The organism is Mesorhizobium sp. WSM1293, from assembly GCF_000513875.1.
Lineage (GTDB): Bacteria > Pseudomonadota > Alphaproteobacteria > Rhizobiales > Rhizobiaceae > Mesorhizobium > Mesorhizobium ciceri.
In genome coordinates, this window is record NZ_AZUV01000022.1 from 1 (window position 1) to 91,499 (window position 91,499).

Here is a 91,499-nt window from a genome sequence, read left to right on the forward strand (position 1 = left end):
TGGTGTCGAAGGCGACGCCCTGCGCATGGATGTCGTGCGCGTAGATTTCGCCCAGCGCATCGTTGGAGACCTTGCCGAAGAAGGCGGCGCGGCCGCCNAAGCTGGCGACGCCGGCCGCCGTGTTGCCGGCGCTGCCGCCGGANGCCTCGATCGCCGGGCCCATGCGGCTGTAGAGCAGTTCGGCGCGTTGTGTGTCGATGAGGTTCATCGCGCCCTTGATGATGCCGTTGGTCTCGAGGAATTCCTCGTCGCACTGGGCGATGATGTCGACAATGGCATTGCCGATGCAAAGCACGTCATAATCCGGCATCAAAATCTCCGCCTTGGAACCTGCCGGCTTTCTGCCACGCCCGACCGTGTGTTTCCCATGAGTGTGGAATGGGTCGCCCTATGCCGACGCGTCCAATACCGGCGCCTCACGCGGCTGCCGGTCCTGCCTCTCGCAACAGCTCGTCAGCTCTGTCCGTCTTTTCCCAGCTGAACTCCGGCTCTTCGCGGCCGAAGTGTCCGTATGTCGCGGTCTTGCGGTAAATCGGCCGTAAGAGATCAAGCGCCTTGATGATGCCTTTCGGCCGGAGATCGAAAAGCTCAAGGACGGCGCGCTCGATCCTCTTTTCATCAATCTTTGCGGTTCCGAATGTATTGACGAGGACAGAGACCGGCGCGGCGACACCGATCGCGTAAGCAAGCTGAACCTCGCAGACCTCCGCAAGGCCGCTGGCAACGACGTTTTTTGCGACGTGCCGCGCCGCATAGGCGGCCGATCGATCAACCTTCGACGGGTCCTTGCCCGAAAAGGCGCCACCGCCGTGACGCCCCATCCCGCCGTAGGTATCGACGATGATCTTGCGTCCGGTGAGCCCGCAGTCGCCGCGCGGCCCACCGACCACGAACCGGCCTGTTGGATTGACCAGGAACCTTATCCTCGTCGTATCCAGGTCGTCGTGAGGCAAGACCGGCCTTATGATCTCCTCAATGACGCCTTCGCGGACCGTGGCTTGTGAGACCTCCTCGTCATGCTGCGTCGACAGGACTATGGTATCAAGCGCTACCGGGCGCAAACCCTCATAGCGGACGGAGACTTGAGATTTAACGTCCGGGCGAAGCCAGCCAAGGCGTCCGGTTTGGCGCACCTCTGCCTGTTTTTTTGTCAAATCGTGAGCAAGTTGGATTGGCAAGGGCATCAATGTTTCGGTCTCGTTGCACGCGTACCCGAACATGAGGCCCTGATCCCCTGCTCCCTGATCGAGATCCTGCCCTCGTCCCTCGTCGACGCCCTGGCTGATGTCGGGCGACTGCTCGGTCAAGGCCAAAATCACGGCGCAACGACGGCCGTCAAAGCCGATCGCATCGTCGTCATATCCAATGTCCAAAATGATATCGCGGGCAACTTGGCTGTAATCGATCTGCGTGTGGCTGGTGATCTCGCCAGCCAGAACGACCATCCCTGACTTCACCAACGCTTCACAAGCAACTCGGGCCTTAGGATCCTTGCGAAGGATCGCATCAAGCACGCCATCTGAGATATTGTCGGCCATCTTGTCGGGATGTCCCGCGCCGACGGATTCGGAAGAGAACACGAATTGTCTGGTCATGGAATGTCCTCGCTTCAAACGTTGGAATTGGATGTGACAGTTGATACGGCCGCCTTACCTGTCGGAGATGCCAGGCACGTCGAACGCAGCGCAGAAATCGGCAACGTCTCTGCGCACGCGGGCAGGGACGTCCGAATCATCGGGCTGGCGGCAAACCAGGTCGATGAAGGCTGCGATCTGCACCATCTCCGCCTCGCGCATGCCCACAGACGTTACTGCTGGCGTGCCTAAGCGTATGCCGCTGGTGAGCGCGGGATGGCGCCGGTCGCCCGGCACCATGTTGAAGTTCGTAATGATCCCTGCTTGCGACAATCGCTCGGCATAGTCTTTCCCAGACAGCGGCCGGTCCCTAAGATCAAGGATCAGCATGTGATTGTCAGTGCCCCCAGTGACGAGTTCATAACCTCGCTCCAGAAGCGCCTGGGCCAGAGCCTTGGCGTTGTTGACGATCTGCTGACCGTACACACGGAAGGATGCATTGCCTGCTTCGTGCAGAGCGACAGCAAGCGCGGCAATCGTATTCATGTGCGGTCCGCCCTGGAGGAGAGGGAACACGGCACGGTCTATGCGTTTGGCCAGATTGTGTTTGCTCTTGGAATGGTAGAGCGCCTGATAGCGGTCTTCATTCCTTGACAAGATGAAGCCACCGCGAGGGCCGCGGAGCGATTTGTGAGAGGTGCTGGTGACAACGTCGCAACGGCCAACAGGGTTTGGATGCACTCCTGCGACAACGAGACCGCTGATGTGGGCGATGTCGGCCACCAGATAGGCGTTCACCTCCGAAGCAATGTCGGCCATTGCCTCATAGTCAAAGATGCGCGGATAAGCAGTTCCGCCGACCCAAATGAGCTTCGGTCGTTCCCGTTTGGCCGTCTCGCGCAAGCGGTCATGGTCAATCTGCTGCGTCTTTTCGTGCAGCCCGTACGGAACTCGCTGATAGTCAGTGCCGGAGAAGTTCACGGCCCAACCGTGCGTCAGATGCCCTCCGCCGGGGAGGGTCAAGCCCATCATCTTGTCTCCCGGACACAACAGCGCTCGACAGACAGCCTGATTGGCCGGCGAGCCGGAATAAGGCTGCACGTTGGCGTGTTCACAGCCGAACAGCGCCTTCAATCGCTCTATGGCGAGGTTTTCAAGCTCATCGACAATCTCGTTTCCGGCGTAGTAGCGCGCGCCGGGATATCCCTCGGCATACTTGTTGGTGAAAATAGACCCGGTCGCTTCCAGCACCGCGGAGGACGCGAAGTTCTCCGAGGCGATAAGTTTGAGGGTCGTCCGCTCCTGGCGCTCCTGTCTTAAAAGCAGCTCGTGAACGCGAGAATCTGCGACAGCCAGGTGAGGCCACTCGCAAGTGCCAAGCTCCGCGATGGCGCCGCCAATCGAATTGTTCATGTCAGCTTCGCGCTCCATTGAGACTAAGTTTCAGGACAAGCAGGCGGCCACCTTGGACCGCGCGCCCTGTATCGCCTCCAGGCGCTGTAGGTCTTGTCTGTGATGGCCATCGCCATGGGGCAGGAGATCAACCAACAATTGAACCAAGCCGCCGTCCGAGCCTCCTGCTTCGAGGTGGTACGAAGGCCAGGGGCGCTGTTCGTTGCCGAGAAGAAAGCCGGCTCTGGCAAGCTGGCGGACGTGTGCGACCACGTGCTCGTGAGACAGACTCAGAACTTCTGCTAGCTCGCAGACGGTCAGGTCCGCATGCGCGCAAAGTCCCAGGATTCGAAGTCGATCAAGATGAGCCGCCGCCTTTAGGCGCCTGACCAGTGTCATCATCGGCTGGCAAACTTCCTCCATTTGGCGTCCTCCCACTCTTTCAGTGGCAATCTTGTCGTCCGAAGGCCAATACGCCGACCGCATCGCAGATCGTTTTCCGATATGCCACGGTCTCGACCCGCGGCCCAAATGATAGGCTCAACGTACATATTCTGAGCGGTTTAGAGTGCTAAAAGTCCGCGATTTTCTTTGAAGGATCTGTTGCGGCACGTGCATACCGGATGCGCCCCAGCACAACGGCGGCTGCGCGGTAAGCCGGCTTGCGAAGATGCGGCGTACGGCCGAGGCGCTTCATGCGCCGGTCGCCGCGCGATGGGACGCTCAGCATCGACGGGGATGAAATCCATCTTGTCCATGACTCCGATCTCTGTCCCGATGAACCACATCCCAAGGAAACCGATATCCTGCTCGAAGGGGTCGCCGTCCACGGCGAGCTCAAAGCATGGCTGCGGCGCGGCTGACGATTGGCTTCCATTGATTCTCAAAGGTGATACAAATCCTCAAACTGTAACCCCTTAGTTCCGAGATGTCGTATCAGCCAGAGCCCGCTGCCCAGCGCCAAATCGCCCACGCAGTTCTGACAGTGCGCGGAATCGCGCGTCTCGCGGAGCTGCGCAACGCCGGCGTAACAGCGGCCACGATGAGTCGCATGGAACGGGATGGGGAGGTGCTCCGGCTCGCACGCGGCATCCACCAACTCTCCGATGCGCCGCTCGACGCTAATCATAGCCTAGCCGAGGCTGCCAAGCGCGTACCTAAAGGCGTTGCCTTGTGTCAGCCCTGGCATTCCACCAGCTGACAGATCAGCTTCCGAGACAGGTATGGTGGCCATCGGCCAGAAAGACTGGGCTCCCAAACCCGAGGCACACCCATTCGCATCGTGCGTTTTACCGAAATCTGCTCAACGACAGCGTCGAAACTCATGTTGTCGAGGGCGTGACCGCAAAGGTCTTTGGGGTTGTCAAAACAATCGCGGACTTTTCCGATATCGCAACAAGATCGGCCTGTCGGTGGCGATCGAGGGCCTCCAGGAAGCGCTTCGCCAGCGCAAGGCCACGCCCGGCGAAATTGGCAGGCAGGCTGAGCGTGGCGGTGTCGCCACGGTCATCCGGCCGAGGCGCTGACTGCCAATGGCTAAAGAGATCAAGAACATCGGCGCCTCAGTGCGCGCACGTCTGCTGCAACTCGCCAAGGTAAGTGGCCAGACCTCGATCTGGTTCTGACCCGCTTCGCCCTCGAGTGGCTGCTTTTCCGGCTTAGCCAGTCACCCCACGCTGACTGCTTCGTGCTGAAGGGTGCGATGCTGATGATGAGCTGTTCGAATGATCCGCACCGCGGCACACGCGACCTTGACCTGCTAGGTTTTGCCGATCCGAGCGCGGAGACGATGCTGGCGACGTTTCGGGAGGTCCTGGCGCAGGACGCTGGCGATGGCGCGTTTGGCCATCTCCATTGCATAACAATGGGTGCAGCCTGCCGTAACGACCGAGCATGAGTTCCAACGGAGTCCACTCTATCTGAGTTTCAGCCATACCGTCCCGAGCATTCCTGGACGCGCCGCCGCATCAGACCGCTCCGCGTATCGGATTGACGACCTCGAGCCCGGCAAAGTGTTTTTCGTTATCCGTTACCAGCACGCACTCGTTCGCTCCGGCGACAGCGGCGATGATCATGTCGAGCCCGCTGCGCGGCTTGCCAGCCGCTTTTCCTCCTGCCATCAGCCACGCCCAGATCAGCCCGGCCTTGTCGTCGAACGAGAGGATGCGGCCCGCAAACAGCGCCTGCGGCCCCTCAGGCCCAGAGAACCATTTGTCGAGTGCGTCGCGTTTTTTCCCGCGCGGCTTCTCCAGAACCCCGCGAAGAATTTCCGCAACGGTCAGCGAAGCGATAAACAAATCCTCGTCACGCTGACTCGACATCCATGCCAGGAGCGATTCCGACGGCTGCGATTTGACGACATTGCTGATGATGTTGGTATCGAGGAGGTAGCGTGTCACAGGTCGATCTTCCGTCCCTCTTCATGGGAGCGGGAAAGATCGAGGTCGGCTCCCACCAGCGGCGAACGACGCAATGCGGCGAGGATCCCGCCAGGCTTGGGTGGCTCGCCCGCGATGGTCTGGCTGACAGCAGCGCGCAGGCTAGAGGCATCCGGCCCATCTTCGGCCAGGCGGCGAGCCAAAGATCGAATAAGGTCGCGATCGGCATCGCGGCCAAGCACTTCGAAGCGCGCCAAGCCGCGCTCGCTAAGGCGAGATCGATAGCTTTGAATGGCGCGTCTTTGCGAGCTGCCCATAGTTGCTCCGACATATTTCCAGTAATATAACCAGAACGCAGGGTTTGATCAAGGCGCTGGCAGTCCGGCCGGTACCCCCTTACGGTTGGGGCATCGGTCTAGGATGCACGATATATTGGGCGACGGTATTTTTTGACGAGCGTCGAGCAGGCCGCCAGGCGGCCGCGAGGTGCAAAATCGTCCAACCGGTCGCAATAGTTGACGAAACCTCCAAATATTTTTTCGGCGATTTTCCCTAAAATCAAAAGCGTGACTTTTTGACGACCTCAGGGTCGGAATGTTCTCGTTGCCAGAAAACATTTGGCAGTAACTTCAATGCGTTCGTTGTTTTAACAACCGCGTGACCTTCGTTGAGGGGCTTCGATCCGGCTCCTGTTCCGAGCGGAGGACTATCCCCGCTGACATGCGCCCGACGTGTGGGCTGAGCGCTGCAATCACGGCGCAGGCAAGAGCCGGCCTCCGGCGAGAAGCGGTCCGGATCTCAAGCCATGCACCGTCATACTCGAAGAGAATGGTCTCGTTGATCCTCGCCGGTCCGATCGGCGTGTGCGGCCGTCCAAATCGATATGGGTCTCGAAGTCAGCCATTGCTGCACGAGCCGGTTGGCCGCTTGAGGTGGACATGCTTGGGCAGGTCGGCGCTGGCGAGCGCCTGACCGACGCTGTCGTTGCTGATGTCGGCTACCTGGCTCAGGCCGTCAAGGAGACCGAGCGCTTGCAGAACGCCGGCAGAAATGCCGACGCTGACGTTGGTTTCTCCGGACTCGACCCTTTGCAGCGTCGAGCGAGACGTGAAGGCGCGCTCGGCGACGACCGCCATAGGCAGCCGTGGGAGTCGACGGGCATCATGGATGTCCGCCCCAAGCTTGCGCAGCGCGCGCCGCACCGCAGCAGGAGGATTGTGTGGAGTGGGCATTCTGTCACCTTGGTGCTACAGATTCACCCATTATGTAGCACGAAGATTACAAATCTAGCCTTGAGGCCCCCATCTCAATAAAGAGCCAAGGTTCTATCTTACCGCCGTCGTGACGGCTCGATCGGGACCTGCGGACGTCGGCGATCGCGGCGACCGTGGTTTTCACGTCAGCGGAGCTCGCTGGGCCGACCGTCGACGTGAGTGAAAGGGCCGTCTGTCTCCGTCAGTATCCGATCGATGGGCAAGTCGCACACGAGAGAGCGGCCACGATCCGAACGGTCATCTCGGCATTGACGGAGGAATAGCGAGCGCCACGTCGAGCCAGTTTTGCTTAAAAGTGTGGCGAGCGCCCAGAGCCCCGTATCACGATTCACTAAGGCTCAGGTGTTCAGGCTCCGCGCTTCCGACCAGGCTCTGAAGCGTATGAAGGCGGTCAGAAACCCAACGCTTTGGCCAGCATCGGTTCAAGAACCAGATCCGGCCGACCTCCCTTTTCGCGAAGCTCCATTGCCCTGATGATCTTCGTGCTTTCGTGGCTGTGCTTCCAGTCCCGAGACGCTTCGGCCGCGACGACGAGGTAGTCGGTCTGGCCGCAGACGGTGTCCTTCCAATCACCGCCGCGTTCGCAAATCATGGCAGCGATTGCCTTTCGCGGGCCGATGGCGAATTTTCCCGTGAGGACGAACATCCGGCTCGGAATCACGAACTGGCTTGCATCCTCCAAGGCACCGTCAATGACACCCACATTGCCGAAGGTAGGCAGCCCCGTGTCTGTCGCGCTGTCGCCGACAAGACGGGCAATCCACCCGCATATGTCTTCTGCCTCCTCGGCGGTTATGCGACCGTCAGCAAAAGACCTTCTGGCAGTTTCTCCGAGAGATGCCACGCGGCTGTCTCTGCGCAGGACCACACTCGAGTCCAACCTGGACAGCAGTTTTTTCGACCTCTGCTGGCGTGATGGAGTTGTCGCAGGCGATGCCGGCACAGAATCCGTAGAACTCGTTTACTTCGTCCTTGTCGTCAGCGGCGATCAACTCCCGTGAGCGTATGCCGATTATTGTTCCAAGGATCGCGTAGATCTGTATCGATGCGGTCTTATGTAGCAAACGCACCAACTTCCCGCACGACCTAAAGTGTGGGTTCCCATAAAATCCAGGCATGCCCAGAGTTGCCCCTATCGTCCGCTCCACCCGATACGAACACGCCATCAATACGCTGGTAGCGAAGCGATCCCAGATATCGGGCGCGATCCGGTTCAGGGTGCGAACCTGGCTGACCAGCTACAGCACATAGACGCGGTGCTGCTCATCCTTGGCTACAAGGGCGATCCGTCGCTTATCGTGCCTCTACGGCGCACGCCAAGCCGCTTCCGCAAGGGCGAGCTTTACCGGCTGATCTTGAAGCATGAGGCGGATGGCAGCGCGTCAAACCGAGAGACGGCCACGCGCATTGTGCAGGCGAAGGGTTGGGATGCCGCGCTGGTGAAGCCGCTCATGAACAACATCAAGACGGCAAAGGGCTGGCGGCGGCAGTCTAGTCTATTGCTTTGTGGTCCGCCGGGACCTCGATAATAGTTCCCGCCTTCATATAGATGGCGTCGTTGTAGTCATCGACTAACAAAAACGGGCTGTCTTTGGAGACGATCTGTTCCTCCCCGTCGTAGGGGCGACCATAAATCTTGAATTCACTATTCTCTCGGACGAAATACCAACCGTAGAATTCCAATTGGGCGTCCGAGAGATGATTTATGGAGACGAAAAATCCGCTCATGCAACGAGCAGTTCTTCACGCCTGCTCGGGATAAAAGTTGTCAACCGCCTCGACGGGCTGATGTGTTTTCTCTTCACCTCAGACGCTTCTACGCTGTGGTAAAAATCGAGTGCCCTCTTGGCCCTCGCTATGCCCGCATCCTCTGAATCCGAAAGAAAACAGAAAAAGGGCGAGTCGGTCGAGATTGTCAGGAACTCGCCCTGATCCGTCTCGCCGGTGCAGAACGAATGGCTCTTTTTGTCCTTCGTCATATCCATCACCCCTGTTTGTGGTTCGTGTGTGTTCCGCACAGACAACAAAAGGTTGACAACATGTCAACTCGTTTCGCGTAAAAGTCCTAGAGCCACAACGTTTCCGGTTAATTAAACGTCAGGCGTGCTGACCTAAAATATGCATCGATTGTGGCCTCAGCAAGCCCGCGTCGATCACGACAGAGTTACGGGCGGTAACTACGATCTCGGGTCGGTTGTTCCAACCGCAGTGAGAATTAGGCGGCGGCTCTCTGCCAATAGCCTGCCCAGACGCGGCTCACCGAATGATTGAGCGCACCGCCAAGCAGGGCGAATGCATTGCCGCCATTTGACCGGCGACGGTGATCTTCGAGCCATGCGGCGTGATTGGCGTACTGGTAGAGGTAGCGGTGCGAAACGTGATGGTGCTGGCCAGCGACCATCCGGCGAAGGCGGCTGAAATAGCTTTCCACCATGTTGGTATGCTTGCCGTGGCCGTCGCTGTAGCTTTCCGAGTGGTTGATGCGGGTCGAAGCATAATCGGCCTCCAGCGCGTCCCAATGGTTGGCTTCGTCTGCGAACAGCTTGGAACCGGCCAGCATGCGAGCGCGGGCGATCTCGACGCCTTCCGCTTCGCGATTGCGGACGAACGTCAGGGTGCGGCCAGCGCGCTCGCGCAGGGCGATGACAACGCGGCGGCGGTCTGACTGGTGTTCCTTCATGCGGCGGTCCTTGCGGTCCTCTATGCGGTTCTCAGGGCGCACAACGCCACCAAAAAATGCACCATCGATTTCGACTTCGCCTTCAAGGATTTCGTTCTTGGTTTCAGCCGACAGGGCGTCGCGCAGCTTGTGAGCCAGCACGAAGGCAGTCTTGTACTGCACGTCCAGATCGCGGGAGAACTGGACCGCCGACATGCCCTTCGCACCATTGACGAACAGGCAGATCGCGGCGAGCAGATCGACAAACGACAGCTTGCGCGAAGCGAAGATTGAGCCGGACGTACCGAGAACTGCGCACCGCAAGCGGCGCACTTGAACTTGCGACGGGTCGGAATGTCATAGTGATTGATCCAGGCAGCCGCATTTCGGGCAAACAGGCTCGCCTTGCGTCGAAGCCCAGCGAATGCGCTTGAACGTGTCGTAAGCCTTTTCCTCGCCACCCTTGTAAATTTCCTTCAGGGAAGGGGTGCGGCTTTCGGCGGAAAGGAGGAAATGCTGGGCCATAGTCATCATATCCGGTGATATTGTTCACCGTATATGCGGGCTTTTACCACCAAATACAAGGGCTTATATCATCGAATGTGATGATATTTTTTGAGGCGAGGATATGGCACGCAAGGACGACCCGCAGACCGTCGAATATGAGACGAAGGCCAAGAACCTTTTGAAGTCAGAGCTGAAGCGGAAGGGTGCCACCTATGCCCAGCTTGGCGAAAGGCTGGCTGCCATGGGCATTCACGAAACAGAGCGCAATCTGAATAACAAGATCAGCCGTGGCGGGTTTACCGCTGCCTTTCTTCTGCAATGTCTGGCGGCAATAGGAACGGCAACGGTTCATCTTTCGGCAACGGACTGATTATGCCGCCCCACCGGCTGGGCTTTTGCGGCCTATAGAGTTTGCCGTATTTCGATTCTCGCTTAACCTGATCGTATTCGCGAACAAGCGTGTTGTGCGCCTCGCGCCACTCCTCCCACGCTTCACGAACCGACTGATCTTCCAGAAAATTTATCTCGGATGATCGCGCTAACTGGACTGTCTGGCGACAAAACTCCTTATAGCCTTTTTCGATCTGATCGACGCAATCAATCAGTTCCAGAAACGGGACGTGCTCCATAGGGCTGCCAGCCAGGCGAGCGGATAGCTCTGAAAATCCGTCGCGAAACTGGGTTCGCTCATAGGAATAGTAGAATAATAGGCCGCGCGTAGCATACTCTTGTAGAACGGGATTGTCTGTAAGCTTGTCAATAATCGTCCGCTGCAACAGTTCTTGTGCATATCCCGCAGGGATTACCGTCTCGACGGCAAAGTTAGTAAGGCTCTCATGGGCAGCGTGGTCAAAGAAATAGTTAGGATAAGACCCATCTTCGTTATAGGCGCGCGCCGGTCGATCATGCTTGACCGGACTAATAACAAGCGGACGAAAATAGCGCCAAGATGCCAGCGCAACAGACAAGACGATGATCAGCAAAGAGGTCGTAGCAATCCCAAATAGAACCACGACCGCCCATCCGTGGACGGCAAGCGTCTGCCACTGCGAACCGATCCAACTCATGATAGCCCCGCCACCGAAAAGGCCGGCAAGCCATCCAAGAATTGGTGACCAATAACCGACGCGGTCGACACCCTTGTCGGTGATGTGGAACAGACGTTTGATGAATTTCCCCATAGACGCCACCTAAGCCTATTAAAAAGGTCTTGTGGAGTCCTCGCTATTTGAGAGTTAGCGGCCCGCGCCGCCGACGTGATCACCGCGCCGCTCCAAGGTTTGCGACCTTTGGTGCGTTTGCTACATAAGACCGTATCGATGCCGCCAACGCCGCGTTCGAAAGGGTCATTGAGCGGATTGAGCCGGCCAACGGGAAGCTGACTCGGACCCTTTGGGACGCCGAGTCCTATATCGATAATGAAATCACGGCAGACATGTTGCCCATTTCCCGGGACGAGGCTGCGTACCTCGTCGATGTGTTCGCGGTGCATCATGTCATCGGATTAGCTGTCGCAGCAGACGAGGAGGCGGCTGAATCCCGGCCGTGAACCTCCTAGGAGGCAGCCGGATCTGCCTGCTGCAATCGCGGCCGCGCGATCAATGCAGTGACCTTTGCCGACATCTCTTCAAGGGTGGCGGTGAGCCGGTTTATCTAGGAGGCGGTGGCAGCCAGGTCCGGGCCGTAGCGGGGACGAGATATTCCGGTTCTGGCTAAGGGACTGGAGATGCTTGGCCGTCGCGCGAAGGCGCAGGCCCGCCTCCAGAGAGTGCTCCGTGCGTCTTGACAGGTAGTGCTGCAGTTTGCGGATCTGATTGGGATATGCCGCCGATGGAGCAAAGCGCCGGGTTAGAGTTCATTGGCATGCCGAGTAGCCGCGCGATGGAGTGGCCGTTCCGACGGCCCTATCCCCAGACTTAGATTACTAGGGAGACGGCGCCACCACTTCGTCCTCCATGTCGAGCGATTTTTCGACTGCCTCCGGATTCCGGGCGATGGTCCAAAGCAGAGTATTCGCCGCTGCATCCGGTTCCGAGCGACCTTGCTCCCAGTTTCGAAGCGTTGCCAGATCGAGGCCATACCTCACGGAGAACGCCTCCTGGGACAGTTTGGTGCTATCCCGAACTTCGCGAACGCTTATCGGCCGCGGCGCATGAACCTTCGCGATCACTCCTGCGGACGAGAGTTCGTCCTTCAGTGCCCGCAGGTCGTCGACGCAAGGAACAGTCACGAACGCCTTGCCCTGATCGACCATCTCCGTGAGGACCGCATGGGCCGTCCTCAGCGGCAGCTGTCTCCTGACGAGAACCCTAGCAGCCTCAGGAGTATTCGCGCCGTGTAAAAAGCCGAGGCTCAGCCGGACGGGAAAGCCTGACGACACCTGGACGACGTCCCGGGTTCGCACCCGTTGTCCGAACCGCTCCACGAACTTCGATGTAGTCGACATTAAGCTTCTCCGCGATCACTCGACCGAGCTTGCGCAATTTGGACCAACCCCATTGGACCTCGGCGTCGCCCCCAATATGGAGGTCACGGACAACAAGATGGTTGCTGCCCATCTCAACATCCCCCAATAGCTGAAGCACGCCATCGGGCGTGACGACATCAAAGAGGAGGCATGGGTCCTCCGAAATTTCAGCGTCCACAATGAGTTCGATATCATCGGGCTGCACACGCGTTCCTACGCAAATTGCTCATAGAAAGTATGTCGGGTGCTGGCGAGGGTCAAGGCCTCCCCGGTCTTCGAATTGGCGCTATGCTGGCAACTCCCGAATCGTGCCAACATGGCGCTGCCAGGCCGCTCGGACGAGGTGAAAACTCACAGCTGCGAGCTTGGCCCCGGAGCGTCTACGACCTGGTGTTCCGGAGTAGACTCCGCCATCGGGTCGCTTGCAGCCCTGGACATTCCTCCTTTTGGGGACCTTCAGCAACGCAACCTCCAGGGCTGCCAATGACCGCTTTTATTTCGGGGTGAAAAATTCACTTGCCTGCTATGTCGTCTAAAATCGATAAACGGGACCTGAGAGGAACCCCGATGACGAAGACAGCTGTACGCATGCGTCGCGGCCAAGGCTATCCGTGGGCAAGCGACGAGAACCGTTCTCAAATTGGCTGAGAAATTGCAGATGCGTCGCTTGGCCAGGATTAACGCCGTCCTGCAGAGGGCCGAAGAATCCGGCCTGCGCGCTGAGAAGGACCGCAGGATTGCGGGACGGGTGAGTGCTGAGCTCATTTAAAGGCCAGAGCTCGAACCGGATTGATATCTGATGCCGAGCTCGTCGCGCGTTGGCCAATGTGGCTTTGGAAGACGACTTCGCCGAGACCTTCAGGAGAAACACGGGGAACTGTGGATCCGACGCTGAAGTTCGGATTCTGAATTGGCCGATTTCGACTTTGGTGCGGCCGTAAGATGATCGCGATTTGATTCCCAAAAACCCTTTGAGCCGCGGCCCCGACATGGAGCTGCCGATCATCGGCAACCTCGCCGGGCCTGAAGTTGCGGGCGAAGGCGGCAATGACTCGACCAACTTCCGCAGTCGCCTTCCCTTGGATGCCTCATTCATCCACGCAGGAAGGCTCAAAGACCTGCTAATTTGGGTGGCATATAGCGTCCAGATTTGGCTATAGCCCGTCTTGAACTGTTTCTTTGCTATCAATACGATAAGGGCCAATTCGGTCAGAAACTCGAATCTTCTCTCTGACAGAGGTATGCCATGGAAGAGGTCACGCGAGCGGTTCAAATGCGTACGAAAAGAGCCAAGGAAGGTGCTTTGCTCACTTCGAAGGAATTCGTTGGCTCTGGAAACCGTGCGGCAGCCGATCAAGCTCTGAGCAGACTTGCGAAAAAGGGCGAACTAGCGCGCGTCTACAGGGGAATGTACACGCCCTCCAGGAAAACGCCGTATGGATATGTGCTGCCGGAAGCGGAAGCGGTCGTGAAGTCGTACGCTTCGTTGTCAGGTGAGAAGGTCGTCAATTCCGGTGCTACGGCGGCGAACCAGCTGGGCCTGACGACACAAGTTCCGGTTCAAAAAGTCTTTCTCACAACCGGAAAGTCGAAGACCCTGAAACTTGGCCGCCACACAATACGCCTCAAGCACGCGCCCGCTTGGATCACGAGCCTGCCAAAGAACAGGTCGGGCGAAGCCATCCGGGCAATCGCGCACCTGGGCCGGGCTAGCGGTGTCCACTACGCGAAATTGCTCAAGAACAGACTGACCCCCGAGGAATGGACTCGCGTAGTCGCTCTCAAGGCGAAAGTGCCCGCTTGGGTACATGCGGCGATCTCGAAAGCAGAAAATGAGCGGTGAATCCTTCTTCGATTTGAAACGTAGCCCTGCCCGTTCATGCCGTCTTCCCCAACGGTCTATAGCCCGATCCCACACTCGGCCGGCTCGCCTCACCTGCATAGTCCCGACTCGGGCCGTTCCGTCATTCCGGCATCGGCGAGCCTTTTGCATCAGCCCTCAAGATTGAAGCGCATGACTTCTGCTTCGGATGCCAATGTCCTGATACACCCATCCTCGTTGTGAGCCCTTCCGAAGGAGATGGTCGAGCTGGATGTGGTCGCGCAACGCCGGCTGGCGTGAGTTGGTGAGACGCCCGGCGCCCCGCGGAAACAACAGCCGCCCACCTGCAGAGCTCCCGACAAAACCCAGCAGCGCCCCGCGGTTTCCGAAACGTCCAGTCACGTTTGCAATGCGCGTGTTGGAAACGGTGAATCTGGGACACATTGCCGCCACGATTTGGCCGCGGGGATGCCACACGTTCCGACGACATAGCCGGCGTTGCCCAGACGGTTCGGTTCGGCACCGGCTCAACAAGCCCCCCGCCCTAGGGTCAGTGCCGGACCGAACCACTCTCATCTTGAGGGACTCAGGTCCGAGCCGTGAATACGCTCAGCAGAAGCAAGCTGATTCACTTCATTGACGCGCGGTCTCCTAAATCGCACAGGGCTGCAAACACCTGCACAGGTTTGAGGCGCGCCTCGGCTCAGGCGAGAGGCAACCTAGGCCGGCTCTACGACCCTCAGTGTGAGAGGCTCCTTCAAGTAGCAACTGACGCTTAGTCGCTAAGCACGCCTGCATACCGGTGGCCGCTCCCGATGCTCCCCTCATGGTTGGTATCCTCAACCGTGGCTGATGATCCAACGATCTTGTCGATTTGATCCTGGTAGATCTCGGTCACTGTGCCTGGGCTCTGGCTGCAGATTAGCTCCATGTTCCCGTAGGTCGTGGCCGAAAAAAGTTGGAACCGCGTCCCAGACTCATGCACAGTTGGCCCCGGACAGGAGCGCGATAAACTGACCGTTTTGGTGAATTGAAGTTTTCCGTGAGTCCTGCATCGTCAAGAGCGTGGAAGGCGAGGGGATGTTGCAGCAAAGGATGTTAGTCGGCGCCTGGATCAATGCGGTAGGGGCGCAAAGCTGCGCGGCAATTGCAGCCGGTCATGTTGCTGCGGAACTGGTGCTGAATTTACCGTCCCGTTCCAAGATGGCGGCGCCAGGCGACTCCCGTTGAGAGAACCCGGGAATAAAGGGATTGGAGACGTCGCGAATCGCCCAGCCGGCGGTTGACTCGCAAGCGGCTGATGCGACGACCGCCGCACTCACATCTACAGGCGGCGGTCGAGCACGGGGTGGCATTGCCGTGCTATCCGCCCGCGCGATCTTTCCCGCCGCACCTTTGCTCCGCCTGGCGCCGGCTGCGACGGCAGATTGCCACCGCCTGCAGCAGGATGCCTTGGTCGTGGCACGCTACAGCGGTGGCATTGGCGCGGTGCTGCGCAAATTGCCGATCAGGTCGCGACTGATTTCCTTTTCAGACAGCACGACAGCTCGGCCGCGCTGATCAGCCGGAGTAAGGATCCCGTCATCGAGACCTCGAGCATGCAAGCCTGCGCTCAAAGGAAAAGCTGCTGCGCGCGATATCATGCCTCTTGCAATGATCGGAAGCAGGAGGCGAAAGAGCGGCACCTCGTGCCACTCGGGCCGTCGCGGCTGCGAAACACGCATCGTCTTTGAGGCCAACTTCATACTTGTTTGGATAGATGGGCTCTCGGCGTTGCCCGGAGAGCTGGAAGAAGCCTCTTCGAGACTACAAGTGTAACACCATATTGGTTTAGCAGATCAAGCTTCGGTGGTAACCTCATGGGGTGGAAAAACGCCTTGGAGGCTGAGCAATGGATCGCGATAGCAAACGTGCAGCTGGAAGTTCATCCCGCGAGGGGAGGAGGGCCGAACGGCGCAACCACGATGGCCTTCCGGGCGGGCCACTGACCAATATTGCAGAACGGCTAGTAACCGCTGACCCGCGCGACACAGCACGCGATCTTGGGAGCTTCAAATCCGCCGAGAGGCAAATGCGACGTGCCGTTCAGGACATGGCACCCGGGCAAGAATCTGACCTCAGCAGATTTGATAGGCGCAACAACCAGCTCGGAGGATCAGCCAACGTTCTGGCCGACAGATTGACGGCCGGATTGGGGTTCAACTCGGCTGATTTTGCATTGTTCCAGGTCCAATCTGCTAGTAATGTAGCCCATTTTTTGGGACCCCAGAAGCAGACTGCTCTTATTAATCGCATTGGCGACATGGACCCAATGGAGAAAGCTCTAGGGGTCATGTTTGTTTCGCAAAACTTTAGTAAGTTTAATGATGAAAATAAATCTCGCATTTTTGACCAGGCGATTGAATTGGCTGCTGATCCTCATCAGCACCAAATGGTCAAGGCGACCGCCCAAAATGCTATTGTCGCCGTGTATCACCAGTTAGACGCAAATCAACAAGCGCAAGCTAACTCACTCCCCCACCTGCATGGCCTGTTGCAGAACATGCCTCCGCCGCAACATGCAGCGGAGGAACGGAATGCGAATTTGGACGGCCACATAGCAGGTCTTGAAGCTGAAGTCCGTGCGACAGTAGGCCCGCCAACCTCCCGTCAACAGCTGCGGCGGGGTGGTGAAATCGGGCAGTCCCTAAGTCACGCCTATAATCACGCCCGCGAGGATCTGATGGCTGCCTCCAGAAGCAGAGATCGCTCCGGCCGTTGAGGTCTCGGGCATGGTAGTGACGCCTTCTCCCCGAATTCCGTTCGGCCTTGCCATTTCCAATGCGCTGGCCGTGGATGTACCTGCCTTTCGGTAACTTTCAGAAACACGTCTGCCGGGTGGTGCGATGCAAGCATCGCATCACCCGCTGAGGCATCGATCTGTGGAGCGCGAAGTCGCGCGACGTCGGTTCGGTGTCTGAGAAAAGCGCAGCATTAGCTACGCTAATCCGGCAATGGAACAATGCCTTCAACAAAAACGACGCCCCCCAACATAGCCATTAGCATTGCGTGCTCACTCGCGTTGGGCTTCTGCGCGGCAAGTCTGTACGCAACGTTCCGCCATGGTGGTAGCGGCGAGGCTTTGATGACGTTTGACATCCGTGCCTTTTGGTTCGAGACGCCGTTCTATCTGGGTTTCGCAACTCCTGTCTTCTATCGGGGCGTAGCTATCGTGCTCGCCACGTCGGCGGTCGTCTTGCTGATTCAGCAGATCGTATTGCGGCGCAAACTCGAACATCACGGGACGGCGCGCTGGGCGCGAGTGGATGAAATGCGACGAACCGGATATCTGCGACGATATCGTGGCGTGACAGGGCCGGTATTTGGGAAGACGAGTGGCCCTTTCTGGCCTGGCTACTACCTGACCAATGGCGAGCAGCCTCACAGCCTCATCGTTGCACCGACCCGCGCTGGCAAGGGCGTCGGCATAGTCATTCCAACGCTACTTACATTTAAAGGCTCAGTGATAGCTCTGGACGTCAAAGGCGAGCTCTTTGAGCTCACCTCGAGGGCGCGCAAAGCCGCAGGTGACGACGTGTTCAAATTCGCGCCTCTGGATTCGGAGCGGCGCACCAACTGCTACAATCCGCTGTTGGATCTTATAGCGCTGCCTCCACAGCTGCAATTCACCGAAGCCCGCCGCTTGGCCGCAAACCTGATCACGGCCAAGGGGGAGGGCGCGGAAGGTTTCGTCAGCGGCGCGCGAGATATCTTTGTCGCGGGGATCCTTGCCTGTATCGAGCGGGGCACGCCAACAATCGGCGCCGTCTATGACCTCTTCGCCCAGCCGGGGGAGAAGTTCAAGCTCTTCGCGCAACTCGCCATGGAGACCCGGAACAAAGAGGCACAACGCATCTTCGACGACATGGCGGGGAACGATACAAAAATCCTGACCTCCTACACGTCCGTCCTCGGCGATGGCGGGCTCAATCTGTGGGCGGATCCGGCCGTAAAGGCAGCTACAAGTCGCTCGGACTTTTCGGTCTATGATCTTCGCCGTCGCAGAACGTGCATCTATCTGTGCGTCGGTCCGAACGACCTTGAGGTGATCGCGCCTTTGGTACGCCTGTTCTTTCAGCAAATCGTTTCAATCCTACAGCGGTCGCTGCCCCGCCAAGATGAAAAGAACGAGGTTCTCTTTCTGCTCGACGAGTTCAAGCACTTGGGTAAGTTGGAGGCGATCGAGACCGCAATTACGACCATCGCGGGCTACAAGGGCCGTTTCATGCTCATCATCCAAAGCCTTTCGGCACTTACGGGGGCTTATGGAGAGGCTGGCAAGCAGAATTTTCTCAGCAATACCGGCCTGCAAGTGTTTATGGCCACTGCCGATGACGAGACGCCAACCTACATTTCTAAAGCCATCGGTGAATACACGTTTGAAGCCAAGTCGATTTCCTACAGCCAGGCGCGAACGTTCGATTGGAACATTCAGAATTCGCATCAAGGTGCACCCCTGTTGCGTCCCGAACAGGTTCGGCTGCTCGATGAAGACTACGAGATTGTTCTCATCAAAGGCCTGCCACCATTGCAATTGAGGAAGGTGCGATATTTTTCGGACCGCATCCTTAAACGCATCTTCGAAAGCCAGACAGGCGCCCTCCCGGAGCCGGCACCCTTGATGGAAGCTCATCCAGATGACACTGACGGTTAATCGCCCGTTCGCGTATCCCGTCCTCGGCGATCAGAAACTCCACAACAGGTGAACGGCTATGGGAATTTGCATCTCCAAATCCTCCGGATCGACTCGACATGCCACACATGACACGGAAGAGTCCCCGCGAGAATCCACGGCAGCGCTGAGGGTCTCCCTGGGCACACCTGCCGACAGGTTGCGACGGGGCGGAGATGCGCCTCTGGAGCCACATCAGATCCAGCAGGCCGCCTACCATATGGGAGCGTGTGTCGTCGGTGACGAGGTCACCAGCCCGACAAGACTCGCGACAGCGGGGCAAACAGTTCACGACGTTCGCGTGCTGCTCAAGCATGGCCGGGGAAACGTTAAGGTGGACGACATTCCCTCTCACGGCCACAACAGCATCGGATCGGCGGTTGCAATGGTGGGAGCAGACGCCAACATTAAGGTTGCATTGGCCGTAGTCATGGGAGCGGCGTGCTGCAATCAGACCGCTCCCCTTTCCGCTATCGTCCACGCCCCACACATGGCGGCCGACGAGCGGAGTGTGACCTCTAGTGCTTCCGTGTCAATGAAAGAGATAACCCACGAAGGTGATGAGATCCCAGTCAAGACGGGTCACATTTGGAACGAACTGCGGCGCGGAAGCCGCGACCCGAGGTCGACCGTGGTTATGGATGCCTGGGCCAACGGTCCCGCTGTTCGGTTGAAAGACAGCGCATGGAGTGGAGTGCCGGTCAAGGAAGGTCATTGGTCGATGGACAAAAGTGACGCCGAATTCCTGAAAAACCGTGTTGAGGGGTTGATTCCGTTCGTGCATCCGGACACAAATGAACAGACTGCCCACGATTTGCGCCGGAAGCAAAACGCACCCGTATCATGGGAAAAATATGCAGAAGTACAAGTGATCTCACCCGAGTTCGCTGATAGTGTACGCAACGCATTGTCCCGTATTCCTGGAGACCATCAAAAGGAAATCGCATCACTGATGATTCAGGAATCCTACGGAATGGATCCTTCCTCGCGCACGCACCAAGACGCAGTGGAATCAGTTCTGGTGGCCGTCAACCAACTGGACTCGCTGCCCCGGCCTCCTGTCGAGCCGCCGCAATTGGCGGCGTATCACCAGTTCGACGCAAATCAACAGGCCCAAGCTTACGCAGTTCCCGGCATGCAAGATGTCTTGCCGCACATGCCTCCGCCGCAGCATGCAGCAGAGGAACGGAATGCGAATCTGGACGGCCACATAGCAGATATTGCAGCTTCATTCCGTGATACAGTAGGCCCGCAAACCTCCCATCGACAGCTGCGGCGGGGTGGTGAAATCGGGCAGTCCCTAAGTCACGCCTATAATCACGCCCGCGAGGATCTAATGGCTGCCTCCAGAAGCAGAGATCGCTCAGGCCGTTGAGGTCTCGGCCATGGTAAGTGACGCCTTCTCCCCGAATTCCGTTCACGGCCTTGCCCTTTCCAATGCGCTGGCCGTTGATGTACCTGCCTTAGGGTAACTTTCAGAAACACGTCTGCCGCTGGTGCGATGCAGCATCGCACCACACGCTCCGGCATCGATCTGTGGAGCGCGACATCGCGCGACGTCGGTTCGGTGTCTGAGAAAGCGCAGCATTAGCTACGCTAATCCGGCACTGGAACAATGCCTTCAACAAAAAATGACGCCCTCCAACATAGCTTTTTGAGCTTTTCACCGGCACGGACAACTGGCCGGGTTCTTCAGCACCCTCGGTCGCACGGTTGTCCAGGACGACCGCGGTACGGAGCGGGTCGTCGATGCCTACAACGGCGAGGATTCAGGATCTCGATCGGCTAGCCAACGTTTGTTGAACCATTCGATGTTCCAACGTTGGCAGTGGTGCCCTCTTTGATGAATCGTGAACGGTGAGCCGATCAACTCAGGCTCCAAGACGATATAACGCCGGCAGACCACCCTCAGGCGGCGCCGCGCTCTTAGGGTGGTGGAGGCACGAAGCTGGCCTTGGGAGATGCACCCGAACCGACAATGGCATTTGGCCTCCATCCTCTACGAGCGCCTTGACGATGTGTGATCCCGATCGGCGGATGCACGCGGTCGGGCGACCTCAAGTGCTTCGCCGTCAGGCCCGCAAACAAGGCCGTTTGGGGCGGCAAACGCCTCGCCCCACTCCTTCATCGCGTTCAGGACCGGCGCGAGCGTCTTCCCGAACTCTGTGAGAGAGTACTCCATGCGGGGCGGCACTTCGGCAAAGACCTGGCGTTCGACCACGCCGTCGATTTCGAGTTGTCGGAGTTGCATCGTGATGGAGCGGTGGCTCGGCTCGCCCACCATGCCCCGGAGTTCACCACGTCGTGGGCCGTTGAGGAGTTCGTAGATGATCAGCGGTTTCCACTTTCCGCCGGCCACGTCGACCGTCACCTCCACGGCACAGTTGTAGGCGAAGCTCCAATAATGTACTTTATACACCTATAGGCAAATATTGCCTACAAGAACACTTGTGGCATCGATATCCCTTTGGTCATTGGCAATTGTCAGGAGACCGAGAATGAGAGCTGCTTTCTACTACGGGCGGGGTTCCGCGAAGGGCGTCCTCCAGATAGGTTCTCTTCCTGATTCCGAGCCCAGTTCGGCGAGGTCCGGGTCAAGGTGGCCGTCTTCGGCCTGAACCCCTCGGATGTCAAGACAAGAACGGGCTTAGGCGGCAGGCCGATCCCCTTTCCCCGTGTGGTTCCCCATCAGGTGCGGCCGGGATCATCGACAAGGTTGGGCCGGGCATGTCCGAGGAGCGGATCGGCGAACGGGTCTGCGTTTTCAAGGCTCAGACAGGCCAGGCGTTCGGATCCGCGGACGAGTTCGTGGTGGTTCCTTCCTCCCATGCGCCCCCTCTTCCCGAGAATGCGTCGTTTGATGTCTGGGCATCGCGGCCATCACCGCCCATCGCTGCCTCTTCGCAGATGGTGATCTGCGCGGAAAGCGCGTTCTCGTCCAAGGCGGCGCGGGAGCCGTCGGCACGGCGGCCATCGTCCTCGCCAAATGGGCGGGAGGATCCGACGGTCAGGTTGTCGATGCCGTTCCTATCGACGATGTTCGGGGGCTATGCCTTCCGCTTCATATTCTTCTACACGATCCCTGAGGATGCGTTCCGCCAAGCAGTCGAAGAGGACTCCGCCTGCGGGGCGGCTGGGGCCTACTGGACGCAGATCGCGATGAAGCTGCCGCTCGACCGCTTGCCGAAGCGCATGAGGCACAGGAGAGGGGCAAGGCAGTCGGCAAGATCCTGATCGAAATCTGATCTGATCTTGCATTTTGGCGACGGAGCGTGCCACCCATCCCTCACTCGGAGTCGGGGCACATTTGCTGATTTCCTGCACGGCCTAAAAGCAGTCGTTCAGAAGATCGTCAACGGGCGGCTTCGAAAGCGCCGCCGGTAGTCGTTGGGCGTCAAGCCGACGATCCGGACCATGTCGGGATACGAGACCCAGTAGGTGCTGGGAGGATGACCTCGTCGCTTTCGCCGACGGGTGCCATCAAGGCGTTGTAGATGACCTGCTTCGATCCCACCCGTCACCTGATCGAAGGGCTATGCGATGATGGCCTGGCGCAGCGCCGGCGCATCGTTCACGGGCGTCTACCGCGTCTTGCCTGCTGCGAGGCGGCCAGGACCGCATCCTTGGGCCTCCTGTTGGCGCACGAGCGCCGTCGGCTGGGTAGCCAGCATCGCCCACCGCCACCGAGACCGGCAACTGCTACGCAGAAGGACGAAGCCGATGCCACACATCCATTCCGCAAATCTTTCTATCTAACAATTCGATTTCCCCGATTATCTGATGAGGAATATGAGGGCGCCAGGTGGCGTGGTGGGAGGCTCATCGGCCGATCACGAGGATTGGATGGCGGGTGACGAGGGCAATGACCGGCTTGAGCGTCGTCGCGGCAATGACAAGATCGAAGGTGGCGATGGCGATGATCACGGCATCGGCTGCGAGGGAAATGACTGAATCTGGGGCGGAACGGGCGACGACTATCTTCGCGGCGACAACGGCCGCTTCCAACGCGTCTCGTCGGCGAGGATCATGACAAGCTCTTCGGCGGTCCCGGCTACGATCTGCTCTCGTGGGTGACGCCAATGACAATTTGACCGGGGGGCCGGCAATGACACGTTTCTGTTCCAGTTCACAATTCGATCCACGGAGTAGTCGTAGGGACGGCGGGCATTACCACTACAGCGATTTCAACGCGAAGGAGGACACTTTCGCCTTCGATGCGGTGGGCCGCTGCGACGACAGTTTTGGCGCGAACTTCGTCAACAAAGCCGCCGCATAGTCTGGCAGCCCGTCTGCGGGTGCGAAGGGCAAGCATGTGGTGGTGATCACTGACCCGTATGTCACCTCCCGCTGACAGCAACGCTGCTGATTTGCGCTTCAACCGAGGAGTTTCCTCAACGTGTTCGTATCCTTCTTCCCGCAGCCGAAGCCTTTTTTCATCTCGGCCGCCGTCTGGAGCCTTCTGCTCGTCCTCCTGTGGTTTTTCGGCGGCGAACACCTTGGCACGATGCTCGGCATGCCGCCGGTCGATCCGCAGGCAGAACTCGTCATCAGCCCAATCAGATTCCTGACGCCGGCATTCCTCTGGTTTTACGGATATTTCTTCGTCGGTATAGGCGTATTCTACCTTTTCTGGGCGCTGTATTCCCCGCATCGCTGGCAGAACTGGTCGATCCTTGGCTCTGGTTTGATCATTTTCGTCACCAATTTCATCGTCCAGCTCAGCGTGGCGCTCAATGACTGGCGCGGCATGTTTTACGACATGGTGCAGAGGGCACTCACCACACCGGGCTCCGTTTCCGCTGCCGAGCTTTACTACGGCGTATGGCAGTTTCTGTCCTTGGCTCTGGTCTATATGAGCATTGCCGTTCTGAACGTCTTTTTTGTCAGGCACTATGTGTTTCGCTGGCGCACCGCGATGAACAATTATTTTACCGCCTACTGGCCGCGGCTGCGCCATCTCGAAGGGGCGTCGCAGCGCGTTCAGGACGACACGATGCGCTTCTCCGGCACAATGCAGGGGCTCGGAGTGAACTTCATCGACTCCATCATGACCCTGATTGCATTCCTGCCTTTGCTGGCCTCCCTGTCCCTCCATGTCTCAACGCTTCCAATCGTCGGCGCAATCCCTTATCCACTGGTCATCGCGGCGGTCGGGTGGTCGCTGTTTGGCACCGGCTTGCTGGCAATCGTCGGCATCAAGCTTCCCGGCCTGGAATTTCGCAATCAGCGCGTTGAAGCCGCTCTGCGCAAGGAACTTGTCCTCGGCGAGGACGATACGGCACGCGCGCAGCCACCAACGCTGGCCGAGCTTTTCAGAAATGTTCGGAAGAACTATTTCACGTTATACACTCATTATGTCTACTTCGACATGGTCCGCTATCTCTATCTCCAAGTCGACAACGTTTTTGCTACCTTTCTTCTTGTTCCGACCTTAGCTCTTGGCAAGATAACATTTGGCGTTTTCCAGCAGATTGTCACCGCGTTTTCCCAAGTCGCCAGTTCGTTCCAATATCTCGTGAATTCCTGGCCGACCATCGTCGAGCTGATATCCATCTACAAACGCCTGCGCGCCTTCGAGGCGACGCTTGAAGGGGCGCCGCTAACGGAAATCGACCAAGACTATTTGGCGCGAGAGCGGGCCGGCTTGCGCCTTGAGGATCAGCCGGTAAGCTGAGCGTGGCGGTCGGCGGGCGCTTCTCGTCAGCCACCCACCGACGTCTGCTTTTCGCCGTCACGTCGCCGTGAAACATAGTCGCAATAGCTGATGCACTCGACATCGGGCTTAATGCAGACCTCGCCGGCAAAGCGCTCCAGCGCATGCCAGTAGGCGCTGTCATTCATCAGCGTGAAATTGGACCGAGTTCCAACGGAATGCGTTTGTCCTGGTACTGCATATCGAAGGCGGTGCGGAAGGGTCTGTCCGGTCGGCGAATTCGTCCGCCTTGCTCGGCCGCTCGAAGCCGCCGGAATAAGATGTAATCCATCGCGATCACCCGCGTTGTGTCGGGAGCTTCCGGAATCTGCGGCAGCGAGAAGCGCTCCCCCGGCTGGGCAAAGAGGGCCCCGATAGCGGACAGGAGTTGCGAAACCCAGATAGAACGGCGTCTCGAACCAAAAGGCACGGATGTCAAACGTCATCAAAGCCTCGCCGCTACCCCCTGGCGGAACGTTGCGTACAGACTTGCCGCGCAGAAGCCCAAGGCGAGTGAGCACGCGATGCTAAAAGCCGCGCCGCATCTGCGTTGCCGGTTTGCGCCTCCAGTTCCAGAGCAGCGGCCATCGCCGAGAACTTGATGCCTTCGTTCGACTTGTCTTCTTTCGCCGTATGGTGAAGCGCTACGAGCTCCGTCATTCATTGCCGCCGCGCCCTAACTGCCCGCCTCGGTGTCCGACTGATATTGGACGACCTGGGTGTTTTGGAGCACCACCGTGTTATTGCGGATCGCGACTTCCTTGAGGCGTCCGGCCAGACCCTTGATGCCCAGTCCGCAGCGCTCTTGGGCACGAGGCCGGCGTCGGGCCACCCACCGTTTGCTGCTCGTGCGAAAGATTTGCGCTAATCTGCCATCTGGTGCCCCGAACCAGAAGTGATGTGCAACCTATAATCGTCGGAAACGACGGAATGTTACCGTTGTGCAGACGGTCGGCCAAACCGCTGCGTCGGCTTGGACTATCCCCAGGTAGCGCCGGCTGCGGCAACCTCATCGCCGTTCCTTTCGGGGTTCATGGGCGTGTCTCGCAGACCTGGCTGTGGCCGTCAAAGTCGATGGCGATGATCTGGCGCCGCCGCGAGAGGAGACCAGTGACCTGCGCCATAGCAGCAATCGGCATTGAACTTACGGGCAAGAACGAGGATGGGTTTGTCCTCGCCGAAGGACTCACGATGCCCTTCGGCCGACAGGGCTCACGCTCATCCGACGTCGCGTCCCAAGTTGGAGTACCGCGTCGGACCCACCAGCGGTCTGTATCTTGTCTTGGATTCCGTAGAATTTGAGCGGAGGCTTTGTAGTGTTGTTTTGTGTTTAATCGCCCAAAAGTGGCATAAGATTGCAGTGAGGAACGCCGGTCTACAGATTTGTTCCCCTGAGGGGCGCGAACCTTGTGCTCACCTGTTCTCGGTCACGGCTCTCGGCGTGACCCAGAGAGCCGCGAGAAGTCTCTGCGAGACTACAAGTGTAACACCATATTGGTTTAGCGGATCAAGCTTCGGGGGTAACCTCATGGGGTAGAGATACGACTCCTGGAAGCCGAGCAATGGATCGCGATAGCACACGGACACGTGCAGCTGGAAGTTCATCCCGCGACGGGAGGAGGGCCGAGCAACGGCGCACCGCTGCGCGGATTGGCGCAGAATATGACGATACAGTTTGATGTGAGGCTAGTGTGAACCCGCGAAATAGTAACCCATCCCGTGTAACAGCTTTGTCGCAGGTGCAGGGCGCCGGCTTGGGAGAGGGGCAGGCGGACCAGGCCCGGCAAGTGGGCTATAACCAGCACCTTGCCGAGGCCCGCAGGCTGTTGGATCAAGCTGACGAGTCGCCAACGAATCCAGAAGAGGTTCTGCGACTTGAACAGGGCTTCCGCGAAGTGCTTCAGCTACGGCAGCATGATCAAGCCGCCTCGTCCTTTTTCAGCGACCCAGGGATGCCCGCTCGACGGGGTGACCTAAACAGCATCGTTGCCGACGCTTTCGCAGCCACCGGCTCTGGGCACGCCGGAGTTGAGGCCGCTGCCCCGCCGCCGTTAGCTGCCAGCCAACAGCAGACTCGGCCCTGGCTGGAAGCGCTTGACCAGAGCAATCGCCTGCTACCCGAGTGGGTGATCATCAACGACGAACATTACACAGCGCTGGTGCGGCCAGCCGAGAGGCAGAGGGTCCTGAATACGCCGCAAGCCGCCGCCATTCAGCCGCCGCGGAGCGAAATCGGCAATTCAGGCGGCCGCGTGCCGATGCAGCCCCTCGTGCAGCAATTGGGTGAATTGCCATTGGAAGCGGTACCCGTTCAAGGGAGAGGGTCCGAGCACACCCGAAGGCTGCATGCAGAGGCGGCGCCCTTCGCAAGGTCTGAGGCGCCCCCCGCTGCCATCGAGTACTCCATCAACGTCTCATTCGCCGTGCCCAAAGACTTCTCCCACGGGATTCAACGCGTCCCAGACGCAATGCTCTCTTTCGTGGACCGCCATGACCCCTTGCCGAATGCGGGCCGGACCCGGCAAGCGAGACTTGAGCAGCACGTGGCCGAGCCGCGCCGAGCGAGCGGCGACCCTGCTACCCGCTATCCCCATCTGTCCGACGAACATCGGGACGTGATTGATAAGGCGATCGCCGATGCTGAGGCTCAGCAACACCATAGCGCGGGGACGCTCCGAATATACTCGGCTGCGCTTCGCCGATTAGCGAATGATCTCGGCGCTCGTGGCCAAGCGACTGATCTAAAAAATCACCAGTCCCTGGTCGATCACGTAGATGCTTTCCTTCCGAAAAACGGTGATATAAAGACGGCTTTGAACTTCCTACGTGCATATCATGAGCCGGGCTATTCGGCGCCTGGCCGGCGGCCAGTGCCGTCGAAGGCAGACGCGCATCTCTTGGAACAAGTGGCCAATGACAGCAGGTTGGCCCCAGGCAGCCGTGCTGTCTATGGTCGTAAGCTTCGCAGATTTTCTGAGGCGCTGGAGAGTCAGGGTCGGACGATCTCTGGGCTGGATCATGATTCGCGGATCGAATTCGCCGAGAGGTTGTTTCCAGGCAACCGCAATCTGCTCTCCGCGCTGCAACGGGTTAGCGATACGGAACCCGCGTCAGACAGGATCATGGCGGACGCTTTCGCAGCGGCCGGCTTTGGACACGCCGGAGTTGAGGCCGCCGCCCCGCCAACGTTAGCTGCCAGCCAACACCGGCCCTGGCCGGATGCGCTTGATCAGGGCAACCACCTGCCACCCGAGCGGGTCATCATCAACGACGAACATTACACAGCGCTGGTGCGGCCAGCGGAGACGCAGAGGGCCCTGAATACGCCGCAAGCCGCCGCCATTCAGCAGCCGCCGAGCGAAATCGGCATTTCAGGCGGCCGCGTGCCGATGCAGCCCCCCATGCAGCAGCTGGGTGAATTGCCATTGGAAGCGGTACCCGTTCAAGGGACAGGGTCCGAATACACCCGAAGGCTGCATGCAGAGGCCGCGCCCTCCGCAAGGTATGAGGCACTCCCCGCTGCGATCGAGGACTCCATAAACGTCTCATTCGCTGTCCCCAAAGGCTTCTCTCATGGGACTCAACCCGTCCCAGACGCGATGCTCCCTTTCGTGGGCCGCAACGACCCCTTGCCTGATGCGGGCAAGGCCCGGCAAGCGGGCTTTGAGCCGCACGTGGCCGAGCCGCGCCGAGGCGGACCTGTCGCGAGTGGCGCCCGTGCCACCGGCTATCCCCATCTGTCCGACGAACACCGGGATCTTATCGATAAGGCGATCGCCCACGCTGCGGCTCAGCAAAAATTGAGCGTGAGAACCCTCCAAAATTATAGGCGTACACTTCGCCGATTGGCGAATGATCTCGGCGCTCGTGGCCAAGCGACTGATCTAAAAAATCACCAATCCCTGGTCGATCACGTCGATGCTTTCTTTCCGAAAAACGATGAAATGAAGCCGGCGTTGAGCGTTCTGCGTGCGTATCATGAGCCGGGCTATTCGGCTACTCGCGGGTGGCGAGTGCCGGTGCCCTCAAAGGCAGACGTGCATCTCTTGGAACAAGTGGCCAATGACAGCAGGTTGGCTCCAAGCAGCCGTGCTGTCTATGGTAGTATTCTTCGCAGATTTTCTGAGGTGCTGGAGAGTCAGGGTCTGACGATCTCTGGGCTGGATCATGATTCGCGGATCGAATTCGCCGAGAGGTTGTTTCCAGGCTACCGCAATCTGCTCTCCGCGCTGCAACGGGTTGGCGATGCGGAACCCGCGTCAGACAGGATCATGGCGGACGCTTTCGCAGCGGCCGGCTCTGGACACGCCGGAGTTGAGGCCGCCGCCCCGCCAACGTTAGCTGCCAGCCAACACCGGCCCTGGCCGGACGCGCTTGATCAGGGCAACCACCTGCCACCCGAGCGGTTCATCATCAACAATGAACATGACACAGCGCCGTTGCGGCCGACGGAGAGGCAGTGGGTCCTGAATCCGCTGCAAGCCGCCGCCATTCAGCAGCCGCTGAGCGAAGGCGGCCGCGTTCCGATGCAGCCCCCCATGCAGCACTTGGGTGAATTGCCATTGGCGGGGGTACCTGTTCAAGGCACAGGGTCCGAACACATTGGAAGCCTGCATGCGGAGGCCGGGTCCTTTGCAAGGTCTGACGCACCCCCCGCTGCGGTCGAGGACTTCATCAACATCCCATTCGCCGTCCCTGAAGGCTTCTCCCATGGGACTCAACGCGTCCCAGACGCGATGCTCTCTTCCTTGTACCATCATGGCCTCTTGCCGGACGCAGACCAGCCGGAATGGAACTATGAGATTAAAGGTCAGGGCTACACCGCCCGGAGGCCAGAGGGAGGCAACGACGTTTGGCTTGTCCATCGCGGTGCGATGAGGGAAGCTGCAGCCGCAGCAGTACTGGCAAGGGCTCCAGGACACGCCTTGCCTGCGACCGCCATGCTGTCAGACACCTATCGCGGTGTTCCGTTCGTCGATCTGACCAGCTCTTCCGATGCACGGATCGGAGCTTCTCCGTCAGGCTCGTCCAACCTCCCCGAGGGGGCGGTGCTCGGCGCCGACCTGCTGGGCGACGCCCATATCCACAGGGATTACCGGTTGCTGGAGCAGGACCTGCAGGTGGCCCACCCAGCGCTCGCCGCCCGAACGCGGTTGGTGGATCCGTTGGTCTCCCAGCAACTGCGCCGTCACGACCGGGACGCGCAACTTACATTGCTGTCCATCTATCATCACAGCGACGTCGCAGCCGACTTCGTGTTCCTGCCGGTGAACAGTGGCAATCCTTTGGCTACGGGGGAGAATCAGGGACGCACTGAGCATTGGTCGCTGCTGCTCGTTGATCGCCGCGACCCGGAAAGAGCGGTCGCCTATCACTACGACTCCATCCATCAGCGCGATGGACGGGGATACAATGACGCGCCTGCACGAGAGCTCGCAGCAAGACTGGACGCGACCGCCCTGGTGACACCCGAAATGGCCCGGCAGAACAACGGTGTTGATTGCGGCGTCTTCATGTTGGACGGCACGCGCGCGCTGGTTCAGAGATTGGCGAACCAAGAGTGGCCGGAACGGCAGCGGCCGCTGCACCTCGACAAGCTCGTCGCCGATCGGCAGGCGCTGCAAAACCGACTGAGGCAGGGCCGCTTGCCGCACGAGCTTGCCGCAATCCCCGCGGAAGCCTTGGGAGCAGCCGGGTCGCAGGTGCAACACGCCGTGTTACAAGAGCAGCAAGCCCGACAAGTCGCGCCAGCGCCGTTTGACCAGCACTTGAGCAAGTCGCGCGAGGCCCCTAACGAGCTGCCGAGCCCACCTGACGGCAGCAACCGCGTGAACAGCGGGGGCGTCATCATCAACACTGAACATTACACAGCGCTGGTGAGACCGGCGAAGAGGCAGAGGACAGAGAATCCGCAAAGCCTCGCCATGGGGCGCCAGGCGAGCGAAGCAGACACGTCTTCCATCAGGCGTGACTCCGATCAAGCCCGAGCGGACCTCATGGCTTCCTCCAGAAGCCGAGAGCGCTCCGACGCAGGGCGTTGAGCTCGATGGCCAGGATGAAGTAGAACAGCTCTTTTGGCGACGGAGAGGCTGATGGGATCCCCGGACCGGTAGCTGTCGCCGCAATTGATCAGGCTGCCATTGCCACGTGATTGTAGACCTGGAAACGCGCCGATCGCCGCCAGGCGCTGAGACGGATCGCCGACCTCTACAGGATCGAGCCAGCGAACGACCGGCCGATAGACGCGGTGCGACGCGTCAGGAAAATAGCCGCTCTATTGTTGCCGACCTTGAACCTTTGGCTGCACGAAAGCTCGGCCTGATCGGTCACAAGACAAAGCTCGCCCGGTCAATACACGCTCTCACGTTGGGAAGGCGTTCCGCGCTTCATTAATGAAGGCCGCATCGAGATCGACAGCAACACCGTCGAGCGCTCAATCCGTCCGATTCGCGTTCAACCGCAAGGACGCGCTCTTCGCTGGCTCGAACGGCGGTGTCGAACACTGGGGCAGTCATGCATCGCTGAACGAAACCCGCAAGCATAATCGTGTCGAGCCACTCGGCTATCTCGCCGACGTCCTCAGCAGCATCGTCGACAGCCATCCAAGCAGCCAGATCCACGATCTGCGCCTGCCTACACCCGGGCGCCCGAGCTGAAGCCTGTGGCCTGAGAACGCTGCTTTCGCTTGATCAGCCTCGTCTGCTAGCTCCTGTCACGCGGCCAAGCTGCCTCCGTAGCTGACGTCAACGTCAGCGTTGAAGAAGTACCCCGCACCACGACACGTCTTGACCAGGCGAGGATTGGCCGCATCAGCCTCGAGCTTTCGGCGCAAGCGCAAGATCAGGACATCGATACTTCGATCGTAGACCTCTTCTCCACGCACACGGCTCGCGAGCAAAAGCCGTTCTCTGGATAGTACGCTGCGGGGGTTCTCCAGGAACGCGATCAAGAGATTGAACTCACATGCGGTAAGCTTGACCTCGCCACGCTCTGCACAGATCAGCCGCCGCTGCTTGACGCTGAGCTTCCAGGCTCCAAACCGGAACGAGCGATGATCTTTCGTTCGCGGACTGGCAAGGCGCTGGCGTAGCGCTACGCGAATGCGGGCCAGAAACTCGCGCAGCCCGAAAGGCTTGGGAATGAAATCGGTTGCGCCGAGCTCCAGTGCAACGACTTTTTCCGCCTCATCAAGCCGGTCGCCGCTGATCACTATGATGGGTAAATCCGATTTTGTCGCCAGATTGCGGACGATCGCAAGCCCATCCTCCCGGCCTAGATTGAGGTCAACCACCACGAGGTCGACAGGCTCATGGGATAGAACGTAGTTAAACTGCTTGCTATCGTTGACTGCGGTCACCTTCAAGGCATGCATCATGAGATACTCGGCGATGAGGCGTCGCATTGCGGCATCATCGTCAATGACAAGAACATGTTTCAACGGCTCACCTTCAATTTTGAATCCTGTCTAAAGCTGTTGCCGAGCAACCCTGGGGCGCCCACGCAGAACAGCTGCCCCTTGCTACCACTCGCCGTGGCGTGCGGCCAATGTGAGGCCGTGCTCGTCTTGGTCTTCTCATCCACAGCCAATTGACCGCACCAAGGCAGCCCGTGGCGACCAGAGGGTTCCAAGCGCCGGCATGACCCTGCCGTGGGCCACACTCCCTTTGAGCCAGTCACTATGCCTGCCGGTTGCGCCGTCGGACGCCGCCGATGGCGTGCGGTCATGTGCCGGTGGACTGTACATGATCCCCTGTGGCGGCCGGCCGAACAGCTGAATCAGGCTCGCACCAGGCTGGGCACCCGACGTCTTCCGATTGACCATCGCGCCGGGGATTTGCGCCTAGCTTCGCGGATGAGCTCGCGGTGTCGATGACCTGACCATGCAAGGCCGCGCATGACCATCCCCTTAAAGCAAATCGCAGCATACGCAACGTTGGGCAGCTTGGCGCCTCTCGGTTCTCCCATTCGATTGACCCACGGCACCCGCAGCCCGAATAAGCCGCCGAGCTTCCATTTGCTTTTGACCAGGCGCCCGTAGACGACCCCATCACCATCCATGACGCCGAAGCCGCGGCTTACGGTTCAGGAGCAACGGACCGTCGGTACGGGCCAAAATGCCTTGGATGTAGCCGGCTGATCGCGCCCGCGCCACCCACGCATGGGCAAGACTCACCACGCGGAGACCAACACGCACTTTCCTTCAAATGAAACCGAAAAGCTGAACTTGAACATCACGCAGTAACAAACCTCCCCGATAAGCGCGTGCCGGACAGGGCCAGAACCCGCCGCGGCTCGGAAAAGGGAGGTGTAGGAAATGTTTATTGCAGCTTGGCCGCTGGCCATTGTCCTGTTGACATCCATCTCACTCCCAGCCGAGCCCGCGCCACTTTCGCCCCGTGAGTTCCACAGCCTATCGCGCAAATGCGCTCCCTGGGTTGCGCCGTCCACCCTCGCAGCGATTGCCAAGATTGAAAGTGGCTTTGAAACGCTGGTGGCCCATGACAACACCACAGGTGAGCAGCTTCGCTGGATAGATCACCTGCAAGCCACGCGGGGCATCAAGGACCGTCTCGAAGCACAACATTCTGTCGACGTTGGATTGATGCAGATAAACAGCAAGAATTTTCCCAGGCTCAATCTCACGCCGGAAAAGGCTTTCGAGCCCTGCGCCTCGCTTTCGGCTGCCGCTCATTTGCTTGAGAGCCGGTATGCCGGCGGCACGACTGCTCCAGCGCAGCAACTGGCGCTTCGCCGTGCCATCTCGGCCTACAACACCGGCGACGTCACGCGTGGCTTCGCCAACGGTTACGTACGCAAGGTCGAGTCGGCCGCGAAGGACGTCTCAGGTCACCTTGGAACAACGCAGGAGCCGACCACTCAACCTGCGCCACACGATGAGGCACCCGGGCGGAAAGCCGTGCCGCCTCTGCTCCAACAGGGCCAACAGGCCAGTAGAAAGCAGCCCAACCAAAATTCCTGGGACATCTGGGGCTCCTATCAGCCAAACCGCTCCGGGGCCGATCCCTCCGGTCCGACCGGCAGCCAGGCTGCGCAAGAGCGGGAACCCTCGAACCCGAACAAACTCGTATTCGATTGAATCATGGAGATACAATGATGAAGCCACTCAAAATACTTCGTGCGCTTAAAACGCGTGTTCCTTCGCCTTTGTCCATGCTGCGCATGGCGGCTGAATATGTACCGGCCGCTGCTGCGGGCGTCGCATGGACGGTCTTCTCCGGCGGGCCAGCCGCGGCCCAGGTGACCGGAGGGACGGATCCTGCCAAGATGATCCAGAATATCAGCACCTTCATACTTGGCCCCTTCGGACAATCGCTTGCCGTGCTCGGACTCGTGGCCATCGGCATCTCGTGGATGTTCGGTCGTGCTTCACTTGGTCTGGTTGCGGGTGTCGTTGGAGGAATCGTCATCATGTTTGGCGCCAGCTTCCTGGGCAAGGCGCTCATAGGCGGCGGCTGATGAGCGACCGGTTGGAAGTGAGCACCCTCTATGTGGCGGCGACACGCCCCGCACTGTTTCTGGGGGTGCCGCTGACGCTGGCCGGAGCGCTCATGATGTTGGCGGGGCTCGTCATCATCATCCTTAAGAACCCGCTTTATGAAGTCGTGCTCGTGCCACTCTGGTTCGGAGCACGGCTGATTGTTGAGCGTGACTATAACGCCGCAAGCGTCGTGTTCCTCTATTTGCAGACCGCCGGCAGAAGCGTGGACGGACAGGTCTGGGGCGGCGCGAGCGTCAGCGCCAATCCGATTAGAGTGCCAAAACGCGGAAGAGGAATGGTGTAATGTTTGGCGCCAGTGGCCGGACCGAGAGATCTGGCGAGATCTACCTTCCGTATGTCGGTCATCTAAGCGATCAGGTTGTCCTTCTGGAGGACGGATCGATCATGGCCATGGCACATTTGAACGGACTGCCGTTTGATTTGGAAGACGCTGAGATGCGCAACTCGCGCTGCCGCGCGTTCAACACTCTCTTGCGCAACATAGCCGACGACAATGTCACGCTATACGCACACCTTGTGCGAAACAACGATGTGCCGGAGCCGGTATCGCGCCAGTTTCAAAGCGCATTCGCTGGCAGTCTGAGCGAGGCCTATGAGAGCCGTGTGCTGTCGGGCAAGCTGTTTCGCAACGATCACTTCCTCACTGTCATCGTGTTCCCCCGCACCGCCATCGGCAAGATCGGCTGGCGCATTGCCAAATCCCCCAGACGCGATGACAACGATCTGACCACACAAATGCGAAGCTTGGAGGACCTCTGGCAGATCATTTCTGGGTCACTCGGCGGCTACGGTCTGCGCCGGTTGGGTATTCGTGAGAAAGGCGACGTGCTCTTCACGGAAATCGGTGAGGCGCTTCGGCTGATAATGACGTGCCGGTTTCTTCCGGTTCCGATGGTTACCGGCTCACTTGGTGCCGCGATCTACACTGACCAGGTCATCTGCGGTAAGCGGGCGCTTGAGATTCGAAGACCCGGGGGTGGCTCCGTGGGATCATTGTTTTCGTTGCGTGAATATCCGGCGACCACGCGGCCAGGCATGCTAAATCCGTTGCTGTCCGCCAACTTCCCGCTTGTCCTTAGCCAGAGCTTTTCCTTCCTCACTCGGCCACAAGCTCATGCGAAGCTTAGCCTTAAGTCCAGCCAGATGACGAGCGCCGGCGACAAGGCTCTCACCCAGATCAATGAACTTGCCGAAGCAGAGGACGCACTGGCAAGCAACGAGTTCGTCATGGGTTCACATCATTTGAGCCTGTGCGTCTATGCCGACAGCCTCAACAGCCTTGGAGATCGCGCAGCAAATGCCCGCGCAAGGCTGGCCGACACGGGCGCCGTTATCGTCCAAGAGGGGATCGGCATGGAGGCCGCGTACTGGTCCCAGCTTCCGGGAAACAACAGGTGGCGAACACGCCCCGGGGCGATCACCTCGCACAATTTTGCCGGGCTTGTCTCCTTTGAGAACTTCCCAAGCGGTTCCACTTCCGGCCACTGGGGCAAAGCTCTTGCGCGCTTTCGCACGAACGGTGGAACTTCTTTCGACTACATCCCCCATGAGAACGACGTCGGCATGACGGCGATATTCGGGCCCGTCGGCAAAGGCAAGACGACGCTGATGACCTTTATCCTCGCGATGCTTGAGCAAAGCGTAGTCGACCGCGATGGTGCCATCGTCTTTTTCGATAAGGACCGGGGTGGTGAACTGCTGGTGCGAGCCACGGGAGGGACATATCTGGCGTTGCGCAGAGGCGCTCCGAGCGGCTTGGCCCCTCTGCGTGGACTGGACAACACCTCCGCCTCGTTGGACTTTCTGCGCGAATGGTTGATGGCTCTAATCGAGAGTGACGGCCGTGGCCCGATCTCGCCGGAGGAAAGCCGTCGACTGGAGCGTGGCATTGTTCGTCAACTTTCGTTCGAACCCGTCATGCGCTCAATTGCGGGCCTGCGCGAATTCCTGCTGCACGGCCCCTCCGAGGGCGCTGGAGCGCGGCTGCAGCGGTGGTGTAGAGGGAATGCACTTGGATGGGCCTTTGACGGCGATGTCGACGAAGTAAGGCTGGATGCCTGCATTACCGGCTTCGACATGACGCAGCTCCTGGAATTTGAGGAGGTCTGTGCGCCCGCCGCCGCGTATCTTCTGCATCGCGTGGGCGCTGTTGTCGATGGGCGTCGGTTCGTCATGAGCTGCGACGAATTTCGCTTCTATCTGCTCAACCCCCAGTTCTCGGCTGTTATCGACAAGTTCTTGCTCACCGTCCGCAAGAATAATGGGATGTTGATACTCGCAACGCAGCAGCCTGAACACGTGCTTGAATCGCCTCTCGGAGCCAGTCTCGTTGCACAATGCATGACGAAGATTTTCTACCCATCACCGACGGCGGATCGGGCTGCGTATGTCGATGGCTTGAAGTGCACCACGCAGGAGTTCGAGGCAATCCGCCAGGGAATGGCAATTGGCAGCCGCAAATTTCTGCTTAAGCGCGACAGTGGGAGTGTTGTTTGCGAATTCGACCTTGGCCAGATGCGCGAGTACGTAGCCGTACTGTCGGGGCGGGCCAACAGCGTGCGCTTTGCCGACCAGCTTCGTGACCAGCACGGAGATGCCCCAAGTGGGTGGCTCGATAAGTTCATGGCTCGTTACCACGAAGTTCAAGACTGACGGAGGAATATTCATGAGATTTGCCAAGCTTGGAGCGACGACGCTCGCTGCTTCTCTTCTGCTTAGCACACAGGCCCGGTCACAATTTGTTGTCAGCGACCCGATAACAGAAGCACAATCGATCTTAACAGCGGGTTCCACTGCGGCGATCCTTGTAAAGTCAATTGAGACGCTCGCTTTCACGATGGAAATGGTGCAGGTGCTAACGTCGTCATTCGGTGTCACGGGACTGTTGGGCGCACTTAACCAAGGAAATCACTACCCGTCGAGCAATAAGCTGGAGGGGCAGATGTTTGATGCACGGGCGCCAGTTTCGATCATGGCGCGTAACATTGCGCAAGACCCAACTCGGATAGTCACCGGCACCGATGCAGAAGGGAAACTGTTAGAGGGGCAAATCGCTGGTGCCGCCAATACCGCAGGTCTTGCAGCCGACACTCTGGACGTAATGGACAAGCGCCTTAAGGCGAACGACAACACGCTTGGTCAGCTTTCCAGTTCGAGAAATATTGTGCAGGCCACGGTGACCAACGGTCTGGTCCTCAAGCAGATTCACGATGCAATCATCCAAAATGTCCAGGCCACCAGTCTGCTGACGATGGCCACTGCACAAGGGAGCCTTCACGCAGTGGAGGAGGCCGCCACGCAGCGTCGGGAACGCCAGGACACCGCCAAGATGTTCAGCCTGCCGTGAACCACGCAGAGTTCATCCGGCTCAGTTCCGCTGATCAGGGACAAATCAGGCTCATGCCATGAGTTTCAGGATTCCCGCGCCATTCACGGCCATACACACGGTCTTTCATGTGGCTTTCACGTCAGGGCTGCACAACGTGCTTGAAAAGATCCAAGAGGCGATCAGCGCACCTTTGGTTGCGTGTGTGACGCTTTGGATAATAATCCAAGGCTGTCTGGTCATGCGTGGTCAAGTCGATGCGCGTGGAGGTATCTCTCGCGTAATCATGGTGTCGATTGTCGTCGGCCTTATCTTAGGGCAGGCCAACTACCAGAAATACATTGAAACGGTGTTCGACGACACGATTCCAAGGCTTGCTCACCAGATGAGTAGCAGCGACTTGCCCTTCATCGATATTCCCCGGAAGCTCGACTGGATGTTTGCTTCAACTCAGTATGCCTTTCAGATGATTGCATCCGAAATTGGGCCTATGAACGGCCAGGACACACTGGCATTCGAAGGAGCGCAATGGATTTTCTACGGCTCGCTGTGGACAGCGTTCGAAATCTATGATGCCGTTGGAATTTTGACGAAAGTACTCTTGGCGATCGGCCCCCTGGTTCTTGTCGGCTACCTTTTTGATCACACTCGAGACATGGCTACCAGATGGATCGGCCAACTGCTCTCGTACGGGCTGCTGCTTCTCCTTCTCAACATCGTTGCGACGATAGTTATCGCGGCCGAAGCAGCCTCGCTGGTGCTCATGCTTGGTATAATCAAATACTCGAGCACGACAGCAGCCAAGATCATCGGGCTTTACGAGATCGACATGCTTTTCCTGGCTGGCGACGCTCTGATCGTCGCACTTCCGACGATCGCCAGCAGCATCGCCGGCGGCTCTTGGGCAGGGGCGAACCGAGCTCCAAACAACCTCAATCGCTACTTTGCCAAAACGGGACGTGGTTAATCAATAACAAGCGAGGTGTCAAAAACATGAAACGCTATCTACTGTTGTCAATCCTCGCTTTGGCGGCCTGCAAGACAACCGATCGGCTTGCGACCTGTACGGGTACGCCATTCCAGCTGAACGCGGGACAATGGGAAACCACACCTGAGGATCTTCAGGTTGAGTGTACGGAAGAGCCCAAGTGAAATTTCCTGAACATGCCCTTCTGGTGGAGAGAGAAACGCTAGCCGCTCACTACAAGAAGGTGGAAGCGTTTCAAACTTCACGAGCGAAGTCTGCGCGGCGCTTGTCAAAGGCCCTTATAGCCTTTGCGGCAGCGGCGGTCCTCGGAAATGTTGCCCAGGCATTTACCATCGCTGCCATGGTCCCGTTGGCCAAGCTCGTACCTGTGTTCCTCTGGGTACGGCCGGACGGGACCGTAGACAGCGAAGTGTCAATCTCTCGACTGCCCGCAACCCAAGACCGAGCCGTCATAAATGCTTCGCTATGGGAATATGTACGCCTGCGTGAGGGCTACACAGCAGATACAGCCCAATACGCCTATGACCTCGTGTCCAGTTTCAGCGCACCGACCGTGCAACAGCAATATCAAGATTTCTTCAACTATCCCAATCCCACCTCGCCGCAAGTCACGGTCGGCAAGCGCGGCAAGCTCGAAGTCGGGCATATCTCCTCAAACGACCTCAGTCCCGACGTTCAGCAGATCCGATACAAACGTATGCTTGTTATCGATGGGCAGACGCCGATAGTTACCACCTGGACAGCTACCATCCGATACGAGCGCCTGACGGCTCTGCCGGGGCAATCGAGGCTCACCAATCCGGGCGGTCTACTCGTCACGTCCTATCAAGCCTCGGAAGATACCGTATCGAACCTGGGCAACGTGCAGCCATGACAAAAAGAGCATTTCTCGCCCTGGCCTGTTCACTCTTCCTAACGATGGGAGCGTGCGCGGAAGACACGCCACTTGCCGGCAAGCACGATGCGCGGATGCGCTACCTGGTCTACCGCCCCGACGAAGTGGTGCGCCTGTCGACTGCAGTGGGGGCAACGCTGGTTGTCACATTCGCGGCCAACGAGACTGTCGCAGCCGTGGCCGTTTCCAATAGCAAAGACCTGGCTGCGCTCCCGCGCGCCAACTATCTCTTTTTCAAGGCTAGCCGGATGCTGTCGCCACAGCCGGTCATCGTGCTGGCCGAGAGCGAGTCCGGTACACGCAGATACGTCTTCAGTATTTCAACCAAGGCGATGCCCAAACTTGATGAGAAGCAACCAGACCTATACTACAGTGTCCAGTTCACCTATCCAGGTGATGAGGCTGCTGCTCAGAGAAAGGAAGCAGAAAGACGCTCGTTTCTTGGCCAGGCCCGGGCGAAAGTGCTGCAAGACGAGAGAGTTCAGGATTTGTTGAATCGCCCCGCCGCAACTGCCGGTCGGGACGAAGGCAATTTTCATTACGTCGCAAAGGGCGATCGATCGCTGGCGCCGCTGGAAGTTTTCGATAACGGCTTTACGACCGTATTTGGCTTCGCAAGCAATTCCCGCATACCTTCCCTCTACGTTATCAATCCCGACGGCAAGGAAGCCGCTGCCAATTACACGGTCAAAGGCGACTATGTTGAAGTATCCGCAGTCGCTCGGGAATGGCGTCTGAGAGATGGCAACACGGTCTTGTCCATTTTCAACAGGGCTTATGACCCTGTGGGACGAGCGCCAGGGACCGGTACGGTGACACCCAACGTGTGGCGCGTTTTGAAAGGCTCGGGACGATGAATGAAACCGGCCCACAGGCGGGACATGATGTCCATGCATCCGGATCGCTGGTCTCGGAGCCGGCCCGCCGGCATGTTTCGGGATCGCAGAAGTTGGCCGTCGCTGCTCTTGTTCTCATCTCGTCTTTATCGCTCATCTGGCTCGGAGGTCGTTCCAGCACACAAGACGAGCCACCTCAGCCAAAACCGCCAATTGTCGACAACGCCGAGCCATTCCGCCCCGTGCCGATCGAGATTGCTCCTGAACCTCCAGCACCCGTACAGGCGGCGCAGGCGGCAGATCCTGCGCCATCCACGCCGCCCCAAACGGCGCCAGCTGAAACGCCACCGGAGGAAACACCAATTTTCGCCTACAGTGGCAGCGGTCAAATGCCCAATGACGATCAGCGGAGCGAAGACAAGCATAAGGATGCTCCGGCGACCGCGGATGAGATTTCAAACGGTGGCGATCTGTCAGGCCGATTGAAGCCAGACATACAGGAGCCGAGCCGGGCCACACTTTTGCCGCACCCTGATCTCGTGATTACTCAAGGAACGATCATTCCCTGCATTTTGCAAACGGCGGTCGACACAAATCTACCCGGGTATGTGAAGTGCGTCTTACCCAAAGCCGTCCGCGGCGCCACCAACAATGTCGTGCTCTTGGATCGCGGGACGACCGTGATTGGCGAGATCCAGCGCGGTCTCCAGCAGGGGGATGCGCGTGTCTTCGTGCTGTGGACGCGCATCGAAACACCTGACCATGCCCTCGTTTCGATAGCATCGCCGGGCGCTGACGAGCTCGGCCGCTCCGGAATGCCTGGCACGGTGGACAATCATTTCCGGGAACGCTTTGGCGGTGCGATTCTCATGAGCGTGATCCAAGGTGCGTTTCAGGCGGCTGGTCAATATGCGGCCAGCTCTGGCGGAGGAAGCGGCATCAACAGCTTCCAAAGCAATGGTGGACAAGCCGTCGAGACGACATTGAGAGCGACGATCAACCTTCCCCCCACCCTGAAGAAAAACCAGGGAGATGCCGTATCCATCTTTGTGGCTCGGGACCTCGACTTCTCGGATGTATACGATCTTAGAGCGACTGCCGTGGCGCCACCCCCCCAACATCGCGAACGCCGGAGAAACTACAATGCAATCGGAGGCTGATCCTCAATTGCGGTTGCTTCTCGAGCCCGTTCTGAAATGGCTTGAGGAGCCAACAACCGAAGAGGTCGCGATCAACCGACCTGGGGAAGCCTTTGTCCGACAGGCCGGCGTTTTCACGAAACACCCGCTGCCACTGTCTTATGACGATCTTGAGGACATCGCGATCCTCGCTGGAGCGCTGCGCAAGCAAGATGTCGGACCTCAAAGCCCCCTATGTGCGACTGAGTTGCCGAACGGAGAGCGGCTGCAGATCTGTTTGCCACCCGCTGTACCCTCAGGAACAATAAGCCTGACGATACGGCGTCCCTCAAGTCGTGTTAGCGAACTCAAGGAAGTTTCTTCTCGCTACGAATACTCGCGTTGGAATCAATGGCGCTCACGAAAAGAGCGCCAAGAGCGGCAGGACGAAACGATTCTACAGCACTACGACCATGGTGACTTGGAGCAATTTTTGCGAGCCTGCGTCTGCGGGCGGCTCACCATGCTGCTTTGCGGAGCTACTGGAAGCGGCAAAACGACAATGAGCAAGACTTTGATCGACGCTATACCCCCGCAAGAGAGGTTGATCAGTATCGAGGACACGCTCGAACTTGCAATCCCGCACGAGAACCATGTCCGGCTACTCTATCCGAAGGACCGAGCAGGCGCAGGTGCGGTGACGGCCGAGCAACTGTTGCAAGCCAGCTTGCGCATGCGCCCCGATCGAATTTTGCTTGGCGAGATGCGCGATGATGCCGCTTGGGCCTACCTTAGCGAAGTCGTTTCCGGCCATGCGGGATCGATATCAACGATTCATGGGGCTGATCCAGTACAAGGTTTCAAAAAGCTCTTTTCACTCGTCAAGAGCAGCGCGCAAGGAGCCGCTGTGGAAGACCGCACGCTTCTTGACATGCTCTCGGCTGCTATTGACGTCATCGTACCGTTCCGTACCCAAGGCGACGTGTATGAGGTGGGAGAGGTATGGCTCGCCGCCGATGCCCGGCGACGGGGAGAGACAGTGGCCGACCTTCTCGACAAGTACTAAGGCTGGAACAACTTCTGGGGATCGATAAGTTGGTGAACGTGACGCGTCATTTTGTTCTGCTTCGATGTCTTTTGACGGGCTTTCTCGGAATGCTTGGATAGCCCGAGCGTGTCGGCGGCATCATGTCATCATCATCGTACGAACAGCATGCTCCATTGTCCGGGACGAGACCGGCTTCGCTAGCCACAGGACGAAAGCCGGATTAGCCGATGTGACGGGCATGGGGTCAATTTCACCGACGACTATGACAGGCACCGTCATGAGGGTGGGGCATGCGGACTCTGCCTGTTCCCGCTGGAGGAAAGGCATTTTACCCAAGATCAGCAGGTCAGCTGCCTTCCCGCTCTCGATCCAGCCGCAAAGACTTTGGAAGGTCGCGAAGCCGACTGGCTTGTAGCCCAGCGCGGCGACCTTGTTCTTGTAGATCTCCAACTCTGCTGAATCGGGCTCCACGACTGCAACGATTTCTCCGTTGCCAGGTGATCCGTCGTATGGGCCGAAAGCGATGTCAGCGTTGACTGGCTCCTCCTCGCAGGCCGGTAAGTAGATATCAAAGCGCGTCCCTCGGCCAACAGCCGAGGTGACGTCAAGGCAGCCTGCGAGCGCGCTCACGTGCCTGTCCACCGCGGCAAGACCCAGCCCGGTCCCGCCGACGCGAGAGCGCGTGGTAAAAAAGGGCTCAAAGACATGCGGAAGGATCGAACTTGCGATTCCTGTGCCATCGTCGCTGATGGAGAGGAGAACGTAATCTCCAGGTCTCAAGGTTCCCTGAGCCAGCGGCCTTGTTTGGCACACCTGGGCGCGAGAAACGCTAACCTCGACACGGCCCTCCTTCAAGACAGCTTCCGACGCGTTCTTGCACAGATTCATGAGGATCTGCTGTATTTCGGTTGGGCTGCCCTCGATCACCGTTTGCCACTCGTTGATCTTGAAGTTCAACTGAACATCCGCACGAACTGTAAGCCGCAGCAATGGCGCAAGATCCATAACAATTTCGGAGACATTGAAAGGCACTGGCACGCGCTTTCGGTTTCGGCTGAGGGACAAGATCTGGTCAACGATCAGCTTGGCTCGGTGGCCAGCTAAGATGATTTGGTCGATGTGGTTCCGAATTCGAGAGGGGCGACGCACCAGACTTTGGGCAATTTCTGAATATCCGATTATTGCGCCTAAAATATTGTTGAACTCATGTGTGGCGCCGCTTGCAATCGTGCCGACAGTCCTCAGCCTTTCCACATGCTCCCATCGACTCACCAGAATGTCGCGTTCGTCATTTACACGTTGCATTTCAAGATGGTTGCTCAAACGCACAATGGCACTTGCAAGAACTCGCAGGTCGTCTGCTGAGGGGAGGGAGCGATCTCGTTCAAAAACAAGGATGCAAATCACAGCCTGCTGATCGGAGGCCCTGCAAGCAACAATTTGACAAAAACCGGACGTGCCCGGTGCGATCCGAACCATTTCAGCCGCCGGAACAACGTGAAACACTGGTCGTCCGGCGCGGACAAGTGAAACGACTTCATCAATAAGCGCGAGGTTCCAGACGGGTATGCACGTGTTCGCCACAAAGCACTTGGTCTGCCTGCTCAGACTCGGATCCACCAGAGCGAGCGCGCATTGATGCGAATCGAAAACGCGTTGAATGAGTCTAAGCGCTGCTTCGGTGGAAAGGCGCGCCGAGGCGTTCTTTGCCTTACTATCGTTGAAGTGAGTTTCGATCTCACGCATTGCCTCTTCGAGCGCCAACCGCCTTTTCAGCCGGTTCATCCGCAGATGCTGCCTGGAGGACCGAAGGATCGCGAACATGCAGAGGCATATGGACAGCAAACCAAAGAAAAATCGCGTACGCTGCGCTTGCGCGCTGGCCAAGGCGTAGCCTTTCAAATGCTCTCGCTCCAGTTCGGCGGCCTTTGAGGATGTGTCGAGGGATGCGATCTGATTGGCAGCTTGGTCCCACCTCCATAATGCGGACGCGGCAGCGCCGGCCTTGCCCACAACATCCGCGGCAGCCCGGGCCTGGCTCGGAGCAAGTCGGTCGGGACGCTGATCCATCTGTGATGCGAGGGCGAGCCCCGGTTCGGCCGAAAACGCGATCAGCTTGGAAAGTACAACCCTGCGTAACGGGGCCCCCTCAAGGCGACCAAGCGAGCGAGCGAGATTAGCGAGACAGTTTTGCAAAAGCTGATCTTGCTTGACCAAGGCTGAGACGGCAGCCTCCTTGTCTTCGATCGAGTTTATGAGCTGCGCGCGCAATCTGGATTGCCCAGAGCTCTCATCGGGCGAAACTCCGGGAGAGCGTTGCAAGTTTTCACGATTCCTTTGCAATGCCTGTCCGGCAGAAGCAACCGACCGGGATTCCAATGCCATATCCGTCCGAGCGCGGGCGACGTCGCGCCGGAGCAATGCATCGTTGATCTGAATCGGTCGCAGTTGACTTAGGATCGCATCGTTGATCTGTGGGGGCTGCCCCTGCGTCCCGACCAAGAGCGCAATCGAGGCGGCTAGGGCGATTACAATTGCTTTGTCGGAACTGAGCCGTGTTTCCCAAGGAAACGGCGTTTGATCCGCGGTGCACGCCTTGCGAAGGTCCAACCTGAAGTCCAGCTCGCCAGGCGTTCGGTATGCGGCCGGATGCTGCTGGAATAGGAAAGCCACGCCTACCTCTCACCCTTACGAGGACGGTTCAACACCGTCGCCAAACTTGGTTTTCGGCCACTTCTAGAACGAGAAATGAGCGTCCAAAGGACCCCAGCGATGCGGAGCACATCGTTGCGATCTTGGAAGGAGATGAATACCACGCGCAGGCGGTGCTTCGACCCTTCGCGGCTTCAGGGGCCCTCAGCTGAGGCCCAGGATGAAGCGCCGATTGGGTGAACGGATAGGGCGCGCGTTGCGGGGATACAGCGAGGTAAATCGCTCCATGTCTGCTGGGTCGACCTCAACGGGTTCCGTCGCCACCATCCAGTCGACGTTTTCCGTGCATGGCGGTGTTGTCAAAGATCCTTCATATGTCCAGTAGCCAAGCGAAGCCGGCAGAAGCTCGTTCGGATCGACGTCGTCGACCGTTGCCTCATCGCCTGACGTTGCTGGAAAAGCTGCAGCAAGCCTGGCAAAACTGGGGTTTGTCGCGCCTGGCGTCAGAAACACCCCCAGCACACCCAAAGTATCGCTGTTGCGGTCCTTATGGACGAAATGCGCTTCCATCGGGAAACTCTTGCCTGCGACGTGGTGCTCGCTTGGCGCATGGAAGTGGAACTGTAGCAACTCACAGACACGATCCCCTCGAGTGAGCGTGCTGCCTTGTGGCAGGTTGATTTGAATGGTGTGGCCGTTGTTCACCATCCTGCCGCCGCCCCTGTGCCAGCCTATGGCAATGCGCGGAATATCCGCTTTGACCGCGCCCTTGATATCGACCGGCGATTGCTGCATGCCCGCCGAGCAGACCAAATTCCTCTTGTCCAGATGCCCCCATTGTTCGGGTCCGACCGCGCCGGCATATCCCCATTCGGTGCTGGCCGCCCGCGCGGCTTCACCGCAAATAGGACACGCGCCCAGTACAATGAACCCCTTGATCAGATTACGACGGTGCATATGCTTTGGCTCCTACTGAACACGTCAATTTGGCGCTGGTACGGGGGCGACTGCAGGCGCAGCTGTGATGTGGGCGACGTCGTCGCAATTTGCGGCCGAACAGTTCGGTACGCTACCATCGCGGCTTCAACTCGGCCGACATGCGGTGTGATCATTTATTTTCACCCGACAGATGGTCCCTGCTACTTGGCCGAAGCCATTGTCTCCACGACGGCCAATTCCCGTTGGGTCGCAGATCATATGGTCGACCCCTCCGAAGATCGCCTCGGCACTCTGGCCGCACTGGATAAGCGATTCCATGCAACGACTCCGACGGCGCCCACCACGCCAAGTGCTTCATATTCATCATTGGACAGCCAGAAAAATCGATTGCTTCGATAAAAACATCCACGACATGGATGCATTGGTGCCCAGTTTGCGGTGCTGCTGAGGACACCGGGTCGACATCGGAGCGTCCGCCATATCTCGGTGACAATGACGCGGCGGAGAAGGCATTCGATCAGGACCGAGTGCTTGCGCCCCTCTCAGCGGTCCGCTGCGGCTCAGACACTGAGTTGCCTTGAATATGGTCCGACCAGAACAAGATTCTTACTGAACTGAGGCTGCAACGACGCCCGCCGAGCACTGATCCTGAACCACTGAGGAAACGACGAGTGCCTGGACGAAGCGTTCAGGTGTCTACCGTTGCCGTGCCGGCGACGCACTCTATATCGAGCAGCTCATCGCAATGGGGGTAGCACAACTGGGATACAGATGGAGATATCCCGGACCAGCTGTTGAGTGGCATTGCTGAGCGCTCTACGCGAGCCTCGCTTAGCAGGCTAAGAAGACCACCAACACGTCGAGGCATGATCTTCCGAGACCACATCTTGAACATCGCAAGGTGAGATGCCGAGGCCACCTGTCGGCCCTCCGACATTCAGATTCGTTGCGTTAGAATGAGCTTTGGAATCGCAGTACGCCGCCGAGGCTGTCCGCTTTGCCGACGTGTGTCGGATTCATGCCGGAACGGCCGACGGCAGTGAGGTTGGCGTAGCGGGCATAATCGACTTCGGCTGTGACTGTGAAACCTGGAATGGCCATATAGGCGACGTTTGCAGCCAGTCCGGAGTTCCGGAGCTGATCACCGGAGAGCTGGAGATTCAACGCCGTTTTCTCGTCGAGCGTGTAGGTGGCGCCCACCCACAAAGCCCAGTCGCCGCTCCAATTCTTGTAGAAGCCGCGACCATGAGCGGCGACAGCGTTGGTTGGGTCGTCGTTGAGATTGCCAACGGAGCCGTAGCCGAACATACCGAATAGCGACAGGTCATCTGTGACATTGACGTCGATGCGGACCTTGCCGGCCAAAGCGTCGTAGTTGCTGTCACGAGCGATTACGCCGGTGATCGCGCCGCCGGCCAGCGTCTGTCTCACGCCTAGTACAACGTGGGGAACATGGCTGTCGAGAGAACCGGCCTCACCCGCCCCTTGTTCAAGTGAAACCAGAGCTGAAAAGCCACTGGCGGAATCCAGATAGTACTGAACCACGTTGGTATCGAAGTCGCCATACGGAACAAGTGCGTTATTGAGGATGTTCCCGGCGTATCCGATAAATGTGTCGAAGGCCGATTCGTCCTTCCCGACTCGGAGACCACCAAGCTGGATCCAGGCGGAAGTCAACTTGGTGCCGCTGTTGAAGGCATGGTTCTGAGCGCTGTCCGGACCCGGATAAGGGTTGCGGTTGCCGAAGTTCAGGCGGCTTTCAGTATAGGTCTTCAGGGGTCCGATTTCGGTTTCCTGGCGCGTCCAAGTCTTGAACGTGAAACGCGTGTTGTTTCGCCAGGTGCCCTGAGCCTCCCCGGTTCTCGCACTGGATGTTCTTGCCCCCTCATGCGAACGGACACCGCCGATGCCGACGTCGTATCGGATGTAGCCGCCGATGCGCAGGCAGGTGTCGGTGTTGGGGACATGGAAGTAGCCCGGACCGTAGACGTCGCAGATCTGGACGTATTCGGTCCGGTCCGACGCGGGAATTTCGTCCGCCGCGCGAGCCACCGAAACGGAGATCAGGGCCGCAACCGAGCCGGGAAGAAGGCTGCTTACGTTCATTCTGGATCTCCATTCAAAAGGGGATCGCATTCTTCTTTGCAATCTGAGGAATGCGGAATACCCGCTGAGCAGGGGCACAGGGGAGGGGCAGCCCTTGTGAATCAATCGCCATTATTATCTCCGCTGTTCGTGGGCTAGCAGTGTGCGTTCCATGCGGAGCAGCAAGCGACGTGCCATTCCGACGAACCGGCTCCGCGACATTCAAATTGGCGGCTGCTGCTCGTGGCGCTCTCTTGTCGGCGCAGGCTGAGCACGAGAACCAGACGTTGGGACAACTTCGTATGTTTGGAATGTGACACTTTCGCTCGATGCCGACAGCCTTTGCTCGCTATGAAGGGTGGGGTCGAAAGAGCGTGCGTGGCTGCTCTGTGCTTCCGGCGCGCAACCGGAATCGAGTCAAGCATGGCCCGTTCCGTTTTGCAGCGGCGAATTCCGGGGCAAAGTTGACACCCTGTGCAGCTTATCTGGCGAATGCGGATTGGGTGGATGCATGCTCACGAGATTGGCGCGTCTGGTGGCAGCGCCAATACCCTTTGGGGACCGACAGCTATCTGGCCTACTCTCGACAGATCCCAGATTTGGGTTTATATAAAAGACCTAAAATAAGTTAAGGTCGTTTTTATGAGACAAAGATGCGCTCGACGGTGACCGACACATTGCCCCCCAGAGTCAAGCGGGCGCTTGTCAAGCTGGGCACCGACATTGCGCTCGCCCGCAAAAAACGCAGCCTGACCGTGATGATGATGGCGGAACGACTGGGCATCGCAAAGAGCACCTATCTGAAGATCGAAAAAGGAGACCCGACAGTTGCTATGGGTGCTTACGCCATGACCTTTTTTGTTCTGGGCTTTGACGAGGCTCTGACTAAGATCGTCGACCCCCAGCGCGACGAACAAGGCCTGCTCCTCGATGCCGAACGTTTGCCCAAAAGGGTAAGGGTGCGTAGGCCGCCCGGTGCAATATGAGACGTTCTATTGCTGTTCACCTCGGCGAGGAAGCGACGCCACTGGGCACGTTGCGCTATGATCAGCAGGGTGCGCGTGAAGGCGCTGCGTTTGAATACGATGCAGGTTGGCTGAGAGCAGCGGAAGGCTTCTCGATCGAACCCGGTCTGCCACTCGTTACCGGCCCTCAGTTTCATCGAAAGACCGGCGACGGATCGGTGTTCCACAACGCGATCGCCGACACCGAGCCGGACGGATGGGGCCGGCGTGTCATCCAGCGCGACCACGCCAAGCGTCGCCAAGAGGCGCGCCGGGCTGGGAATGTCGCTGAAACGCCGCCTCTGAACGCTATGGATTACCTCTTGGCAGTGGACGACATGAGCCGCATTGGTGCGCTCCGGTTGAAGGACGAAGCAGGGAGTTATCAAAGGAAGACCGAGGAGGGTCGACGCACCACGCCGCCGCTCATTGAAGTCGGTCAACTCCTCGCGGCCACACACGCCGTCGAGACGAACACCGAAACGGCAGCGGATCTCGCCTATTTGCGTGGACGTGGCACGTCCCTTGGGGGACTTCGTCCGAAATGCTCTGTCGTCGATGATGACGGACGCCTCGCTATAGGTAAGTTTCCGAGCATTGCCGATGATCGATCTGTCACAAAAGGCGAAGTGCTCGCCATGATTCTGGCCAAAAAAGCCGGCGTGGAGGCTGCCGAGACACGTTTGCTCGACAGCGACGGCGCTCCAGTCGCGCTCATCCGGCGCTTCGATCGGACCCCGAACGGAAATCGGCTTATGTATGTCTCCGCCGCCACCATGATCGCCGCGGAGTCAGGCGACGCTGGCGAGCATAGCTATACTGAACTCGTGGATGTGCTCCGTCAGCACGGCAGCCAGCCAGCGGCCAATATAGAAGAACTTTGGCGGCGCATCGCCTTCTCAATCCTTATCACCAATGTCGATGACCACCTCCACAATCACGGCTTTATCCATGTGCATCGCGGGCAATGGCGCTTGGCGCCTGCCTTCGACATCAACCCGTTCCCAGAGCGGGTGCGAGAACTGAAAACCTGGGTATCGGAGGAAACCGGACCGGAAGCGACGATCGACGCGTTGATGTCCGTCACTGCCTATTTCCGGATCAAGACCGATCGAGCGAAGACGATCCTCGCAGAAGTCGAGAGGGCGGTCGCCACATGGCGTGAGGAGGGGCGCGCGCTTGGGATGACCCACCAAGAACTCGATAGCTTCACCGACGCGTTCGAACATCGCGAAAGGCAAGCCGCCCAAAGAGCGCAGCAATGATACTGAACGCGTTCTCGTTCCGCGGGGCCGCCCTTCAAGGGCGTCAAATCTCTGTCTGGCCACCATCTCCGGCGCTGAAAGCTCGAGGCCATGCGTGCGCCAATTCGAAACGCTTGGGCTCGAACAGCCCCCGGTTCTGGCTGGCCCAGCGCCTGCCTGGAGCGAGTCGGATCCTCTTGCCGGCCATCCGGGCCGCACAACTGGCTGACTGCCCGCCGAAGGGCGCTGCCGGCGATCCCCACCACTCAAGACCCATGCGCTTCTTGCCGTCTCGCGCCGCCTGGCGGAACGACCAGAGCGCAGTTCCCCGGCCTCGACACGCGGTGCAATTCTCAAGAGAGCGCCGGCCGCATCAGCTCGTGTACTGCCTGGGGCCTTCACGGTCCTCGAACTCCGACTGGCGCCAAGTGCGATCGCTCTTGTATCACGTCATCTCGGAGGGCGAGAAAAAAGTGTCGGGGAACGGGTACGAGCTGCCTCAGTCGTGCGTTCGATGGAAAGCACTGTGTGAGGCGGACGCTCCCCATCATGCAGTGACAGGAGATGATCACCGATTTCCTTATCCGCTGCCGTGAGCCGATGATTCAGGCGAAGAAAATCCATCCAGGTTGGAGTGCGGAATGTCTCTGTCCAAATTGATGGCGTTTGAAGATTTCGCTGCAGTGTCCAGTTTCGCGCACCGGCACGGCTCTGAACATGCCGCCTTGCGCGCATGTAGCCCAGAAAGGTCTCGATATCCTCTTCGGATATACGATATTCCACCTTCACCACTATGGGTCCACTTCTGGGCTTCAACTCGAGTGCCAGCTCCGGCGGCCGAAAATCCGAACTTTCCTGATCCGTTTCCTCCCATGGACCGACCGGAAACAGTATTCCCGCAGCTGCAACCAGCAACAGAGCGCCTGCGGCGCCCTCCAAAGCCCAGCCTAAGGAGTAGTTCTGTGCGACAGTACCCCAGATCCAGCTGCCAGCGGCCATCCCACCTGCGCTCAACGCGTAGTAGATCGACAGTGTGCGGCCGACCACCCACCTGGGGCTTGCCAGCTGCACCGACACGTCGATGCCAGTCCAGGTGATGAGCCAACCCGCGCCGCCAAGTGCCAGCGAAATCGCCGCCACAGGGATCGATGATGTGAGTGCAAGCGAAAGGCAACATGCTGCACAAGCGACGGAGGCGAAGGACACCAGCCTGTTTTGAGACGTGACCCGCCTCAGAAAGCTATTGCTCATGCCCGCGATGAAAGCACCCATCCCGAAGCCGGCCAGCAAGATGCCGTAGATGATGGGTCCGCTTTTCAGCTGGTCCCGGACAAGCAGAGGCAGCAATGCAAGGATGGAGATGCTTGCCAGGCCGAAAAGGGTCGCACGAGCAATTGCTGCCCTGATCTCCAGGGACATCACCGTGAAGCGCACTCCGTCATGAATTGCCATCGTCATTCGTTCACGAGGGAGAGGGGAAGTGCGAACATCCCATCGAGTACGCCATATTGCGGTTAGCGGCGCCAGATCACTTAAGGCTGCCAAGGCGAAAGCGGCCAGCGGTCCAAAGAACGCCAAGACCATGCCCCCCAAGGCCGGACCGAGGCTGCGCACAATGTTATATCCGACCGACATGAGGGTGACCGCGGCCGGGATGTCCCTTTTGTGAAGGATATCGCCAACAGAAGCGTGCCAGGCCGGATCATTCAAGGCAAAGCCGCAGCCGGCCAGGAAACCCAATCCGAGGATTAGCCAGGGACCGGCAAATCCGAGCCCCACAGAAATCATCAGCGTCGTTGACGCCAAGGCTATCAGGCAGTGTCCCGCAAACATCACCCATCGGCGGCTGAAGTTATCGGCGATGGCTCCTGCCAGGATCGAAAGGAGGAATACAGGCAAGGTGGATGCAGCCTGCACAAGTGCAACCATCAGATCCGAAGCAGAAATCGTGGCCATCAGCCAACTGATAGCCACCGTTTGCACGAGCCAGCCGAGGCTGGATATTTGTGTGGCTATCCAGATCGAGCGAAACACCCGGTTTCGAAAGGGAGCGAGCGTTGTTGAGGCAGGCAGATGGGTATTCTTTTCGGACTGCATGATGATGCCTTTGAGGGGCCTCTTATTCAAATTCTCGGCTGCACTGCTGCCGCTACAATGTTGATCTATGCATCAGAAGGACCTGCCTATCGACCAGGATGACTCGTCGAACGAGGAAGCTGTCTATGAGCCGCTCCGCTCCCAGGCTGGCGCCGACAACCCTTCCGGCATGACAGTATTGCCGATTATGCTGATCGACAGAATCGCCTGCAACTTTGATCGCTCTCGCGTCACCGCGCCAGCGCCCGTGAAGCTTGCCGGCGGCCTTTTTTTGGCAGACCCGTTTGCTGGTGTCATCCCTGACCACCCCTGTGCATGACCGCCGTGCGGCTAAATTCCTATGATGAGGGCGCCTCCGCTGAGACCGGCACCGGCTGCCGCAAGAAGAATCTTTTCACCGGGCCGAAACGGCTGTGCCCGATGCGAAAGCGAGAGCGAGAGCGGGATGGTCGCGGCGGAAGAGTTGCCGTAGTCCGCGATCGTCTTGACGATCGCTTCATCTTCTATTCCGAGAACCCTGCCGACCGCATCGAAAATCCGAGCATTGGCCTGGTGTGGCACGAACCGGTCGATGTCTTGCGATCCCATTCGGGCAGCAGAGAGGGCATCCTGCGAGCAGCGAGACATCATCTCCACGGCCTTGGCGAACACTTCGCGGCCGTCGGCGATCGTCATCCAGGTCTGCTCGAGCTCCAGCCCGTCGTGGAACGGTGTGTTGCTTCCGCCGGCGGGAATCTTTATCAGTCCGTGGCGCGAGCCGTCCGAGGCCAGCGCGGCGCCGAGGATGCCTCGATCCGGCTCTTCGCACGGGACAACCACCACGGCGCCGGCGGCATCGGCAAACAGCACCGCGCTTGCGCGCTCGGCCGGATTGATGCGGCGGCTGAGGATGTTGGCGGCAATGACCAGGCTCGCTTTGCCATGCAGGCGGGTGTATCCGTCCGCGAACATCAGGGCATAGATGAAGCCGGCGCAGGCGCCTGTCAGGTCAACAGCACCGGCGTGACCCAGTCCGAGCCGATGTGCGACCAGCGGTGCACTGGGCGGCAGAAGGTGGTCGGGCGTAGACGTCGCGAGCACCAGCAGGCCGATATTGTCACGGTCGACACCGGCATTTGCCAGCGCCATGTCGCCGGCCCGCGCGGCAAGGCCCGACAATGTATCTTCACCCGTTGCCCAGAAGCGCGAACGGATTCCGGTGCGCCGCTCGATCCAGCCGGGTTCGAGCCCGAGACGATCTTCGATTTCCGCATTGTCGACCTTGCGCGCCGGCGCATGATGACCGAAGCCCAGTATGCGCGACGACCGGCTCATGACCGTGAGCCGAAGCGTTCGCCGGCCTCCTCGATGGCGCCATAGAGCCAGTCCAGCTCCTCGCCGGTGATGCAGTAGGGCGGAAGCAGATAGAGCACATTGCCGAGCGGGCGCACCAGCATGCCACGCTCGAGGAAAAAAGCGCGCAGTTTGGGTCCGATCTCGGCCAGATAGCCGGCCGAGCCGGTGCGCAGATCGAGAGCGAGGATCGTGCCGTTCGCTCGGCTGTCGGCGAAGAAGGGATTGTTTCGGAAGCGTTGCAGGCCAGTGGCCTGTTTCGCGCTCAAGGCCGCGACCCGCTCGGCGACAGGCTCGTTCCGCCAGACCTCGACATTGGCAAGTGCCGCCGCACAGGCAATCGGATTGGCGGTGTAGGAACTTGAGTGGAAAAACGTCTTCTTGCGGTCCTCGGAATAGTGGGCCTGGAAGATGGCATCGGTGGCAAGCGTGGCCGCCAGCGGGACGGCACCGCCGGTCAAGCCCTTCGAGGTGCACAGGATATCCGGAGAGATGGACGCCTGCTCGCAGGCGAACATGGTTCCGGTGCGTCCCCAGCCGGTCATCACCTCGTCGGCGATCAAGAGCGTGCCGTAGGCCTCAGCGATCCTCTTCAATTCGGTCAGAACCCAGGCCGGATACATCAGCATGCCGCCGGCGCCAAGCACAAGCGGCTCGATGATCAGCGCGGCGGCGCGGCGGTCGCGAGACAAGGCCTCGAAACGATCCAGCGTTTCCTGCTCGCGCCCCGCGGCCGGAAAAGGAATGGTGTCGACCTCGAACAACAGTGGTTCATAGGCGGCATTGAACACGCCCCGGGCGCCGACGCTCATCGTGCCGATCGTGTCGCCATGATAGCTGTGTTCCATCGCGACGATGCCCGAGCGCGGCGCGCCGATGTTGCGGAAATAGCCGAGCGCCATCTTCAGCGCCACTTCAACGCAGGTAGAGCCGCTGTCGGAGTAAAAGACCCAGTCGAGGCCTGGCGGCACCATTTCGATCAGCGCAGAGGCCAATTGCTCAGCCGGCTGATGGGTCAGGCCGGCGAAGATCACCTGGTCAAGCATCTCGGTCGCAATCCGGATCGCTTCCATGATCCGCGGTTGGCGGTGGCCGTGAGTGACCACCCACCAGGAGGAGATTGCATCGAGGATATGCCTTCCGTCATTCGTCTGGAGCCAAGCTCCCTCGGTGCGGATAACGGCCGGCATGGGCGGCTCGATCGCATGCTGGGTGAATGGATGCCACACGCGCGACCCCGACATCACTCGCCTTCGGCAATCTGGGCGAGGTCGAAGCCGGCAATCATCGCCCTTCGCAGAGTTTCGCGCGTGAGCGGAGCGAGAAGTGGCAGTCTGCCGAGCTGACGCACCGCGCCCAATTCGGTGATTGTCCTTTGCGTATCAGCCGCCTCTTCACCGACGAAGGCAACGCCGATCAGCGGGATGGAGCGAACCCGCAGGGCTTCGATGGACAGCAAAGTGTGGTTGATCGTGCCAAGCTCGGTGCGGGCGCATAGGATCACCGGCAGCCGCCATTCAGCGAAGATGTCGATGAATCTTGTCTGTCGGTTGATCGGCACCATCAGTCCGCCAGCCCCTTCGATGACGAGCGGTGTGGGCAGGACCGGAAATGCAAGATCGGCAGCCTCGATCGAGACACCGTCGATTTCGGCTGAACAGTGCGGCGACAGCGGGCTCCTCAAGCGGTGAGCCTCGGGCAGCACGCGACCGGATGGCAGGCCAGCGAGCCGTTCGACCACCTCACTGTCGGTTTCCTCATCGAGACCCGATTGCACCGGCTTCCAGTAGAAGCCGTCGAGGAGGCCTGCCAGCCCCGCGGCAAAAACCGTCTTGCCAATTCCCGTATCTGTTCCGGTGACCACGAAACGCTTGCTCATGCCGTGGCCAACACTTCGGCAAGCGTCTCGACCATGGCCGAAATGTCAGCCTTGCCGACATTGAGCGTCAGCGAAATGCGCAGCCGTGAGCTACCTTCCGGCACGGTCGGCGGACGAATGCCGCGTATGTCGAAGCCGCGGGCCTGCAGAGCCGCCGCGATCGCCATTGTGCGCGTCACCTCCCCAATGACAAATGGCTGGATCTGCGAACCGCTGGGCTTGGCTCCGCAACGCTCGGCCAGTTGCCGGCCTGCAAAGGCAACGTGCTCGTGCAACCGAATACGGCGCATCGGCTCGTCGACCAGCATTGCGAGCGCTTCGCGCGCCGCCGCTGCCATGAGCGGCGATGGCGCGGTGGCGTAGATAAACGGCCGGCAGCGATTGACGATATAGTCGCACAGTACTCCCGGCCCGGTGACGAGCGCGCCGGATGCACCCAGCGCCTTGCCGCATGTATGAAGGGCCATGATGTTGTCGCGGCCCTCGAACGACGCGGCCAGCCCGCGGCCCGCCGATCCCCAGACCCCGGTGGCATGTGCCTCGTCGACCAGTATGAATGCATCGCGCCGATCGGCAAGCTCGACCAGGCTCTCCATTGGCGCGCGGTCGCCATCCATGCTGTACAGGCTCTCGACCCCGATCCAGATGCGCCCGATGCCGCCTTCGGCGCGCCAGCACCTGATCGCGTCCTCAAAAGCATCAATGTCATTGTGCGCCACCATCCTGAACTCGGCGCGTCCAGCCCGCGCCCCTTCATGCATGCTGGCATGCGCCAGTGCATCGAGGATCAGCAGGTCGCCTTTTTTCACCAGGGTGCTCAGCAGGGCGAAGTTGGCGACATAGCCGCTGCTGAAGAACAGCGCCCGTTCGGCCCCGAAGAACGCCGCCGCATCTGCCTCCAATTGCTCATGCTCCGGCGCGTTGCCGCGCAGAAGCCGCGATCCGGTAGCGCCGACCGGGGTGCCCCGCTGGATTGCGGCCGCGACTGCGTCGCCAAGTCTCTTCGAGGCGGCAAACCCGAGATAGTCGTTGGAGGAGAAGTCCAACCCGACCCGCGGCGACAATGTGCGCAGCCGGTCCTTGCGGGCCAGCCCCTGCAAGGTGGCTTCATAGCGGGCGAGCGGTGGCTGGTTCATTTCGCCTCGCATTGCATCGGTTCGATGCCGAGACGTCTAAATAAACGAGTATCCTTGTCCTCGCCTGGATTGTCCGCTGTCAGCAGCGTGTCGCCAACAAACACGGAATTCGCCCCGGCAAAGAAGCACAGCGCCTGGGTCTCGTCGCTCATCGCCGTCCTGCCGGCGGAGAGCCTTACAGAGGACTTCGGCATCATGATGCGGGCGAGCGCAATGGTGCGGACGAAATCGATCGGTTCGATGGGCTCGGCATCGGCAAGCGGCGTCCCCCTGATGGGGATCAGCATGTTGATGGGCACGCTTTCCGGCGGCTCGGGCAGGTTCGCCAGCGTTACCAGCATGTCGATGCGATCGGCTTTTTCCTCTCCCATCCCGACAATGCCGCCGCAGCAGACCTTGATCCCAGCCTCGCGCACCCGCCCAAGCGTTTCGAGCCGGTCGGCAAAGGTCCTGGTCGAAACGACCTTGCCGTAATAGCGCGCGGACGTGTCGAGGTTGTGGTTGTAATAGTCGAGACCAGCCGCTTTCAGGCGTTGCGCCTGGCTGAGGTCGAGCATGCCGAGCGTCATGCAGGTCTCCATGCCAAGCGCCTTCACGCCTTCGATCATGGCGAGCACAGCGTCCATGTCGCGGTCCCTCGGACTGCGCCAGGCAGCACCCATGCAATAGCGGGTTGCGCCAGCATCTCGTGCCTTGGTCGCCTCCTCGATGACATGTTTGACCTCCATCAGCTTCGATGCCTTCAGGCCGGTTTCGTGATGCGCAGACTGGCTGCAATAGCCGCAATCCTCCGGGCATCCGCCGGTCTTGATGCTAAGCAGCCGCGACAGCTGCACCCGGTTGCGATCGAAGTTCTGGCGATGGATGGTCTGGGCCAGGAAGAGCAGATCGTTGAACGGCATGCCGTATATAGCCTCGGCCTCTTTGCGGTTCCATCGGGGCAGTGCTGCCTCCATCGACTGCGTGGCACAGTTCGAGCCGCACTCCTCGTTCATTCCCGTCGTCATCGTCAAAAAACCTCTGTTGCTGATCAGCGAGCGCACTCACGAGTCCGTCCAGTGGCGAGCCCCTTCCGATAGGCTCGTCGGTGAGCGCAATACCGGGATCCGGGTATGGAGGTGAGCTGCATGAAGCGTGCTTTTCCAGCGTCTCGTCTGCGCATGCAGCCGCGCGCGCCTTGCTCCTCATTGTGTTTCCCTTAGTTCATGTTTCCCTTAGTTCAAATGAGTGCTGATGTTCCCGCGACACGGCATGTCCAGGCCAATGTCGAGAATGGGCGCGCTGTGTGTCAGCCATCCAACCGAGATGAGGTCAACTCCTGTCGCGGCAATCGCCGGAGCCATTTTCGGTGTCACCCGGCCGGAAGCCTCGGTGATGGCGCGGCCACCGACCATTGCCACGGCGCGGGCAAGGTCCTCAACCGACATATTGTCGAGCAGCACTGCGTCGACGCCCAGCGTGAGCGCTGTATCGAGCTGCTCAAGAGTGTCGACCTCGACCTCGATCTTCACCATGTGCCCTGCGGCGGCGCGCGCCCGCTCTATTGCCGTGCGAATGTCGCCGGCGATCGCGATGTGGTTGTCCTTGATCAGCACGGCGTCGTCGAGCCCGAAGCGGTGATTGGCGCCGCCGCCGACGCGTACCGCATATTTCTCCAGAGCCCGCAGGCCGGGCGTCGTCTTTCGCGTGCACACGATCCTCGCCTTGTGGCCACGCACGGCTTCGACCATAGCCGCCGTGGCCGTGGCAATGCCGCTCAGACGGCACAGAAAATTGAGTGCCGTGCGTTCGGCCGTGAGCAGGCCTCGCGCCGGTCCGCACAGCATGGCGATAATCTCGCCCCCCGCGACATCGCTGCCGTCAGCACGCCAGATTTGCATGTCGATCGCGGGTTCGACGAGCATGAAGGCGAAGGCGGCCAGATCGAGCCCGGCAACGATCCCCGTCTGTCGCGACTTGAGCACCAACGTGGCCGTGCGATCACGCGGGATCACGGCGTCGCTGGTCAGATCGCCGCATCTGCCAAGGTCTTCGAGAAGAGCACCGCGCACGATTGGCTCGATCAGGGTTGAGGGAAGGGGTGAGAACGAATTCATGTCAGGGTGCTCCGTATCGGTGCCCGCCAGCTGAGTCCGATGGCGGTCTGTATTGCGCTACGCAGTGTCAGCCGTGACTGGCGCGCGTGCGCATCGCGTCCGGGGAAATCGGAACGACAGTGCGAGCCGCGGCTCTCTTCGCGCCGCAGGGCCGCTATGGCGATCATCAGCGCGACCAAGGCGGGGTCGGAGGCAGCGCTGTCGTGAGCTGCAATCGGCAACAGAGTCGCGACCACGTCGCGTAGCGTCTCGCCATCGCGGATGATGCCGAGTGCAGCGGAAACGATTGGGCGGATGCCGGAGGCATTTGGCCGTTTGGGCACGAATGCGGAACACACGCGCGGTCGCCGGGTGTGTGATACGTTGGCGACGCTTTCAGCAACCCAGCTCGCTGTGACCGCCGCTTCCATAAGCGAGTTGCTGGCGAGTCGGTTCGCGCCGTGCAGACCGGTGCATGCGACCTCGCCACATGCCCACAGTCCCTCGATGGAGCTGCGGCCGGCAGCGTCTACAGCAACACCGCCCATGTGATAATGTGCCGCCGGACGCACCGGGATCAGGTCGGTCGCGGGATCGATGCCGGCCTGGCGGCACAAATCGGCGATTGCCGGAAAGCGCTTGTCAAATCCGAGGCCCAGACATTGCCTTGCGTCCAGGAACACACGGCGCCCGACAGCGAGTTGGTGCCAAACCGCGCGCGCAACCACGTCGCGAGGCGCAAGCTCGCCCCCTGCGGTTTCAGCGAGGAAACGCTCTCCTTGCTCGTCAACGAGCACAGCACCCTCGCCACGCACTGCTTCGCTCACCAGCGGCATCGGCCGCCGCGGACCCTCGAGTGCGGTCGGGTGGAACTGCACGAATTCCAGGTCGGCGAACTCCGCCCCGGCACAGGCGGCGAGGGCGAGCCCCTGTCCACATGAGCCAGGCGGGTTTGTCGTATCGCTAAACAAGCCGCCAATGCCGCCGGTCGCCAGGACAGCGCGACGCGTTGGCAACGCGATTGCGCCCGTGCACCCGGCCGCGACCACGGCGATGATCGCCCCGTCTTCCACGATAAGCCGGCGGGCCTCCACGTTCTCCAGGATAGTGATGGAGGCTGTGCGCCGTGCCGCGGCGATCAGCGCGCGGACCAGCTCGCGACCCGTGGCATCGCCCGCCGCATGCACGATCCGCGGCTGCGAGTGCGCCGCTTCAAGTCCAAGCCGCAACGCGCCGTCAGCGCGTCGGTCGAATGCCACACCGAAGCGTTCTAGTGTCCTGATCGCTTCGGGTGCAGCTTGGACCGTTCGCCGCACCGTCGTCACGTCGCAGAGGCCGTCGCCGGCTGCGAGGGTGTCACAAAGATGAAGTTCGGGACTGTCCTCGCCGCCGACACTTGCCGCAAGACCGCCTTGGGCGAGTTCGCTGCAGGCTCCGGCTCCCAGCCCCGCATTGGACAGAAGCACAACCGGTTCGGGCGCCAGATGAAGCGCCGTCATCAGGCCTGCCAAACCGGCGCCGATGATGACCGGCGCCCCGCCGATGTCATGCACGTCGAGGCTCATATGGAAAGCATACGCTCGACCGAGCGGCGCGCGCGCCCTGCAATCCCGGAATCGATCCGAACCTCATGCCGGTTCTGCTCGAGTGCGACGCGAATGTTAGCCAGCGTGATGCGCTTCATGTGCGGACACAGATTGCAGGGGCGGACGAACTCGATCTCGGGATGCGCGACCGCGACATTGTCGCTCATCGAACATTCTGTTAGCAGGACGACGCGCGGTGGTTTCTCCCGCTCGACATATTCCAACATGGCCGCGGTCGAGCCGGAGAATTCCGCCTCTGCTACAATCTCTGGCGGGCATTCGGGATGGGCGAGCACGATGACCCCTGGATGCGCATCGCGCAGTTCCCGGATGTCGGCCGACGTGAATCGCTCATGCACTTCGCAGTGGCCCTTCCAGGCGATGATCTCGACCTCCGTCTGCGCCGCCACGTTTTTCGCCAGATACTCATCGGGCACCATGATCACACGCGGCACGCCGAGCGATTCCACAACCGCCCTGGCGTTGCCCGAGGTGCAGCAGATGTCCGACTCCGCTTTTACAGCCGCCGAAGTGTTGACGTAGGTGACAACCGGGACCCCCGGATAGCGCTGGCGCATCAGCCGCACGTCTTGTGCCGTTATCGAATCGGCCAGCGAGCAACCGGCGCCGAGATCCGGGATGAGGACGATCTTGTTCGGATTGAGCAGCTTGGCCGTCTCGGCCATGAAATGCACGCCGGCAACCACGATGATGTGCGCCTCGACCGTAGCCGCCTTGCGGGCCAGTGCGAGGCTGTCGCCGACAATGTCGGCCACGCAGTGGAAGATCTCCGGCGTTTGGTAATTGTGCGCAAGGATAACCGCATTGCGATCACGCTTCAGCGCCAGGATGGCTTCAATGTCGCTGGTAAAGGCCGGCCATTCGACCGGCGGGATCACCCGTCGGACACGCTCGTACAGGGACGCAGCCGTAGGTAACGCCCCAGTCATCAGCGCCTCCGATTATATTCGATCTGACAATAAGGGGAATATGTCTACCTTGACTATAAGTATGTCAAGCCCGCGCGAGCGGCAATTTTGTCCCGGCCACAGCCCTGTCGTCGAGAACGGCATGGCGGAACCGATAGAGCTTTGCCGGCCGCCCGCCCGTCTCGAGGGAGGTCTCGCCAGTTTCCTCGACCAGCTCTTGCTGCTCGACAAGTCTTCGGAAGTTCGGCTTGTTGATGAGCCTCCCGGCGAGCGCCTCCACGGTCCGCTGCAGCTGAAGCAGCGTGAACGACGGCCTCATGAGCTCGAACACCACCGGCCGGTACTTGATCTTAGAACGTAGCCGCGCAATGCCGGTCGCCAGGATCCGCCGATGGTCGGCGATCATTGCCTTGCCAGATACCGCAGGCGCGACATCCCGTCCGCCACCAGCCTCTTCGATCAGGGCAGATTCATAGAGCAACTCATAGCGTTGAAGCGTGAGTTCCTCGTTCCAATTGCGGTCGTCGAAAGCGAAGGCAATCGCGGCGCGCTGCCGGCGTTCGCGTCGCGTAGTCGCGTCGCTGGCTCCGTCAGCCCACTCGATCAGGCGTGGTCGTAAAATCTCGAGCACCACGGGCGTGCCGGAGCGATGGTCCTCCCAGGGAAAATACTCGTACCAACTCCGCCACCCACAGTTGGTGGAGCCCGTTGCCTGGTCCTTCCGAGTGAGTGCCAGATAGCTGATTGAGATGGCGCGTTCCTGGCGCTCGGCCCCTATGCGGTCCCGATCGGCGAAGGTGTAGAGCTGCTCGATGTACCCCAGCGGGTGGCCGGTCTGTTGCTCCACCCAGCCCCTCAGACCGGATTGCAGCGATCGATGCTCTAGCGCATATGGTCCGGACGGAAGCGTGTCCGCGTTCCCGATGGTGAGAAGACAGGGTTCACTGTCGTTTACCGCGACGACAACGGCGATCAGGTCCACTTTTGCTTCGTCGGCCTTGACCGCAGCTCGGCCTTTTCTGGTTCCTTTTGCCTGATGGTCCATGTTCGCGATAATGAGTCGGCCCCAAATGCAGGGTGATTGAATCGATTGAATTTAAGCGTTGCTGCACGAACGTCAACACCGCACAGCTGGACGTCTTTTTTAGCTCTTCGCACTCGCACAAAAATATGCCAAACGCGACACCCGCGGCGGGTAACGCTAGGGAAGGATGCGTCGAGTGAGCGCAACTGGTGAGACAAAGGCGATGACACCGCCGGATGTTCGAATGCGGAAGGGCCAGACTCCACTCGTCTGCCTAACGGCCTATACGACGCCGATCGCCAGATTGGTTGATCCCCACTGCGACATCGTTCTCGTTGGCGACAGCGTCGGCATGGTACTGCACGGCCTCTGGTCGACCCTGGGTGTCACTCTCGACATGATGATCATGCACGGTCGGGCGGTGCGCCGCGGTCTGGTACGGTCGTTAATGGTTGTAGACCTGCCATTCGGTTCCTATGAAGAGAGCCCCGAGCAGGCCTTCCGCAACGCTGCGCGCCTGATGGCGCAGACTGGTTGTGCAGCTGTGAAGCTCGAAGGCGGTGAGAAAATGGCCGAGACCATTCGCTTCCTCGGCGCCCGCGGCGTCCCTGTCATGGCCCATGTCGGTCTAACGCCGCAGGCGGTCAATACTTTCGGTGGCTACCGCGTCCAGGGGCGGGGAGACGATGCCGAGCGCATCAGGCGCGATGCCAGTGCGGTTACGGAGGCCGGCGCCTTCTGCGTGGTGCTGGAGAAAGTGCCCGAGCCCCTCGCAAAGCGCATCACTGCGGAGATCGCCGTCCCAACCATTGGCATCGGCGCCTCACTCGCCTGCGACGGCCAGATTCTGGTGAGCGACGATATGCTCGGGCTTTTCAGCTCCTTCCGGCCGAAATTCGTCAAGCGCTACGCCGAACTAGGCGAACAGGCCGATGCAGCGATTGCGGCTTATGCCGCTGACGTGAGGAGACGGTGCTTTCCGGCGGCGCAACATCTCTACACCAACGACCAGAAGACCGGAGACGTCATATGAGCGTGCCGATCGTTCGAACCGTTGCCGAGCTCCGCGCTGTTGCCGCGCGATGGCGTCGCTCAGGCGCCAGTATCGCCCTTGTGCCGACCATGGGGGCCTTTCATGAAGGCCATCTGAGTCTCGTGCGTGCGGCGCTTCAGAAGGCCGATCGGGTCGTGGTGACGCTGTTCGTCAACCCCAAGCAATTCAACAGTGCAGCCGACCTCGCAGCCTATCCTCGTACGGAAAACGAAGATGCTGCAAAGCTCGCTCCGCTGGGCGCGCATTTGCTCTATGTGCCGGATGCTCAGCAGATGTATCCGCCAGGCTTCGCCACGACCGTTTCGGTGTCCGGCATCAGCGAGGGCCTGTGCGGCGGCTTCCGGCCGGGCCATTTCGATGGCGTGGCGACGGTGGTTGCCAAGCTCTTCCTGCAGTCCGGCGCTGACTTGGCCTGTTTTGGCGAAAAGGACTTTCAGCAGCTTCAGCTGGTCAGGCGCGTGGTTCGGGACCTGGACATTCCAATCACCGTCCTGGCCTGTCCGACAGTCCGCGAAGCCGATGGTCTTGCACTATCCTCGCGCAATCTTCGGCTCTCGCCAGCACAGCGCGCCATTGCCCCAAAGTTGGTAGCGGTCTTGCTCGGGGTGGCGCACCGGCTTGCGCGCGGCTCTCCTGTCCTGCCCATTCTAGCCGAAGCGCGCGCTGCAATTCTGGCTGCAGGCTATCGCGAAGTCGAATATCTGGAACTTCGCGACGAGGCGGATCTGCAACCGCTGACGAGCCTTGACCGACCAGCACGCTTGCTCGTCGCGGCATGGCTCGGCGACATACGGCTGATCGACAACATAGGAATGTCACCAATTGGTGCAACAAATTAGACGCTCGCGGCGCTGAGTCGCCACACAAACAGCCTCATCAACCAAAATAGCAGAGCAATGCCGGCGATCAAACTGACGAGCTCGCACACGTTTTCTCGATCGCCAAGCATTTAAACCAAAGGTCTCCGCCTGCGATCGAGCAACGGCACGGAGGTTATGCAAAGCGCAGATGCATCGCGTGTTTGAAGATTTCCTCGAGCAACTCTCCGAAAGCGTCGATGCTGTCGATCTGTGTGAGGCAATGGCCTCTGCCGCGGCCGCATTCGACTTTCCGCTCTTCGCCTATTTCAGTTGCCCGTCGGCCTCCTGCCAGAAGCCGCGCTTGATTTCAAATTATCCGTCCTCCTGGACATCTCGCTATATGCAATTGCGCTACCACAGCCATGATCCGGTCATCCTGCGCGGGCTCCAAGGCTGGGACACCTTTGATTGGGGTGTGGATCGGCCTCGGCAACATCTCGCGGCTTCACAGCAACGAGTTCTGGAAGAAGCAGCTCGATTTGGCATTCGTGGCGGATTGACCATGTCGATGCACGACCATCGCGGCCGCTTTGCTGCGCTGACCTTCGCTTCCGACCAGTCCTGTCCGCCTCTCTTGCGGTCATTGACACGTTACGAAAAAGCATTGCAGCTGGTGGCGATCAGCTTTCATATATATGCCCGGCGCAGGCTCGCCGAAGACTGCGCGGTGGATGGCGTAGTCCTGCCCCCCCGAGAATTCGAATGCTTGAAATGGGCGGCGGACGGCAAGTCGGCCTGGGATATCAGCCAGATTCTCAGCGTTTCCAAACGCACCGTGACCTTCCATCTGGAAAACGCCAAGGCAAAACTTGGTGTGAGAACCATCAACCAGGCTGTAGCACGGCTGGCTGCTTCCCGTCAGTCGAGATCGTGATTCCTTTCTTTGGATACCTGTAAAGGTCTACAGGCTGCATCAGTGTCGGCTTTGCTCTTCGATGACGGAAACACATCTCGCACGGAGGCGACAAATGATGCAGCTAATTACACCTGAGCTCTACGATGAGTTTTCAAGCGAGCTCAAGGAAATGTACGGACTGAGGCATCGGGTTTTTAAGGAAAGGCTGGAATGGGATGTTCAGACCGCAGAGGAGATGGAGACAGACGCATATGACGGCCTCAACCCCGTCTATCTCCTTCTCAAAGGATCCGACTGGCGCATTCGCGGTTGCGTCCGTTTTTTGCCGACAACGGGGCCGACAATGTTGCGCGACACCTTTCCGATGCTGCTAGGTGAGACCGCAGCGCCAGCGAGTACCCGCGTGTGGGAGAGCAGTCGTTTCGCACTGGATCTGCCTGCATCAACACCCAAGGCTGGCGGGCTAGCCCAAGCAACCTACGAGCTCTTCGCTGGCATGATCGAATTCGGCTTGGCCAACGAACTCGATCGGATTGTGACAGTGACGGATACGCGCATGGAGCGGATCCTGCGTCTCGCAACGTGGCCGTTGGCCCGCATCGGGCAGCCGAAGGCGGTCGGCACCACGGAGGCGGTCGCCGGTTCTCTCGAGGTTTCCCACGCCAGCCTCATGCGCGTCCGCTGGAGGGGACGTTTGAACGGACCCGTGTTGTGGCAGCCGGTTCTCGGCCTGTCGGCATAGTGCTTGAGGATGCTCGGCCTGACCACTCCTCTGCCCGCGGGTGGCGATGGTGACTGCCGCGAACCTCAACGCCGCGATCGCCCCCCATGAACCGGCCGAGAACGCATTGCAGATGCCGTCGCAATCGGTGGGGCTGGAGATGCGCCTCTGTGGACGCCGGAGGGAGCCTTCCTCGCACGCCTGTCGAAAGCCGACATCTACGAACTGATGCGGGATGACGATGCCAGGGCGAAAGCTGTAGAACGCGCTTTCCAAACTTTGCCGGCATTCGCAGCGCAGCGGGATTTCTTCTCGGCGTGCAAGACGCGTTCAGGTTTCGGGGCGAAAAGCTTGGCAATCGCCGTCGAGTAGGTGCGGACCGCCATCTAAGGTCGGGGCGGCGATGCCACAGGCTTTTTGCGTCCGGAATGTCCTTCAGGGTATCGACCCGGCCATGGCCAAGCGAGAGAGGCGCTGCCCCGCCCCTCGCGCTCCCCGTCCACCCAAGAAGCGCCCTTGGCGGAACGGCTATACTCTCTCTAGCCTGGGACAAAGACGCCTGAGATTGCTTTTCGGCTGTCTTCCAATGGGATCGACTCTTGATACCGCAAGGTGAGGTTTTGCTCACGCGCGACTTGGCGCGCAAGTTCATTCATCTCCAACGAAAGCGTAAGAAGCCCGCCGAACTTGCTTTCGCTGTCAAAAATACGGCGCGACCCATCTGGCACGGATAACGTTCGTGCAAAGGTTTTGTCCTGCCACAATCTGTCCAAAAACCGCTGCGTTTCGGCAAGTACAGCGAGCTCGTAGAACACGCCTGTACGCAAGGCTGCCTGGTCCGCATGGTACATGATTGCCGCTATGTCGAAGCTCGGAAGATTGACCGTCTTACCATCCTCTATGGCGTCATTTTTGACATTCTTACATAGACGGATAGCCTTCTTCAGGCCGCCATGAGCCTCATTTTGATCCCGGTCGTGCACGCGGCCAATATGCAAAAATGGCAAGTTGTCGATCGTCTCGGGAACTTTTTTGTTCAAAATCGTCACGCCGCGATCGCGCTCGATGTTTGACGACTGGTAGTCAATTGTGTCGACCCAATGCGACGGTACGACGTCGACTGGCCGCGCAAGCGAGCCGCCGGAAATCGCGATGGCTTTGCCGCCGGAGACGTCAACGTCGGCGGCTGGGTAGGCGGCAATAAGGATCTTTTCGGCCTCTTTGCGCAAACGCAACAAGCGGTCAACGGACTTGTCTTGGCTTGGAGATGTGTAATGACCAGATCGCGCTTTGAGGCCTGCCACATAGTACGAGAAAAAGCCGAGTTCGAGATTCAGCAGATCGACATCGCTGACGCCCCTGATGTGGACGTTCAGGGGGACAGAGCCTTGGAGTCGGAATTCCACAGTCCAACCGGCAGCGCTCAGCTTCTCATCCAACTGCTTTCCGACACGCTCTGCAGTTTCGATGCTGATCCTGGTGTATTCGGGTCCGACCTCTTCCATGGCGCCAAGCGCATACCGAGTAAACGGCTGGCTCGCCGCTCTGGTCTGCCATTTCTCGTCACCGAAGCTTTTAGCGACAATGGCTGACTGGGCAGCCTCACTCAGCCGACCCAGCCGGTCGGTCCCGCGTCGGCGCGTCTTCAGTTGGGCTAGTCGTTTGTTGATATCAGTGGGCATGTTTAGAGCCTCGTGAGGTTCATCTGGCCGAACGTGTAGCGGCCATATCCGTTGAAATATTCGCCCTTACCGGATCGCAGATCCTTGCCGAAAGTAATCTCGGCCGAGCCGCGGTGACTTTTCAGCTCGATCTCGCCAATGTTCGGGTCGTTCTTGTAGCCATAGAAAAGCCGATAGCCGTCGGCCTCGTCATGAATGAGCGCTGCGCTGGTGCTGTTCGATCCAGACTGCGCAGTCTTCAGGCGGACACGGATTCTGTCCCAACTCTGGATGATCGTTATCTTAGCTTTCCATTGGATGCCGGGCGTGCCATCGGGATTGAGTGTCTGACCATCGCAATCCCAATCGCCCGAAAGATTGGGAACTTTGAGAACATTGGATAGCAGGCCCCACCGCCAGGCAAAGCGATCAAGAACCCAATAGAGAACGATGAAAACAGTGCCAGCGCCTAGCAAGGAAAGCACCGATGGCGGCACGTTGGGGGAGATGCCGAATGTTTTGGCGAGATCGACCGCCCACAGGAAAACAAACACTACTCCTGCAGAAACGATGCTGGACATGACGCCCAGATAATGCCCAATGCGCGCACGGCTCACCCCGCCGAGCACGGTATATTCATGTTCAAGCATGGAATGCCCTTTGATCGCTGGAGGGCGACGGCCGGAGCCGCCGCCCAAGACCTTACCTAGTTTTCGTAGGGTCGGTCAGCCGGTACTTCTGACCCGACTCCAGGGGAGGGGGCAGAGGCTCGCCCTTGGTCACGGTACGTTCAATGCCCGTACCACCACCGCGGGGCCCGGTGATCTCGTATTGCCCCGATGTGGGAGCCTTTTCACCGGGGTTGTACAGCTCGTCATTAGACATGGGAGAATGTCCAGGTGGTTGCCAATAGACCCATCTGGCACTAGATTCCGACTTGTTGAGGGTTCGGACTAGCGGTCTGAAGGCGCCCTACGGCACCACACAGACCGCAGTTCACAACCAAACGATGGCAGGTGACGAAGACGTCACCTGCCATTTGTTTAGGCATATTTGATATTAGATGTAAATAGCGCTCCGATGTGCCAACATTGAAAATACTGTTGATTGTCAATCTATCGAAAGTAACCGCGGCTAGGCATTGGTATAAATTGTCTTCGTGGCCGTAGAGCCGAATGCAGGTCGCGAAGCACAGGTGGAGGCAAATCGATTGAAATCGAGATAGCGACGAGCAAAAGTTGACGCCATGGCAGCCAGTATCTGCGAGGGGTTGGAGAGCGCCTAGAGACGTCACAACAGAATCGATGGGGGCTGGCCATCCAACGGTTCAATGCGGCGCTGCCCCGGCCAGCAATTACCGACAACCGTTCGCCGTCATCCATCGGGCTCGGTCGCGGGTGCCTATTAGTCGATGTATTCCTGGGTCACCATGTCATTGGCTTGTCGGATGAGGCCGACAAGGATGCCGCCAAACCGCAGCGCTGAACCATGCAGTCGGTAATCGGGTCAGGCCTTGCCAGCTACGGTCGCGGCTGGCTGTGGATCCGTTCTTGAGGACGACGCGATCAAAAGGGTAACCTTCACCGCCACCTCTTCGAGGGTGGCGGTGAGCCGGTTGATCTGCGAGGCGGTTGCGGCCATTTCCGGGCCGTAGCGGATGATCAGATATTCCCGGTTCTGGCTGAGGGACTGAAGATGATTGGCGGTTTTTGCGCGAAGACGCAGTCCTGCTTCGACAGTGTGCTTCGCCCGAGCCGCCAAGTCGTGATGCATCTTGCGGATTTGATTGGGTTCGTGCCCTCGGTGGAGCAAAAGCGCGGTCAGATAAAGTTCGATCGCGTGGATGGCGGACAGTCTAAACGGCGCTCGGCTAAGCGGCTTGCCTGATCGGCCAAGCGGAACGAGCAGGGCTGCCGCTTTGCGATACTCTTCCGCCAGTTCATGGATCTGCTGCGCGGAGGCGAGCTCTCCCGGATATTTGCGCTTAGTCATCGCCATTCGTGCAATTGCCGTTTGCGATATTATGCCTCGCTCGCTTGCGGCTATGCCCACCCGACGTGATCCCTTTTTGAAAGTTTCAGAAACAGATTGAACCAGAATCGGTATTCGAGACCTTTGTCATTGCCAGACGCTTCGAAGGCGCAATAGGCCGCCGAGGTTGTAGGGTCCATACCATGACGGTCGCGGCTTCTATCGCCTCGTCCTCAGCTAATACCTGCCATCCTTCAACAACGCTGCCGTGATTTCCCACACCGAAGTCCTCAAGCCGTTCGGCAAACATATACCTGATCTGGCTCGGCACAACCCACGGGCTTGCCGGCAACTTGGCCTTCAGCTTACGGTGCCGCGGCATCGAATTCGATCGCAAATCTCGCGTCGATTGCACTTCGCGCAATGAGATCGTCAAGTTTCCAATCCGTGAGGTCGCAAGGCGAAAACATTCGTCTCACGGCGTGACGAACCTCGGACACCGAAATAGCACGGGCTGCCGACGTTATCGATCAGATGGCGGACCGTCGCTTGGCGAACTCCGATAAGGTGTGGGACTGCACAGGCGCCGGCGTCGTCGCTACGAGTGGAGCCGCGGTTCTGCGGCTTCCGCCGTTCTTGCGTCGAAAGCGACGCGGACACCGTGAATGATCGATGCCGCCGCCAGCAACTCCTCCAATTCGCGGTCGGTCGCCTTGCATGCGGGCATGAGTGTTCGGATGGCGCGGATCGCCTGTGCGATGGAGAGGAACCGGGCCTTGCCCCTGGAAAGGACATAAGCTTCGGCTGCTCGTTCAATCGTGACCGAGTGACAAGCGTTGGTCATCGAGAATTTCCTCCCTGAAACCCTGACCAAACGACTTAGGGCCGGAATTCCGCAGCTTGCAAGGCTCTGTCTGATTCCGGACAATCACACGGAACCGAGCCGAAATGGCGTTGCTCCTCCTCGCCATAAGCGCCGTGCGTGAGCCTTATCATTCCGGCGCGGTCGACGATCGTGATTTCACCCCGCGTGGCGCGGACAAGTCCCCGGTATTCGAGCATTTGGAGGGCGGTCGTGACGCCGGGCCGACGAGCGCCAAGCATGGTCGCCAGAAATTCATGCGTCAGGTAAATCTTGTCTCCGTCACCGCGATCGTGGACCATCAGCAACCAGCGGGCCAGGCGTTCCTCGATTTTCGAGTGGCCGTTAACCAGGGCCGTCCGGGACGACTGGACAAGGAACGCATGGGCATAGCGCAGCAGTGACTCGCGAAGGGTCAGGCTTATCGCGATCGCGCCGCGAAGGCTCTTGACCGACAGGATCCAGCCTTGGCCGGCGACTTGGATATAGGTCTCATTAGGAGACCTGTCCTGGCCGAGTATAACCGCAATGCCGGTCATGCCGTCGTAGCCGATGAGGCCGACCTCACTTTTGCGACCGCCCGTCATTGTGGCGACCACCGAGGCAATACCCGTCTCCGGAAAATAGACACTCGCGATCGGCTGATATGCGACCTCCAGCTGGCTTTTGATGGCCAGTTCGACCTGATGCAGCGATGGCTGCAAAAGTGCAAAATCCTCCGAGGATAGCGCTTTCAAAAGCTGGTTGCGAAGAAGGGATTGGGGCATGGCGCTCTCCCGTACGGGCAAGAGCGAGTACCCTCTTACAGTCGGCCGTGTCCGATGCAAATCGCTGCCGATAAGGCAAGCATAGTCTTCAAATGTGCGGGTGGCAAAGGCTCTGCTTCAAAGCTGGCTTTTCGAGGCTTGCGATGTGGCAGCGTTGAGCGAATTGATTTGGCTGCAATTGGCGAATAGTCGAATGTCAACAGGAGGCAGTCATGGCAAAACTTCCGATGTGAGCTCATCGACGACAAGAAGAAGGACGATTGGGTCTCGCGCCAGGAAAGTGCGGAGAGAACCCGCAGATTTGACACCAAGGAAGATCCCAGGCGAATCGGATATCGACGAATGACCATTCCCTCGCCGACCGTAGCCTGGCTCGGACGGCTAAAACACTCGTTCAGGCCGGTTTCGATGTCTTTGTTTCGCACCCATCCGCCAGAACTGCTCGCTGCGAACGAAACTCTTGAGGAGTCCGCAGATAATTGGCGCGGAAAATCCGGTTCAGATGCGAGCCGTCGCAAAATCCGCACTCAAGTGCAATCTCGGAAATAGACTTGTCCGTTGTCAGCAAAAGATGGCACGAATGATCAAGCCTAATCTGCGTGTAGACGGCTCGAGGTGAGCTGCGGAGCTCCGACCGAAAGTGGCGTTCAACTATTCGTTTGCTTATGCCGAGCTTGTCGGCTAAGCGGCCGATAGTCAGCGGGACTTCCAGGTGATGTTGCATCACCAGCACCGCTCGTTTCACAATTTCGTCCCGGACGACGACCTGCAGGCTTCCAGTTGGCTGGGCGGTCTCGCCCTTTGCTACCTCGTTGAACATCATGATCCGCAAGCTTTTGGCGGCCGGGGCCTTACCAAGGTGCCTCTCGATCAGAAAGGCTGCGAGATGTGCGGCGCTGGCTCCCCCCGAACAGGTCAGTCGGTCTCGATCGACGACGAAGATCTGGTCTGACACGGCCTGTAGTCCCTCGCAAAGCCGCAAGAAATCTGAATTGTGGAACCAGCTGACGCAACACTTGTAGCCGTGCATGAGGCCGGCGCGGTGCAAGATAAATGAGCCGGTACACAGGCCCACGAGCGGTATGCCTGCCTCGGCAGCATGCCGCAGATGGTTGTCGAACCTCTCGTCGACCAAGAGGCTTTCCTCTCCAAGAACCCCGCCGACAACCACTAGGTAATCGAAGCGTCGAAGGTCTCCGATCCTTTCGTGGGGAGAGATAGCAACGCCGCAGCTGGACAGGATTGGCGACATGTCAGGCGAGATAATCCGCCATTGACAGCGGATTGGGCGGCTGCGGTCCCCTTCGTCGGCGGCCAGACGCAGCACGTCAACGAAATTGGCAAACGCCCCTAGGGTAAACCGATGGAGCAGGAGAAAACCGACAGAGAGCGGGGCAAGGGCTCGGCGTACTTTTTGTGCCGGCTTCGCTGATGAACCGGGGCATTGTCGCAAATCTACTGTCATGCCGACGCAAACGTCCTTTCGCCTATTGTCCGCGTCACTCAAATAGGGCGCGAGCCGGTTATCTGGTGTCGCTGAGAGAACACGGCGGAGAGTCTGACATGGTCCACCACTGGTCCCGCGACGCTTGGGCGTCCGTTTCCGCCAATGAGCCAGTTACCGTCACCCTTTACTTGGCGCACGGGTTCGAACTCCTCGCTCTGTCGTCTGCCCTGGACGTCTTTCGCCTCGCCAACAAAGCGGCCGGACGGGAAGCCTTTCGTTGGCGTATGGTTTCCCACTTGGGCGAAGCCGTGCGGGCCAGTTGCGGTATTGTTGTCGCGGCTGACGCCGACCTGGCCCAAGAACGCAGGTATCTGCAGCAGCCTGAACGACCCGCACTGGCTCTCGTCTGCGGCGATGAGCCTGATGAAGGTCGTGAAACCAAGGTGCTGAGCGCGTGGTTGCGCGAATGCCGGCAGCGCCGCATTGACACGGGCGCATTCGGGAGTGGTGTCGCTGCTTTGGCGAAAGCTGGTCTGCTCAATGAGCGCAAGTGCGCCGTCCATTGGGAGGCCCTGCCGGGATTCGAAGAGCGGTTTATGCGCGTCGAGGCGGAGGCGACCGTCTACAAGGTCGACAACGATATCTGGAGCTGCGCAGGCGGCACGGGAGCCTTCGATATGATGATCGAGCTTGTGAAACATCATTGCGGCGAACCTGTTGCGGTAAGCGTTGCGGAGTTGGCCGTCGCCGGCCGTGTCCGCACGGGCGATGAGCGCCAGCGAGTGCCGCTGCTGCGTCAGCATGGCAGGCTCAACCCGATCGTCGTGAAACTGATCGAATTGATGCAGAGGAATCTGGCCGCCCCGCTGACCATGACGGACCTTGCGGCGGCTGCGGGGCTGTCGCGGCGGCAGGTGGAGCGTCTGTTTCGCAATGATATCGGTCGCTCTCCCTGCCGCTACTTCCGAGAATTGCGATTGGAACACGCGAAGCTCCTGCTGGCCCAGTCGGCCATGCCGATTCTTGAAATTGCGGTATGCTGCGGCTTCGTGTCGGCGTCCCACTTTTCGAGGTGTTTTCGAGAGGCGCACCAGATCGCCCCTCACGAAGCCCGCAACCTTCCGGCCGGACGGTTCTTGAACGTGTCGACGCAGCAGCGTGCCACGACTGCGGGCCTGTCGGAGCGGCGGTGATGCAAAGGAAGAGCTTGGCCGCATGCCGGCAGCGTCAATAGCCTGCTTCCCGGTTGAACAGCGGAAAGACTTCAAATCCGCGCTCAAGCCTGCGCACATTGTCGGCTATCACGGCAACTGCGCTCGACGCAAATGTTGCACCGGACATATGAGGCGTAACGAACACTTGGGGATGCGACCAGTAGCGATGCTCGGGAGGAAGCGGTTCCTGGGCGAATGCATCTAGGGCGGCGCCGGAAAGGTGCCCCCGGTCAAGGGCGTCTAGCAAGGCTTCATCATGGACAACCGCTCCCCGGCTGATGTTGATGAAAAACCCACCTGGGCGCATCGCCGCGAAAATCTTGCCATCGAGGAAGTGGCGGGTTTTCGGGGACAAGGGGAGGGCATTGATGACCACATCGTTGCGGCCCAGGAACTCAGCAAGCGAGTTCTTTCCGGAATAGCAGTCGATACCCTCGATCTGTCGAGCGCTGCGGTCCCAACCGCTCACGGCGTATCCAAAATCACGAATGCGGCTGGCGACCTCTGTGCCGATGCGGCCCAGGCCGAATACACCAGCGCGAAACTCTCTCGTGGGGACGATCTGCTTACGATGCCAGATCCGGTCTTGCTGCTGCGATCGGTAGTCCGCGTACCGCCGGTGGAACGTTAGTACCCAGTAGAGGGCATGGGCAGCCATGTCGCGGGCGACGGCCGGATCCGCGAGCAGAATTACCGGGACGTCCGGCAAGCTTGCATCTGCTACGAAATGCTCGGCACCGGCGCCGAGCGAGAAGATTGCCTTGAGATTCGGATAGCGATTGAGATCGCCGGCAGGGTGGTTCCAGACCATCGCATATACGACTTCGTTGGGGTCGATGGGTTCACCGAACACTTTGACGGGCAATTCAGGAAGCTGGCGGCTTATTTCCCTTCGCCAACTTTCGTTATCGTAGCCATGGTTGTTCAACAGGATGGTCATGGGTTTGGGCGCCCCTTGGAGGAGAATAGGCCCGCACGAAGGGAACGGCTGGCCATTCGACCTCCGGGCAAGGCTTCTGCAGACAGTAGGCGCTGGAAAGCCCGGCCAGTCGCCGCCGGGGGTTCAAGCTGTTCGATTAATAGCGATACGAAGGATCGACCCGGTCGCACTGGCGCAACAGCGCCGGCCACTCATATTTGCCGAGCGGGAAATCGTCGTATTGGCGGTGCGCCAGCCGCCAGATGTCCTCACTGCTCTTGTCGAGCTTCAGGCCGGTGGAATAGGCATCGATCAGTACACGGCACGCGCGGACGGTGTAATAAAGGTTCATGAACGCTTCGCCAGCGTTCGCCCCGACTGCAAGGAACCCGTGGTTTTTCATGATCAGGCATTTCTTGCCTTCGATGTTCTTGGCGAGACGATCCCGCTCCTCGAGGGTCAGCGACAGGCCTTCCCAGTCGTGATAGCCGATGTCGCCCCAAAGCATCGAGCCGTCCTGCGTCAGGAACTCCAGCCCATCCTGTAGCGCCGTGATGGCGAGACCCGCCGGCGCGTGGCTATGGAACACGACCTTCATGTCGTGATGGGTGTTATGGATTGCTGAATGGATGACGAACCCTGCGGTGTTGACGTCCGGCGGGCCGTAAAGGACCTTTCCCTGCTCGTCGACCTTGATCAGGTTCGACGCCGTCACCTCATTATAAAGCAGACCGAAGCGGTTCAGAAGGAACTGGTGATCGGTGCCTGGGACACGCATGGTGATGTGGTTCCAGATAAGATCGTCATAGCCATACATGTTGGCGAGGCGGTACAGAGCAGCGAGGTCGACGCGCGCTTCCCATTCTTCCTTGGAGATGTTCGCATGGCCGCCCTGGACGCTGAAGTCCTCGGCTTTCATCTCATGTGCCATTGGTTGTCCTTTCGATCGTATTGTCAGATGGAGCGGAGGAATGTGCCATTCTGCTCTTCTAAGAGCTTCACGGCCATGAGGTGGTTCTGGTCAAACCCGTACTGGTCGACAGCTTTTTTGTAGATTGCCTCAACCTGTTCACACATGGGCAACGTGGCGCCAACCGTCCTTGCCAGCTCCAGGGTCAGGACCAAATCTTTATGTGCAAGACCGAGCGCAAAGCCAGGATCGTAGCTTCCGTCAAGAATAGCCGGACCGTATCGGTCCGCGACATAGCTCGCTCCAGTGCTGCCTTGAATGATTCCAAGCATCGTCGCGGCAGGAACCCCGCCCATCACTCCCAGCATCAGGGCTTCACTCAGCGCGACCGAGTTGAGGTAGCAAAGCACCACCTGCGCAATCTTGGCCACGTAGCCAGCTCCATGAGGGCCAAGATGCATGATCCGGTTGCCAATCTTTTCCAGAACTGGCTTGCACCGCGCAAATACATGCTTGTCGCCGCCAACCATGATCATCAGAGTACCGGCAGCTGCTCCTTCAATCCCGCCAGTTACCGGTGCGTCAAGAAACGCAATCTCCCGGTCGGTGGCAGCAGCGCGGATGCGTCGTTCGCACTCCAGATTGTTGGTTGAAAGGTCAATCCAGACGGCGGCTTTCGGCAGCCCGGCGAGAATGCCCTGTTCGGACAGCGCCACGGCCTCGATGATCTTCGGGTTTGGCAGCGATGTGAAGGCTATGTCGGCTCCGGCGGCCGCCTCCGCAGCGGTGGGGGCGGACGAGATTGCTCGGTTGCCGGCCGCTGCGCCAGTCGCCCGCACGGCCTCGACCTTATTTGAATCCAGGTCGAAAAGGGCAAGCTCGTACCCGGCACGCGCCAGATTGCTGGCCATTGGCCCGCCCATGTTGCCCAACCCGATGAATGCAATCCGCATAAATGTCTCCGTTGGCCAGCCAGAGTTTGCTCCGTCACGCCGGCGCTTTTTCTACCCGCCCACTCTTCCTCACTCTGGTTGACGTGGCAAACGAATATAATTACCGACTCATATCGAGGAATTCGATTTAAGGGGGTTTCCTTCGTGAACATCGAGCACATCAAGGCTTTTTTGGAAGTCGCCACGACGGGCAGCTTCCAGCATGCCGCCGACCAACTCAATGTCACCCAGTCGACCATCAGCGCCCGGATAAAGGCGCTTGAACGCCGACTGAACCGCCAACTGTTTCACCGTAAGCGCAACGGAGTGGCGCTTACGACGGGCGGTCATCAATTCCACGCAAGCGCAGTGAATATCGTGCGTTCCTGGGAGCGGGGTCAGCAAGTTGCGACGCTACCGGAAGGCCTGAATGCCTTTGTCACGCTGGGTGTTGAAGACAATCATTGGCCGCGCGTCGTGCCGGGCTGGCTGGAACGAATGGCAGAGGCGCTGCCCGACGGAGTCGCGAGCGCCATCAGCGAGCGCTCGGACATTCTCATGGAGAAACTGCGCGCCGGCCTGCTTGACATTGCCGTCCTTTATGATCCGCGCCATTGCGCGGAAGCACGGATTGAGCCGCTCATCAGCGAAGAACTCGTGATGGTCTCGTCGAAGCCGCGTCCGGTGGAGAGCGGGGTTGTCCCGGGGTACGTGTTCGTGGATTGGGGCGAGACGTTCCGGGCTCAGCACAGCATGCATTTTCCGGGCGTTTTCAGCCACAAACTCACAATCCGCAGTTCTGCGGTAGCCATGGATCATATCCTGGCCAACAACGGCTCCGGGTATTTTCTGGCCGAATCCGTGGCGTCTCAGGTCAGGTCCGGACGCCTGCATGTGGTCGAGGGAGCACCGCGGTTTCAACGGACAGTCTTTGTCGCCGTTCGTATTGACGTCATTGCGCCGGAGTTTATCGAAACCGCCGTGCAGGCCCTGCGCGACACAATTACCTGAATTCCAGTCCCTTGCCGGAGAATGACATGAAAATCACAGCGTTGAAGACACGACTGACCGACGTACCTTTTGTTAAGCCGATCACGACCGCCATTCATAACATGCGGTCGGTCGGATGCCTGCTTGTATACTTAGAAACCGACACCGGACTGGTTGGCCAAAGCTATATCTTCACGTTGAATTCAGTCCGGCTCAAATCGTTCGACGAGATGGTCCGCGGCTTTTCGCATCGCATTGTCGGCCAGGATCCCCACTACGTGGCGGCGATCAATTCGGCCATCTGGTCTGAAATCAATCCGACCGGTTATGCGGGCGTCACGATCTCCGCGCTCTCCGCGCTCGACACGGCCTGCTGGGATCTGGTCGGCAAAAGTGCTGACCGGCCGCTGCACCATCTGTTCGGAGCGTGCAGGGATCGCATCCGCACATATGCCAGTGGCGGGCTCTGGTTGTCCCAGAGCATTGACGAGCTGGTTGATGAAGCGGCGACCTTCCTGGACCAGGGTTTCCGGGCGATGAAGGTTCGGGTCGGCAAAGAAAACCCTCGAGAGGATTTTGAGCGCGTCAGGGCTGTCCGCGAGGCGGTTGGACCCTCAATCGAACTCCTCGCGGACGCCAACCAGGCGCTCAGGCCGAAGCAGGCGATCCGCCTAGGCCGGATGCTCGAGGAACTCGACGTCGGCTGGCTCGAAGAACCGGTTTCCGTCCACGACCTCATCGGCCAGGCCGAGGTCCGGAATGCGCTCCACATTGCGATTGCCTCGGGTGAAACGGAGTGGACCCGCTTCGGCATCCGCAACACGATCGAAGCACGCGCCGCCGATGTGCTGATGCCGGACCTCCAAAGGATTGGTGGGCTCACCGAAATGCGCCGGGTGGCAGCCTTGGCGGAGGCGTATTGCCTGCCCATTTCCACCCATATTTTCACGGAGCACAGCCTTTGCATTGCCGGCTCAGCCGCCAATTGTATCTCCGTCGAGCATATGCCGTGGTACGCCCCACTTTTTCGCGAAGAGATGGAGATCGTGAATGGCGACATCCTGATTCCCACCCGTCCCGGGACAGGTTTTACCTTCGACGAGGCCGCAGTGACTCGCTTCGCCGCCGATTAGCATCGAATAACTCGATGTCAGGGTCGAATTATATTCGTTAGTTAAATGCTAGGTGATCCTATAATTGACGACGTGGGGGAACCGGCCCGGTAGCGCAGGCTGCCGAGGACATCGCCTGGAATGGAAAACCAACAGGAGAAGGCAATGCTCTCACGCACGTTGAAACTCAGCGCCGCTGTATTCATCGCAACGCTCGCGGCGACCGCGGCCGAAGCAAAATGCGGCGACGTCACGATCACCGAGATGAACTGGGCCTCGGGCTCGATCGTCACTGCCGTTTCCAAGTTCCTGATGGAGCAGGGATACGGCTGCAAGGTCACGGTGGTCCCATCGGCCACGGCTACGGCAGTCACCTCCGTTGCTGAGACCGGCCGCCCCGACATTGTCACCGAACTCTGGCTCAATGGCGCGCCGGCTTATCCAGGATTGGTGGCCGCCGGCAAAGTCAAGACGCTGGGCCATGTCCTCACCCCCGGCGGCATTGATGCATGGTGGGTTCCGCAATACCTCGTGGACGAACATCCGGAACTCGCGAAGATCGACGGCATTCTGGCGCACCCCGACTGGGTGGGCGGCAAATTCCACAATTGCCCGGAAGGCTGGGGTTGTAAGATAACCAACGACCATTTGGCTGAGGCTTTCGATCTTAAAGGCCACGGCATAGAAGTTTTCAATCACGGCTCCGGAGAGACGTTGGCAGCCGCGATAGCTGCGGCCAACGAGAATAAGCAGCCTTGGTTCGGTTACTATTGGGGTCCGACGTCCGTTCTCGGCAAGTACAAGATGGTCAAGGTCGACATTGGCCCGTACGTCCCCGAGATTCACGCCTGCAACGCGGTAGAAGCCTGCAAGACACCCGGCAAGTCGGCCTATCCGCCGGCAGAGGTGGTGACGGCAGCGACGACGGATTTCGAGAAGCGCGAGCCGGAGATTGCAGCGCTCATGTCCAAGGTGACCTTCACAAATGAGCAGATGAGCGAGACACTGGCCTGGCAGGATAGCAAGAAGGCTTCGGCCGACGAATCGGCGGTCCACTTTCTGACCACCTACAAAACGATTTGGGCGGACTGGCTCAGCCCCGAAGCCAGGGAGAAGCTCGCGGCAGTCCTCAAGTGAGATCCGTCATTCACCTGGGCTCCGCACCCAACGGAGGTGATCGACCTTTTGAGTGAATTTGGCAAGGCGCGAAGGCTTGGCGGCACCTCAAACGTCGACAAGCAAATCTCCTCCAGTTCCGGTGGCCACGCTCTAATGAGCGTGGCTGCCGGATTCCCGCGATATAAGGCGATCCATGACAGCGTACGAAAGAGCTTTTGACTCGCTTGGACTGCGGTTCTGGTGCGATGCCGGCGCCATCGGCGGTCCCATGTCGATGGACGATCTACTTGCCAAGGCTGGCTCGGCGGGGACCGACCAAGCCGAATCTTTCCCGTTTCCATCCCTGGACGTCCTTCACAAGGCCTGCGGCGCCATCCCGCGCACCCGCGACATGACAGCCGGGTTGGAACGCCTGTTCCTTGATGTGAAAGACCCCGTGAAAGTCGTTCTGGACCCGGTTACCCAGCCATTGAGTTGGGCGCTGCGCAACGCCATCGACCTGATGCAGTCTCTTCCATGGTGGGCGGCGATCATAATCCTGGTCGCCATCGCCCATTTTGCCGGGCGCCGCATCGGCGTGACGATCTTCGTACTGGCGGCATTTTTAGCCCTGGCGTTCATTGATCACTTTGGCTACGCCATGCAGACCCTCGCCATCATCATGGTCTGTACCTTCATCTGTGTCCTGTTAGGGGTGCCGATCGGCATAGCGATGTCACGCAGCAACCGCCTGGAGCGTTGGCTGACGCCTTTTCTCGACCTGCTACAGACGCTGCCCACCTTCGTCTATCTTATCCCGCTGATCTTCCTGTTCAGCGTTACGGAGCCGAAGCTCTACGGCATCGCAATCATTTTCTATGCGATCGTCCCATCTATCAGGCTTACCAATCTGGGCATCCGGTTGGTGGACAAGGACGTTCTGGAAGCGGGGGAGGCGTTTGGCATGACCTCCTCGCAAAAGCTCTATCGCGTCCAGTTGCCACTCGCTTTGCCGAACATTATGGCGGGCATCAACCAGACCATCATGCTGTCTTTATCCATGGTCGTCATCGCTTCGCTAGTGTCTGCGCCTGGCTTGGGAACGCTTGTCCTGCGCGGTATCAACAAACTTGAACTCGGCGTCGGCCTCGTCGCAGGCCTCGGCATTGTTCTCCTGGCCATTGTGCTTGACCGAGTCAGCCGGGCGGCCCTCCAGCGCGTCAACAAGATGCACCAGCCGCGGACATGAGCATGACCGAGAGCTTCGTATCAATCCGCAACCTCTACAAGATCTTCGGCAACAATGCGTCAGCCATGGTGTCTTACGCGAAGGCGGGGATGCATAAGAAGGACATGCTTGAGACCCACGGCCATGTGCTCGGGCTACGCGACATCAACGTCGAGATCAAAAAGGGCGAAATCACTGTGATCATGGGCCTCTCGGGCTCGGGAAAATCAACCCTGATCCGTCACCTCAACCGCCTCGTCGACCCCACAGCGGGTGAGATTATCGTTAATGGTACAGACATCATGAAGCTCGACCGGGCCAGACTCCAGCAACTGCGCCGGACCCAGATGTCGATGGTCTTTCAGAAGTTTGCGTTGCTTCCGCATGAGACGGTGCTGCGAAACGCCGGCATGCCATGCTCGGTCCGCGGAGACGGACGGGCCAAAACTGATGAAACGGCCCGCAAGTGGCTGAGCAGGGTCGGCCTCGCGGGCTCGGAGGCGCTCTATCCCCATCAGCTCTCGGGGGGCATGCAGCAGCGCGTTGGCCTCGCCCGGGCTCTGACGTCGAACTCTGAGCTGATGCTCATGGACGAAGCCTATTCAGCGCTGGACCCGCTCATCCGGTCGAGCATGCAGGACCTTCTCCTCGAGCTGCAGAAGGACCTTCAGAAGACCGTCGTATTCATCACTCATGACCTCGATGAGGCTCTCAAGCTTGCGGATCACCTGGTCATCCTGAAGGACGGCGAGATCGTGCAGCAGGGAGAGCCGCAATACATCCTCCTCAACCCGGCCGACATTTACATTGAAGACTTCGTCAGCGATATCAATCGCGCCCGCGTCCTGCGCGTCCGATCGGTAATGGAGAAGACGATCACTGACGACGACGGCTATGAAGTCCTCGACGGGGACGAGACCTTGGAGCGGGCGATCCTGCGATCCCAGGGAGCTGCTGACAAATTCTTTGCAGTGCACTCGGACGGAGCCCGCGTGGGCACGCTCAGGATGACGGACGTTTTGAAAGCGCTTGTACCCACAGCCTCGACCGGGCGGCACCACAGCAACATATAGGTAAGGACCATGACAATGGGATTCCCATGGCGCTCGTCGACCGAATGGACCTCACTGTTGCCGCGAAAATGCCGTACGCCTTGGCTGCGCACCCTTCTGGAGAGGCTTGTCAGGCCTCGCTCGGGGAGGTGACTTCATGAACCCTCTGGTCATAGCTTACAGCGCCCTGGTGCTGGGCATTGTATCCGAGGTCATCGGTTCATCGCTGTTGCCCGAAACACGGCAATTCACGAAGCTTGGACCTACTGCAGCTGCCATCGCCAGCTTCGTCGTCGCATTGTTCTTTCTCTCCCATGCCCTCAAATTGATTCCCCTGGGTGTCACATACGCAATCTGGTGCGGCGTCGGCATCGTGCTGACAACCATAGTGAGTGTTCAGGTCTATAGGACGCCACTTGATCTGCCTGCGGTATTGGGGATCATCCTGATTATTTGCGGCGTCGCAGTGATCAACGTTTTCTCCAAGACTGTTGGTCACTGATCGCGGGTTTTCGTTTGGTCGCCTTGGCGGTCGAGGGCATGAACGTTTGGCCGAGCTCGCCGTGACTGTGGGAATGCATCGGAGAAAGCGCTGATTGCCGGGAGCAGATACGGACCGCTAAGTTCAAGCCCAAATCCACTGCCAACGTGACCGCGGTAGATCGACCAGTTGGCTCTGACGTTCGAGGATATGAAAGACGACCCAAAGAATCAGCAGGACGGGGCGCAGCAACGACGATGATGGCCCAGGCGCAGCACGATAATAGCTTGCGCAGCGCTGAGCTACCCCGATCAGCCATATGGCGCTGCTTAAATTCGCGAGGTGTCCGCTGGCGAACGTGAGGGGTGTGCCGTCACCGATTTGGGCACCTCAAGAAAACCGAGCCCACCCGCCTACCGCAACTCTCGCGCCCGTCCGGCGCCGTTTCCGGTTTGCCAGATCGATTCGAAGTTGCGCAGCATCACTTCCGCGACGCTAAAGGTGTGCTTCCCTTGCCGGGAAGTCAGGCGAGCGTCAATGTCGGGATAGATAAAGAAGGGAAGGGAAATTCGTTCGGCAGGACCGGTGTGCACGACCTGATGGGGCGTGCTCTTGAATTGGTCGTCGCTCAAGGCCTGAAGCATGTCGCCCAGATTCACAACGAGACTGTCGGGCAAGCTGGGCGCCGGCACCCAGCGTCCCCCGAACCACACCTGCAAGGAGCGCGTGGGGAGTTCCTCCTGCAGCAGCAGCGTAAAGAACCCGTTGTCGGTATGCTTTCCGGCCGTGCCACCAGCGGATGGATATCGGATCACACGCTGGAGTACCGTCGGTGGGCTGAAATGGCGCCGGAACCAGTCCTCTTCCATATCGAGCAAGTCGGCAAGCGCGGTCCCGAGCTGCGGCACAACCTCGTTGACCACGGTAGCCTGCAAAGCAAGCAGGCTTCGAGCGAAACCAGGAGCCAATGCGTCATCCGGAAGGCGCGTGCGACCAGAAAACGGACGCCGGTCACCTTCATTCTCGATTCCGAGGTCAAACATCTCCTTTGGATCAGGGCCCGCCTCGGGATGTAGCGTTTCGCCGTTTAACGGACTGTATCCGCGGGCGGTGGCGGGGTACACGTATTGGGCGGTGTGACCGTAGCGCTCCTTGACAGCCTGCGGCAGCGCGAAGAACCGCCGGGAAGCCTGGATCGCTTCTGCGATCTGTTCCTTCGGGATTCCGTGCTCAAGATAGAAGAACCCATACTCTTCACAGGCCAGGCGCAGGCGCTCGCGCTCTGCGTTTCTCGTTGCATCGGCTGTCAGTTTCGCCAGTGAGATTTGCGGCAGCGTGGTCATAGCTGTTTCTCCGTTGGTGCTGTGGCTCTATCGGGTACCTGGAAGACCCAGTAGTGTGCGCCCTCCTCCGCGATGTATTTGCCATCGTTTAGACGCTGGGTCGTCACAAGCACGCCCGCATCCTCCAGACGACGCACCTCACCTTCAAAGGACGAAGCCTCCGCATAGCTCTTGCGGGTGCTTACGATGATGAATCCGTTGGGACGCGTGACGCGAGCCAGTTCGCGCAGTGCGTCCGGTCGGATGTGACCGACCGTGAAGACGCCGCAGCAAACCGTGATATCGTAGGTCGCACTGGAGCAGTCGGAGAGCGGCCCGTTAAGGTCGATCTTGGCTTGGATGTGCCGGTAGGCGCGGGTTTTCCGGGCCTTTTCCGCCATATCCTCGGAGAGGTCGATCCCGTCAATCAATTGGAAGCCGAGGCGTTTCAGTTCCACGCCAACCAGACCTGTTCCGCACCCAGCGTCCAGGATTGCGATGGCTGCTCGCTTATTGGCCAAATACGCTGTCTGCACGGTGCCAGCCAATTCCGCAACGATCGTCGGCCCGCAGTATCCATCGCGACCGACATCCAACTCGTAGGAATTGGCCCATCCGCGATAGAAGTGGACCAAGTTACCGGCATCGCCATCGAGGGTATGGGAATCCTTGATGCGCTTTCGCGCGGCTTGCGCCAATGCCGTCTGCTGATCGAGGGTGGTCATGACAGTTCCTCCATTCGGGGGCAAATGAGATGCGGCATCGTCAGCGGCGAAATGGCACCGGCTAGATGCACAAGCCGCTCGCTGCCGTATTGCTGAGCATGGCTATCCGACCATGCGGAGGCGCCCACGCTCCAAGTGATAACGTCGTGGATCAATACATCGCTCAGGCCCATGCCGCGTCCAAGATCAAACGCCTCGTCAAAGATCAGGCGATTGACGTGGGTGAGCTCGTCGACCAGAGACTTGAGCAAGCGGATCTGGATGTCAGTGAGTGGGACGTCGTCGAGCGGGAACACATGCTCACGCTTGGGTTTGATCCTTCCGATGTGATCGGTCAGGAATTCTTGGTCTGGCGGATGCCTGGGGTCAGCACCGTACCTGGATGGCGCGCGATAGCCCGGCACTTGCAGTCGAACGCCGAAGACCATCTCCGCCAGCGCGACGACTCGCAGATGGCTGTCGTGTCGGTCGAACTTCCGTCCCGCCTCGTTATAGCGCCTTTCGACCGCGCGCCCGATCGGCAATTCCACGCCGAGTTCGTCCGCCAGTTGGACCGTCAAGCCCATATCCTTCACCGCGATCTCCAGAGTGCACGAGCGATCGTAGCTGCCATCCAGGAGAAACGGGACGAACTGCTCGATTGCAACGGAGTTTGCGGACGACGCGACAAACTTATGCCACGCCTGCTGCGCTGGAACGCCCTCTCGCACGCTTTGGCAGAGTGCGTGGCCGCTCGCCACGGCTGCAGTGTAAAAGAGCAGGTTCGTCAGCAATTTGGCTGACTGTCCCTGACCGATGTCTCCGACATGGAAGGGGACAGCTCCGATGGTTTGCAACACCGTCTCGGAACGCACATAGGCCTCCGATGGCCCCCCCACGAAGAAGCTGACATTGGCGAAATCGACCCCCATGTGGGACAAGTTGCTCGCGGGTGCTTCTAGCGAATCGACGCCAATTGCTGCCGCCCGACGGGCGATCTCGACCGTGTTGTGATAGTCGGTCGTGGACGTATCGATCCACACGCTGCCCGGTGTCATTCCGGCCAACGCGCCTTGCTCGCCTGTCATGTTGTCAAAGACGTCATGTGGCAGCGGCAGGCAGGTGATGACAATTTCGCAATCGCGGGCCGCTCCGCGTGGTGCGTCATGCCACCGGGCTCCTTTTTCGACCACGTCTTCCGCGGCTGCGGGATCGATATCGTAGACGTTCACCAGATAGCCGGCTTGCAGGAGCTTGGCGATCATCGGTCTTCCCATGCTGCCGGTACCAATGAATCCGATGCGTTCGACATTGCGGAAATGAGCGGCGCTTACAGCCCCTGCGGCAGACACTGGGTTCCCTTTCATAGACGCAGTCGCGCGCTTCTCTTAATGGTACGCCGAATAGTAGTAAATAGACACCGGCATAGCGATGGGAGCAACGGGAAATGTGTGAAAACAATTGGCGTTTATGTTGCAAATTTACTGGCGATTGTTAAATTGTGGTTGGAAAAAAATGCAATTGTGCTTTGCCGTGGAGTTAAAGAGTCTTTCATCCGGGTCGACCGACCGATCATCGATCATGGTGATCGCTCGCAGGCTAAGATGTGAGTCTGACTGGGTCGAAGGCTTGCTAATGGGCGAGCGCTTCGCCGCCTGGCTCAGGAACATGGCTTGTCGAAGGCGAGGGTGCGCCAAATCATCGAGATGGCCGTGCGGCCGCAAGCTGAACGTTCAAGCCCAAGTCCGCCCCGATTACATGGTCGAGCGTCCATAGGTGTGGAAGCTGGCGGAGCTGCATGGACTCGGAAGCGTCACGCCGCACCACTTCTCTACGGAGCCGGAACGCGGGATCACTGGAGCGGTTGGTCGACAAAAAGGGAGTATTTTTCCGAGCCGCGCACAGGCAACACGTGAGCTGGCGCGCCTCGCCTGGCAAAAGGAGAAGCGCGAGAGACCATGGCCTGCAATGGAGCGATTAAGCATGGCGGTAGTGCAACCAAGCTGCCCGGCTGACGATCCGGTCCGCGGCCTTCGGTGCAACTCGCCTTGGAACCGGCCTCCAGAATTGAGCGCAGCGAAAACCGGTTGAACCCAGGAGGCGCAGGCCGGCCGGACACACGAGGAAATCACCATACGTTTCGAGAGACCGCGCATGACCGAGATCTCGCCTCGGGCCAGTTCCGGCGAGGGGATACTTTGCTTTCTCTCGGGATATGAGTGAGTGTTGAGGGGCGCTCGACAGACCCCCCGCCAAGCCCGCGTCGCGCATGTCAAAAGACGGGTGTGGACATCTCAATAAGCTCCCGACAGGCTAGACGCCCGTGCGGTTATGAGGGCAGTGCCGGTCCAGCTGACACCTGGCATGTGTGCTGAACTTTATCGCGTGCTCCGCCAAGTCGACCTGATGCGGGTGACCGAAGTCCGGTGCCTTGACCGCGGCGATCTTCATTCCACCGCGCAGCTTGTTGACGACCAGTGTGGCCAGGGCCTCCTTGACGTCTTCCGAGATGATGAGCAGCGGCTTGGAGGTTTGCACGACGGCTTCAAGAACTGGCAGCATGGCCTGCAGGTTGGAGAGTTTCTTCTCGTGGAGATGTAGGCGTCCTCGAGATCGGCAACCCCTCTGGCAGGCTGCGGTCGGGCGGACGCAAAATCACACATCCATTGCGGTCGCGCTAACCGCCAAGCATATGACCGGCATTTCGTAAGGCGCCGAGGAAGAGACCGGCATGGACGGTAACATCGATCTTGGCTTGCATCGCCAGGGGCAAGCTGGTCCAGTTCTCCAACGGCGCCATCAGATCTGCGAAAGTGCTGTTCACCATGCAATAGTGGGTAACAAGGCCTTGTCTGTCCAACGCCACCACGCCAGTCCGTTCGGCTCGATACCGGATGGCTGCGACCCTCTGCACCTGCGCGTCACCGTACACCCGCACGTCGAAAACCAAGGTACCCTGGCTCCTCGCCGCTATCTCCACGGCTCTTTCGTTGAAGCTTAGCGAGAGGGAGCGGACGCTTTCGACCGCCATCTGGAAAATCGCCCAATCCAGTTCATCCGAGGCCATGGCGGCAATAGCGCGCAACGGAGGGGTGATTGCAACGACGCACACGGCTTGTTCACAGATGTCGGCTGACGACCAATCCTTAGCGGTCCTGCCGCCCCGCCACCGGCTGACCGCGACGTCCGGTCGGACCGATGCTGAAGCGGGGGGCACGCCCACCGCCGCTAAACCTGGACCTGTGCACTCGCGTCCACTCCCTTCCGCATCGCCTTGCCAGCAGCGCATGGCCTCCACAGCCCATGGCTCGAGGACGCGCCGCATTTGTGCTCCTGAGCATGTGCCCGGGGTAGAACATCCAGCAACGAGGCTCAGTCCCGCCGTTCGCGAACCTGCCGCACCCCGGGTCAGCGCATCAGCCAGGGTTCACAAAGTTGGCCGGCTGCGGTAGGGGGAGCGCAGAGAAATCTCCGGTCGCAGCCTTACCCGGCCAAAACAAGGATACCATGATGAAGACTCTCGTCATCTGCTCCGGCGGATTGGACTCTGTTGCCCTTGCCCACAAAGTGGCGTCGGAGCACGAACTCACCGGGCTCCTGTCCTTCGACTACGGCCAGCGGCACAGGAAAGAATTGAGATTCGCCGCTCTGTGCGCGGAGCGACTGAACGTTGCGCATCAGATCATCGACATCCGCCAAATCGGCCGCGGCCTTCGCGGCTCGGCGCTGACCGACTGTGTCGACGTGCCCGACGGCCACTACGCAGAAGACACCATGAAGATCACGGTGGTGCCGAACAGGAACGCCATCATGCTGGCAATCGCGTTTGGTCTTGCCGCCGCGCACAAGGCGGAAGCGGTGGCGATGGCCGCTCATGGCGGGGACCATTTCATCTATCCAGACTGCCGTCCCGCCTTCATCGAAGCTTTCCAGACGATGCAGGACCGAGCGCTCGACGGCGACGCGCAGATCCGCCTTTACACGCCCTATGTGAACCTCACAAAGGCGGACATCGTCGGCGATGGAGCAGGATACGGAACCCCATTTGCGCAGACCTGGTCCTGCTACAAGGGCGGCGAGCGTCACTGCGGACGGTGCGGGACCTGCGTCGAGCGACGCGAGGCGTTTCACCTCGCGCAGCACGCCGATCCGACCGAGTATGAGGATACCGATTTCTGGCTTGAGGCGCTGCGGAGGCGGAGCGCCTGATGTTCCGCATCACCAAGGAATTCCACTTCTCGGCCTCGCATCAGCTCTCCTCCTTGCCACCCGAACATCAGTGCGCGCGCCTGCACGGGCATAACTACATCGTCGAAGTGGAGCTCTCGGCCGAGGAGCTGAACGCGCACGGCTTCGTGCGCGATTATCACGATCTGGCGCCGCTCAAACGCTATATCGACGAGAGCTTGGACCACCGGCACCTCAACGACGCGTTGGCACATGAGCAGGTCACGGCGGAATACTTGGCCAGGCATTTCTATGAATGGTGCAAGGCACGGCTGCCGGAAACCGCGGCCGTGAGGGTGAGCGAAACCCCGAAAACCTGGGCGGAGTACCGGCCGTGACAGATACGCAGCCGGCGATCCGGGTCAGCGAGATATTTGGGCCAACGATCCAGGGCGAGGGCGTGCTCATCGGTTTGCCGACCGTCTTCATCAGAACCGGCGGCTGTGACTATCGCTGTTCCTGGTGCGACAGCCTCCATGCGGTGGACAACCGGTTCCGCCATGAATGGCAGATGATGCCGGTGGATGCGGTGTGGCAAAGCGTGGTTGCGCTTTCCGGCGGCCGGCCAGTGATGGTGTCGCTGTCGGGCGGCAACCCCGCCATTCAGCCCTTTGGCGGGCTGATTCAGCGAGGCCATGGCGAAGGCTACCGCTTTGCGCTGGAAACCCAGGGTTCGGTGGTCAAGGACTGGTTTGCCGAGCTTGATGTGCTGGTCCTCAGCCCAAAGCCGCCGTCGAGCGAAATGCGGCCCGACTGGGCCGCCGTGGAGGCGTGCATCGAAGCGGCGCGGGAGAAGCCGCAAGTCGTGCTCAAGCTCGTCGTTTTCGACGAGGGTGACTATGTGTTCGCCAAAGACGCTGCCGCGCGATTTCCACGCCTCCCGGTCTATCTGCAACCTGGCAATCACACCCCACCGCGCCTTGGCGATGAAGACGCACCTGTCGACCTTGACGGAATCATGAGACGCATGGAGTGGCTGATCGAAAAGGTGACGCGAGACGGGTGGTTCGAAGCTCGCGTGTTGCCGCAGCTGCATGTTCTGCTCTGGGGCAACAGGAGGGCCGTCTAGCTTCCCACTTGCCCGTGGGTGCAGCACCCGTCGGATCTTCGGCTGACGGACTCACGCGGATGTGACAGCGCTGCCGGCGTAATCGCGCGCTGCTCAACGCGGAGACCAACCAGGCGCTTGCAAAGCGAGCGCGAACCGGAGGGGCTTAGCTGTCGCTCCGGCTTTGTGACCACGCGCGTGCGTGTGAAACCTCACAAAACCATTTTCTACAAAGTGCCGAGACAGAAGCGCCAACAAATCCCCGAATGGGCATGAATGGTTCCCGACTTTGCGTCGCAAATCCTTCGCATGTTCCGCCGTTTCATGGTGCGCCGGACCAAAGCCGTCGCGCGTGGCCACGCGGTGTTCGTGTCCGCTGCGTAAGCCAAACGGCGATCGCGCCAATGTCCTAGCCGGCCTTTTCGCAGCGCAGCGCTCACCTGCGTTCCTGCCCCCACTGGCACGCTATTTGCGGCACCGGGGTGCGGCGCTTGACCGGAGCGCGGCGACGGGAGAAGCGCGGCCACACGGCGGGAGCCGGTGCTGCGGGCGTCCTGTCCTGCCGTTTATGTTTGATGGAGCCACCCATGTCCCGATTAAATGCCGCGCTTGTCTCGGCGATCGCTCTCTTGGTGTTCGCGCTGGGAGTGTTGAAACATCGTCAGGATGCGGCCGAGTACCTGCAGCGTCTGGAAGACCAGCGCCAGATAGCGGCTGACTTGCGCATACGCATTCCGCAGCGGCGCGACGCCCTCCTCAACGACCCAGCCTCGCCAATCGCGGGCAATCCCTTGGGCGATATCGCTGTTGTCTCGTTCTTCGACTACAACTGCGGCTATTGCCGGGCGGCAGCCCTCCACCTCATTCAAGCCCTCAGGGATGATCCCAATGTGAAGCTTGTGTTCAAGGACTTCCCAATCCTGGGGCCAGGTTCCAGATTCGCAGCCCACGCAGCGCTCGCCTCGCACAAACAGGGGAAGTACGAGGCGTTCCACCTCGCCCTCATGGCTTTCCCCGGCTCCATCAACGAGCGCAGCACCTTGACCGTTGCAGAGCGTGTGGGCCTCGATCTCGAGCAACTGAAGCGGGACATGCAAGACCCGGCCATCACAGATGCCATCACACGCAATTTCGCACTCGCCAAAGATTTGTATATCGACGGCACACCTGCGTTGGTGATCGGCGACGAAGTGATCCCAGGGGAAATCGGGATGGCCAGACTGCAACGCTCCATCGCTGAAGCGCGCGCGAAGGCAAAGGTACCATCTTCGACAGCTGCAAAATCGGCATCTTGACATACTGTCGGCAAATGCTGTGGTCGCCGGTTCGTTTGTCGGAGTGGATTTGATGTGCTCCTGAGCGCCTTTTTCGTGGTTGGCTTCTTGACCGCATCGTGACGCCGGCGGGCGCGACGCCGAACATGGCACCGTCTCCCGGTGTGCGGCTATATCAAACGAACATTCGCGGCGGCTGCGACCTCGCTTCCTGGACGCTGTGATCCAGCAACGGGCGCCGAGGCGTGGAGATTCGCGGCCCTGCGACATCGGCTCAAGGATCCGCTGGTGATGACCATCAGCGGGTTCCGACCACCAGTCCTGAATCCCGCGCGCCCCAAGGCGCGCGCCGGGTGCTCGTGCACCGAGCCCGCTTTTTCCTCGGCAGGCTCGGGCGGTCTCGGCCATCCGGCTTCGCCCCCTGGCTCGGGCAGCCTGGCGGCTGCTGACGGCCGCCGGCCGATTGGCCGGCGTGGTTTTCATGGTGGCCTTCCCCGGTGGCGCGCGGTGGGCGGCTCTCCCTTCTAGGCCCGCCGCGGCGTCCCGCAACCCTTCGCTGCGCTTCGGGTCCTCCTCTCCGTTCCGGTCCTTCGGATGCGGT

Annotated in this window: 78 protein-coding genes and 7 pseudogenes; 42 read left to right on the forward strand and 43 right to left on the reverse strand. The window is 59.4% G+C overall.

Translation table 11 applies throughout. From position 1 onward, the window contains the following. From M729_RS01000000135615 to glyA, 3 genes and pseudogenes are all read right to left on the reverse strand, one after another. Nucleotides 1–310 (reverse strand): annotated as a pseudogene (locus M729_RS01000000135615) (adenosine kinase); the annotation flags it as partial. A gap of 106 nt (nucleotides 311–416) precedes the next feature. Further along, complete coding sequence (metK, locus tag M729_RS0123645; RefSeq protein WP_027163063.1) at nucleotides 417–1,595, reverse strand: methionine adenosyltransferase; 1,179 nt, start codon at nucleotides 1,593–1,595, stop codon at nucleotides 417–419. A gap of 54 nt (nucleotides 1,596–1,649) precedes the next feature. Next, on the reverse strand, nucleotides 1,650–2,987 hold the full coding sequence (gene glyA / locus M729_RS0123650; protein WP_027163064.1) for a serine hydroxymethyltransferase: 1,338 nt from the start codon (nucleotides 2,985–2,987) through the stop codon (nucleotides 1,650–1,652). 102 nt (nucleotides 2,988–3,089) lie between these two features. Between glyA and M729_RS1000000138510 the strand changes: the two genes are divergently transcribed. The 4 genes and pseudogenes from M729_RS1000000138510 to M729_RS01000000135625 all read left to right on the forward strand — a co-directional run. Next, entirely contained in the window at nucleotides 3,090–3,272 is a 183-nt protein-coding gene (locus tag M729_RS1000000138510) for a hypothetical protein (RefSeq protein WP_156949324.1), read from the forward strand. Nucleotides 3,273–3,661: 389 nt separating this feature from the next. Beyond that, nucleotides 3,662–3,829, forward strand: a complete 168-nt coding sequence (locus M729_RS1000000138515) for a hypothetical protein (protein WP_156949325.1) — start codon at nucleotides 3,662–3,664, stop codon at nucleotides 3,827–3,829. A gap of 65 nt (nucleotides 3,830–3,894) precedes the next feature. After that, nucleotides 3,895–4,506: pseudogene (locus M729_RS1000000139870) on the forward strand (type IV toxin-antitoxin system AbiEi family antitoxin domain-containing protein). Further along, nucleotides 4,499–4,803: pseudogene (locus M729_RS01000000135625) on the forward strand (nucleotidyl transferase AbiEii/AbiGii toxin family protein); the annotation flags it as partial. The pseudogenes M729_RS1000000139870 and M729_RS01000000135625, both read left to right, overlap by 8 nt. A 130-nt stretch (nucleotides 4,804–4,933) precedes the next feature. On the opposite strand, the gene M729_RS0123690 reads toward M729_RS01000000135625, so the two are convergent. The 7 genes and pseudogenes from M729_RS0123690 to M729_RS01000000135630 all read right to left on the reverse strand — a co-directional run bounded on the left by M729_RS0123690 (nucleotide 4,934) and on the right by M729_RS01000000135630 (nucleotide 9,802). Further along, nucleotides 4,934–5,365, reverse strand: a complete 432-nt coding sequence (locus M729_RS0123690; protein WP_027163068.1) for a PIN domain-containing protein — start codon at nucleotides 5,363–5,365, stop codon at nucleotides 4,934–4,936. Continuing rightward, nucleotides 5,362–5,661 (reverse strand): hypothetical protein, encoded by a 300-nt coding sequence (locus M729_RS1000000137565; protein ID WP_082827325.1) that lies wholly within the window; start codon nucleotides 5,659–5,661, stop codon nucleotides 5,362–5,364. The genes M729_RS0123690 and M729_RS1000000137565 overlap by 4 nt, the downstream gene beginning before the upstream one ends. 579 nt (nucleotides 5,662–6,240) lie before the next feature. Beyond that, nucleotides 6,241–6,576: a helix-turn-helix transcriptional regulator gene (locus M729_RS0123700; RefSeq protein WP_027163070.1), complete on the reverse strand. Its 336-nt coding sequence runs from the start codon at nucleotides 6,574–6,576 to the stop codon at nucleotides 6,241–6,243. Between the two features lie 433 nt (nucleotides 6,577–7,009). Continuing rightward, nucleotides 7,010–7,462 carry a hypothetical protein gene (locus tag M729_RS1000000138520; protein WP_156949326.1) on the reverse strand — a complete coding sequence of 151 codons (453 nt, stop codon included), beginning with the start codon at nucleotides 7,460–7,462 and terminating at the stop codon, nucleotides 7,010–7,012. A 647-nt stretch (nucleotides 7,463–8,109) separates the two neighbouring features. Beyond that, the gene (locus M729_RS0123715) at nucleotides 8,110–8,346 is read right to left on the reverse strand and encodes a hypothetical protein (protein WP_027163073.1); all 237 of its coding nucleotides are present in this window, start codon (nucleotides 8,344–8,346) and stop codon (nucleotides 8,110–8,112) included. After that, a complete protein-coding gene (locus M729_RS0123720) occupies nucleotides 8,343–8,597 on the reverse strand; it encodes a hypothetical protein (protein ID WP_156949327.1) in 255 nt (84 codons plus the stop codon). Before M729_RS0123720 ends, M729_RS0123715 begins: the two co-directional genes overlap by 4 nt. A 236-nt stretch (nucleotides 8,598–8,833) precedes the next feature. Further along, nucleotides 8,834–9,802, reverse strand: a pseudogene (locus M729_RS01000000135630) (IS1595 family transposase). A 103-nt stretch (nucleotides 9,803–9,905) separates the two neighbouring features. Here M729_RS01000000135630 and M729_RS1000000139080 point away from each other — a divergent pair. After that, nucleotides 9,906–10,154: a DUF6471 domain-containing protein gene (locus M729_RS1000000139080; protein WP_084652703.1), complete on the forward strand. Its 249-nt coding sequence runs from the start codon at nucleotides 9,906–9,908 to the stop codon at nucleotides 10,152–10,154. Here the strand turns inward: M729_RS1000000139080 and M729_RS1000000138525 are convergent. After that, nucleotides 10,081–10,965: a hypothetical protein gene (locus tag M729_RS1000000138525; protein ID WP_156949328.1), complete on the reverse strand. Its 885-nt coding sequence runs from the start codon at nucleotides 10,963–10,965 to the stop codon at nucleotides 10,081–10,083. The two genes, M729_RS1000000139080 and M729_RS1000000138525, sit on opposite strands and share 74 nt — an antisense overlap. 743 nt (nucleotides 10,966–11,708) lie before the next feature. After that, the gene (locus M729_RS1000000136610) at nucleotides 11,709–12,230 is read right to left on the reverse strand and encodes a helix-turn-helix domain-containing protein (protein WP_050596320.1); all 522 of its coding nucleotides are present in this window, start codon (nucleotides 12,228–12,230) and stop codon (nucleotides 11,709–11,711) included. A 1,267-nt stretch (nucleotides 12,231–13,497) separates the two neighbouring features. Here M729_RS1000000136610 and M729_RS0123755 point away from each other — a divergent pair. The 4 genes from M729_RS0123755 to M729_RS1000000138930 all read left to right on the forward strand — a co-directional run bounded on the left by M729_RS0123755 (nucleotide 13,498) and on the right by M729_RS1000000138930 (nucleotide 20,159). After that, nucleotides 13,498–14,094: a DUF6088 family protein gene (locus M729_RS0123755; protein ID WP_027163076.1), complete on the forward strand. Its 597-nt coding sequence runs from the start codon at nucleotides 13,498–13,500 to the stop codon at nucleotides 14,092–14,094. Between the two features lie 1,870 nt (nucleotides 14,095–15,964). After that, nucleotides 15,965–16,834 carry a hypothetical protein gene (locus tag M729_RS0123770; protein WP_027163079.1) on the forward strand — a complete coding sequence of 290 codons (870 nt, stop codon included), beginning with the start codon at nucleotides 15,965–15,967 and terminating at the stop codon, nucleotides 16,832–16,834. A gap of 240 nt (nucleotides 16,835–17,074) precedes the next feature. Next, nucleotides 17,075–18,766: a type IV secretion system ATPase VirD4 gene (virD4, locus tag M729_RS0123775; RefSeq protein WP_027163080.1), complete on the forward strand. Its 1,692-nt coding sequence runs from the start codon at nucleotides 17,075–17,077 to the stop codon at nucleotides 18,764–18,766. 352 nt (nucleotides 18,767–19,118) lie between these two features. Further along, entirely contained in the window at nucleotides 19,119–20,159 is a 1,041-nt protein-coding gene (locus M729_RS1000000138930; RefSeq protein ID WP_174564962.1) for a type III secretion protein, read from the forward strand. A gap of 624 nt (nucleotides 20,160–20,783) precedes the next feature. On the opposite strand, the gene M729_RS01000000135645 is transcribed toward M729_RS1000000138930, so the two are convergent. Continuing rightward, nucleotides 20,784–21,203, reverse strand: a complete 420-nt coding sequence (locus tag M729_RS01000000135645; protein WP_084652704.1) for a helix-turn-helix domain-containing protein — start codon at nucleotides 21,201–21,203, stop codon at nucleotides 20,784–20,786. Between the two features lie 308 nt (nucleotides 21,204–21,511). Here M729_RS01000000135645 and M729_RS01000000135650 point away from each other — a divergent pair, with 308 nt between their 5' ends. Further along, nucleotides 21,512–22,018, forward strand: coding sequence for a hypothetical protein (locus M729_RS01000000135650; RefSeq protein ID WP_050596322.1), 507 nt, complete (start codon nucleotides 21,512–21,514; stop codon nucleotides 22,016–22,018). Between the two features lie 585 nt (nucleotides 22,019–22,603). Here the strand turns inward: M729_RS01000000135650 and M729_RS1000000139350 are convergent. Further along, nucleotides 22,604–22,789, reverse strand: a complete 186-nt coding sequence (locus M729_RS1000000139350) for a hypothetical protein (protein ID WP_027163082.1) — start codon at nucleotides 22,787–22,789, stop codon at nucleotides 22,604–22,606. A 391-nt stretch (nucleotides 22,790–23,180) separates the two neighbouring features. Between M729_RS1000000139350 and sbmA the strand changes: the two genes are divergently transcribed. Next, entirely contained in the window at nucleotides 23,181–24,458 is a 1,278-nt protein-coding gene (sbmA, locus tag M729_RS0123805; RefSeq protein ID WP_027163083.1) for a peptide antibiotic transporter SbmA, read from the forward strand. 26 nt (nucleotides 24,459–24,484) lie between these two features. On the opposite strand, the pseudogene M729_RS1000000137585 reads toward sbmA, so the two are convergent. Continuing rightward, a pseudogene (locus M729_RS1000000137585) lies at nucleotides 24,485–24,822 on the reverse strand (polysaccharide deacetylase); the annotation flags it as partial. Nucleotides 24,823–26,263: 1,441 nt separating this feature from the next. Here M729_RS1000000137585 and M729_RS0123825 point away from each other — a divergent pair. Next, a complete protein-coding gene (locus M729_RS0123825; protein WP_245267619.1) occupies nucleotides 26,264–30,517 on the forward strand; it encodes a Ulp1 family isopeptidase in 4,254 nt (1,417 codons plus the stop codon). A gap of 140 nt (nucleotides 30,518–30,657) precedes the next feature. Beyond that, nucleotides 30,658–31,146 (forward strand): annotated as a pseudogene (locus M729_RS01000000135655) (transposase); the annotation flags it as partial. Between the two features lie 42 nt (nucleotides 31,147–31,188). On the opposite strand, the gene M729_RS0123835 reads toward M729_RS01000000135655, so the two are convergent. Continuing rightward, complete coding sequence (locus M729_RS0123835) at nucleotides 31,189–31,914, reverse strand: response regulator (protein ID WP_027163086.1); 726 nt, start codon at nucleotides 31,912–31,914, stop codon at nucleotides 31,189–31,191. A gap of 876 nt (nucleotides 31,915–32,790) precedes the next feature. On the opposite strand from M729_RS0123835, the gene M729_RS0123840 reads away from it, so the two are divergent. The 11 genes from M729_RS0123840 to virB11 are packed head-to-tail and all read left to right on the forward strand — an operon-like array spanning nucleotide 32,791 to nucleotide 42,224. Continuing rightward, complete coding sequence (locus tag M729_RS0123840) at nucleotides 32,791–33,573, forward strand: type IV secretion system lytic transglycosylase VirB1 (RefSeq protein WP_027163087.1); 783 nt, start codon at nucleotides 32,791–32,793, stop codon at nucleotides 33,571–33,573. Between the two features lie 14 nt (nucleotides 33,574–33,587). Beyond that, nucleotides 33,588–33,953 carry a pilin major subunit VirB2 gene (gene virB2, locus M729_RS0123845; RefSeq protein WP_032809212.1) on the forward strand — a complete coding sequence of 122 codons (366 nt, stop codon included), beginning with the start codon at nucleotides 33,588–33,590 and terminating at the stop codon, nucleotides 33,951–33,953. Then, nucleotides 33,953–34,279: a type IV secretion system protein VirB3 gene (locus M729_RS0123850; RefSeq protein ID WP_027163089.1), complete on the forward strand. Its 327-nt coding sequence runs from the start codon at nucleotides 33,953–33,955 to the stop codon at nucleotides 34,277–34,279. Before virB2 ends, M729_RS0123850 begins: the two co-directional genes overlap by 1 nt. After that, entirely contained in the window at nucleotides 34,279–36,648 is a 2,370-nt protein-coding gene (locus tag M729_RS0123855; protein ID WP_027163090.1) for a VirB4 family type IV secretion/conjugal transfer ATPase, read from the forward strand. Before M729_RS0123850 ends, M729_RS0123855 begins: the two co-directional genes overlap by 1 nt. Before the next feature lie 13 nt (nucleotides 36,649–36,661). After that, nucleotides 36,662–37,342, forward strand: a complete 681-nt coding sequence (locus tag M729_RS0123860) for a type IV secretion system protein VirB5 (RefSeq protein ID WP_027163091.1) — start codon at nucleotides 36,662–36,664, stop codon at nucleotides 37,340–37,342. 58 nt (nucleotides 37,343–37,400) lie between these two features. Continuing rightward, a complete protein-coding gene (locus tag M729_RS0123865; protein WP_027163092.1) occupies nucleotides 37,401–38,288 on the forward strand; it encodes a type IV secretion system protein in 888 nt (295 codons plus the stop codon). 26 nt (nucleotides 38,289–38,314) lie between these two features. After that, nucleotides 38,315–38,473, forward strand: coding sequence for a type IV secretion system lipoprotein VirB7 (locus tag M729_RS1000000137590; RefSeq protein ID WP_082827328.1), 159 nt, complete (start codon nucleotides 38,315–38,317; stop codon nucleotides 38,471–38,473). After that, on the forward strand, nucleotides 38,470–39,183 hold the full coding sequence (locus M729_RS0123870) for a type IV secretion system protein VirB8 (protein ID WP_027163093.1): 714 nt from the start codon (nucleotides 38,470–38,472) through the stop codon (nucleotides 39,181–39,183). Before M729_RS1000000137590 ends, M729_RS0123870 begins: the two co-directional genes overlap by 4 nt. Beyond that, a complete protein-coding gene (locus tag M729_RS0123875; RefSeq protein ID WP_027163094.1) occupies nucleotides 39,180–40,061 on the forward strand; it encodes a TrbG/VirB9 family P-type conjugative transfer protein in 882 nt (293 codons plus the stop codon). Before M729_RS0123870 ends, M729_RS0123875 begins: the two co-directional genes overlap by 4 nt. Then, nucleotides 40,058–41,200, forward strand: coding sequence for a type IV secretion system protein VirB10 (gene virB10 / locus M729_RS0123880; RefSeq protein ID WP_027163095.1), 1,143 nt, complete (start codon nucleotides 40,058–40,060; stop codon nucleotides 41,198–41,200). The genes M729_RS0123875 and virB10 overlap by 4 nt, the downstream gene beginning before the upstream one ends. Next, nucleotides 41,184–42,224, forward strand: coding sequence for a P-type DNA transfer ATPase VirB11 (gene virB11, locus M729_RS0123885; protein ID WP_027163096.1), 1,041 nt, complete (start codon nucleotides 41,184–41,186; stop codon nucleotides 42,222–42,224). Before virB10 ends, virB11 begins: the two co-directional genes overlap by 17 nt. A 120-nt stretch (nucleotides 42,225–42,344) precedes the next feature. Here the strand turns inward: virB11 and M729_RS0123890 are convergent, their stop codons facing one another. The 3 genes from M729_RS0123890 to M729_RS0123900 form a co-directional block, all read right to left on the reverse strand. Continuing rightward, the gene (locus tag M729_RS0123890; RefSeq protein ID WP_245267620.1) at nucleotides 42,345–44,816 is read right to left on the reverse strand and encodes a two-component system VirA-like sensor kinase; all 2,472 of its coding nucleotides are present in this window, start codon (nucleotides 44,814–44,816) and stop codon (nucleotides 42,345–42,347) included. Between the two features lie 246 nt (nucleotides 44,817–45,062). Beyond that, nucleotides 45,063–45,815, reverse strand: coding sequence for a carbonic anhydrase (locus tag M729_RS0123895; protein WP_027163098.1), 753 nt, complete (start codon nucleotides 45,813–45,815; stop codon nucleotides 45,063–45,065). Nucleotides 45,816–46,748: 933 nt separating this feature from the next. Then, nucleotides 46,749–47,903 carry a porin gene (locus M729_RS0123900; RefSeq protein ID WP_027163099.1) on the reverse strand — a complete coding sequence of 385 codons (1,155 nt, stop codon included), beginning with the start codon at nucleotides 47,901–47,903 and terminating at the stop codon, nucleotides 46,749–46,751. Nucleotides 47,904–48,535: 632 nt separating this feature from the next. On the opposite strand from M729_RS0123900, the gene M729_RS0123905 reads away from it, so the two are divergent. Next, a complete protein-coding gene (locus tag M729_RS0123905; RefSeq protein ID WP_027163100.1) occupies nucleotides 48,536–48,868 on the forward strand; it encodes a helix-turn-helix transcriptional regulator in 333 nt (110 codons plus the stop codon). Then, nucleotides 48,865–50,151, forward strand: a complete 1,287-nt coding sequence (locus M729_RS0123910; protein WP_027163101.1) for a type II toxin-antitoxin system HipA family toxin — start codon at nucleotides 48,865–48,867, stop codon at nucleotides 50,149–50,151. The genes M729_RS0123905 and M729_RS0123910 overlap by 4 nt, the downstream gene beginning before the upstream one ends. Before the next feature lie 429 nt (nucleotides 50,152–50,580). Here the strand turns inward: M729_RS0123910 and M729_RS0123915 are convergent, their stop codons facing one another. Continuing rightward, complete coding sequence (locus M729_RS0123915) at nucleotides 50,581–52,227, reverse strand: MFS transporter (protein ID WP_027163102.1); 1,647 nt, start codon at nucleotides 52,225–52,227, stop codon at nucleotides 50,581–50,583. A gap of 67 nt (nucleotides 52,228–52,294) precedes the next feature. Here M729_RS0123915 and M729_RS0123920 point away from each other — a divergent pair, with 67 nt between their 5' ends. Then, nucleotides 52,295–52,546, forward strand: a complete 252-nt coding sequence (locus tag M729_RS0123920; RefSeq protein ID WP_027163103.1) for a hypothetical protein — start codon at nucleotides 52,295–52,297, stop codon at nucleotides 52,544–52,546. A gap of 11 nt (nucleotides 52,547–52,557) precedes the next feature. On the opposite strand, the gene M729_RS0123925 is transcribed toward M729_RS0123920, so the two are convergent. From M729_RS0123925 to M729_RS0123965, 9 genes are all read right to left on the reverse strand, one after another. After that, a complete protein-coding gene (locus M729_RS0123925; RefSeq protein WP_027163104.1) occupies nucleotides 52,558–53,541 on the reverse strand; it encodes a beta-ketoacyl-ACP synthase III in 984 nt (327 codons plus the stop codon). Next, complete coding sequence (locus tag M729_RS0123930; protein ID WP_027163105.1) at nucleotides 53,538–54,803, reverse strand: adenosylmethionine--8-amino-7-oxononanoate transaminase; 1,266 nt, start codon at nucleotides 54,801–54,803, stop codon at nucleotides 53,538–53,540. Before M729_RS0123930 ends, M729_RS0123925 begins: the two co-directional genes overlap by 4 nt. Then, nucleotides 54,803–55,438, reverse strand: a complete 636-nt coding sequence (gene bioD, locus M729_RS0123935) for a dethiobiotin synthase (RefSeq protein ID WP_027163106.1) — start codon at nucleotides 55,436–55,438, stop codon at nucleotides 54,803–54,805. Before bioD ends, M729_RS0123930 begins: the two co-directional genes overlap by 1 nt. Continuing rightward, nucleotides 55,435–56,574, reverse strand: a complete 1,140-nt coding sequence (locus M729_RS0123940) for an 8-amino-7-oxononanoate synthase (RefSeq protein WP_027163107.1) — start codon at nucleotides 56,572–56,574, stop codon at nucleotides 55,435–55,437. Before M729_RS0123940 ends, bioD begins: the two co-directional genes overlap by 4 nt. After that, the gene (bioB, locus tag M729_RS0123945; protein ID WP_027163108.1) at nucleotides 56,571–57,581 is read right to left on the reverse strand and encodes a biotin synthase BioB; all 1,011 of its coding nucleotides are present in this window, start codon (nucleotides 57,579–57,581) and stop codon (nucleotides 56,571–56,573) included. The genes M729_RS0123940 and bioB overlap by 4 nt, the downstream gene beginning before the upstream one ends. A 207-nt stretch (nucleotides 57,582–57,788) precedes the next feature. Beyond that, the gene (gene nadC / locus M729_RS0123950; RefSeq protein WP_027163109.1) at nucleotides 57,789–58,670 is read right to left on the reverse strand and encodes a carboxylating nicotinate-nucleotide diphosphorylase; all 882 of its coding nucleotides are present in this window, start codon (nucleotides 58,668–58,670) and stop codon (nucleotides 57,789–57,791) included. Next, entirely contained in the window at nucleotides 58,667–60,214 is a 1,548-nt protein-coding gene (locus M729_RS0123955; protein WP_027163110.1) for an L-aspartate oxidase, read from the reverse strand. Before M729_RS0123955 ends, nadC begins: the two co-directional genes overlap by 4 nt. After that, a complete protein-coding gene (nadA, locus tag M729_RS0123960; protein ID WP_027163111.1) occupies nucleotides 60,211–61,185 on the reverse strand; it encodes a quinolinate synthase NadA in 975 nt (324 codons plus the stop codon). The genes M729_RS0123955 and nadA overlap by 4 nt, the downstream gene beginning before the upstream one ends. Nucleotides 61,186–61,249: 64 nt before the next feature. Beyond that, entirely contained in the window at nucleotides 61,250–62,209 is a 960-nt protein-coding gene (locus tag M729_RS0123965) for a membrane protein (RefSeq protein ID WP_027163112.1), read from the reverse strand. 175 nt (nucleotides 62,210–62,384) lie between these two features. Here M729_RS0123965 and panB point away from each other — a divergent pair, with 175 nt between their 5' ends. From panB to M729_RS0123990, 4 genes are all read left to right on the forward strand, one after another. Next, nucleotides 62,385–63,221, forward strand: a complete 837-nt coding sequence (gene panB, locus M729_RS0123970; protein WP_027163113.1) for a 3-methyl-2-oxobutanoate hydroxymethyltransferase — start codon at nucleotides 62,385–62,387, stop codon at nucleotides 63,219–63,221. Further along, complete coding sequence (gene panC / locus M729_RS0123975; protein ID WP_027163114.1) at nucleotides 63,218–64,081, forward strand: pantoate--beta-alanine ligase; 864 nt, start codon at nucleotides 63,218–63,220, stop codon at nucleotides 64,079–64,081. The genes panB and panC overlap by 4 nt, the downstream gene beginning before the upstream one ends. Before the next feature lie 169 nt (nucleotides 64,082–64,250). Further along, on the forward strand, nucleotides 64,251–64,976 hold the full coding sequence (locus M729_RS0123985) for a LuxR family transcriptional regulator (protein ID WP_027163115.1): 726 nt from the start codon (nucleotides 64,251–64,253) through the stop codon (nucleotides 64,974–64,976). A gap of 94 nt (nucleotides 64,977–65,070) precedes the next feature. Continuing rightward, nucleotides 65,071–65,700, forward strand: a complete 630-nt coding sequence (locus M729_RS0123990; protein WP_027163116.1) for an acyl-homoserine-lactone synthase — start codon at nucleotides 65,071–65,073, stop codon at nucleotides 65,698–65,700. A 518-nt stretch (nucleotides 65,701–66,218) separates the two neighbouring features. Here the strand turns inward: M729_RS0123990 and M729_RS0124000 are convergent. From M729_RS0124000 to M729_RS01000000135670, 6 genes are all read right to left on the reverse strand, one after another. After that, the gene (locus tag M729_RS0124000) at nucleotides 66,219–67,361 is read right to left on the reverse strand and encodes a lipoprotein (RefSeq protein WP_027163117.1); all 1,143 of its coding nucleotides are present in this window, start codon (nucleotides 67,359–67,361) and stop codon (nucleotides 66,219–66,221) included. A 2-nt stretch (nucleotides 67,362–67,363) separates the two neighbouring features. Further along, the gene (locus M729_RS0124005) at nucleotides 67,364–67,990 is read right to left on the reverse strand and encodes a hypothetical protein (RefSeq protein ID WP_027163118.1); all 627 of its coding nucleotides are present in this window, start codon (nucleotides 67,988–67,990) and stop codon (nucleotides 67,364–67,366) included. An 856-nt stretch (nucleotides 67,991–68,846) separates the two neighbouring features. Next, on the reverse strand, nucleotides 68,847–69,332 hold the full coding sequence (locus M729_RS0124010) for a hypothetical protein (protein WP_245267621.1): 486 nt from the start codon (nucleotides 69,330–69,332) through the stop codon (nucleotides 68,847–68,849). A gap of 577 nt (nucleotides 69,333–69,909) precedes the next feature. Beyond that, complete coding sequence (locus M729_RS0124025; RefSeq protein ID WP_027163121.1) at nucleotides 69,910–70,155, reverse strand: hypothetical protein; 246 nt, start codon at nucleotides 70,153–70,155, stop codon at nucleotides 69,910–69,912. A gap of 35 nt (nucleotides 70,156–70,190) precedes the next feature. Continuing rightward, the gene (locus M729_RS01000000135665) at nucleotides 70,191–70,940 is read right to left on the reverse strand and encodes a Crp/Fnr family transcriptional regulator (protein WP_050596325.1); all 750 of its coding nucleotides are present in this window, start codon (nucleotides 70,938–70,940) and stop codon (nucleotides 70,191–70,193) included. A gap of 394 nt (nucleotides 70,941–71,334) precedes the next feature. Next, a complete protein-coding gene (locus M729_RS01000000135670; protein ID WP_082827329.1) occupies nucleotides 71,335–72,405 on the reverse strand; it encodes a GlxA family transcriptional regulator in 1,071 nt (356 codons plus the stop codon). Between the two features lie 98 nt (nucleotides 72,406–72,503). On the opposite strand from M729_RS01000000135670, the gene M729_RS1000000138530 reads away from it, so the two are divergent. Continuing rightward, the gene (locus M729_RS1000000138530; RefSeq protein WP_050596326.1) at nucleotides 72,504–73,580 is read left to right on the forward strand and encodes a GlxA family transcriptional regulator; all 1,077 of its coding nucleotides are present in this window, start codon (nucleotides 72,504–72,506) and stop codon (nucleotides 73,578–73,580) included. 34 nt (nucleotides 73,581–73,614) lie between these two features. On the opposite strand, the gene M729_RS0124045 is transcribed toward M729_RS1000000138530, so the two are convergent. From M729_RS0124045 to M729_RS0124055, 3 genes are all read right to left on the reverse strand, one after another. Continuing rightward, complete coding sequence (locus tag M729_RS0124045; RefSeq protein WP_050596327.1) at nucleotides 73,615–74,541, reverse strand: glyoxylate/hydroxypyruvate reductase A; 927 nt, start codon at nucleotides 74,539–74,541, stop codon at nucleotides 73,615–73,617. 136 nt (nucleotides 74,542–74,677) lie between these two features. Beyond that, complete coding sequence (locus M729_RS0124050; RefSeq protein WP_027163123.1) at nucleotides 74,678–75,451, reverse strand: class II aldolase/adducin family protein; 774 nt, start codon at nucleotides 75,449–75,451, stop codon at nucleotides 74,678–74,680. Nucleotides 75,452–75,474: 23 nt separating this feature from the next. Further along, nucleotides 75,475–76,383, reverse strand: a complete 909-nt coding sequence (locus M729_RS0124055) for an NAD(P)-dependent oxidoreductase (protein WP_027163124.1) — start codon at nucleotides 76,381–76,383, stop codon at nucleotides 75,475–75,477. Nucleotides 76,384–76,527: 144 nt separating this feature from the next. On the opposite strand from M729_RS0124055, the gene M729_RS01000000135680 reads away from it, so the two are divergent. The 6 genes from M729_RS01000000135680 (at nucleotide 76,528) to M729_RS0124085 (ending at nucleotide 82,344) form a co-directional block, all read left to right on the forward strand. After that, complete coding sequence (locus tag M729_RS01000000135680; protein WP_050596328.1) at nucleotides 76,528–77,373, forward strand: LysR family transcriptional regulator; 846 nt, start codon at nucleotides 76,528–76,530, stop codon at nucleotides 77,371–77,373. 26 nt (nucleotides 77,374–77,399) lie between these two features. Then, complete coding sequence (locus M729_RS0124065; protein ID WP_027163125.1) at nucleotides 77,400–78,485, forward strand: mandelate racemase/muconate lactonizing enzyme family protein; 1,086 nt, start codon at nucleotides 77,400–77,402, stop codon at nucleotides 78,483–78,485. A gap of 120 nt (nucleotides 78,486–78,605) precedes the next feature. Then, nucleotides 78,606–79,601: an ABC transporter substrate-binding protein gene (locus M729_RS0124070; RefSeq protein WP_245267622.1), complete on the forward strand. Its 996-nt coding sequence runs from the start codon at nucleotides 78,606–78,608 to the stop codon at nucleotides 79,599–79,601. Between the two features lie 175 nt (nucleotides 79,602–79,776). Further along, nucleotides 79,777–80,811: an ABC transporter permease subunit gene (locus M729_RS0124075; RefSeq protein ID WP_027163127.1), complete on the forward strand. Its 1,035-nt coding sequence runs from the start codon at nucleotides 79,777–79,779 to the stop codon at nucleotides 80,809–80,811. After that, nucleotides 80,808–81,863: an ATP-binding cassette domain-containing protein gene (locus M729_RS0124080; RefSeq protein WP_198032129.1), complete on the forward strand. Its 1,056-nt coding sequence runs from the start codon at nucleotides 80,808–80,810 to the stop codon at nucleotides 81,861–81,863. The genes M729_RS0124075 and M729_RS0124080 overlap by 4 nt, the downstream gene beginning before the upstream one ends. A gap of 136 nt (nucleotides 81,864–81,999) precedes the next feature. Beyond that, nucleotides 82,000–82,344, forward strand: a complete 345-nt coding sequence (locus tag M729_RS0124085; RefSeq protein WP_027163129.1) for an SMR family transporter — start codon at nucleotides 82,000–82,002, stop codon at nucleotides 82,342–82,344. 392 nt (nucleotides 82,345–82,736) lie between these two features. Here M729_RS0124085 and M729_RS0124090 read toward each other — a convergent pair whose 3' ends face one another. The 5 genes and pseudogenes from M729_RS0124090 to M729_RS1000000139355 form a co-directional block, all read right to left on the reverse strand. Beyond that, a complete protein-coding gene (locus M729_RS0124090; RefSeq protein WP_027163130.1) occupies nucleotides 82,737–83,666 on the reverse strand; it encodes a 2-oxoglutarate and iron-dependent oxygenase domain-containing protein in 930 nt (309 codons plus the stop codon). Continuing rightward, on the reverse strand, nucleotides 83,663–84,370 hold the full coding sequence (locus tag M729_RS0124095; RefSeq protein WP_027163131.1) for a class I SAM-dependent methyltransferase: 708 nt from the start codon (nucleotides 84,368–84,370) through the stop codon (nucleotides 83,663–83,665). Before M729_RS0124095 ends, M729_RS0124090 begins: the two co-directional genes overlap by 4 nt. Continuing rightward, nucleotides 84,367–85,716 carry an NAD(P)-dependent oxidoreductase gene (locus M729_RS0124100; RefSeq protein ID WP_050596329.1) on the reverse strand — a complete coding sequence of 450 codons (1,350 nt, stop codon included), beginning with the start codon at nucleotides 85,714–85,716 and terminating at the stop codon, nucleotides 84,367–84,369. Before M729_RS0124100 ends, M729_RS0124095 begins: the two co-directional genes overlap by 4 nt. A gap of 1,048 nt (nucleotides 85,717–86,764) precedes the next feature. Further along, nucleotides 86,765–86,970 (reverse strand): annotated as a pseudogene (gene groEL, locus M729_RS0124105) (chaperonin GroEL); the annotation flags it as partial. 56 nt (nucleotides 86,971–87,026) lie between these two features. Next, a complete protein-coding gene (locus M729_RS1000000139355) occupies nucleotides 87,027–87,674 on the reverse strand; it encodes a hypothetical protein (protein WP_245267624.1) in 648 nt (215 codons plus the stop codon). Between the two features lie 185 nt (nucleotides 87,675–87,859). Between M729_RS1000000139355 and queC the strand changes: the two genes are divergently transcribed. From queC to M729_RS0124135, 4 genes are all read left to right on the forward strand, one after another. Further along, a complete protein-coding gene (gene queC, locus M729_RS0124115; RefSeq protein ID WP_027163135.1) occupies nucleotides 87,860–88,558 on the forward strand; it encodes a 7-cyano-7-deazaguanine synthase QueC in 699 nt (232 codons plus the stop codon). Next, the gene (gene queD / locus M729_RS0124120; protein WP_027163136.1) at nucleotides 88,558–88,914 is read left to right on the forward strand and encodes a 6-carboxytetrahydropterin synthase QueD; all 357 of its coding nucleotides are present in this window, start codon (nucleotides 88,558–88,560) and stop codon (nucleotides 88,912–88,914) included. Before queC ends, queD begins: the two co-directional genes overlap by 1 nt. Beyond that, complete coding sequence (gene queE / locus M729_RS0124125; RefSeq protein WP_027163137.1) at nucleotides 88,911–89,645, forward strand: 7-carboxy-7-deazaguanine synthase QueE; 735 nt, start codon at nucleotides 88,911–88,913, stop codon at nucleotides 89,643–89,645. Before queD ends, queE begins: the two co-directional genes overlap by 4 nt. 566 nt (nucleotides 89,646–90,211) lie before the next feature. Continuing rightward, a complete protein-coding gene (locus tag M729_RS0124135) occupies nucleotides 90,212–90,919 on the forward strand; it encodes a DsbA family protein (RefSeq protein ID WP_027163138.1) in 708 nt (235 codons plus the stop codon). Nucleotides 90,920–91,499 lie beyond the last annotated feature (580 nt).

Bases quoted from the DNA above. Each gene is read 5' to 3' on its own strand.
- metK (WP_027163063.1), bottom strand. From the start codon at position 1,595: ATGACCAGACAATTCGTGTTCTCTTCCGAATCCGTCGGCGCGGGACAT.
- glyA (WP_027163064.1), bottom strand. From the start codon at position 2,987: ATGAACAATTCGATTGGCGGCGCCATCGCGGAGCTTGGCACTTGCGAG.
- M729_RS1000000138510 (WP_156949324.1), top strand. From the start codon at position 3,090: ATGGCCATCGCCATGGGGCAGGAGATCAACCAACAATTGAACCAAGCC.
- M729_RS1000000138515 (WP_156949325.1), top strand. From the start codon at position 3,662: ATGCGCCGGTCGCCGCGCGATGGGACGCTCAGCATCGACGGGGATGAA.
- M729_RS1000000137565 (WP_082827325.1), bottom strand. From the start codon at position 5,661: ATGGGCAGCTCGCAAAGACGCGCCATTCAAAGCTATCGATCTCGCCTT.
- M729_RS0123700 (WP_027163070.1), bottom strand. From the start codon at position 6,576: ATGCCCACTCCACACAATCCTCCTGCTGCGGTGCGGCGCGCGCTGCGC.
- M729_RS0123715 (WP_027163073.1), bottom strand. From the start codon at position 8,346: ATGAGCGGATTTTTCGTCTCCATAAATCATCTCTCGGACGCCCAATTG.
- M729_RS0123720 (WP_156949327.1), bottom strand. From the start codon at position 8,597: ATGACGAAGGACAAAAAGAGCCATTCGTTCTGCACCGGCGAGACGGAT.
- M729_RS1000000139080 (WP_084652703.1), top strand. From the start codon at position 9,906: ATGGCACGCAAGGACGACCCGCAGACCGTCGAATATGAGACGAAGGCC.
- M729_RS1000000138525 (WP_156949328.1), bottom strand. From the start codon at position 10,965: ATGGGGAAATTCATCAAACGTCTGTTCCACATCACCGACAAGGGTGTC.
- M729_RS1000000136610 (WP_050596320.1), bottom strand. From the start codon at position 12,230: ATGTCGACTACATCGAAGTTCGTGGAGCGGTTCGGACAACGGGTGCGA.
- M729_RS0123755 (WP_027163076.1), top strand. From the start codon at position 13,498: ATGGAAGAGGTCACGCGAGCGGTTCAAATGCGTACGAAAAGAGCCAAG.
- M729_RS0123770 (WP_027163079.1), top strand. From the start codon at position 15,965: ATGGATCGCGATAGCAAACGTGCAGCTGGAAGTTCATCCCGCGAGGGG.
- virD4 (WP_027163080.1), top strand. From the start codon at position 17,075: ATGCCTTCAACAAAAACGACGCCCCCCAACATAGCCATTAGCATTGCG.
- M729_RS01000000135650 (WP_050596322.1), top strand. From the start codon at position 21,512: ATGTCCGAGGAGCGGATCGGCGAACGGGTCTGCGTTTTCAAGGCTCAG.
- M729_RS0123840 (WP_027163087.1), top strand. From the start codon at position 32,791: ATGTTTATTGCAGCTTGGCCGCTGGCCATTGTCCTGTTGACATCCATC.
- virB2 (WP_032809212.1), top strand. From the start codon at position 33,588: ATGATGAAGCCACTCAAAATACTTCGTGCGCTTAAAACGCGTGTTCCT.
- M729_RS0123850 (WP_027163089.1), top strand. From the start codon at position 33,953: ATGAGCGACCGGTTGGAAGTGAGCACCCTCTATGTGGCGGCGACACGC.
- M729_RS0123855 (WP_027163090.1), top strand. From the start codon at position 34,279: ATGTTTGGCGCCAGTGGCCGGACCGAGAGATCTGGCGAGATCTACCTT.
- M729_RS0123860 (WP_027163091.1), top strand. From the start codon at position 36,662: ATGAGATTTGCCAAGCTTGGAGCGACGACGCTCGCTGCTTCTCTTCTG.
- M729_RS0123865 (WP_027163092.1), top strand. From the start codon at position 37,401: ATGAGTTTCAGGATTCCCGCGCCATTCACGGCCATACACACGGTCTTT.
- M729_RS1000000137590 (WP_082827328.1), top strand. From the start codon at position 38,315: ATGAAACGCTATCTACTGTTGTCAATCCTCGCTTTGGCGGCCTGCAAG.
- M729_RS0123875 (WP_027163094.1), top strand. From the start codon at position 39,180: ATGACAAAAAGAGCATTTCTCGCCCTGGCCTGTTCACTCTTCCTAACG.
- virB10 (WP_027163095.1), top strand. From the start codon at position 40,058: ATGAATGAAACCGGCCCACAGGCGGGACATGATGTCCATGCATCCGGA.
- virB11 (WP_027163096.1), top strand. From the start codon at position 41,184: ATGCAATCGGAGGCTGATCCTCAATTGCGGTTGCTTCTCGAGCCCGTT.
- M729_RS0123895 (WP_027163098.1), bottom strand. From the start codon at position 45,815: ATGCACCGTCGTAATCTGATCAAGGGGTTCATTGTACTGGGCGCGTGT.
- M729_RS0123900 (WP_027163099.1), bottom strand. From the start codon at position 47,903: ATGAACGTAAGCAGCCTTCTTCCCGGCTCGGTTGCGGCCCTGATCTCC.
- M729_RS0123905 (WP_027163100.1), top strand. From the start codon at position 48,536: ATGCGCTCGACGGTGACCGACACATTGCCCCCCAGAGTCAAGCGGGCG.
- M729_RS0123910 (WP_027163101.1), top strand. From the start codon at position 48,865: ATGAGACGTTCTATTGCTGTTCACCTCGGCGAGGAAGCGACGCCACTG.
- M729_RS0123915 (WP_027163102.1), bottom strand. From the start codon at position 52,227: ATGCAGTCCGAAAAGAATACCCATCTGCCTGCCTCAACAACGCTCGCT.
- M729_RS0123920 (WP_027163103.1), top strand. From the start codon at position 52,295: ATGCATCAGAAGGACCTGCCTATCGACCAGGATGACTCGTCGAACGAG.
- M729_RS0123925 (WP_027163104.1), bottom strand. From the start codon at position 53,541: ATGAGCCGGTCGTCGCGCATACTGGGCTTCGGTCATCATGCGCCGGCG.
- M729_RS0123930 (WP_027163105.1), bottom strand. From the start codon at position 54,803: ATGTCGGGGTCGCGCGTGTGGCATCCATTCACCCAGCATGCGATCGAG.
- bioD (WP_027163106.1), bottom strand. From the start codon at position 55,438: ATGAGCAAGCGTTTCGTGGTCACCGGAACAGATACGGGAATTGGCAAG.
- M729_RS0123940 (WP_027163107.1), bottom strand. From the start codon at position 56,574: ATGAACCAGCCACCGCTCGCCCGCTATGAAGCCACCTTGCAGGGGCTG.
- bioB (WP_027163108.1), bottom strand. From the start codon at position 57,581: ATGACGACGGGAATGAACGAGGAGTGCGGCTCGAACTGTGCCACGCAG.
- nadC (WP_027163109.1), bottom strand. From the start codon at position 58,670: ATGAATTCGTTCTCACCCCTTCCCTCAACCCTGATCGAGCCAATCGTG.
- M729_RS0123955 (WP_027163110.1), bottom strand. From the start codon at position 60,214: ATGAGCCTCGACGTGCATGACATCGGCGGGGCGCCGGTCATCATCGGC.
- nadA (WP_027163111.1), bottom strand. From the start codon at position 61,185: ATGACTGGGGCGTTACCTACGGCTGCGTCCCTGTACGAGCGTGTCCGA.
- M729_RS0123965 (WP_027163112.1), bottom strand. From the start codon at position 62,209: ATGGACCATCAGGCAAAAGGAACCAGAAAAGGCCGAGCTGCGGTCAAG.
- panC (WP_027163114.1), top strand. From the start codon at position 63,218: ATGAGCGTGCCGATCGTTCGAACCGTTGCCGAGCTCCGCGCTGTTGCC.
- M729_RS0123985 (WP_027163115.1), top strand. From the start codon at position 64,251: ATGCATCGCGTGTTTGAAGATTTCCTCGAGCAACTCTCCGAAAGCGTC.
- M729_RS0123990 (WP_027163116.1), top strand. From the start codon at position 65,071: ATGATGCAGCTAATTACACCTGAGCTCTACGATGAGTTTTCAAGCGAG.
- M729_RS0124000 (WP_027163117.1), bottom strand. From the start codon at position 67,361: ATGCCCACTGATATCAACAAACGACTAGCCCAACTGAAGACGCGCCGA.
- M729_RS0124005 (WP_027163118.1), bottom strand. From the start codon at position 67,990: ATGCTTGAACATGAATATACCGTGCTCGGCGGGGTGAGCCGTGCGCGC.
- M729_RS0124010 (WP_245267621.1), bottom strand. From the start codon at position 69,332: ATGACTAAGCGCAAATATCCGGGAGAGCTCGCCTCCGCGCAGCAGATC.
- M729_RS0124025 (WP_027163121.1), bottom strand. From the start codon at position 70,155: ATGACCAACGCTTGTCACTCGGTCACGATTGAACGAGCAGCCGAAGCT.
- M729_RS01000000135665 (WP_050596325.1), bottom strand. From the start codon at position 70,940: ATGCCCCAATCCCTTCTTCGCAACCAGCTTTTGAAAGCGCTATCCTCG.
- M729_RS01000000135670 (WP_082827329.1), bottom strand. From the start codon at position 72,405: ATGACAGTAGATTTGCGACAATGCCCCGGTTCATCAGCGAAGCCGGCA.
- M729_RS1000000138530 (WP_050596326.1), top strand. From the start codon at position 72,504: ATGGTCCACCACTGGTCCCGCGACGCTTGGGCGTCCGTTTCCGCCAAT.
- M729_RS0124045 (WP_050596327.1), bottom strand. From the start codon at position 74,541: ATGACCATCCTGTTGAACAACCATGGCTACGATAACGAAAGTTGGCGA.
- M729_RS0124050 (WP_027163123.1), bottom strand. From the start codon at position 75,451: ATGGCACATGAGATGAAAGCCGAGGACTTCAGCGTCCAGGGCGGCCAT.
- M729_RS0124055 (WP_027163124.1), bottom strand. From the start codon at position 76,383: ATGCGGATTGCATTCATCGGGTTGGGCAACATGGGCGGGCCAATGGCC.
- M729_RS0124065 (WP_027163125.1), top strand. From the start codon at position 77,400: ATGAAAATCACAGCGTTGAAGACACGACTGACCGACGTACCTTTTGTT.
- M729_RS0124070 (WP_245267622.1), top strand. From the start codon at position 78,606: ATGGAAAACCAACAGGAGAAGGCAATGCTCTCACGCACGTTGAAACTC.
- M729_RS0124075 (WP_027163127.1), top strand. From the start codon at position 79,777: ATGACAGCGTACGAAAGAGCTTTTGACTCGCTTGGACTGCGGTTCTGG.
- M729_RS0124080 (WP_198032129.1), top strand. From the start codon at position 80,808: ATGAGCATGACCGAGAGCTTCGTATCAATCCGCAACCTCTACAAGATC.
- M729_RS0124085 (WP_027163129.1), top strand. From the start codon at position 82,000: ATGAACCCTCTGGTCATAGCTTACAGCGCCCTGGTGCTGGGCATTGTA.
- M729_RS0124090 (WP_027163130.1), bottom strand. From the start codon at position 83,666: ATGACCACGCTGCCGCAAATCTCACTGGCGAAACTGACAGCCGATGCA.
- M729_RS0124095 (WP_027163131.1), bottom strand. From the start codon at position 84,370: ATGACCACCCTCGATCAGCAGACGGCATTGGCGCAAGCCGCGCGAAAG.
- M729_RS0124100 (WP_050596329.1), bottom strand. From the start codon at position 85,716: ATGAAAGGGAACCCAGTGTCTGCCGCAGGGGCTGTAAGCGCCGCTCAT.
- M729_RS1000000139355 (WP_245267624.1), bottom strand. From the start codon at position 87,674: ATGCGGCGCGTCCTCGAGCCATGGGCTGTGGAGGCCATGCGCTGCTGG.
- queC (WP_027163135.1), top strand. From the start codon at position 87,860: ATGAAGACTCTCGTCATCTGCTCCGGCGGATTGGACTCTGTTGCCCTT.
- queD (WP_027163136.1), top strand. From the start codon at position 88,558: ATGTTCCGCATCACCAAGGAATTCCACTTCTCGGCCTCGCATCAGCTC.
- M729_RS0124135 (WP_027163138.1), top strand. From the start codon at position 90,212: ATGTCCCGATTAAATGCCGCGCTTGTCTCGGCGATCGCTCTCTTGGTG.